The 115,343-nt window shown below is 46.0% G+C and carries 98 protein-coding genes, 3 tRNA genes and 3 rRNA genes (2 of these 104 cut by a window edge); 48 read left to right on the top strand and 56 right to left on the bottom strand.

Going from position 1 to position 115,343, the window contains the following annotated elements; genetic code table 11:
• The 10 genes from AYJ58_RS08395 to murJ form a co-directional block, all read right to left on the bottom strand.
• Positions 1-3,472, bottom strand: partial view of a pilus assembly protein gene (locus tag AYJ58_RS08395; RefSeq protein WP_106649745.1) — the 5' portion only. The gene continues 38 nt to the left of window position 1, outside the view; the window shows 3,472 of its 3,510 coding nt (coding positions 1-3,472); its start codon is at positions 3,470-3,472; its stop codon lies beyond the left edge, outside the window.
• Between the two features lie 2 nt (positions 3,473-3,474).
• Positions 3,475-3,906, bottom strand: a complete 432-nt coding sequence (locus tag AYJ58_RS08390) for a pilus assembly PilX family protein (protein ID WP_106649744.1) — start codon at positions 3,904-3,906, stop codon at positions 3,475-3,477.
• A gap of 12 nt (positions 3,907-3,918) precedes the next feature.
• On the bottom strand, positions 3,919-4,902 hold the full coding sequence (locus AYJ58_RS08385) for a PilW family protein (protein ID WP_106651781.1): 984 nt from the start codon (positions 4,900-4,902) through the stop codon (positions 3,919-3,921).
• Between the two features lie 23 nt (positions 4,903-4,925).
• Entirely contained in the window at positions 4,926-5,507 is a 582-nt protein-coding gene (gene pilV, locus AYJ58_RS08380; protein WP_106649743.1) for a type IV pilus modification protein PilV, read from the bottom strand.
• Positions 5,508-5,716: 209 nt separating this feature from the next.
• A complete protein-coding gene (gene ispH / locus AYJ58_RS08375) occupies positions 5,717-6,646 on the bottom strand; it encodes a 4-hydroxy-3-methylbut-2-enyl diphosphate reductase (protein ID WP_198555675.1) in 930 nt (309 codons plus the stop codon).
• Between the two features lie 28 nt (positions 6,647-6,674).
• Complete coding sequence (gene fkpB, locus AYJ58_RS08370; protein ID WP_006080638.1) at positions 6,675-7,097, bottom strand: FKBP-type peptidyl-prolyl cis-trans isomerase; 423 nt, start codon at positions 7,095-7,097, stop codon at positions 6,675-6,677.
• Positions 7,094-7,609 carry a signal peptidase II gene (gene lspA, locus AYJ58_RS08365; protein ID WP_106649741.1) on the bottom strand — a complete coding sequence of 172 codons (516 nt, stop codon included), beginning with the start codon at positions 7,607-7,609 and terminating at the stop codon, positions 7,094-7,096. The genes fkpB and lspA overlap by 4 nt, the downstream gene beginning before the upstream one ends.
• A gap of 9 nt (positions 7,610-7,618) precedes the next feature.
• Positions 7,619-10,441, bottom strand: coding sequence for an isoleucine--tRNA ligase (gene ileS / locus AYJ58_RS08360; protein WP_106649740.1), 2,823 nt, complete (start codon positions 10,439-10,441; stop codon positions 7,619-7,621).
• A gap of 32 nt (positions 10,442-10,473) precedes the next feature.
• On the bottom strand, positions 10,474-11,409 hold the full coding sequence (ribF, locus tag AYJ58_RS08355) for a bifunctional riboflavin kinase/FAD synthetase (protein WP_106649739.1): 936 nt from the start codon (positions 11,407-11,409) through the stop codon (positions 10,474-10,476).
• A gap of 65 nt (positions 11,410-11,474) precedes the next feature.
• Positions 11,475-13,034, bottom strand: coding sequence for a murein biosynthesis integral membrane protein MurJ (gene murJ / locus AYJ58_RS08350; RefSeq protein ID WP_106649738.1), 1,560 nt, complete (start codon positions 13,032-13,034; stop codon positions 11,475-11,477).
• Positions 13,035-13,286: 252 nt separating this feature from the next.
• Here murJ and rpsT point away from each other — a divergent pair, with 252 nt between their 5' ends.
• Positions 13,287-13,553 carry a 30S ribosomal protein S20 gene (rpsT, locus tag AYJ58_RS08345; protein ID WP_006080633.1) on the top strand — a complete coding sequence of 89 codons (267 nt, stop codon included), beginning with the start codon at positions 13,287-13,289 and terminating at the stop codon, positions 13,551-13,553.
• Between the two features lie 63 nt (positions 13,554-13,616).
• Here rpsT and AYJ58_RS08340 read toward each other — a convergent pair whose 3' ends face one another.
• Positions 13,617-13,913: an ArsR/SmtB family transcription factor gene (locus AYJ58_RS08340; RefSeq protein ID WP_006084975.1), complete on the bottom strand. Its 297-nt coding sequence runs from the start codon at positions 13,911-13,913 to the stop codon at positions 13,617-13,619.
• Positions 13,914-14,049: 136 nt separating this feature from the next.
• Between AYJ58_RS08340 and AYJ58_RS08335 the strand changes: the two genes are divergently transcribed.
• Positions 14,050-15,456: a M28 family metallopeptidase gene (locus AYJ58_RS08335; RefSeq protein ID WP_012588327.1), complete on the top strand. Its 1,407-nt coding sequence runs from the start codon at positions 14,050-14,052 to the stop codon at positions 15,454-15,456.
• A 70-nt stretch (positions 15,457-15,526) separates the two neighbouring features.
• On the opposite strand, the gene yaaA is transcribed toward AYJ58_RS08335, so the two are convergent.
• Together yaaA and AYJ58_RS08325 are read right to left on the bottom strand one after the other, a co-directional pair.
• Positions 15,527-16,300 carry a peroxide stress protein YaaA gene (yaaA, locus tag AYJ58_RS08330; RefSeq protein WP_012588328.1) on the bottom strand — a complete coding sequence of 258 codons (774 nt, stop codon included), beginning with the start codon at positions 16,298-16,300 and terminating at the stop codon, positions 15,527-15,529.
• Between the two features lie 129 nt (positions 16,301-16,429).
• Positions 16,430-17,872 (bottom strand): alanine/glycine:cation symporter family protein, encoded by a 1,443-nt coding sequence (locus AYJ58_RS08325; protein WP_106649737.1) that lies wholly within the window; start codon positions 17,870-17,872, stop codon positions 16,430-16,432.
• Positions 17,873-18,305: 433 nt separating this feature from the next.
• On the opposite strand from AYJ58_RS08325, the gene AYJ58_RS08320 reads away from it, so the two are divergent.
• The 5 genes from AYJ58_RS08320 (at position 18,306) to AYJ58_RS08300 (ending at position 25,286) form a co-directional block, all read left to right on the top strand.
• Positions 18,306-20,672, top strand: coding sequence for a phosphoketolase family protein (locus tag AYJ58_RS08320; protein WP_106649736.1), 2,367 nt, complete (start codon positions 18,306-18,308; stop codon positions 20,670-20,672).
• 239 nt (positions 20,673-20,911) lie between these two features.
• Positions 20,912-22,021, top strand: a complete 1,110-nt coding sequence (locus AYJ58_RS08315) for an OmpA family protein (protein ID WP_198555637.1) — start codon at positions 20,912-20,914, stop codon at positions 22,019-22,021.
• A 249-nt stretch (positions 22,022-22,270) separates the two neighbouring features.
• Complete coding sequence (gene tal, locus AYJ58_RS08310; RefSeq protein ID WP_106649734.1) at positions 22,271-23,227, top strand: transaldolase; 957 nt, start codon at positions 22,271-22,273, stop codon at positions 23,225-23,227.
• A gap of 19 nt (positions 23,228-23,246) precedes the next feature.
• Entirely contained in the window at positions 23,247-24,884 is a 1,638-nt protein-coding gene (gene pgi, locus AYJ58_RS08305; RefSeq protein WP_106649733.1) for a glucose-6-phosphate isomerase, read from the top strand.
• A gap of 216 nt (positions 24,885-25,100) precedes the next feature.
• Complete coding sequence (locus AYJ58_RS08300) at positions 25,101-25,286, top strand: DUF3545 family protein (RefSeq protein ID WP_006080618.1); 186 nt, start codon at positions 25,101-25,103, stop codon at positions 25,284-25,286.
• A 210-nt stretch (positions 25,287-25,496) separates the two neighbouring features.
• Here the strand turns inward: AYJ58_RS08300 and AYJ58_RS08295 are convergent, their stop codons facing one another.
• From AYJ58_RS08295 to AYJ58_RS08280, 4 genes are all read right to left on the bottom strand, one after another.
• Positions 25,497-26,033 (bottom strand): hemerythrin domain-containing protein, encoded by a 537-nt coding sequence (locus AYJ58_RS08295; protein ID WP_106649732.1) that lies wholly within the window; start codon positions 26,031-26,033, stop codon positions 25,497-25,499.
• 231 nt (positions 26,034-26,264) lie between these two features.
• Entirely contained in the window at positions 26,265-26,987 is a 723-nt protein-coding gene (locus AYJ58_RS08290; protein WP_106649731.1) for a hypothetical protein, read from the bottom strand.
• Positions 26,980-27,585 (bottom strand): sigma-70 family RNA polymerase sigma factor, encoded by a 606-nt coding sequence (locus AYJ58_RS08285; protein ID WP_106649730.1) that lies wholly within the window; start codon positions 27,583-27,585, stop codon positions 26,980-26,982. The genes AYJ58_RS08290 and AYJ58_RS08285 overlap by 8 nt, the downstream gene beginning before the upstream one ends.
• A gap of 45 nt (positions 27,586-27,630) precedes the next feature.
• Positions 27,631-29,514 (bottom strand): vWA domain-containing protein, encoded by a 1,884-nt coding sequence (locus AYJ58_RS08280; RefSeq protein ID WP_106649729.1) that lies wholly within the window; start codon positions 29,512-29,514, stop codon positions 27,631-27,633.
• A gap of 232 nt (positions 29,515-29,746) precedes the next feature.
• Between AYJ58_RS08280 and dauA the strand changes: the two genes are divergently transcribed.
• The 4 genes from dauA to AYJ58_RS08260 all read left to right on the top strand — a co-directional run bounded on the left by dauA (position 29,747) and on the right by AYJ58_RS08260 (position 34,803).
• The gene (dauA, locus tag AYJ58_RS08275; protein ID WP_106649728.1) at positions 29,747-31,522 is read left to right on the top strand and encodes a C4-dicarboxylic acid transporter DauA; all 1,776 of its coding nucleotides are present in this window, start codon (positions 29,747-29,749) and stop codon (positions 31,520-31,522) included.
• Positions 31,523-31,791: 269 nt separating this feature from the next.
• On the top strand, positions 31,792-32,283 hold the full coding sequence (gene purE, locus AYJ58_RS08270; RefSeq protein ID WP_006084961.1) for a 5-(carboxyamino)imidazole ribonucleotide mutase: 492 nt from the start codon (positions 31,792-31,794) through the stop codon (positions 32,281-32,283).
• Positions 32,283-33,386, top strand: a complete 1,104-nt coding sequence (gene purK, locus AYJ58_RS08265) for a 5-(carboxyamino)imidazole ribonucleotide synthase (RefSeq protein WP_106649727.1) — start codon at positions 32,283-32,285, stop codon at positions 33,384-33,386. The genes purE and purK overlap by 1 nt, the downstream gene beginning before the upstream one ends.
• A gap of 163 nt (positions 33,387-33,549) precedes the next feature.
• A complete protein-coding gene (locus AYJ58_RS08260) occupies positions 33,550-34,803 on the top strand; it encodes a GGDEF domain-containing protein (RefSeq protein ID WP_106649726.1) in 1,254 nt (417 codons plus the stop codon).
• A 152-nt stretch (positions 34,804-34,955) separates the two neighbouring features.
• Here the strand turns inward: AYJ58_RS08260 and AYJ58_RS08255 are convergent, their stop codons facing one another.
• The 5 genes from AYJ58_RS08255 to AYJ58_RS08235 form a co-directional block, all read right to left on the bottom strand.
• Complete coding sequence (locus AYJ58_RS08255) at positions 34,956-35,573, bottom strand: transglycosylase SLT domain-containing protein (RefSeq protein WP_106649725.1); 618 nt, start codon at positions 35,571-35,573, stop codon at positions 34,956-34,958.
• Between the two features lie 166 nt (positions 35,574-35,739).
• Positions 35,740-36,204: a hypothetical protein gene (locus AYJ58_RS08250; protein WP_106649724.1), complete on the bottom strand. Its 465-nt coding sequence runs from the start codon at positions 36,202-36,204 to the stop codon at positions 35,740-35,742.
• Positions 36,201-37,850, bottom strand: a complete 1,650-nt coding sequence (gene gshA / locus AYJ58_RS08245; RefSeq protein WP_106649723.1) for a glutamate--cysteine ligase — start codon at positions 37,848-37,850, stop codon at positions 36,201-36,203. The genes AYJ58_RS08250 and gshA overlap by 4 nt, the downstream gene beginning before the upstream one ends.
• Before the next feature lie 184 nt (positions 37,851-38,034).
• A complete protein-coding gene (locus AYJ58_RS08240; RefSeq protein WP_106649722.1) occupies positions 38,035-40,887 on the bottom strand; it encodes a M16 family metallopeptidase in 2,853 nt (950 codons plus the stop codon).
• A 179-nt stretch (positions 40,888-41,066) separates the two neighbouring features.
• Positions 41,067-41,492 (bottom strand): YqaA family protein, encoded by a 426-nt coding sequence (locus tag AYJ58_RS08235; protein WP_106649721.1) that lies wholly within the window; start codon positions 41,490-41,492, stop codon positions 41,067-41,069.
• A gap of 292 nt (positions 41,493-41,784) precedes the next feature.
• Here AYJ58_RS08235 and AYJ58_RS08230 point away from each other — a divergent pair, with 292 nt between their 5' ends.
• Positions 41,785-43,044 (top strand): dicarboxylate/amino acid:cation symporter, encoded by a 1,260-nt coding sequence (locus AYJ58_RS08230; protein WP_006080602.1) that lies wholly within the window; start codon positions 41,785-41,787, stop codon positions 43,042-43,044.
• A 243-nt stretch (positions 43,045-43,287) separates the two neighbouring features.
• Positions 43,288-43,455, top strand: coding sequence for a hypothetical protein (locus tag AYJ58_RS21910; protein WP_172837312.1), 168 nt, complete (start codon positions 43,288-43,290; stop codon positions 43,453-43,455).
• A gap of 114 nt (positions 43,456-43,569) precedes the next feature.
• On the opposite strand, the gene AYJ58_RS08225 is transcribed toward AYJ58_RS21910, so the two are convergent.
• From AYJ58_RS08225 to pssA, 7 genes are all read right to left on the bottom strand, one after another.
• Positions 43,570-44,700 (bottom strand): sodium ion-translocating decarboxylase subunit beta, encoded by a 1,131-nt coding sequence (locus AYJ58_RS08225; protein ID WP_106649720.1) that lies wholly within the window; start codon positions 44,698-44,700, stop codon positions 43,570-43,572.
• A gap of 8 nt (positions 44,701-44,708) precedes the next feature.
• Positions 44,709-46,532 (bottom strand): sodium-extruding oxaloacetate decarboxylase subunit alpha, encoded by a 1,824-nt coding sequence (gene oadA / locus AYJ58_RS08220; protein ID WP_106649719.1) that lies wholly within the window; start codon positions 46,530-46,532, stop codon positions 44,709-44,711.
• Positions 46,533-46,543: 11 nt separating this feature from the next.
• Entirely contained in the window at positions 46,544-46,810 is a 267-nt protein-coding gene (locus AYJ58_RS08215) for an OadG family transporter subunit (RefSeq protein WP_106649718.1), read from the bottom strand.
• 1,256 nt (positions 46,811-48,066) lie between these two features.
• Positions 48,067-48,182: ribosomal RNA gene (rrf, locus tag AYJ58_RS08210) — 5S ribosomal RNA — on the bottom strand.
• A gap of 229 nt (positions 48,183-48,411) precedes the next feature.
• Positions 48,412-51,314 (bottom strand): 23S ribosomal RNA (locus AYJ58_RS08205).
• Between the two features lie 418 nt (positions 51,315-51,732).
• Positions 51,733-53,275 (bottom strand): 16S ribosomal RNA (locus AYJ58_RS08200).
• Together the 16S, 23S and 5S rRNA genes form the textbook arrangement of a ribosomal RNA operon.
• A 756-nt stretch (positions 53,276-54,031) precedes the next feature.
• Positions 54,032-54,883, bottom strand: a complete 852-nt coding sequence (gene pssA, locus AYJ58_RS08195) for a CDP-diacylglycerol--serine O-phosphatidyltransferase (RefSeq protein WP_106649717.1) — start codon at positions 54,881-54,883, stop codon at positions 54,032-54,034.
• A 94-nt stretch (positions 54,884-54,977) separates the two neighbouring features.
• Between pssA and AYJ58_RS08190 the strand changes: the two genes are divergently transcribed.
• Positions 54,978-55,445, top strand: coding sequence for a DUF4124 domain-containing protein (locus tag AYJ58_RS08190; RefSeq protein WP_106649716.1), 468 nt, complete (start codon positions 54,978-54,980; stop codon positions 55,443-55,445).
• Between the two features lie 271 nt (positions 55,446-55,716).
• Here the strand turns inward: AYJ58_RS08190 and clpB are convergent, their stop codons facing one another.
• The 3 genes from clpB to rluD form a co-directional block, all read right to left on the bottom strand.
• Positions 55,717-58,290: an ATP-dependent chaperone ClpB gene (clpB, locus tag AYJ58_RS08185; protein WP_106649715.1), complete on the bottom strand. Its 2,574-nt coding sequence runs from the start codon at positions 58,288-58,290 to the stop codon at positions 55,717-55,719.
• A gap of 198 nt (positions 58,291-58,488) precedes the next feature.
• Positions 58,489-59,223, bottom strand: a complete 735-nt coding sequence (gene pgeF, locus AYJ58_RS08180; RefSeq protein WP_106649714.1) for a peptidoglycan editing factor PgeF — start codon at positions 59,221-59,223, stop codon at positions 58,489-58,491.
• Positions 59,224-60,198, bottom strand: coding sequence for a 23S rRNA pseudouridine(1911/1915/1917) synthase RluD (gene rluD / locus AYJ58_RS08175; protein ID WP_106649713.1), 975 nt, complete (start codon positions 60,196-60,198; stop codon positions 59,224-59,226).
• A 122-nt stretch (positions 60,199-60,320) separates the two neighbouring features.
• Between rluD and AYJ58_RS08170 the strand changes: the two genes are divergently transcribed.
• From AYJ58_RS08170 to hmpA, 6 genes are all read left to right on the top strand, one after another.
• Positions 60,321-61,082: an outer membrane protein assembly factor BamD gene (locus tag AYJ58_RS08170; RefSeq protein ID WP_006085778.1), complete on the top strand. Its 762-nt coding sequence runs from the start codon at positions 60,321-60,323 to the stop codon at positions 61,080-61,082.
• Between the two features lie 229 nt (positions 61,083-61,311).
• Positions 61,312-61,387: transfer RNA gene (locus AYJ58_RS08165), tRNA-Phe, on the top strand.
• Between the two features lie 54 nt (positions 61,388-61,441).
• A tRNA-Leu gene (locus AYJ58_RS08160) sits at positions 61,442-61,528 on the top strand.
• Positions 61,529-61,614: 86 nt separating this feature from the next.
• Positions 61,615-61,701 (top strand) — tRNA-Leu (locus AYJ58_RS08155).
• Positions 61,702-61,867: 166 nt separating this feature from the next.
• Entirely contained in the window at positions 61,868-63,493 is a 1,626-nt protein-coding gene (locus AYJ58_RS08150; protein WP_106649712.1) for a methyl-accepting chemotaxis protein, read from the top strand.
• A 259-nt stretch (positions 63,494-63,752) separates the two neighbouring features.
• Positions 63,753-64,946 carry an NO-inducible flavohemoprotein gene (gene hmpA, locus AYJ58_RS08145; protein WP_106649711.1) on the top strand — a complete coding sequence of 398 codons (1,194 nt, stop codon included), beginning with the start codon at positions 63,753-63,755 and terminating at the stop codon, positions 64,944-64,946.
• 126 nt (positions 64,947-65,072) lie between these two features.
• Here the strand turns inward: hmpA and AYJ58_RS08140 are convergent, their stop codons facing one another.
• On the bottom strand, positions 65,073-65,780 hold the full coding sequence (locus AYJ58_RS08140; protein WP_106649710.1) for a pseudouridine synthase: 708 nt from the start codon (positions 65,778-65,780) through the stop codon (positions 65,073-65,075).
• 161 nt (positions 65,781-65,941) lie between these two features.
• On the opposite strand from AYJ58_RS08140, the gene AYJ58_RS08135 reads away from it, so the two are divergent.
• Positions 65,942-66,868 carry a TPR end-of-group domain-containing protein gene (locus tag AYJ58_RS08135; RefSeq protein WP_012088501.1) on the top strand — a complete coding sequence of 309 codons (927 nt, stop codon included), beginning with the start codon at positions 65,942-65,944 and terminating at the stop codon, positions 66,866-66,868.
• Positions 66,869-66,994: 126 nt separating this feature from the next.
• Here AYJ58_RS08135 and AYJ58_RS08130 read toward each other — a convergent pair whose 3' ends face one another.
• Positions 66,995-67,618, bottom strand: coding sequence for a helix-turn-helix transcriptional regulator (locus tag AYJ58_RS08130; protein WP_106649709.1), 624 nt, complete (start codon positions 67,616-67,618; stop codon positions 66,995-66,997).
• 147 nt (positions 67,619-67,765) lie between these two features.
• On the opposite strand from AYJ58_RS08130, the gene AYJ58_RS08125 reads away from it, so the two are divergent.
• A complete protein-coding gene (locus AYJ58_RS08125) occupies positions 67,766-68,380 on the top strand; it encodes an NADPH-dependent FMN reductase (RefSeq protein WP_006085784.1) in 615 nt (204 codons plus the stop codon).
• Between the two features lie 56 nt (positions 68,381-68,436).
• The gene (locus AYJ58_RS08120) at positions 68,437-68,853 is read left to right on the top strand and encodes a VOC family protein (protein WP_006080581.1); all 417 of its coding nucleotides are present in this window, start codon (positions 68,437-68,439) and stop codon (positions 68,851-68,853) included.
• 86 nt (positions 68,854-68,939) lie between these two features.
• On the opposite strand, the gene AYJ58_RS08115 is transcribed toward AYJ58_RS08120, so the two are convergent.
• On the bottom strand, positions 68,940-69,278 hold the full coding sequence (locus tag AYJ58_RS08115; protein ID WP_106649708.1) for a DUF1971 domain-containing protein: 339 nt from the start codon (positions 69,276-69,278) through the stop codon (positions 68,940-68,942).
• A gap of 297 nt (positions 69,279-69,575) precedes the next feature.
• Here AYJ58_RS08115 and AYJ58_RS08110 point away from each other — a divergent pair, with 297 nt between their 5' ends.
• The gene (locus AYJ58_RS08110) at positions 69,576-70,046 is read left to right on the top strand and encodes a YcxB family protein (RefSeq protein WP_106649707.1); all 471 of its coding nucleotides are present in this window, start codon (positions 69,576-69,578) and stop codon (positions 70,044-70,046) included.
• Positions 70,047-70,117: 71 nt separating this feature from the next.
• On the opposite strand, the gene AYJ58_RS08105 is transcribed toward AYJ58_RS08110, so the two are convergent.
• Entirely contained in the window at positions 70,118-70,681 is a 564-nt protein-coding gene (locus AYJ58_RS08105; protein ID WP_106649706.1) for an acetate uptake transporter, read from the bottom strand.
• A gap of 769 nt (positions 70,682-71,450) precedes the next feature.
• Between AYJ58_RS08105 and AYJ58_RS08100 the strand changes: the two genes are divergently transcribed.
• The 5 genes from AYJ58_RS08100 to AYJ58_RS08080 all read left to right on the top strand — a co-directional run bounded on the left by AYJ58_RS08100 (position 71,451) and on the right by AYJ58_RS08080 (position 75,323).
• Positions 71,451-71,687, top strand: coding sequence for a hypothetical protein (locus AYJ58_RS08100; RefSeq protein WP_012088493.1), 237 nt, complete (start codon positions 71,451-71,453; stop codon positions 71,685-71,687).
• Between the two features lie 363 nt (positions 71,688-72,050).
• The gene (locus tag AYJ58_RS08095) at positions 72,051-72,914 is read left to right on the top strand and encodes a MipA/OmpV family protein (RefSeq protein WP_106649705.1); all 864 of its coding nucleotides are present in this window, start codon (positions 72,051-72,053) and stop codon (positions 72,912-72,914) included.
• A gap of 5 nt (positions 72,915-72,919) precedes the next feature.
• Positions 72,920-73,330, top strand: a complete 411-nt coding sequence (locus AYJ58_RS08090) for a DUF3019 domain-containing protein (RefSeq protein WP_106649704.1) — start codon at positions 72,920-72,922, stop codon at positions 73,328-73,330.
• Complete coding sequence (locus AYJ58_RS08085; RefSeq protein WP_006080570.1) at positions 73,330-74,043, top strand: response regulator; 714 nt, start codon at positions 73,330-73,332, stop codon at positions 74,041-74,043. The genes AYJ58_RS08090 and AYJ58_RS08085 overlap by 1 nt, the downstream gene beginning before the upstream one ends.
• A gap of 11 nt (positions 74,044-74,054) precedes the next feature.
• Positions 74,055-75,323, top strand: a complete 1,269-nt coding sequence (locus tag AYJ58_RS08080) for an ATP-binding protein (RefSeq protein ID WP_106649703.1) — start codon at positions 74,055-74,057, stop codon at positions 75,321-75,323.
• Between the two features lie 123 nt (positions 75,324-75,446).
• On the opposite strand, the gene AYJ58_RS08075 is transcribed toward AYJ58_RS08080, so the two are convergent.
• Positions 75,447-75,752, bottom strand: coding sequence for a DUF1289 domain-containing protein (locus AYJ58_RS08075; RefSeq protein WP_006085794.1), 306 nt, complete (start codon positions 75,750-75,752; stop codon positions 75,447-75,449).
• 206 nt (positions 75,753-75,958) lie between these two features.
• Here AYJ58_RS08075 and AYJ58_RS08070 point away from each other — a divergent pair, with 206 nt between their 5' ends.
• The gene (locus tag AYJ58_RS08070; RefSeq protein ID WP_106649702.1) at positions 75,959-76,495 is read left to right on the top strand and encodes a DUF4136 domain-containing protein; all 537 of its coding nucleotides are present in this window, start codon (positions 75,959-75,961) and stop codon (positions 76,493-76,495) included.
• Positions 76,496-76,588: 93 nt separating this feature from the next.
• Here AYJ58_RS08070 and cysM read toward each other — a convergent pair whose 3' ends face one another.
• Entirely contained in the window at positions 76,589-77,467 is an 879-nt protein-coding gene (gene cysM, locus AYJ58_RS08065) for a cysteine synthase CysM (RefSeq protein WP_106649701.1), read from the bottom strand.
• Between the two features lie 212 nt (positions 77,468-77,679).
• On the opposite strand from cysM, the gene cysP reads away from it, so the two are divergent.
• The 4 genes from cysP to AYJ58_RS08045 all read left to right on the top strand — a co-directional run bounded on the left by cysP (position 77,680) and on the right by AYJ58_RS08045 (position 81,731).
• Positions 77,680-78,687, top strand: a complete 1,008-nt coding sequence (gene cysP, locus AYJ58_RS08060; RefSeq protein ID WP_106649700.1) for a thiosulfate ABC transporter substrate-binding protein CysP — start codon at positions 77,680-77,682, stop codon at positions 78,685-78,687.
• Between the two features lie 195 nt (positions 78,688-78,882).
• Positions 78,883-79,728, top strand: a complete 846-nt coding sequence (cysT, locus tag AYJ58_RS08055; protein WP_012088487.1) for a sulfate/thiosulfate ABC transporter permease CysT — start codon at positions 78,883-78,885, stop codon at positions 79,726-79,728.
• Positions 79,729-79,737: 9 nt separating this feature from the next.
• The gene (cysW, locus tag AYJ58_RS08050; protein ID WP_011846041.1) at positions 79,738-80,604 is read left to right on the top strand and encodes a sulfate ABC transporter permease subunit CysW; all 867 of its coding nucleotides are present in this window, start codon (positions 79,738-79,740) and stop codon (positions 80,602-80,604) included.
• A complete protein-coding gene (locus tag AYJ58_RS08045; protein WP_106649699.1) occupies positions 80,601-81,731 on the top strand; it encodes a sulfate/molybdate ABC transporter ATP-binding protein in 1,131 nt (376 codons plus the stop codon). The genes cysW and AYJ58_RS08045 overlap by 4 nt, the downstream gene beginning before the upstream one ends.
• 103 nt (positions 81,732-81,834) lie before the next feature.
• Here the strand turns inward: AYJ58_RS08045 and AYJ58_RS08040 are convergent, their stop codons facing one another.
• From AYJ58_RS08040 to AYJ58_RS08030, 3 genes are all read right to left on the bottom strand, one after another.
• Complete coding sequence (locus tag AYJ58_RS08040; RefSeq protein WP_106649698.1) at positions 81,835-83,346, bottom strand: AAA family ATPase; 1,512 nt, start codon at positions 83,344-83,346, stop codon at positions 81,835-81,837.
• A 126-nt stretch (positions 83,347-83,472) separates the two neighbouring features.
• Positions 83,473-84,618, bottom strand: a complete 1,146-nt coding sequence (locus AYJ58_RS08035) for an HlyD family secretion protein (protein WP_106649697.1) — start codon at positions 84,616-84,618, stop codon at positions 83,473-83,475.
• A 1-nt stretch (position 84,619) separates the two neighbouring features.
• Positions 84,620-85,000 (bottom strand): DUF3302 domain-containing protein, encoded by a 381-nt coding sequence (locus tag AYJ58_RS08030; RefSeq protein ID WP_106651780.1) that lies wholly within the window; start codon positions 84,998-85,000, stop codon positions 84,620-84,622.
• 266 nt (positions 85,001-85,266) lie between these two features.
• On the opposite strand from AYJ58_RS08030, the gene purT reads away from it, so the two are divergent.
• From purT to AYJ58_RS08010, 4 genes are all read left to right on the top strand, one after another.
• Positions 85,267-86,442, top strand: coding sequence for a formate-dependent phosphoribosylglycinamide formyltransferase (gene purT, locus AYJ58_RS08025; protein WP_106649696.1), 1,176 nt, complete (start codon positions 85,267-85,269; stop codon positions 86,440-86,442).
• A 358-nt stretch (positions 86,443-86,800) separates the two neighbouring features.
• Positions 86,801-88,525: an RluA family pseudouridine synthase gene (locus tag AYJ58_RS08020; RefSeq protein WP_106649695.1), complete on the top strand. Its 1,725-nt coding sequence runs from the start codon at positions 86,801-86,803 to the stop codon at positions 88,523-88,525.
• Positions 88,526-88,666: 141 nt separating this feature from the next.
• Positions 88,667-90,127, top strand: coding sequence for a DUF3142 domain-containing protein (locus AYJ58_RS08015; protein ID WP_106649694.1), 1,461 nt, complete (start codon positions 88,667-88,669; stop codon positions 90,125-90,127).
• A complete protein-coding gene (locus AYJ58_RS08010) occupies positions 90,117-92,396 on the top strand; it encodes a hypothetical protein (RefSeq protein ID WP_106649693.1) in 2,280 nt (759 codons plus the stop codon). Before AYJ58_RS08015 ends, AYJ58_RS08010 begins: the two co-directional genes overlap by 11 nt.
• Positions 92,397-92,461: 65 nt before the next feature.
• Here AYJ58_RS08010 and AYJ58_RS08005 read toward each other — a convergent pair whose 3' ends face one another.
• The 5 genes from AYJ58_RS08005 to AYJ58_RS07985 form a co-directional block, all read right to left on the bottom strand.
• On the bottom strand, positions 92,462-93,415 hold the full coding sequence (locus tag AYJ58_RS08005) for a D-2-hydroxyacid dehydrogenase (protein ID WP_106649692.1): 954 nt from the start codon (positions 93,413-93,415) through the stop codon (positions 92,462-92,464).
• 35 nt (positions 93,416-93,450) lie between these two features.
• Positions 93,451-94,083 carry a porin family protein gene (locus tag AYJ58_RS08000; RefSeq protein WP_106649691.1) on the bottom strand — a complete coding sequence of 211 codons (633 nt, stop codon included), beginning with the start codon at positions 94,081-94,083 and terminating at the stop codon, positions 93,451-93,453.
• 41 nt (positions 94,084-94,124) lie between these two features.
• Positions 94,125-94,913, bottom strand: coding sequence for a co-chaperone DjlA (djlA, locus tag AYJ58_RS07995; protein WP_106649690.1), 789 nt, complete (start codon positions 94,911-94,913; stop codon positions 94,125-94,127).
• A gap of 69 nt (positions 94,914-94,982) precedes the next feature.
• Positions 94,983-95,660, bottom strand: coding sequence for an N-acetylmuramate alpha-1-phosphate uridylyltransferase MurU (murU, locus tag AYJ58_RS07990; protein ID WP_106649689.1), 678 nt, complete (start codon positions 95,658-95,660; stop codon positions 94,983-94,985).
• Positions 95,657-96,700, bottom strand: coding sequence for an aminoglycoside phosphotransferase family protein (locus tag AYJ58_RS07985; protein WP_232790876.1), 1,044 nt, complete (start codon positions 96,698-96,700; stop codon positions 95,657-95,659). The genes murU and AYJ58_RS07985 overlap by 4 nt, the downstream gene beginning before the upstream one ends.
• Before the next feature lie 159 nt (positions 96,701-96,859).
• On the opposite strand from AYJ58_RS07985, the gene lptD reads away from it, so the two are divergent.
• The 7 genes from lptD to AYJ58_RS07945 all read left to right on the top strand — a co-directional run bounded on the left by lptD (position 96,860) and on the right by AYJ58_RS07945 (position 105,912).
• The gene (gene lptD, locus AYJ58_RS07980) at positions 96,860-99,157 is read left to right on the top strand and encodes an LPS assembly protein LptD (RefSeq protein ID WP_106649687.1); all 2,298 of its coding nucleotides are present in this window, start codon (positions 96,860-96,862) and stop codon (positions 99,155-99,157) included.
• Between the two features lie 242 nt (positions 99,158-99,399).
• Positions 99,400-100,704: a peptidylprolyl isomerase SurA gene (gene surA / locus AYJ58_RS07970; RefSeq protein ID WP_106649686.1), complete on the top strand. Its 1,305-nt coding sequence runs from the start codon at positions 99,400-99,402 to the stop codon at positions 100,702-100,704.
• A gap of 6 nt (positions 100,705-100,710) precedes the next feature.
• Positions 100,711-101,697, top strand: a complete 987-nt coding sequence (pdxA, locus tag AYJ58_RS07965; RefSeq protein WP_106649685.1) for a 4-hydroxythreonine-4-phosphate dehydrogenase PdxA — start codon at positions 100,711-100,713, stop codon at positions 101,695-101,697.
• A 15-nt stretch (positions 101,698-101,712) separates the two neighbouring features.
• On the top strand, positions 101,713-102,519 hold the full coding sequence (rsmA, locus tag AYJ58_RS07960) for a 16S rRNA (adenine(1518)-N(6)/adenine(1519)-N(6))-dimethyltransferase RsmA (RefSeq protein WP_106649684.1): 807 nt from the start codon (positions 101,713-101,715) through the stop codon (positions 102,517-102,519).
• Between the two features lie 48 nt (positions 102,520-102,567).
• On the top strand, positions 102,568-102,948 hold the full coding sequence (gene apaG, locus AYJ58_RS07955) for a Co2+/Mg2+ efflux protein ApaG (protein WP_028761528.1): 381 nt from the start codon (positions 102,568-102,570) through the stop codon (positions 102,946-102,948).
• Between the two features lie 21 nt (positions 102,949-102,969).
• Entirely contained in the window at positions 102,970-103,794 is an 825-nt protein-coding gene (locus tag AYJ58_RS07950; RefSeq protein ID WP_106649683.1) for a symmetrical bis(5'-nucleosyl)-tetraphosphatase, read from the top strand.
• Between the two features lie 96 nt (positions 103,795-103,890).
• Entirely contained in the window at positions 103,891-105,912 is a 2,022-nt protein-coding gene (locus AYJ58_RS07945; RefSeq protein ID WP_106649682.1) for a methyl-accepting chemotaxis protein, read from the top strand.
• A gap of 268 nt (positions 105,913-106,180) precedes the next feature.
• Here the strand turns inward: AYJ58_RS07945 and AYJ58_RS07940 are convergent, their stop codons facing one another.
• From AYJ58_RS07940 to rplU, 7 genes are all read right to left on the bottom strand, one after another.
• Positions 106,181-106,594, bottom strand: a complete 414-nt coding sequence (locus tag AYJ58_RS07940; RefSeq protein ID WP_106649681.1) for a DUF3718 domain-containing protein — start codon at positions 106,592-106,594, stop codon at positions 106,181-106,183.
• A 222-nt stretch (positions 106,595-106,816) separates the two neighbouring features.
• On the bottom strand, positions 106,817-107,299 hold the full coding sequence (gene folA, locus AYJ58_RS07935; protein WP_106649680.1) for a type 3 dihydrofolate reductase: 483 nt from the start codon (positions 107,297-107,299) through the stop codon (positions 106,817-106,819).
• Positions 107,300-107,326: 27 nt separating this feature from the next.
• A complete protein-coding gene (locus AYJ58_RS07930; RefSeq protein ID WP_106649679.1) occupies positions 107,327-107,800 on the bottom strand; it encodes a threonine/serine exporter family protein in 474 nt (157 codons plus the stop codon).
• Positions 107,797-108,558 carry a threonine/serine exporter family protein gene (locus AYJ58_RS07925; RefSeq protein WP_106649678.1) on the bottom strand — a complete coding sequence of 254 codons (762 nt, stop codon included), beginning with the start codon at positions 108,556-108,558 and terminating at the stop codon, positions 107,797-107,799. The genes AYJ58_RS07930 and AYJ58_RS07925 overlap by 4 nt, the downstream gene beginning before the upstream one ends.
• 27 nt (positions 108,559-108,585) lie before the next feature.
• The gene (cgtA, locus tag AYJ58_RS07920; RefSeq protein WP_106649677.1) at positions 108,586-109,755 is read right to left on the bottom strand and encodes an Obg family GTPase CgtA; all 1,170 of its coding nucleotides are present in this window, start codon (positions 109,753-109,755) and stop codon (positions 108,586-108,588) included.
• 213 nt (positions 109,756-109,968) lie between these two features.
• A complete protein-coding gene (rpmA, locus tag AYJ58_RS07915) occupies positions 109,969-110,223 on the bottom strand; it encodes a 50S ribosomal protein L27 (protein ID WP_006080527.1) in 255 nt (84 codons plus the stop codon).
• A gap of 14 nt (positions 110,224-110,237) precedes the next feature.
• The gene (rplU, locus tag AYJ58_RS07910; RefSeq protein ID WP_006080526.1) at positions 110,238-110,549 is read right to left on the bottom strand and encodes a 50S ribosomal protein L21; all 312 of its coding nucleotides are present in this window, start codon (positions 110,547-110,549) and stop codon (positions 110,238-110,240) included.
• Between the two features lie 271 nt (positions 110,550-110,820).
• On the opposite strand from rplU, the gene ispB reads away from it, so the two are divergent.
• Positions 110,821-111,792, top strand: coding sequence for an octaprenyl diphosphate synthase (gene ispB, locus AYJ58_RS07905; protein WP_157825793.1), 972 nt, complete (start codon positions 110,821-110,823; stop codon positions 111,790-111,792).
• An 84-nt stretch (positions 111,793-111,876) separates the two neighbouring features.
• Here the strand turns inward: ispB and ung are convergent, their stop codons facing one another.
• A complete protein-coding gene (gene ung / locus AYJ58_RS07900; RefSeq protein ID WP_106649675.1) occupies positions 111,877-112,542 on the bottom strand; it encodes a uracil-DNA glycosylase in 666 nt (221 codons plus the stop codon).
• A 187-nt stretch (positions 112,543-112,729) separates the two neighbouring features.
• Here ung and AYJ58_RS07895 point away from each other — a divergent pair, with 187 nt between their 5' ends.
• Both AYJ58_RS07895 and AYJ58_RS07890 read left to right on the top strand, forming a co-directional pair.
• Complete coding sequence (locus tag AYJ58_RS07895) at positions 112,730-113,293, top strand: pilus assembly FimT family protein (protein WP_106649674.1); 564 nt, start codon at positions 112,730-112,732, stop codon at positions 113,291-113,293.
• Positions 113,294-113,366: 73 nt separating this feature from the next.
• Entirely contained in the window at positions 113,367-113,687 is a 321-nt protein-coding gene (locus AYJ58_RS07890; RefSeq protein WP_106649673.1) for a DUF3144 domain-containing protein, read from the top strand.
• Between the two features lie 89 nt (positions 113,688-113,776).
• Here AYJ58_RS07890 and AYJ58_RS07885 read toward each other — a convergent pair whose 3' ends face one another.
• Both AYJ58_RS07885 and AYJ58_RS07880 read right to left on the bottom strand, forming a co-directional pair.
• Positions 113,777-114,391: a LysE family translocator gene (locus AYJ58_RS07885; RefSeq protein ID WP_106649672.1), complete on the bottom strand. Its 615-nt coding sequence runs from the start codon at positions 114,389-114,391 to the stop codon at positions 113,777-113,779.
• Positions 114,392-114,525: 134 nt separating this feature from the next.
• Positions 114,526-115,343, bottom strand: partial view of a S10 family peptidase gene (locus tag AYJ58_RS07880; RefSeq protein ID WP_106649671.1) — the 3' portion only. It continues 724 nt past the right edge of the window; the window shows 818 of its 1,542 coding nt (coding positions 725-1,542); its start codon lies beyond the right edge, outside the window; it ends in the stop codon at positions 114,526-114,528.

Below are 115,343 nucleotides of genomic sequence, written 5' to 3'. Positions count from 1 at the left end.
AGCCGCCACCAACACATTTTTCATCATCATCTTTACAACCGTCATCGCCATCGACCTTTTCCATTTTATCACCAGCGGCACCAATCCCAATAAGATACATATAGCTTTCACTTGCTCCATTAGGAGGAATAACAAGTTGTGGGGTATCTGGTACTCGCTCCCCCATTTCAAGATAATCTTTATTATTGATTGATTTGTAAGAGCGAGTCCCTTTATGCAAACCAAAGCCATAAAGCCTCCCTAATCCAGAGACTAAACATTGATTCTCTGCTGAGTTATCACCAGGCACATATGAAGTAAAAAATACCTTCCCTTGAATAATTGTCGCACCCGCTAAACTCTTCTCACCAATACTTCCAAATTTATAATACCAACCACGTTTCTTACCAAAAGCAATGTTGTCAACGTCAGTTTCTGGAAGAGGTGAAGATACATTATATAAATCATTTAAGACCAAAGCATTTGGAATTTCGTTCCCCTTTGCTCCATTAAATGACTTGGTTACTACATTGCGATCTTGCAATGTAAAAAACATATCTGAGCGCCACTTATCTGTTGGTATAGGTCTATGTCCACTACCAATAACAACAGCATCATATGGAACACTCTGATAAGTTTTGGTTATTTTTGTTTGGCCATTTTCGGTAACTGACACCTCTGTTAAATTACTAAATGATGTTTGTGCTACTACAGGCTCGGCAAAAAAACGTCTGTCCGTTGCAACGGTAGTCCCACCTAAGTCGGCGAATTTAAAGGCTGTCCATGGCCTTAAAGAGTCTTTTGGATTTGTACTCGGTAAATCAATTCGCCAAATATTAGCACCAGTATCCGCAGCATAAATTCTATCCGTTAGCCTGTCTCCATTAGAATCTAACACAGCAACAGAATTAGGAATACTGTCAGTAATGCCTGGCATAAGTGTACTGTTCCCTCCAGAGCTTGGTCCGAAGAAATGAACTAAAGCTCCAGTTTCAGCATCAACGATAAACACTCCACGCCCTTCTGTATCAGTCTCACCCACTCCACTACCATCTTTTTTTGTAGGGGTATAACCAGCACCAAATATCAGTACAGGTTTAGCACTTGAAGGGCTAGTATTTCCTGATGGCCAGCCTGGAATCGTTGTAATTACCGGCTTTGACCAACTTTGCCCCATTTCAGATATACCTAAGGACGCAGCATCGATCTTCCACATAAACTTAGGCGAGTCAGGAGCCGTAATATCCAGAGCATAGTATGACTTACCGCCCCGTCTCATACCGACAAATACCCATGCCTTTTCAACCGATGTTGGGCCTGTTTTAACATAAGCAACGGGTGGACTGTCTAACCCGTATACAGAATGAACGCCGGTTGGGACGTTTGCTCTTAATTCTCTTAAATTTGGTAAGAGTTCATAAGGCATAAAAGCCCAGCTTTCATTAACAGCAGCTCCCTCATCTTTAAACATATGTAAGAAACCATGATTGGTCCCCATTAAAATACGGATATCAGGAGATGTCTTAGTGCCAAAATTAATAGCGAGTGGTTTAGAATGTAACGGATCCCCTAAAATATCCTTACGTTTTTCTGTTACACTGTTATCACCATCATCATCATCTACATCCGCACCTTTAGCCCAATCAAATAGCTTAGACAGTTGCGCCTTCTCAACGCCAATATAATTAGCCAGAGCTGTTTCACCACCGGCTTTATTTTCAGCATTTGTTTTCGTAAAATCCGTTAAACTAGAACCAAAATTACCATAAAGTTTACGACTACTGGTACCTCTTAAAACCTGTGAAGCACCACCTAAGCCAACATCATTACCATCACCACCCGCACTTGTTGACGCACAAATTGCATCATCGGTCCAAATTGAACAAGCAGAAGACTTAATGTTTCCATCTAAACCAATAGCCTTGTCGCCATTTTTATCAACTATGTCACCATCTCCTGTAACCGTGAATTTTTTAAGATTTCCCTGCCAACGAGGCCCCTTATTTGGTAAAAACATTGCGTAATATACTGCATCGAAAGTTTGAGTACGATCAAAGTTATTGCTAGCGATCGATGGTGACGTAAAGCTTGCATTCACCTCAAGAATATTTGAAAACACCTTTTGAAGTGCCGCTTGTAGTTGCGTTGCATTTCTTGCTGCAAAATATTGTCCACCGCCTCGAGCCGCAGTTTCTTTCAATAAAGGCTCAGCATCATTAGCGCCAGAGCTAAAACCAATAGTATAAGTACTAATAGTTTGAACGTCTTCTATCTCACTATTAACATCATTTTTATTCATCCACCCAGCAAGGGCTGCCAAATAACTATTATCATATCGATTAGAACTGCTAATACCAGGAAAGTTTTTTACATAACCATCTGCTGCAGTATCAGATGTAGGTTCGCCATCCGTCATATAAACTACATAAGCTTTATTCTGGCACTTCTGCAATGATAGTGGTGATTTATATCTCCCATCTTTCTCAATAGTAGTATCACGGCCAGGACTTAATTTTGGATCTCTATTTTCATAACCATACAAAACATTGCCACCAGAATAATAACTAAAAGCTTCATAGAGTGTTTCACACAATGGAGTATTCCCCCCTGCGACTAAATCAGGAACAATATCAAGTAAAGTTGACTTTGTTGTTTCATCAGTTCGCTTTATTCCATTTATAATGCGACCTCCATTATTTGAATCACTACCTGAACCATCATTATTTCGGTTAAAGACGGCAATACCAAAATCAACTCCTGGAGTCGTAACTATGGTGTCTCCCATAACGCGTTGCGCAATTGCCATTCGTGTGTAATATTTTTTTATTTTAGTAGAATGATACCAATTAATATATTTTTCAGTATAGATGGTAACAGGCTGACCTGTACCTAGAGCTGTTAATTTAGATTTATCTATAGCTAAATTAATTTGCTCTTGGGTCGAGCTAGCATTTAGAACGGCATAAGGCACCGGAGATGCCTGAGAACCTTCGCCGTCTATAGGAAATCCGGAAGGTTGTCCTTTCGCATTTTTTATATTTTTAGCATCTATATCTTCAAAACAGTCGATAACATGGATATTTGTGCCTTCAATAGGCAAATCCTCCCAACTCCCCGTTTGACCAGAAAAACTATACTCACGCAGAAAGCCTGTAAACATGCCATAATCTTTTAAATATTCTAATGATGTAGCACAACCATTTAGTGAGTTAATGAAAAAACGCTGACTAATACTCTCAGGAACATCCGAGCTACTGCGACTAAAATAGAGTTTTGTGCTATCAGTGATTACATCGCCCCTTTCATAAAAAGTATCTGTATACTCATTAGTTCCCATACTTCCAGATGTATCAAAAATAATTAACACTTGCGGACGAGAACCAGAACGTGCCGTAGATTCGAAAACATATAATTCGGTATCGTCCGCAAAGCTAAACCCAGATAAAATAACCATGCAAAACAATATAGAAACAGTAATTTTTTTTGCCCACATAATTAACTCCCGGTTAATACTTCTTGCTCTATACCAGCAACAACGGTCAATCGCCCCATGTCATCTCGGCCAAACTTTGCTTCACTACTCACTTCAACACGACGACACATAATTAAACTTGAAGAGCTTGCTTTTGTACTACGTTGACAAGTAACATCACCAGAAACCATCGGGGTGAAAGTATTAATTACACCCAAAGCCGCATCTTCAACTGTAGTAACAGCTGACATATTTGCCATGATTTTACCTTGCTGAGAAACGATTACTTTATCTTGAGCACCTATCGCTGAGGCCATAGCTCCAATGCGATCAGACCCAGCGCCTGACATTCGTATTGACTGAGTCGAATTCACAGCCAAAGCAACTCCGATAACAGTCATGAGTATCAGTACGATCAAAGAAAAAAATAACACTATCCCTTTCTGCTTTTTCATTAACTAACCCAGTTACTGTCTAATTAATACAGGATTCTCGAGAACTATTGTTGTCGAGACTACTTTTCGTCGAAAATGATCTTGAGTTGCAGCAATTTTTTTGTCACCTAATACATATTTCGTGTCATTGGTATAACTTGAATCTTCATCTGTCGAACGTACTAAAAGAAATATTCGAATAGCGACTAAACGTTGAAACTGTTCGTTATCCCACATTAGTGAAGTGACATTTTGTGCTGGCATAAATATATCAGCTGTATCATTACCATCATTATCAAAACCATACAATATCCGCATATTTTCAATACCCTCCACCAACTGCTCATAACTACCAGAGGTATTCATTCCACCATTTAATAATAAACGTCTACGAAGTACCGGTATCGAACCATCATTTTGAATGTAATAAACATGATGGACATATTCCCAAAATCTTCCATTGTCCAATGTAGGTGTGGGTTGCGAACCACTAAAAATGATCGCTTGATTTGCCGTTGCACCAATATAGTATCGATTAACATCATTGGGATTAGTCGTAGGCGGGCCTGATAAACGCTTGATTTGTATTACATCGGTATTCTTAACTACATTAGTTAAACACGCTAAGCTTTCTGTTCCAACACCCGCTTCATAACCCCATAGCTTACGAAAATGGCTTGAGGTTGTATTAGGAAACGATGCATTATTAATCCCACCACCAATACAATCATCTCCAGTAGGGATAATGGCAGCCAACAATGTTGTATTTACACCTCTAACCAACTCTGTGCCAGTAATATCCCCCATGAAACCTAACTGGCTAATATCCCTTTCCATAAGTGCTAAGGCGATACGCCCATTTTCTTGCAACTGATTAAATTGACTCGTAGTGGTGACATTAGAGGAGGACATACTAAACATGGTAAATACACCCAGAGTTAAAAATAACCCAATGATCATGGCTACCATTAACTCGACCAATGAGAAACCTGCATGATTTGATAAGCCTTTACGCATTAACTTCACTTAATCAACTCCACCTAAAGGATTATTGTCGTAATAGTCAAAACTCGTCGACGATCGCTACTCGTACCACAAGATTGTACGAATGAATTGGCTTTGGCTGCACCGTCACTCAGTGCTCGAATACCTCGCCAACTCATGACAACTGTAACCTCTCCAGCTAAAGAAGCCTTGATACAAGCGGTTGGTAGATCTAACCCGCCAACATTATGACCACCAACTTGTTCTGAAGCACCAAGAAACAACTGCTCCCACTGATACAAATCAGAAGCTGAAGTCTGAACATCTGAGCATACGTCATTTACGTCATGCCCGACCCCAACATCACAAATCTTCTCCGGAGCAGTTAAATTACCTTTATAGGTGCCAACATAATTCGCTAACTGCCCTCGATTTAATCTCATTCGATTAATAATATCATCAATATAATAAGAGGCTTGGGTTTGCTGAAATGACTCGAAGCTGCCACGCTTTGCAACGATATGCAGATTAAAAATACCGATTAAGCCAATAACTAAGATCACTAATGCAACAAGCACCTCAATTAATGAGAAGCCTCGTTGAAATTTCTTTTGTGTCAATCGTTCGAATTTAGCCATATTTTTGACAAGCTTTTCAGCTATTTACCCTTTTAAAATCTTAGTCTTACGACAAAAAACACCAACAGTTAATAATAGATGAGTAAAATGTAAGTAGCCAGTAACAATAGCATATAAGCATTGACATCATTATGCTTTGAATGAATTTGAGGCAATAAAAAAAGAGGCTTAGCGCCTCTTTTTTATTAATAACTTAACAGCACATAGATTTAGCGTAGTTCAGCAGGCACCGCAAAGACAGTGTCTTCCTTACGGCCTTCGACCTCAGTTACCACACTAGGCGCAAGTTTCGCAATTGCTTGGACAACTTGTTGAACTAGGACCTCAGGTGCAGAAGCGCCTGCGGTAACAGCAACACGCGAAACATTATCGAACCAGCTAGATTCAACATCGTCAGCAGTATCTACCAGGTAAGACTGGGTTCCCGTCTTCAATGCGAGCTCGCGTAACCGATTAGAGTTAGAGCTGTTTTTTGATCCGACAACAATAAACAAATCCACATCTGCAGACAGATTACGTACTGCATCTTGACGATTTTGAGTCGCATAACAAATATCGTCCTTGCGAGGTCCTTCAATTGAAGGAAACCTTTTTTGCAACGCGGCAATAATGTCTAACGTATCATCGACTGATAAGGTTGTTTGGGTCACAAAGCAGAGATTATTAGGGTCGCGCACTTCTAACGCATCCACATCGGCAGGCGATTCAATTAAATAAACGCCGCCGTTAGGATTATCGTATTGACCCATAGTCCCCTCTACCTCAGGGTGGCCTTCATGTCCAATCAGGATGCACTCAATACCTTTACGGCTTGCACGCGTCACTTGAAGATGTACTTTGGTGACTAAGGGACAAGTCGCATCAAAAACTCTCAACCCTCTCGCCTTTGCTTCTTGTCTCACCGCTTGGGATACACCATGAGCACTGAAGATAACAATGTTGTTATCCGGCACTTGATCTAACTCTTCGACAAAAACCGCACCGCGATCCTTCAGATTCTGCACGACATAGCGATTATGTACGACTTCATGGCGAACATAGATAGGCGGTGAAAACAATTCCAACGCCCGTTCGACAATACTGATAGCACGATCAACACCCGCACAAAAACCGCGTGGGTTTGCGAGCATAATATTCAAACTTGGGCTGGTAGGATCGAGTTTCATCTTAAAGTACCTTTACTACGTCCAGTTCAAAAGTGATCTTGTGCCCTGCCAGAGGATGATTCAGATCGACTGTGATGGAATCACCCGCGACATCACGGACAATCCCCGGGATTTCACTGCCACCTGGGCCTGCAAAACTGACAATCACGCCAGCTTCTAAACTCATGTCTGCCGGAAAACGGCTTCTGTCTAGATAGTGAATAGCATCAGGATTTGATTCACCAAAGGCATCAATCGCTTCAAGGGTAAAACTGTGTTTATCGCCTTCAGCAAGTGTTGCCAATTGTGCCTCAAATGCAGGACTTAACGTACCGTCGCCCACATTTAATCGAGCTGGTTTACCCGAAGCTTTAGTGCTGTCTGCGGTTGAACCATCAGAAAGCACAATGTTCATATGGCATAGTAAAGATCGCGTCACAGTCACTTCTTAACCCCTTCGGCGCTATCTGTTTCAGATTTACCGCTTAAAAATGCATCCCAAATGATCAACGCAGCACCAATACAAATCGCCGAATCAGCGATATTGAAAGCTGGGTAGTGGCTTTTACCCCAAAAAAAGTCGATAAAATCAACCACAAAACCGTGCATTAATCTGTCGACTAAATTACCGAGAGCACCACCAATCACTAAGGTGTAAGCCAGATTCAGTTTCAACAAAGAAGCAGATTGCTTACGCAACCACACTGTTAATAAAGTACTGAATCCAACCGCTACAATCGTAAATAACCAACGCTGCCAACCACCGGCGTCACTTAAAAAACTAAAGGCCGCCCCGTAGTTACGTACATAAGTGAAATTAAAGAAAGGCAATAAATTCACTGATTCATACAAATCAAAATTGGCTAAGACCCATTGTTTAGATAGCTGATCGGCGAAAAACACCAATACAGCTACCCAATACCAACGTAAGCCACTGTCTTTCCAAGTTAATGGCATACAGTTCCTTTACGCAAACAGACGAACTTCGCCGTCGCCTTCAATGTTTGTTACGCAGCGAGTACAGAGTGTTGGATGGGCATCAATGGTGCCAACCTCTTCTCTGTGGTGCCAACAACGCTCACACTTCTGTGCAGTACTTGATGCAACGACTAGTTTCAGTGATTCAAGCTCAGTTTCAACCGCTTCCGATGTCGCATCCGCTAAAGGCAAGACTTTGGCTTCAGAGGTCAATAACACAAATCGGAGCTCATCACCGATATGGGTTAATTGCTCAGTCAAAGCTGCATCGGCAAACAAGGTCACTTCCGCTTCTAGTGAACCACCAATACGTTTATCACGGCGCGCTTGTTCAATCACTTTATTGACTTCATTACGCACGGTCAGCAGTTGCTGCCAATAATCGTCGCTCAAATCCGTCGCTAAGGTGACTGATTTCAGGCCTTGATACCATTCTTGGGTAAAGACATAGGCATCACGCTCGCCAGGCAATAATTGCCATACTTCGTCAGCAGTGAAGCTTAGAATTGGTGCAATCCAACGCACCATGGCCTCAGAGATCAAATACAAAGCCGATTGACAGCTGCGACGCGCATGACCTTCTTGCTTAGCCGTGTATTGGCGATCTTTAATGATGTCCAAATAGAAACTGCCTAACTCAACCGAGCAGAACTGCATCAGTTTTTGAGTCACAATATGGAAGTTATATTGTTCATAGGCTTCAATAATTTCCTGTTGCAGCGCAGCAGCGCGGCGCACAACCCAACGGTCTAACGCCACCATATCTTCAACAGCAACTAAATCCTTAGCAGGATCGAAACCGTTCAAGTTGGCTAATAGGAAGCGGGCAGTGTTACGAATACGACGATAGGCATCGGCGCTGCGATTTAAGATTTCGTCAGAAACCGTCATCTCACCGCTGTAATCTGTTGCCGCAACCCATAAACGCAGAATGTCGGCGCCTAATTTGTTGGTTACCGTTTGTGGCGCAATCACGTTACCGATAGATTTTGACATCTTGCGGCCTTTACCATCGACGGTAAAACCGTGGGTAAGCACTTGCTTATAAGGTGCTTTGCCATTCATCGCGGTTGAAATCATCAAAGACGACATAAACCAGCCACGGTGCTGGTCGCTACCTTCAAGATATAAGTCAACGCCGTGTCCGTGGAATTCAGGACGAGCCGCAACCACTGACGAGAAGGTTGAACCTGAGTCATACCAAACGTCCAGAGTATCAGTGACTTTACGATATTGCTCAGCTTCATCACCCAACAATTCGGCGGCATCGAGATCCCACCAAGCTTGAATACCTTGCTGTTCGATACGATTCGCCACGCGTTCCATTAGCGACACGCTATCTGGGTGCAACTCTTCGGTTTCACGATTCACAAACAACGTGATAGGCACACCCCAAGTACGTTGGCGTGAAATACACCAGTCAGGGCGGTTTTCAACCATTTTTTCGATACGACTTTGACCCCAATCAGGGATCCATTGAGTCTGTTCGATTTCTTTCAATGCTTGCGTACGCAGACCATGGTTATCCATAGAGATAAACCACTGCGGCGTTGCACGGAAGATGATCGGTGTTTTGTGACGCCAGCAATGTGGGTAGCTATGGCGGTAAGCCACGTGATTCAGCAATGCGCCTTTTTCTCTCAATAAAGCAACCACGTTATCGTTGGCTTTAAAGACATGTTGGCCAGCAAAATACTCAGTATCAGGCTTGTACACACCGTTGTCGCCAACAGGATTTGCCACTTCTAAACCGTATTTTTGACCAACCACAAAGTCGTCTTGACCGTGACCTGGGGCTGTGTGAACGATACCAGTACCCGCATCAGTAGTGACGTGATCGCCTAAAATTGCAGGCACATCAAAATCCAAGAACGGGTGATTAAAGCGGACAAGCTCAAGCGCGACGCCTTTGGTTGTACCAAGCACTGTATGGCTTTCGATGTTATAGCGAGTCAGGCAAGATTCAACCAAGACTTCAGCTAAAATAAGTGCTTGCGTCACACCGTCTTTTTCGAATTCAACTAAGCTGTAATCCAGCTCAGGACTTAAAGACAAGGCGCGGTTCGCTGGTAGCGTCCATGGTGTGGTAGTCCAAATCACCATAGAAACAGGATGTGAGTAATCGCTTACCCCAAACTTAGCCGCAACGGCATTGCTATCCGCCGCCACAAACGCCACATCGATAGCAGGTGAGGTTTTGTCTTCGTATTCCACTTCAGCTTCAGCTAAGGCAGAACCGCAATCAGTACACCAATGCACTGGCTTTACGCCTTTATGTAAGTGACCACTTTCAATCACTTTCGATAAAGAACGTACGATATTAGCCTCGGTTGAAAAATCCATCGTCAGGTACGGATTGTGCCAGTCGCCCAATACACCTAAACGGATAAAGTCTTCACGTTGGCCGTTTACTTGCTCGGCGGCGTATTTACGGCATTCTTCGCGGAATTCTGCCGCAGAGATTTTTTGACCAGGCTTACCCACTTTTTGCTCAACTTTCAGCTCAATAGGTAAACCGTGGCAATCCCAACCTGGCACATACGGTGCGTCAAAACCAGATAGGGTTTTTGACTTAACAATAATGTCCTTGAGGATTTTATTGACTGAGTGACCAATATGAATACTGCCATTTGCATACGGTGGGCCGTCATGCAAAATGAAGGGAGTACGGCCAATTCGGCTATCACGGATCTGCTGATACAAACCGTCTTTTGTCCAGCGCTCTAACATCTCTGGCTCGCGATTTGCCAAATTACCACGCATCGGAAACTCTGTTTCCGGCAAATTCAAAGTAAATTTATAGTCGCTCATTGATCCTATACCGTTAATTAAACTGATAAATTTCAGCCTGCATCATTACCAAATAAAGCTTTGGCTTCATTTGCATCATTTAAAATCTGTTGCTTAAGCGCATCCAATGAGTCAAAAGGTTGCTCATCACGGAGTTTAGCCACCAACTCGACCTCAACATGTTTGCCGTAAATGTCACCTTCAAAATCAAAAAGATGCACCTCAAGCTGACACACTTGACCGTTCACTGTCGGACGGAACCCAATATTGGCTACGCCCTCATAAATATCGCTGTTATCCCAATAACACTTGACCGCAAACACACCGCGTACCGGCACAACATTGCGTTTTAAGGCGATATTGGCTGTGGGAAAACCAATGGTGCGGCCAATTTTTTGCCCATGCGCGACACGACCACTCAAGGTAAAAGGATGACCGAGCAAGCGTCTTGCTTGCTCAAGATTACCCTTAGCCAATTGTTCACGCACGGCAGTCGAGCTCACTCTTTGCGAGCCCAGCATAAAACTTTGGGTGCTGACCACAGTAAAGCCATATTGGATACCCGCCTGCACTAGCATCTCAAAATTGCCTTTACGGCCCTGACCAAAACAAAAATCATCGCCGACCACTAGGTACTTAACACCGAGTTTACGGACCAACAATTCTTCAATAAAATGCTCAGCGGGTTGATTGGCAAAAGTGCGATTAAAGTTAACGCACACTAACCGTTCGACCCCTAGTTCATCGAGCAACATGACTTTATCACGTAATAAACTTAAACGAGCTGGCGCATTGTCGCCGCTAAATAATTCCTGCGGCTGAGGTTCAAACGTCATCAAAGTAGATGGCAGCGATAACTGCTTCGCCTTCTGCACTAAGTTCGCAATCACTTGTGCATGACCACGATGGACGCCGTCAAAATTACCTATAGTCAATACACACCCGTGGTGGGATGACAAAATGTTATGTATACCGCGGATTAATTCCATAACTTTAGACAACTGCCAAGCGCAAATCGGCTGATTATATAACAGCTAGCGATGAGAATCAGCAATCAAACTCCCCGTTTAATTGACCAAGGACGAATTCCGAGCAAAAGCAGTCCCAACAAGTAACTGACTGCCCCCGCTAAAATCAAGCCTATCAAGGCTTTTGCACGCTCGAACAAATGCCAATCTAACCAAATTTGTTGCGAAGGTAAAAAGTAATACAAGACTACCACCATCAAGGCAGTAGAGACCACGGCTTTAGCAAAAAACACCATAGTCGGCCTAGAAACGCGATAAACGCCGGCGATATGTAATCCTCGATAAAGCAAAGTGGCGTTGAGCAATGCTGACATTGAAGTCGCAATTGCTAGACCAACATATCCAAAAGGAATAGCAAACAATAAGTTAAATCCCATATTGGTGATCATGGCGATAATGCCATAACGCACCGGTGTTTTGGTATCTTGGCGGGAGTAATAACCTGGTGCGAGAACTTTAATCAACATAAAGCTGAGTAAACCGCTACCGTAAGCCATCAAACTATAAGAAGCCATTTCAACATCATGCATCGAAAAAGCGCCGCGCATAAATAACACCATCAGCATAGGCTTGGCGAGCACGATCAACCCCATCATGGCTGGTAGACCTAGCAGTAAAATCGCTTTAACTCCCCAATCCATCGTCAAGCCAAAGCCCGCACCTTCAGCATTCACATGGTTTCGTGACAGCGCAGGCAAAATAACAGTACCAATCGCGATCCCAAACAATCCTAGGGGAAACTCCAATAAACGGTCGGCATAGTAGAGCCAGCTTATCGAGCCCGTCATCAAAAAACTGGCGATAAAGGTATCAAATAACAGGTTAATCTGCGAAACCGACACGCCAAATAGCGCCGGGATCATCAAGGTTCTGATTTTCACCACGCCTGGGTGGTGCCAGCCCCAAGAAGGTTTAACGAGTGCTTTTTCACGCAGCAAAAAAGGGATTTGAAATAAGAACTGGATTAATCCACCACAAAAAACGCCCCAAGCAAGGGTGATTTCGGGTTGAGTCGATGTTGGCGCAAAAAATATGGCCGCGGAAATAATCGCCACATTAAGGAATACAGGGGTAAACGCCGAGACGGCAAATCGGCCTCGGGTGTTTAAAATCGATCCAGCCAATGCGGTAAAGGTGATAAACCACAAATAAGGGAAAGTAATCTTAAGCACTACGGTAGCGAGCTCAAATTTAGCGCCATCGGGCTCATTGTTGAGCCAAGCAATAAACCAACCACCGCCAAATAAGGCTGATAACACAGGCGAAGCCACCACGCCTACAAGCGTCACAATCGTCACCAGCAAACCTAATGTGCCAGCGACTTTACTCAGCAAGTCACGGGTTTCTTCCGCGGTATGTTTCTCTTGGTACTCAGTTAAAACAGGCACAAAGGCTTGTGCAAAAGCCCCTTCAGCAAACAAACGACGTAAAAAGTTAGGAATTTTATTGGCGAAGAAAAACACATCGGCACTTGTCCCAGCCCCCATCAAGTTAGCAACAACGACGTCCCGAACAAGGCCTAACACACGGGATATCAATGTCATAGCACTAACAATCAGACCAGATTTTAATAATTTTCTACTCAAACGTCCCCCAGACCCATATCGAATTGATTAGGTGATACATCTCAAAAAATCGATTCAGGCTCTGTCACACTGCGGTAATAGCTGCTAGAATTGCGCCACATATTACACGAGTTGGGTCGAAGATAGCCAAGGCAGGTTGGATTAATTTATCTTTATGATGAATATTCAATCATAGTCATTGACAAAGTGACTAAATGCAGGCATATTCCTCGGCCTTTAAAAGTATCAAATCCAGTTTTTAGGAGTTGCACCTTGGCTAATAGCAAGTCTGCAAAGAAGCGCGCGCTTCAATCTGAAAAGCGTCGTCAGCATAACGCCAGCCGTCGCTCAATGTTACGTACATACGTTAAAAAAGTAATCGCTGCAATTAAAGCAGGCGATCACAAAACAGCAGCAGAAGCTTTTGCTGTTGCACAACCAATCGTTGACCGTATGGCGACTAAAGGTCTTATTCACAAGAATAAAGCCGCTCGTCAAAAGGCACGTTTGAACGCTAAGATCAAAGCAATCGCTGCTTAATCTACAAAATAGCAAATGAAAAAAACCGGCAATTGCCGGTTTTTTTATATCTGAAAAACACTATTAATGACAATAAATGTTGTTCAATAAGTGGATCATCTCCCGTACTTCATCACTCTTGAGTGAATAAAATACCGTTTGCGCTTCTTTGCGTGTGGTTACTAAATTATCTTTGCGTAACCAAGCAAGATGTTGTGATAGGGCCGATTGACTTAAGCCTAATTTTTTATTCATTTCGCCAACGCACATTTCTCCTTCATTCAATAAATAACAAAGAATAAATAAACGGCGTTCGTTCGCAAGTGCCTTTAATAGCACTACGGCATGATCGGCTCGCTCCTGCATTAATTCAATATTCATTACGCACTTTCTCTCCTAAAACTAACCCCTGCGCTAATATAGCGTCGCCTTACGGATATAGTCGGGACATAAAGCACACTTTTTGCTAGATTGTTTTTAAAAATGGGACATGCTTAATAAAAATAAAGGAAATCTAATGAAGCCCTATCAAACTACACTTCTCTCGAGTCTTTTAATCGGGAGTTTAAGTGCGTGCCAAACTCAAGTAGAAACAGCCCCGACAAGTGACGTCATTAAATTACAACAGACAGCATTAGCTTCACAATTAGGTTATGACATAGTCGAATCTCTCACGGTTGAAGTAGGTCCAAGACTAGCTGGAGGCCCAAAAGATATCATCGCCGTTAACTGGGCGATAAATAAACTGACCAGCCTTGGATTTGACCGCGTTTATAAAGAACCAGTACAAGTACCCATTTGGGAACGCGGTGAAGCCAAAGCCAAAATAACCTTCCCTGTCGAGCAGCCGCTGGTCATTACTGCGCTTGGTGGCAGCGTTGCGACACCAGCAGGCGGTTTACAGGCTAAAATCGCACGTTTTGATAGCCTAGAGGCACTACAACAAGCCAAGCCTGAAGACGTGCAAGGTAAGATTGCGTTTATTGACCAAAAAACCGAGCGCCACATTACTGGTGAAGGCTATGGCAAAAGTGTTGGTGGCCGCTCAAAAGGTGCCGTCGCAGCAGCGCAAAAAGGCGCAGTTGCGATCGTGATCCGCTCTATTGGCACAGATCATGACCGCATGGCCCATACAGGTGTTATGCGCTACCAAGATGACGTGCCAAAGATCCCTGCGGCAGCCATGTCAAACCCTGATGCCGATTTGGTCGATGCATTACTAAAACGCAATCCTGATGCTCTACTTGAGTTGCAGATGTCACCAAAAAATGCAGGTTTTAATACGTCTTACAATGTCATTGCCGAAGTAACTGGCAGCAGTAAGCCCAATGAAATCGTGCTCATTGGCGCTCATTTAGATTCTTGGGATGAAGGTACGGGGGCGATTGATGATGGGGCGGGTGTCGCGATTGTGACGGCGGCAGCTAAGCACATTCAAGATCTTCCAGTAAAACCCGCTCGTACTGTCAGAGTGGTGCTATATGCCGCTGAAGAAATTGGGCTCGTGGGCGGTAAAGCCTATGCAGAGGCTCATAAATCGGAATTACCACTGCACTACATAGCAGCGGAATCCGATTTTGGGGCGGGCCGAATTTATCAAATCGATACACAGGTCAATGAGAGCGCATTTACAGAGGTACAGCAAGCACTCAGCCCTATGTCATTCAATGGTGTCGCACTCGGCAACAACCAAGCTTCTGGCGGGCCTGACGTGTCTATGCTGCCGGCTCTAGGCGTACCTGTTGCATCATTAAGGCAAGATGGTCACGATTACTTCGATTACCATCACACACCGAATGATACCTTAGATAAAATTGCCCCCGCCGCATTGGCTCAAAACGTCGCCGCCTATGCACAATTTGCTTATATCATGGCAAATTCAACCGCGACATTAACACCTTTGGGCACTCAGTCTGAAAAATAGATAATTGATAAAATAATAGAGAGAACAGCATTAGCTGTTCTCTCTCAATTAACATCTTATCGATATTGCGCTATTGCTCTTCACGTAAAAATGTTGGATTTGTCGGTGAACTTTGCTCTTCACTATAGTAATAACCCGCGAGATTAAATGCTTTTAACTCAGCTAACGTATTCACTTTATTGGTGATGATATATCTCGCCATCATGCCCCTAGCACGCTTAGCAAAAAAACTGATCACTTTATATTGACCATTTTTACAATCTTTAAATACGGGGGAAATTAATTGCCCTTGCAGTTTTTTAGGCTTTATCGCTTTGAAATACTCATTAGAAGCAAGATTGACAATAATATCGCTACCACTTTCTGCAAGCGCTTCATTTACCGCTTGCGTTAAGGTATCACCCCAAAATTCATATAGATTTTTACCTTTTGGATTCGAAAGCGCCGTTCCCATTTCTAAACGGTAAGGCATGATTAAATCCAGCGGCCTTAGCAAACCATAGAGACCCGATAGAATACGCAGCTGTGACTGAGTCTGGGCGATTTCATCCTCAGATAAGCTATCAGCATCAAAACCGGTATACACATCTCCTCTAAAGGCAAAAATGGCCTGTTTAGCATTATCTAAACTAAAGTCTGGTTGCCACTCTCCGAAACGCGCCGCATTTAAACCCGCAATTTTATCGCTCACCTTCATCAAAGTCGCGATATCTGAAGGAGTTAATTGCCGACAAACTTGGATCAACTCCTGACTATGAGTTAAGAAATCAGGCTGTGAATACACCTGAGTCAGTGGCGGCTGTTCAAAATCTAAGGTCTTCGCCGGCGAAACCAATATCAACATCAAAAACTCCCAACAGAAACAAAAAGACATGTCTATGATACTGAACGAACATAAAAAAACCACGCTTTAACGGCGTGGTCTTTTCGATTACGACAATCAGTAATACTTGTCGTCGATAATTTGGGTTAACTAAGGCTTTTTAACGGGCTTGAGACTGGCATCTTGCCAAATGTCATCATCAAGTTGATCCATTAATTCAGGAAACTTACTGCGGTCAAACTCTGGTGTCTTACCCGCTTTAACCTGCTCGCGATAATCATTGATGACGCGAATGGCCAAACCTGACAACAGTAAGAGCGCAATAATGTTCACTGTCGCCATTAATCCCATAGAAACGTCGGCTAAGTTCCACACCAGACTTATCTTCGCCACGGCACCAAACATCACCATACCCAATACACACAAACGGAACAAAGGCAGTAATTTGGTACTGTTGCCCATTAAAAACATAACGTTTGTTTCAGCGTAAGAGTAATTGGCTATGATTGATGTAAAGCAGAATAAGAAAATCGCTACCGCAATAAACGCCCCACCCCAGTCACCAACATGAGTAGACATAGCATTAATGGTTAATCGTATGCCATCGTCACTCGAGCCAATATCTCCTGATAGTAGGATTATTGCAGCCGTTGCAGTACAAATAACAATAGTGTCAGCAAACACACCCATCATTTGTACAAAACCTTGGGATGCTGGATGGTTCGGATTAGGCGACGCACTGGCCGCGACATTCGCCGCGCTCCCCATACCCGCTTCGTTCGAAAAGAGTCCGCGTGCAATACCCGCTTGCATAGCTTGCGCGACAGTATAAGCGACACCACCGGCAGCAGCCTCTTGCCAACCAAAAGCACTTTTCACAATTAAGCTAATAATCGCAGGTAGTTGATCAAGGTTGAAAATAACGATGATAAAGGCAACGAGAATATAGGCTAATGCCATGATAGGAACAATAAACTCAGAAACTCGGGCAACTTTACGCAGACCACCGACAATAACAAATCCACTGGCAATCACGAGTCCAATCCCGACATAAGTTGGATTAAACCCAAAAACTCGCTCCATGGCTCCAGTAATCGTATTTGCTTGCACCGCGTTAAATACCAGACCAAAAGCAATGATCAGGAATATAGCAAATAAAATGCCCATCCAGCGCTGACCCAAGCCTTTTTCCATGTAGTAAGAAGGACCACCGCGGAACTGACCGTTATGATCACGTACTTTGTAAACCTGCGCTAAGGTTGATTCAACCATAGCAGTAGCCATACCTAAAATAGCGATAAGCCACATCCAAAATACCGCACCAGGACCTGCAGCACCAATAGCGACTGCAACACCGGCCATATTACCGGCACCGACACGGGCCGCCATACTGGTACAAAAGACTTGAAATGATGAAAGACCGCTATCGCAACCTTGGCGACTCATGGTCATGACTTTGATGGAATGTTTAAAGTGGGTTAACTGGATAAAGGCAAGTCTAATGGTAAAATAAAGACCAGCTCCTACTAGCCCATATACTAACAACTTACCCCAAAGTAGCGCATTCAAAAAATTAACTATGGTTTCTAACATATTATTTTACTTCTTCCCGTAGCAAATGCTCCTCAAATTGAATGGCAATTAGAGGTACAACATCTGTGGTGAATGAATCCTTCCAAGTTAAAGGTAAGAATTTCGGTAGATTTATTTTTTCAAATTATCCTTCCGTGAATTTACAACATCACGGCTACCGAATTCAACGCAGCAAAATAGCACAGTATTCGAAATTGCTCATGTGATCAAGCTCGCGTTTGCGCAGTTAAACACCATCAACATCACGTCTCACAACATAAGCTAAGTCACTGTTAAAGCTGAATTAACAAAAGTGCACAGTTAGCACATTATTTTTAACAGTAAAAACAACTTTTAAAATTTGGATGCAGGGCACATTTTTGTAATAAAATTACAAATATAGTAGTCACATAGAAACTTCAATCATCTCTTGTTTGTTTTAGTGAGGCTTTATATGACACAAATACATGAAATCAATGCACTGAAAAAATATGTCAGAGCGACTAACTTTCTTGCGACCTCGCAGATTTATCTCAAACAAAACGTCTTACATAAACGTCCACTTGCCCATACTGATATCAAACCACGTTTACTTGGCCACTGGGGTACCTGCCCCGGCATTAACTTTGTTTACGCCAACATTAATAGATTGATTGTTAAACACAATCGCTCATTCATCTATTTAGTTGGTCCAGGTCATGGTTTCCCTGCAGTACAAGCTAACTTATTCATAGAGGGTTCGTTAAGCCATTTCTATCCTGAAACAATTCCCTACAATGAAACGGGTATCGAAGATATTTGTAAGAAGTTTTCCGCAGCTTACGGCTATCCTTCACATGCAAACCCAGAAGCTCCAGGACAAATTCTTGAAGGTGGCGAACTCGGCTACTCACTTTCAGTAGGCTGGGGCGCTGTTCTCGATAATCCAGATCTGATCGCCACCGTCTTAATTGGTGACGGTGAAGCAGAAACGGGGCCATTAGCCGCATCTTGGTATGCAAATCGCTTAGTATCTCCTGCGACTAGCGGTGCAGTATTACCGATTGTGCATATCAATGGCTATAAAATTTCAGGCCCAACCCGCATGGGACGCATGAGTCATGAAGAACTGGATCTTGAATTCCGTGGTCTTGGCTACTTCCCTATTATCGTTGATAACGAATTAGAAGAAGATATCTATGTGCAAATGACAAATGCCATGGATACCGCTTACGCCATGATCAATGATATCCAACGTCGTGCCCGTAGTGGCGAAGATGTGGTTAAGCCTAAATGGCCAGTGATTTTAATGCGTACCGCCAAAGGTTGGACAGGTGTCAGTGAGTATAAAGGTAAGAAACTCGAAGGTAACTGCGAATCACATCAAGTGATCGTCAATAAATGTGCTACAGATAAAGGCCATCTGGATGCACTAAACAATTGGCTTGCCAGTTACAACTTCCAAGAACTTTACCAAATGAATGATAAAGGTGAGCTTATTTTTGATGCAGACATTTGCTCATTAATTCCACCTAAGCAACTTGCCTGTGGTCGTCAACATTTGAGTTACGGCGGGGAAGTCGTTAGAGCGTTAGCGAATCCCGATCTCGAAAAACTTAGCTATGGCCCAGAAGTACCACGTGGTCACCGTGGTTATTCAATGCTGAAAATGGGCGAATGGATGCGTGATGCATTCAAGTTGAACCGTGATCAACGTAATCTACGTATTTTTAGCCCTGATGAAACCTATTCAAATCAGTTACAAGCTGTATTTGAAGAAACCGATCGCGCATGGCAATGGCCAATTGAAAGCTGGGATGAAGACATGTCCCGTGAAGGGCGAGTCATTGAACTGCTTTCTGAAAATTTGCTGTTTGGTATGTTACACGGTTACACAGTCACAGGCCGCCACGGTATGTTCCCAACCTATGAGTCATTCTCACAAGTGATCTCATCGATGGCAGACCAATACTGTAAATACGTCTACGCGAGCCAAGGCGTACACTTCCGTAAGCCACTGCCTGCATGTAACGTCGTTTTATCTTCGTTGCTAGAACGCCAAGACCATAATGGCTACTCGCATCAAAACCCGTCTTTCCTTGGCGCTATGCTAGAGAAGCATCCTAAAATTATCTCTGCTTATTTACCAGCAGATGCCAACAGCACCTTAGTTTATACCGAACGCGCTTATGCTGACCGCGACAAACTCAATATTCTCGTTGCGGGTAAGAAAGAGTTACCACAATGGTTAAGCTTGGAAGAAGCGCGTAAACAAGCAAAAGATGGCGTGATGGTTTGGGATTTTGCCTCTGATGAGAATCCAGATATTGTGTTGGCAGGTTGTGGTGATTACGTCACTCAAGAATGTATGGCTTCATTAGTATTGATCAGAGAACTGCTTCCAAGAGTCAAAATTCGCTTCGTTAGCGTCACAGAATTAAGCAGTGATGGCCTAGGAAGTCGCAAATTTAAAGAAAAACCTTGGTTAATGGACGAAATATTTACCCAAGATAAAGGCGTGGTGTTCAACTATCACGGTTATCCAAATACGATCAAAAAGTTAATATTTGATTACAAAGGCAGCCGTCGCTTCAGAATCAAAGGCTATGAAGAAGAAGGTTCAACAACCACTCCATTCGATATGGGCGTTCGTAACGGTACATCACGTTATCACCTAGTAATTGATATGGCTTATAAACTGTTCCAACAGGGCGTCATTGATGAAACTATGCACGTCTCCATCACCACTGACATGTTGCAAAGATTAGTTGATCACCGCAACTATATTAAAGCCAATGGTGTCGACCCAGTAGAAATTGAGAATTGGGTATGGACACGTTAAAGTTTACTAAAAAATAACAAAATAATTCATTTTAAAGGCATTCCTCGGAGTGCCTTTTTTATGTTTAAAAAACAACTTACAGCACGAGTGACTATAAAAAGGAAACTCTTAACACTGGTAAAACTTAACAAACCAAGTGATAATTAACCGCTGGCTACAATACCAAAGGATCCCCACATTAAGTGCTAGCAATGTTTTGCACACATAAAGCAAGACATATTGGTGGAGAATCATAAATAATGGAATTGGAGAACATGATGAATCATAAATTAAAATTTGTACTGCTTGCCTCGCTATTACCTTTCACTGTATCAGCGGCTCAAGAACTCACTCCTTGGTATGTTGGCGCAGGTTTAGGCGTTAACAACTATGAACATATCGCGACCCAGAATGGTCAAGATGACCCATATGCATGGGATGTATTCGCAGGCTATATGTTCAATGATTACTTCGGCGCTGAAATCGGCTTCCGCGATTTGGGTAATGCTGATTGGACTGCAGCAGGTTTCAGCAATGATGCTGGCGTGAAAGGTTCAACGCTAGGCTTAGTAGGTATCTGGCCACTAGCCAATCGCTGGAGCTTATCAGCTGAAGCGGGTGCAATGTATTATTCACTTGAGAATAGCCAAAATAATGGCATTCAATCAAGCAAATACAGTACAAACGACTTTGCTCCATATATTGGCGCTGGTGTGGGTTACAACTTCACAGATAACCTGAAGTTACAAGCTAAATATCGTCGTTATGAAAACCTGGATGACGATTACAACATCGTTCAAGCTGATAGCAACTACTGGGGCTTAGAATTAAGCTACCGCTTCGGTTCTCCAGCAGTTGCAGCACCTGTTGCTGCAGCGGTTATCGCAGCAGCACCTGTTGACTCAGACAACGATGGCGTCTATGACGACAAAGACCAATGTCCAGCCACACCAGCAACACATAAAGTTGACTCTGTTGGCTGTACTATTTACGAAAACGTAAAAAATAAAGAAGACGTGGGTTCAATCCAGTTTGCTAACGATTCAGCTGTAGTTAAGCCTGTTTTCTACAAAGATATCGAAAGACTAGCTAACTACCTGAACAAGAACCCAGAGTTCACTGTTGAAATCGCTGGCCATGCCTCAAACGTAGGTAAACCAGAGTACAACATGGTGCTATCTGACAAACGTGCTGACGCCGTTGCCAAAATTCTTGTTGAGAAATATGGTATCAGCCAAAGCCGCGTAACTTCTAACGGTTACGGTGTGACTCAGCCACTGGTTGCTGGTGACTCGAAAGAAGCCCATGCTGCTAACCGTCGCATCGAAGCCGTTGTGACAACTACAGCTAAACAACCTGTTCTTAAGTAATATTACTTATTGACGTAAAAAAGTCGCTGCTTGCAGCGACTTTTTGTTTTTATGGGGTATACACTAGTAAAAGCGATGCCCTCTACCACAGCCAAGAGAGAGCCTGTATCTCAAGCCAAACCTAAATAGACATAAAATTGTCATTTTTGTAATTTTTTTACATTCAAGGTTGGAAAAGTTGGCAAAATCGCTTCTAATAGTCATCAGTGAATTCCGAGTTAAGACTGCTACCTGAGAAGGATGTTTTTCATGGCCAATACATTAGAGCAACTCAAGTTATATACCACTATCGTCGCTGACACTGGCGACATCGAAGCGATTAAACGCTACCAACCTGAAGATGCGACAACCAATCCATCACTCATCTTGAAAGCGGCTCAAATTCCTGAATACGAATCCCTCATAGATAACGCTATCGATTGGGCAAAATCACAAAGTGCCGATCTCGCGCAGCAACTTGATGATGCCAGCGATAAGCTCGCCGTTAATATCGGTGTGGAAATACTGAAACTCGTTCCTGGACGTATCTCAACTGAAGTTGATGCCCGTTTATCATTCGATAAAGAACAATCAATTGCGAAAGCCCATAAGCTGGTTCGCCTCTACAAAGAAGCGGGCGTTGATAAATCACGTATTCTGATCAAACTTGCTTCAACATGGGAAGGCATTTGTGCCGCTAAAGAGCTAGAGAAAGAAGGCATCAACTGCAACTTAACTCTGCTATTTAGCTTTGCCCAAGCACGTGCTTGCGCCGAGGCTGGTGCTTATCTAATTTCGCCTTTTGTAGGCCGCATCCTTGATTGGTACAAAAAAGATACAGGTAAAGACTACGATGCCGTAAATGACCCAGGAGTCATTTCTGTTACCGAAATCTATAATTATTACAAACAGCATGGTTTTAATACTGTCGTTATGGGCGCAAGTTTCCGTAATATCGGTGAAATCATCGAACTAGCAGGCTGCGATCGTCTCACGATTGGCCCTTCTCTGTTAGAAGAACTGGCTAATTCGCAAGTCGACATTACTCCTAAACTGGTTCCGGCAACCAGCACTGTCGCAGCCGAAGCTCCATTAACAGAAGCGCAATTCCGTTGGGACTTTAACCAAGATCCTATGGCAGTTGATAAGCTTGCAGAAGGCATTCGAAACTTTGCTATCGACCAGGGCAAACTCGAAGTGATGCTCACGGCTAAGCTAGCAAACTAAGCACTCTGGAGACGGCGAGATGACACACTTGACCCAAAGCTCAACATGGCAAGCTTTATCAGCACACAGTAAAAATGTACCGCATATGAGGGAATTATTTGCCACTGACGCGGCACGTTTCAATAAAATGTCGCTAACTGCCTGTGGTTTATTACTGGATTACTCTAAAAACAGAGCAACGACGGAAACGCTTGATCTGTTATTTGCGTTGGCAAGCAATAGTCAACTTGAAGCAAAAATCAAAGCAATGTTTGCGGGTGAGATCATTAACACCACAGAGAAGCGCGCCGTTTTGCACACTGCGCTACGTAGCACTGCGGAACAATCGATTATTGCCGAGGGTCAAGACATAGTTCCTGAAGTCCAACAAACCCTGAATAAAATGCAAGGGTTTGTGAGTTCAGTGACATCAGGTCAATGGAAAGGTTACACAGGTAAAGCGATAACCGATATTGTCAGTATCGGTATCGGTGGATCTTTCCTTGGTCCAAAGATCGTCTCTCAGGCGCTACGCCCATATTGGAACCCAGAGTTAACATGCCACTTTGTAGCAAACGTCGATGGGACTTCTATCAGTGAGAAATTGAAATTACTGGATCCTGAAACGACCTTGTTCATCATGTCGTCCAAATCTTTCGGCACACAGGAAACCTTAACCAATACCCTCACTGCCAGAGAATGGTTCTTAGCAAAAGGCGGTTTGCAGTCAGATGTGGCAAAACACTTTGTCGCAGTAACCTCAAACGTCGCTAAAGCGACGGATTTTGGGATTGATGCAGACAATATTTTCCCTATGTGGGATTGGGTTGGCGGTCGTTACTCACTCTGGTCAGCGATTGGTTTACCGATAGCACTCTTGATTGGCATGGATAATTTCAGAGCCTTGCTCTCAGGTGCCCACCAAATGGATGAGCACTTCGCCAATGCACCACTGACAGAAAACATGCCAGTGATCATGGGCTTATTATCCCTATGGTACGGTAATTTCTTCAATGCTCAGTCCCATGTTGTACTGACATATGATCATTATCTACGTGGTCTACCGGCTTACTTCCAACAGCTCGACATGGAAAGTAATGGTAAGTCTGTCACCTTAAACGGGACAGATGTTGACTACAGTACTGGTCCAGTAATTTGGGGTGGCGAAGGCACTAATGGCCAACATGCCTATCACCAGCTGTTGCACCAAGGTACTGCCCTGATCCCTGCCGATTTTATTATGCCACTGCAAAGTCATAATCCTATCGGAGAGCACCATGATCAGCTAGCATCAAACTGCTTTGGCCAGACTCAAGCCCTAATGCAAGGTCGCACTTTTGATGAAGCCTTAGTCGAACTCGCTAATAGCGCATTATCTGCGACTGAAAAGCAGCTGATCGCAAAACATAAAGTGATGCCAGGTAACAAGCCGAGCAACACCTTACTCATGGATAAGCTCACGCCGAGCACCTTAGGTGCTTTAATTGCCCTGTATGAGCACAGAACCTTTGTTCAAGGTGCAATTTGGGACATCAACTCCTTTGACCAATGGGGTGTAGAGCTCGGTAAGGATCTGGGGAACGATGTGTTAGCACGCATCGGTGCGACGCAAAATTGTGATGCCTTAGATGCCTCAAGTAACGCATTGATTAACCTTTATCGACAAGGCAAAATCTAATCGAACAAAAAGCCAGCAATCGCTGGCTTTTTTATTTTATCCTATTATTTCTATTCAACTTTTCAATTCCTCGCCGCTCTCAAACCACACTGAAGATCAACGACATATCACTCAAAGTTCATTTCAACTTAACACAATTGAAACATAATTCTTGCACCCTGTTTTAAAAATATGTTATTTAATCGCTGACAAAACATACAACAACAGGAGGTTACCATGGATCGTTTAGATTATGGTTGTGCGCTAGATGAAGTCGTTGAAAGACCCGATCGTTCGCGAGGCTCCAATAAAAAGCGTAAATGGCGTGAGATCGAAGCATTAAAAGATAAGCATCGTTTGCTCAAAGAACTCCAAGAAATCGATAATAACTTTAACTACGACATTGATGCCATCCAGTTGTAATCACATGTTGAGATGAGCTAAACCCTTAGCCTCAAATATGAACAAGAAAAGCGCCCTTCGGCGCTTTTTTATTTGTACTATCGGATCTGGTGGGAAATAAAAGGGAATAACGATTCGCGAGTAACAGAAGCTAACGCAAAAAAAACATCGCTCTGTAGTATTGAATCCTAGGTTCAAGCCCACAAGGTGGGCCCTATGAGTGAATCAATGCTAGTCAGCCGTTGTTAGATAAGCCCGCAAATCCTCAAATTCTTTCTGCTCGCGATCTAAGAACAAAGGATCATCAATCAAGGATTTCTGACACTCAGACTCAATCAACTGCCAATCTTGTTCAGTCAAGGTTTTAGCCAATAACGGGAATATTTCCCGCTCCTCCATTTGCATGTGCCGCTCTTGTAATGCAACATAATCAGCAAAATCAACAATCAGTTTCTCACGGGCAACCACAATATCACTGAGGATCAGATTCAGCGTCGTCATCAAAGCCGCCGAGGCTTGGATCACTAACTCGTGTTCAGCACTCAATTTATCGATATTGTCATTGGCTTTATGCGCTAGATAGTAGGCATAAATAATGTCTTCAACCGGATGATGGCAACGCTCAGCATATCCCTGCATATATTCAACGATATCCCGCACCACGATGAAATTGATTGACTCACCTTCGGACAGTTTCATCTGCTTGTTTTTTAAAACATTTAGCAATACCGCCATATGTTTATGATCATGCATGAGTCTCTTAAGCATAATGCCTCCTGGATATAGTTCTGACTATTGATACTAGTCAAGTCGTGGACTAACACCAATATAACAGGCTAAATCCTGTTCACTTTATGACGTTGATCAAGTAAATCACATACCAAACTGTAAACAGACCGCACGCACTCATACGTCTTTCCCAATCTCAGGGGCATTTAGTGGTTTTCTCACCACATTAGGATTGCTCAGTACGCTTTTATTACTAAAACCACAACAAACTTACTTAGCAAGCTGATGCAGCTGCTGTTGAAGCTTTTTAAATTCAAGCTGTGGTTCGCTTAGCAACGCTTTATCTACCGTCTCAACGGCGAGTTGCGGATAATCCTTAAGCAATTGTTGCTCAAGCATTAATGCTTGCTCAGTCTCCTTCGCTTCGATGAGAGCGCTTAACAGATGCAAAGACTCTCCAAGTGGCACTTTATCGGTGCCTGAAGATTCAGCATTGCTCGGAGTATTCATAGACCTTGCAGCGATAGCAGGGCTGCTTGCATCATGTTGTCGCTCAGCACCCGCTGCAGCCTTCGCTTGCTGCATTTGAGTCTGTATTTCATGCTTAGCCACAGCTTCTGCTTGCATATTTGAAGATTGCAGCGCTTGCGTATCGGCCATCCTTGTCATGGCTTGAGGTACAGGAGCGCTCATCACCATTGGACTTGGAGCCATAACATCTTCAGTTTGCGGCCGATTAAGGACCAATAAACCCACAACAAGCACCAAAGATGCCGCACTCGATAATGCCCAAGGATGGCGGCGCCAGACGGAAGTTGGAGACTCAACAGCGGTTATTTTGCTTTGATGCATTTCAGCTAAGTGAGTTTGCGCCAGCTGTAAGATATCTTGGTCGAGTTGCTGCGGTGGAACTTCTAAGGCCTGTTGACGATACCAAGCCAACACTTCTTGTTGTAATGCGCGCTCATCAGCACTTGAAGATAAATTACTCATGACCCGCCTCCTGCCATTTCGCGCTGACGCAATCCTTTAGACTTTGGTAAGCGTAGCGAATACGGCTCTTAGTCGCTTCTAAAGTTACGCCCGCAATGTCGCTAATAATGGCAGCCGTAAAACCCATTTCAATGTTCAGGATAAATGCCTCTTTCTGGACTTGGGGCAACAGTGCGATACAGGTCTTTAGCAATAAACTCTTTTGCGCTTCTTGCCATTGCACGTCAGGTTTATCTTGCTCACTCGCCACAAAAGTATCGGGTCCAGTTTCGTCCTCATCGGTGGCGATTAAATCGACGGGTTTTACCGCCCGAACATGATCAATCAATAAGTTATGGGCGATACGATATAGCCAAGTAGTAAACTTAGCACTGGCCTCGTAATTAGCTGCTGCACGGATCACCCGGCCCCAGGTTTCTTGATATAAATCCTCAGCTAACTGCTTATCGCCTAACTGGCGCACAAAGTAGCGATAAAGTGCGCCTTTGTGCTTCAGGTATAGCTGCTCAAATGCTTTTGAATCGCCCTTGGCATAGCACAACATCAATTGCTCATCTGAGTGCTCATGGGTTGGTATTTGCGGTATTGCTAATGCCACGGAAAATTCCTCGTCATTTGGGTTAACCCCCTGTATTCACTTTTACTATTGTAATCTCTCATTACGCGGATTGCTCTTATCTCTCATTGGCTCACCATAGCGTTTATCCTGTGGAGGAAAAGATTTATCCGAGCCATCGAATGTTTTCTTAATTGGCAGCTGATTAGATTGCTCTATGGCTGCTGCGGTTTCCATTAACTGCACAAACTCATAGCGATAACCAAAGGGATCATCCCCTAATGCCGAACGTGCTAACTGGCTTAACTGAGCATAATCAAATTGATGCAGATAATGACTACCATTCAGTAATTGTCCTAACCCTGCAACCGCGGCGGCAAATCTAAAATCATCACTCGCTTGCTCTAACTGTTTAACGCTTTGATCTAACCTAATGGGATAACTCAGTAACTGGCTCTGCGTTTGCTCCGGCAACTTGTATCTTAGTTTAAGAAAAGCGATTTCTTCGCGGCTGTATTTCTCTTGCCCCGTTTGAGCATCAACGCCATATCTAAGTTTATCATTCATCCGATTCCCTGCTTCAACGTACCTTAATTCATACAAGGCAGTTACTGTATGACCCGCGCCAATTTCGCCCGCATCCACCTTATCGTTATTAAAATCTTCCCTTGCTAAGGCGCGATTTTCATAACCAATCAGACGATATTCAGAGATTAAGGCCGGATTAAACTCCACCTGTATTTTCACGTCTTTGGCGATAGTGAATAAGGTCGAACTCAACTCGTCCACCAGCACTTTTCGCGCTTCATTAAGCGTATCAATATAGGCATAGTTGCCATTGCCCTTATCCGCCAGTTGCTCCATCAGTTGATCGTTATAGTTGCCCAAACCAAACCCTAAGGTTGTCAGGCCAATACCATGATCTTTTTCCTTTTCAATCAAGGCAATCAAATCATCAAAATCTGTTACACCAACATTGAAATCCCCGTCGGTCGCAAGGATGACTCGATTAATGCCATTGGGGATAAAATGCTTTTTCGCCAATTGATAGGCTTGCGTGATCCCTTGACCACCGTTGGTTGAACCTCCTGCGCTCAATTGCTCTAACGCATAGGTCAAGGTTTGAGTGTCGTTCCCCGACGCACCATCGAGCACTACACCAGCCGCTCCAGCATAAACCACAATAGAGACTTTATCCTGCGCGCTTAATTGCGCCGTCAGTAGTTTTAACGCCGTTTGCAGTAAAGGCAATTTATCCGCTGACGCCATAGAACCTGACACATCGAGCAAAAAAACTAAGTTGCTGGCGCCTAGTTGAGATTTAGGTAAGTCATAACCTTTAAGGCCAATCCGCAGCAACATCATGTCATCGTTGTAGGGTGAAGGTGCAAGCTCTGTTGTTACGCTAAACGGCGCAGTGCTTTTAGCAGGTAAGGGGTAATCGTAGGCAAAATAATTGAGCATTTCCTCAACTCTGACAGTGCCTTTCTCGGGTAAGCGCCCTTCCCTCAACATCCATCTTAAAGTGGCATAACTGCCAGTATCGACATCGATGGAAAACGTCGATACCGGGATCTCCCCTGCCACCATGATGCCATTTTGCACTTGCTGCTCGAATTTGTTTTGCGCTAACGGAATCGCGGCATAGTCACGCGGCATTGGCGCTATGCTCATTCCCATCACTGCCCCATTGCTAGACATTTGCATCGGCGCCGCCACTCTCGCCATCTCAACCTTAGCAGCATCACGCATTTCAGCTTGGCGCTGCGACGCTTCTTGATGACGTTGCTCAGCTTGCTGCTTGGCTTGTCGATGTTCAACTTCGGCGCCTTTACCGCCACAGGCCGTTAAACTCAATGCGACCAGTAATAGAGCAGCCGTATTGGTCGCCGATGGGATACCGTTTCCCCGTTGCAGGTAGAAAGTTGGATCGGAAACTGAAACGGTTTTTGGGGAATATTTTGTTTTCATGTGGAATGCCTTTGATGTTGACCTAAAGCTGTAAACGGCCCGCATTAGCAAAAGGGTTAAAACATCTCGATATTTTGCAAAACATGCTTAAATGAGAATCAAACCGCCTCCAAGCACACTATTTATACAAAACAAAGTATTTTCAATCGCTTTTGCTGGCAAGATCACACTGCACATTCAATCTGGCCACTAAAATAGAAGCTTGTTGCTAGCCTAGCTATGGGACCCTCTTGTGTCACACTCCGCTCATTTATTTTCCCTAAGGATCGCCCAAGCACTCACAGAAGCTTGCGTGACGGATAAGTATTCGTTTAAACGTTTTGGGCAAGATCTTCTTGCTGGTCTCACTGTAGGTATTATTGCGATTCCATTAGCGATGGCATTAGCCATTGCCAGTGGTGTTGCGCCTCAATACGGCTTGTATACCGCCATAGTCGGTGGCTTTATTATCGCCATGTCTGGCGGCTCACGTTACAGCGTATCCGGCCCGACAGCGGCATTTGTAGTATTGCTCTACCCCATAGCCCAACAGTTTGGTTTAGCTGGATTATTAATCGCGACTGTGATGTCAGGAATGATACTCGTCGGTATGGCGACGCTGCGCCTAGGTCGGTTGATTCTGTATATTCCCGAATCCGTCACCTTAGGTTTTACCGCGGGGATTGGCGTAGTGATTGCTACCTTGCAGCTAAAGGACTTTTTCGGGCTCGAAATTGCCCATATGCCGGAGCAATATCTGGCCAAGCTAATGGTATTAGCCCAAGCACTACCTTCGGTGCATCTGCCTAGCTTACTGGTCGCGTCCGCGACATTAGCGACTATGCTACTTTGGCCAAAGCTCAAAACACCCGTGCCAGCACACCTTCCAGCTATCATACTCGGCACTATGTTCGCCTTGGTGCTCAATGCTATGGGAGCAGACATAGAAACCATAGGCACCCGTTTTCACTACCAGCTGAGCGATGGCACCACAGGCATGGGGATCCCAGCTGTATTACCGAGTTTCGAATGGCCTTGGCTGCAAGCTGGCGCCAATGGTCAAGCTTTTCAGTTTGATCTCGCGACCTTTCAAGCCTTATTACCCGCCGCCTTTGCCATCGCCATGTTAGGCGCAATTGAATCGCTACTTTGTGCAGTGGTGCTCGATGGCATGACAGGTAAACGTCACAGTGCCAACAGTGAATTACTAGGCCAAGGTATAGGTAATATCATCACGCCGTTTTTTGGTGGTATTCCGGCCACTGCAGCAATTGCCCGTAGCGCAGCAAACGTCAAAGCGGGAGCACATAGCCCAATTGCGGCCATGATCCACGCCATAGTGGTACTGTTTGGCTTAGTCGCCTTAGCGGGCGTGCTCGCTTACTTGCCGATGTCGGCCATGGCAGCCCTGCTACTCGTCGTGGCTTGGAACATGAGTGAGGCCCACAAAGCGCTGCATTTAGTTAAAACCGCGCCCACCAGCGATATCATGGTCTTTGCTAGCTGTTTTTCATTAACGGTTATTTTCGACATGGTCATCGCCATCAGTGTGGGGATCATTCTCGCCGCCTTGCTATTTATGAAGGAAATTGCTGAGATGACAAAGCTTTACGATATCAGCACTAACAAGCGTTATGTCGATCAAGAGCTACCCGCCGATTGGGCTGTACTCAAAATTAACGGGCCGCTATTTTTCGCCGCTGCCGATAGGATTTTTTCCGAAATTGCCAGTCTCACCGAAGATAAACAAGTGATAGTGCTGTATCTCGATGGGGTCTCGATTCTGGATGCCGGTGGCTTAGCCGCGCTGACAAAACTGATTGAAAAATGCAAAGCGAATAAGACTAAGCTCATTATCGCCGATCTACAGTTTCAGCCCATTCGAACGCTGGCAAGAGCCAAAATCCAACCAATTGAGGGCGTGTTAAAGTTTTACTCCACTCTACGTGAAGCCCTAACTGAAGCTCAGAGTGAAGCGCCAGTTATCACTCAGCAAACAGAAATCACTGCGAATGTGCCGACACAGTAAAGCAGCAGCGTAATCTCATCGACTTAATGCTGCTGACTTATCTCAAAGGCCAATCTCAGGATTGGTCTTTTTTATAGCTCAATTCCCCAAGCCATTCATCACAGCAAAAGACGTTTTTTCGCGCGCAAAAACGGGCAGAAATGACGAGGATCATGGTATTATTCAGCGCCATGATGCTTGCTACCGGTGACGGCTAGACAAGCATCAACTGTACCTAGACCTGAAACAAGGTCAAAATATAATTAAAATTAGTGAGTTAAGGAGTTATCATGCAAGCCCTTGTTGCTGTTGTTATGGGTTCTAAAAGTGATTGGCCCACGATGGAAGCCGCCGCTGAGATAATGGATAAACTGCAAGTGCCTTATCATGTTGAAGTGGTTTCCGCCCATAGAACGCCAGATAAACTCATGGAGTTTGCAGCCTCTGCCGCCGATCGTGGTTTTAAAATCATCATTGGTGGCGCCGGTGGTGCTGCGCACTTACCCGGTATGATTGCCTCTAAAACTCGCTTACCCGTATTAGGTGTACCAGTCCAAAGTAAAGCCCTGTCAGGTATGGACAGCTTATTGTCTATCGTTCAAATGCCAAAAGGCATTGCCGTCGGCACCTTAGCTATAGGCACAGCGGGCGCTTTCAATGCGGGATTGTTGGCCTGCCAAATCCTTGCGAATAACGATGCTGAATTAGCGGCTCGAGTTGACGCTTTCAGAGAAGAACAGACCCGTGCGGTACTGGACAATCCAGATCCGAGGGAAGTTTAATGACCCAGACAAACACTAAACCTAAGGTTTGGGTATTAGGTAATGGTCAGCTAGGGGCCATGCTAACCCACGCTGGTGAGCCATTAGCAATTGAAGTTAACGCCGTCGATATCATGACGCCTACGGATGACATCCTGCCACTCGCGTCGCACGACATTATCACCGCCGAGCGCGAACAGTGGCCAGAGTCCGCCCTGAGTTTACAACTCAGCTCACACCCCCATTTTGTTAATGGTCCGGTATTTAGCCGTTTAGCCGACCGTTTTAGCCAAAAGAGTCTACTCGACCAACTGAGTGTTCCCACTGCGCCTTGGACCTTGGTCGACGATAACACCCAAGTCGATACCCTGTATCAGCACTATGGCCCCAGAGTCTTGATGAAACGCCGTACTGGTGGTTATGACGGTAAAGGCCAACATTGGCTTAAACAAGCCGAAGCGGGTGATATTCCAAACGATTGGCGTAACCTTGCGATTGCTGAACAAGCGATTAACTTTGATGAAGAAGTGTCATTGGTTGGCGTACGTACCCGTGAAGGCCAATGCGTGTTTTATCCGCTGACGCTGAACCTACATCAAGATGGTATTTTAATGGCGTCGATTTCGCCACTGGCACGCTTAAGCCCTTTGCAAGCCCAAGCCGAAGCTATGCTCAGCGCTATTATGCACGAGCTTGAATACGTTGGCGTGATGGCGATGGAATGCTTCCGTGTTGGTGATGAGTTATTGGTGAATGAGCTGGCACCGCGAGTGCACAACTCTGGCCATTGGACTCAAGCCGGAACCCATATGGATCAATTCCAGCTGCATCTTAGAGCACTTTGCGGAATTGCGATCCCACAGCCACAAGTGAATTTTCAGTGTGTTATGGTCAACCTTATCGGTATCGATAATGACCCACGTTGGTTAAGTTTGCCCAATGCTGAGTTGTACTGGTACAACAAAGAAGTGCGCCCAGGTCGTAAAGTCGGACATTTAAACCTATCAGTGCCAAATCAAACTGTGCTCAACCAGAGCATAGCCGCACTGCAAACTTGGATGCCAATCCAATACCAAGCACCATTAACTTGGATATTGGCCGAATACGCAGAAAATTCGCGTTAATTCAGTATTTAGTACCAAAATCACTGATATGAAATTGTCCACAGTTTCATATCAGTTTATATTTCAATTTTCGTTATATACTTAACTGAACTCAGTGTGAATACGTTAGTGATGTATAGCATTCAATGATTACTAGCAATGACACAGATAAAGGAATAGTCGAGTGAAATTAAGGGATAATTTCAAACGTAAGACCATAGATCGCTTAGATTATCGCTATCATCTGCTACTGCTTATAGTGCCGATATGTCTATTCATCCTGCTGTTTATCTTTAATGCACCCACAGAAAATTGGACTATCCTGCCCTTACTGTTTGTTTGCATCATTTATATTTTTGCCTACAGCCTAATTTACTATTTGCATCAGGGTCGTTTAACTCGACTATGGCAGCATTTAGAGCAAGTCGTCACCATCAACGATGCCATCTATGAACTCGCCCATCTCTCGAGCCATTATAAAAATGAGCATGCCTTTCTGGACGCCTTACTCAATAAAGCCGTGTACGTGATTAATGGTGCCGAAATGGGCAGCATCATTAAAATCAACGAAGTGAATAATAAACTGTATTTTGAATCTGTCGTGGGGCTCGATTTAGCAAAGCTCAGACAACTGGATTTTACCTTAGAGCAAACTTTTGAATATCGACTCACTGAAGGGAGATGCGATCAAGTGGTGGTCATCAATGATATGAAGAATATCAATGCGGCTAGCACCTTAACGGAAGATGATCAAAAAGTGTTACTCTCAGTGTCGAAGCAGCCGATACGCTCAACCCTGTCTAGCCCTATTCGTATTGATGGCAAACTGTATGCCATGCTCAATCTCGATAGCAGTAGCCTTGGCGCCTTTAGCGATTACGACCGCAATCTTGTCTCTATCCTAACTCACGAAGCTAGCAATGCCATTGCGCTCTATCAGAAGTCACTGCAGATCACTAAACTTGCCAATTTTGATCCATTAACAGGACTTTATAATCGAAAGAATTTTGAAGATGAACTGCACCACTGGCAGCACAAGCCTCACTTAGGCAGTTTTTTAATTATTATCGATATGGACAATCTCAAGTCCATTAATGATGCCTATGGGCACCAGATGGGTGATGTTGCCATCAAGCGAACAGCCACCGCCATGCTCACCTATTGGCAAAATAAAGGCATTATTTCCCGTTTTGGTGGCGATGAGTTTGTCGCTTTATGCCATGGGCCGTTAGCTCAAATTGAACAGGACTTAGATGATATGCGCAAAACCTTGAATCAAGGTTCAGAGCTTAGCCTAGGTTTTAGTTTTGGTATTGCCCCCTTCGAAGCCGATTGGTATCAATCCTTTAAGACTGCAGATCATGCTATGTATGAGCAAAAGCGTGCGAAGAAAAAAGCCATTCAGGCATTAGAAACCTTCGCAGTGAAAGCACAATAAGTCGATTGAAGTCAGGCGCTATTAAAGGTCAATAGCAAAAGTCAGTCTTTGAGTTGAATATCAAAGTTGAACACCTACAGTCAGCCATAGATGCTCATTCAAATGGCTGATAATGTGAGCAAACTAGACTCTAGCTAAGCTCTTGCCAAACCCTAACCAAAGAATAAGCGCCACAACCAAGATGAATCCAAGTCTTTTTGGCAGGTTTTATATTGAGCTGCGTAGCGTTTCGATCTGGCATCCACCTTGTTCGCTACTTTGACTAACCACGCCTTAGACTTGTAACTGCCACGACGATAACCGCCCCAGCCTTCGTGATAATTAAGATATTGAGCGCGCGCATCCCATTTAGACACGCCATTAATTTTATGGGTTTTGCTGATAAACCAGCCCATAAAATCCATCGCATCATCGAAATCACTGCGGCTCGACCAACTGTTGCCCGTCTCACGCACATAATCATCCCACGTCATGGTCTTAGCCTGTGCGTAACCATAGGCATCGCTGGCACGGCCAATAGGGATAAATCCTAGAAAGTATTCCATCGGTGGCGCGGCATTGTGCTTGAATGAACTCTCTTGATACATCATCGCTAACGGCACATGCACTGGCACGCCCCATTTATCACGGGCGTCTTTAGCGGCATCATACCAATCTCGGTGTTCTTGAAATATCTCACACAAATTTTCAGGAGACTTAGGCGGAGACGTCGCGCAACCAGACAAGATGCCGAGACTTGCGCAGAGTAAGATAGTGGAGGGTTTATTCATTGATATCATATTCTTTGGAGAGTTAGCTGGCTCCATGATGTCATAGACTCAGTCTGAGGCAAGCATAAAAAGCCTTTTTTGCGCTTAGTAGATCTAAGCGCAAGGGGTAAATCAATCTGACTTAAATCGGATGTTGCTGGCTTAGCACTTGAGCTTAACGCTTTGGCTATCTCGTTTCGGGACTCAGCTCAAACTGACACTCATGCTCTTCTTGCTGCCATACGCCCGGTTCCCAATATCCCGTGTCTTTGCCCATATAACGCTTATCGGTGTGAAATAGCGCACCGATATGATAACGCTGATGGCTCTCAACATTGAGCTTAAATACCTTAGGTGTTCGCGCAGCAAGCGTGACCGACAAGCTAGGGTCATCAATCAGTTCGGCGACAGTAAACTCATATTCGCCCGGCGCTAGCTGATAATTAGGCTTAGAGACCACTGCCTGACCGTTTAAATGGGTCACGACGACGCGATACCAGTGAGTGCTAGCATCGGGCTGCAAATATCCCGACACAGTGCCACAGCCTAGGGGATCTTCAGGTGAAGCGGCGCAGCCTGATAATAAGGCACTGGCCCCAATCAAAGCTGCGCTGACACGCAAGCGAGTGAAAGAGAAAAAGTCCTCTTTCACGACTGAGCTCCAAAGTAATCTGCCAGATAATCATCGAATGAAACAGTACTCTGAGCCGCTTCTAGCTCGGCCTGCTTGTTAAGCGAGCTGGATGCTTCTGCTTGATACTGCGCTATGGTCTCGCTCGACAAAGGATAATCAACAAAGAATTGATAGTATTGCTGCGCCAACGTCATTACCCACTGACCATGATCTTGGCCTTTGTTGATCACGTTTTGCAGCACTTGTCCCGACAGGGTCAAGTTAGGATCTTCAACCGCTTTACGCCAATGGGCTAACGCCACTTGATAATCAGTCAACTCACCATCGAGCAATACCGCCAAAGGTTGCAGGGCATCAAACAACTCTTCTAACCAAGATTTAAGCGAACGTGAACCGTCTGCGGTTAATAACTCAAGCCCAGGTTTACGACCTTCGAGGACTACAGCTTTAAGATTCGCGCTTAATCTAGCCTCTTCGCTAGCATCAGACTTAGGAGACTGCGTTAATAAACAATAAAGCAGGAATAAATCAAGGAAACGCACTTGGGTCGCCTCAATGCCAATCGGGCTAAATGGATTAACATCTAAAGCACGCACTTCAATGTATTCTACCCCAGCACGGGCTAAGGCTTCTGACGGCTTCTCGCCACTGCGTGTCACCCGTTTCGCACGAATTGGCGAGTAAAACTCGTTTTCAATCTGCAATACGTTAGCATTGAGTTGGCGATACTCACCATCGACTTTAACGCCGATATTAGCAAAGTTTGCCGAAGGCATTTTGATGGCCGCATTCACGCCAGCCAGATACTCAGGCAAAGAGTTATAGCTAATATTTAGCTCTTCTTGCTCCTTGTTGGTGTAGCCTAAATCGCTCATGCGCAACGAAGTCGCAAAGGGTAGATACAAAGTACCGTGGCCCGTTTTTTCAAACTTGAGATCGGTCTTTTGATCTTTAATGAAAGAACCGCACAACGCCGGTGAGGCGCCAAATAAATAAGGTAGCATCCAGACTAAACGGCGGTAGTTACGGATCAAGCCAAAATAGGATTCAGAAATAAAATCGTCGTAACTTAACTGCTTATCGCTCAATTCATATAGGCTTTGCCATAACTCTTGCGATACCGAAAAGTTAAAATGTACCCCAGAGATAATCTGCATCAAAGCGCCGTAACGATAGGTTAAGCCCTTGCGATACAAGGTTTTCATCATGCCAGTATTTGATGAACCATAACGGGCAACGGGGATCTGTTTCTCATCCTTAACATAACAAGGCATGCTCACAGGCCACAGACGCTGGCCATTTAAATGGCGCACGCTGAAGGCGTGGGTTTCAGTTAATCCGTTTAGCAATTGCTCAACATTGTTATTTACCGGCGTAATAAACTCGAGCAAGGCTTCACTGTAATCCGTCGTAATACGTGAATGCATTAACGCCGAGCCTAAGGCTTCGGGATGCGAGTCTGTAGCGAGATAACCAAACTCATCAATCCGCAACGCCTCACGTTCTATGCCACGTAACATACCCAAGAGTGCGGTGCGCCCATGGACGTCCGAGAGATGTTGTACTAATTCATTGAATGACTTCAATTTGCGCTTCTCTAATTGGTGATTCGCTATCGCGACAAGGTTAACAGTCAGACCTTTATTTTGAGGCTTATCTTGCAAAATACGCCTCAAAATAAATCTAAACCTGTCTGTGGGGCAAGCCAAATTCACAACTTGTACTGTTAAAAGCAGACGGTGACAGCTAATGCTGTCACCGTCTTTCGATGTAAATCCGGTAAATATGTGACAAATAATCGTTAATTAACGTACCCGTCTCTTACCTATATAAGGGCGAAATACCAATTTACAATACTAAAGTTTCAATTGGATAGCCCAACGCCGCTAAATCTGCTTCGATTTTCGCTTTATCTCCCACCACCAGAATCACCATTTTATTGATATCTAGCTCGGAAGCCGCGAGGGCATTGAGTTCATTTTTTGTTACAGTATTAATGATCTTGTCCTGTTGAGCCGTAAAATCTTGGCTCAATTGGTAACGTTGGATCATGCGCATAAAGCCCGCTTTTTGATACGGCGTTTCATAATCAAGTGCTTGGCCTTGCGAGACTGAATTTCGCATAAAGGCAAGTTCAGTATCCGTCATCCCCTTTTGCTGGTACGCACTGATTTCTTTTACAAACTCAGTGAGGGCTTTCGCCGTCACATCACTGCGCACGTTACTTGATGCAACAAAATCCCCTACTTCAGCACCGCCGGCAAAACTGGTACGAGCGCCATAGGTATAACCTTTATTCTCACGTAAATTCAGGTTGATACGGCTATTGAATGCGCCGCCTAACGGATAATTCATCAGATAGGATTTAAAATAATCGCCTGTGGCATCGTAGGGTAATGCGCGCTTGGCAATATTGATTACCGATTGAGCCGCACCAGGTTTATCAATCACATAAATTGTGCCGCCTTTTAATGCAGGGAGTGGCTTAAGTGGCGGCATCACAACTGCGGCCCCTTGCCACTGACTCAATCCCGCTAACTTAGGCAATAATGCTGATTCAGGTAAATTGGCGACTGTGACGATTTTAGCGTTACCGCCTTGATACTGCTGGGCATAAAACGCTTTTACATCGGCTAACGTAAGCGCCGCGACTGAATCGAGCGTACCAAGATCATTCACACCTAACGCATTGTCTTTACCGTATAACAAAGACGACAACGCCGTATCAGCCAGATAGCTAGGATCGGACTGCATATGCTGGATCTGTTGTAATTGCTGCTGTTTCACTCGCGAAAAGTCAGCTTCGCTGAATGCTGGCTGAAACAGTTTTTCTTCCATAATCGCCAGCGTCTCATCTAAATGCGCTGTCAGAGCCGATACTTTGATCGCACTTTGATATTCAGAGGCACTAAAGTCGACTGAACTGCCGAGCATTTCTAAGGCTTGCGAAAGCGCTTCACTGCTGCGTTTCTGGCTCGACTCATTAAGCATTTCCGCAGTCAGCGTTGCTAAGCCCGCTTTTTCAACTGGTACCAGTCTATGGCCACCATTGAGGTACACAATTAACTCAACCGTAGGCGTTTCAGTGCTTTGCGTGCCCATGACTTCTATGCCATTGGCTAAGGTTTTTGTCCATATTGTCGGAACCTTTAACACAGGCGCAGCGCCAGATGCGGGCATCTTAGTCCGATCAAAACTTGATACGAGTTCAGGCTTTGGCAAATCCCCTTCTACCGCGGTTTGCGCAACAGGCAAGGTCGCTGGCGTGAAGTTATCGGCATGGGCAATAAGTGACGTCATTCCCTGCGGCACCACACTCATCACCACCATAGGCTTATTTTTGATGTATTGCTTAAACACGCGCATCACATCATCTTTGGTCACATTGGCATAACGACTCAAGTCCGAGGCTATCATATTCGGATTGCCCGTCAGCGTTTGGTTCATCGCTAAGGCTGATACTTTGCCAGAAACACTTTGCAGGCTGTAAATTGTATCCGCCTCAAACTGCACTTTCACTTTTTGCAGATCGTCATCGGTAACGCCACGTTGCTCAAACTCATTAATAGAATCGAGGATACGTTGCTCCAGATCCGCCAGTTTGCCGCCCTTTTCAGGATTGGCTAAAGCGTAAATCGACATCTGACACGCCAGCTCTTGGCAAGGATGGCTGACATTGGCCTGCACGGCATAACCATCCTTCACCAAGTTTTTATATAACAAGGATGTTTTGCCGCCGCCTAGTATATTGGCTAACAGATCGAGCGCAGCTTCATCAGGATGCCTTGCGTATACGGTTGGAAAACCAATACGGATCAAAGGCAAATGCACTTGATCTTCCATGGAGATATAACGCGTTTTATCTAAGTTAACCAGCGCCTTTTGCTCTAACGAGACTTCAGGGCCGCGGGGGATTTCACCAAAATATTTGTTTACCCAGGCTAAGGTCTGCATTTCATCGAAATCGCCACCTATGGTCAGGGTTGCATTGTTAGGCCCATACCAACGTTGGAAAAAGTGTTTAACATCATCAACTGTGGCGCGATTAAGATCGTCCGGCCAGCCAATCACAGGCCAAGAATAAGGATGACCGACAGGATACATGACTTGGCTAAAACGCTCACTCATGCGGCCATAGGGCTGATTATCGATACGCTGAGCACGCTCGTTTTTCACAGTCTCGCGCTGCACTTCAAATTTTTCACTGGTGAGTGCCGGCAATAAAAAGCCCATACGGTCCGACTCAAGCCACAGCATTTTTTCTAATTGATTGCTGGGTACGGTTTCAAAGTAGTTGGTTCTGTCGGTATTGGTCGTGCCGTTTAAGGTGCCGCCAGCTTCGGTAACCACTTCAAAATGTTGTTCGTCAGCAACGTGCTGCGAGCCTTGAAACATCATGTGTTCAAATAAATGCGCAAAACCCGAACGGCCAGCTAATTCACGGGCAGATCCCACATGATAAGTGACGTCGACATGCACTAAGGGATCGGAATCATCTTGATGCAAAATAACCGTTAACCCATTGGCTAATTGGTACTTTTTGTAGGGGATCCCTACTTGCGAATCAGCCAGTTGCACATTCTCAATAAGTTTAACGCCTGCGGGCAAGTTCGCCGTAGTCGTTTCAGATGCACAGCCCGCGAGTGCGGCAGAAATTGCGACCGCTAATATCCATTTCTTCAAAACATTCCCCTCATACATCAATAGGTCAAAATAAAGTGTTATAGCTAAAGTGCTGCGTAAAGTAATAGTGCGCTTAAATGATTAAGCATTGGGATTTATGACTCGCAAAATTGGCACTAAGTTCCTATCTATACTGTAAATTCAGTCTAAACGGAAAACACTCCCAGCACTTGACTATTAAATGCATCCTAGCGCCATCATGCTATCCATTGCAGCACAGCTGCGGCAACAATTAAGTAACGAATTGTTTTTCCGATTAAAATCATCACCAAAGAGGGGATTAACGCTAACCTAAGCCAACCTGCCAATAAACAGAGAATATCGCCGATAACCGGTGCCCATGAGAGCAATAGCGCCCATACGCCGTAGCGCTCAATCAAGGCGAGCCCCTTTGCGTGTTTACCTGTCGCTAACGCTTCCGGTGATTTTGCTAGGCGACCTAAGCGGCCTAAATAGAAACTGGTCATCGCGCCCAACGTGTTACCAATACTAGCCACCACGACCAGCGCAACCCAAGCCTCTGGGGTTTTGTTTAATAACGCCACGAGTAAGACTTCAGATCCCCCCGGTAACAATGTCGCCGCTAAAAAAGCGCCGGAGAACATAATGCCTAACTCAGTCATAATGGCTTACTCAATGATAAATCTCTCTTTTTACATTCAATACAATTAAGCTTGCCTAGGGTTAATTGAATGTTTCACTTAATCTTTTTACAACAAACTCATTTATCACAATAAGTTATAAGAAAAACGGTTTGTTATAACCCTAGCTCTGTCGATACAATGGTTTAACTATGGCAATCAATGACCCTGCGCATGACTGAGAGCGCGTTAACATCACGCTCAATTCGTTAAATACGAATCCTATCATCGCAGGTCTATTGGCTCACTCTTAATTTATTTTTCTGGAATATGCATGATCCTTCAAACCATTAGCCGCATTCCGTTTTGGCAAAAAGTCTTAGCAGGCTTTATCTTAGGTGCGCTCGTTGGCGTTATTTTAGGTGAAAGCGCCACAGTGCTAAAACCACTCGGTGATCTGTTCATTGGCGCCATTAAGATGTTGGTCGCGCCTTTGGTATTTTGTGCCATTGTCGTCAGTATCACATCGCTCGGCTCGCAAACTAGCCTAAAACGCTTGAGCCTTAAAACCTTAGGCATGTTCATGCTGACAGGCACGATTGCCTCGTTGATCGGCTTAGCCGTAGGCTCAATGATCGACATGGGCGGCACTATGCAGCTCACGGCAACGGAAGTGCGCGAGCGTAATATTCCCGGTTTTGCACAAGTGTTGCTCGACATGATCCCTGTCAATCCTTTCGCTTCACTGGCTGAAGGTAAGGTACTGCAAATTATCGTGTTTGCCGCGTTAGTGGGTATCGCTATTAACAAAGTCGGCGAGAAAGCTGAGCCGCTAAAACGCACCATAGAAGCAGGCGCTGAAGTCATGTTCCAACTGACTCGTATGGTCTTAAAACTCACCCCTATCGGCGTGTTTGGTTTAATGGCATGGGTTGTGGGTGAATATGGTTTATCAACCTTACTGCCTTTGGGTAAGTTTATCGGGGCTATCTACATTGCCGCTTTTATCCACATCATCTTTGTTTACGGTGGCTTAGTGAAATTTGTCGGCGGTTTAAGCCCACTGCAATTTTTCCGCAAAGCTATGCCAGCGCAGTTAGTCGCCTTTAGTACTTCTTCAAGTTTCGGCACTTTACCTGCGAGCACCCGTGCAGTCGAAACCATGGGCGTATCAAAGCGTTATAGCGCCTTTGTGATGCCATTAGGTGCGACCATGAACATGGACGGCTGTGGGGGTATTTATCCTGCGATTGCCGCTATCTTCATCGCCCAAATTTACAATATTCCGCTCGATACACTGGACTATGTAATGATTGCCGTGACTGCAACCGTGGCTTCTGTTGGCACCGCTGGCGTGCCAGGAAGTGCAATGGTGATGTTAACTGTGACCTTAGGTGTGATTGGTCTGCCACTTGAAGGCATTGCCTTTATCGCCGCGATTGACCGTATCATCGATATGATCCGCACAGCAACGAACGTGACGGGCGATATGATGACAGCTGTCGTGATTGGTAAATCAGAAAATGAACTCGATGAAGCGCAGTTCTATTCGAACGATAACCAAGACGTTACACCAGTAAGTTCGCAGCAATAACAATACTGGGTCGAAGCCACTGCGCTAAACCATCAGTAACATTAGGTAAATTACGCAGATGATGTAAATCAAGAGACCGCTTAGGCGGTCTTTTTTTTATCCAGCAAACAACGGTGAAACTGTCGACCTTAAAGCATCCAATCAACTCCAACAATCCTCATCGGCTGTAAAATAGGTTACCCAAATAAGATCAAACTGTTAGACTCTGAAACCACTCTAACTCACATTTTAGCAGAACAGACAATGACGAGACTCTTCCTTATCCCGCTGATCCTATGTTTGTTTTGGGCGTTATTTTTAAAAGCCAACAAACTCACACTAAAACAAGGCCGACGAGGTTTTATCTACATTATCGGCATAAGTGGCGGGCTGATTTTAATCCTCATCACGTTAATGTGGTTAACGGCTTAGCAAAAGGCCAACTCAATATCGAGTTGGCCTTAGTGATAAGACTGTACTAACAATTGGAAGATGTTCAAAGCTCAGTTAACCCCAATCGGTTAACTCAGTGATTAACCCCGTCCATTACCCAAGAACGGCAAGTAAAATCCCCGCAGCGACTGCCGAACCTAACACACCCGCCACATTGGGCCCCATTGCATGCATCAGCAGGAAGTTATGTTGATTCGCTTCTAACCCCACTTTATTGACGACTCGCGCCGCCATAGGCACAGCCGACACCCCTGCCGCGCCAATCAGCGGATTCACTTTACCACCCGACAGCTTACACATGAGTTTTGCCATCAACACACCCGCGGCAGTTCCAACGCTAAAAGCCAAAGCACCCAACACCAAAATCCCTAAGGTTTCCAGTCGCAGAAATTGATCGGCCGATAACTTAGAACCCACAGCTAACCCTAAGAAAATAGTGACGATATTGATAAGCTCGTTCTGCGCCGTTTTCGATAATCTATCCACCACGCCCGATTCACGCATCAAGTTACCAAGGCAAAACATGCCCACTAACGGCGTGGCCGCAGGTAAGAAGAGAATCGTTAATCCCAGCACCATTAAGGGGAAAATGATCTTTTCCTTCTTGCTGACTTCGCGCAGCTGCTCCATTTTAATTTCGCGCTCAGCTTGGGTTGTCAGTAAGCGCATGATCGGCGGTTGAATAATAGGGACTAACGCCATATAGGAATAAGCCGCAACCGCAATCGCACCCAATAACTCAGGCGCCAGCTTTGAAGCGAGGAAAATCGCCGTCGGCCCATCGGCGCCGCCGATAATCGCAATGGCCGCCGCATCCTTCATAGTGAACTCAAAGCCCGGCACTAGGTTCAGCGCTATCGCACCTATCAGTGTCGCGAAAATCCCAAACTGCGCCGCAGCTCCTAACAACAGGGTTTTAGGATTGGCAATCAAGGCACTAAAGTCGGTCAGCGCACCGACGCCCATAAAGATCAACAGTGGGAACACCCCAGTCTCAATCCCCACATGATAGGCGTAATACAGCATGCCGCCTTCTTCGGTAAATCCCGCATGGGGAATGTTCGCCAGTACTGCACCAAAACCAATGGGCAACAATAGCAAAGGCTCAAATCCACGCACGATGGCGAGATACAAAAGCAAAGCACCCACTGCCATCATCAACACTTGCCCGTCAGTAAAATGGGCAATACCTGTCTCGGCCCAAAAAGCCATTAAACCTTCCATAATGACTCCTACGCCAGGGCCAGTAATTGAGAACCCACAGACACTGAGTCACCTTCTTTCACCCAGAGCTTAGCGATAATGCCATCGCCCTGAGCACGAATTTCAGTTTCCATCTTCATCGCCTCAAGGATGATCACAACATCGCCTTCACACACTCTATCGCCTAGAGAAACATGCACTTTGAAGATGTTGCCCGACAGAGGCGCGCTCATTTCAAGCCGGATCTCACCATGGCTAGCCGTTGGCGTAGTGCTCGCCGTAGCCGTTTGCACGGCATGAACAATTTGGCCCTGTGGTTGGATTTGCGAAATCTCACCGCCGGCGGCGACTTCAACTACGTACTCTTGCCCTTCGACAGTCACAGTGTAAGTTTCTGGGCCACGATCCGCAGCATTAGCAGCAAGTGCCGAAGTCAATTCAGGCTTAGGCTCAAAGGCGCTTGGATCGTCACGATTCTTTAAGAACTGCAATCCTATTTGTGGGAAGAGTGCATAGGTCAGCACATCATCGTCATGCTCTGAAGATAGGCGAATGCCCTGTTCCTGCGCTTTATCTGCCAACTCGAGCCGTAACTTAGCCAGCTCCGGCGTTAATAAATCCGCAGGGCGACAGGTAATAGCTTCAACCCCTTGCAAGACTCTGGCTTGCAATGCGGCATCTACTGGCGCAGGCGTCGCGCCATATTCCCCCTTGAGCACGCCTTCAGTCTCTTTCGTCAGTGACTTATAACGCTCACCCATTAGCACATTGATTACTGCCTGCGAGCCGACAATCTGCGATGTGGGCGTCACTAACGGCAAGAAACCTAAATCAGCACGAACGCGGGGGATTTCTTCCAATACCAAGTCCATCTTATCGGCCGCGCCCTGTTCCTTTAGTTGGCTCTCCATATTGGTCAACATGCCACCAGGCACTTGTGCACGTAAGATCCGCGAATCGATGCCTTTCAGCGCGCCTTCAAACTTAGCGTACTTCTTGCGCACTTCACGAAAATAAGCGGCAATCTCCTCAAGCAAAACCATATCGTAACCCGTGGCACGCTCAGTATCTTCCACCATAGCGATAACGGTTTCAGTTGCAGTATGTCCATAGGTTTGACTCATCGACGAAATTGCCGTATCGAGCACATCGACACCCGCTTCAATGGCTTTCTGATAAGTGGCCGTACTCAACCCTGTCGTCGCATGACAATGCATAGATAACACGAGTTGGGTCTGAGATTTGAGTCGGCTAATAAGCTCAAACGCTTCCATCGGCTTAAGTAAGCCCGCCATATCTTTGATGCACAAAGAATCACACCCCATATCTTCGAGACGTTTTGCCATATCAACCCAAGTCTCTATGGTGTGCACTGGACTCGTGGTATACGAAATCGTCCCCTGCGCATGGCCGCCAACTTGGCGCACCGCTTTCACCGCAGTCTCGAGGTTGCGCACATCGTTCATCGCATCGAAAATACGAAATACATCAACGCCATTAGTATGGGCGCGCTCAACAAAACGCGTCACTAAATCATCGGCATAATGGCGATAACCTAAGAGGTTTTGGCCACGCAGCAACATTTGCTGCGGCGTATTCGGCATGGCCTTTTTCAGCTCACGAATTCGATCCCAAGGATCTTCACCAAGATAACGAATGCAGGCATCAAACGTCGCCCCACCCCAAGATTCCAGTGACCAGAAGCCGATCTTATCGAGTAATGGCGCTATCGGTAACATGTCATCAAGGCGTAAGCGCGTCGCTAAAATAGATTGATGCGCGTCCCGCAAAACGACATCAGTTAAAAATAATGGCTTAGCTACTGCCGCCGTAGAATTATATACAAAAGTCATACTGCTCCCCATTACTTAATCTGTGAACGATACTGCTTTACCGCTAGTGAAATCGCAGCGACCACATTTGGGTCTAAAGGCTTAACATCTGATTGTGCTACTCTCTGCTGGCTTTTAGCATGATTTGTAGCAAAACGTGCAGATGCTGCATCCACCGCACACCAGCGCGCAACCAAATGGATCCCAAGGATTAGTACACTTAAAAATAAATACACTAAGCCCATCCCCAAAAACATAATGCCAACGGCATCCAATAAAGATTGCGTTACATCCTCCATAGCTCCCCCTCCCCCTCCCCCTTACTCTCTCAATCCCTATCAACAGTACGATTGCCCCAAAACCATCGCTATCGCATCACAAGTTCAACATTCAATCGGTTGAGCGGTTTACAAACTATGGGTCTCTGGTAGACAGACCTATAGCGACCACCACACCAAAGAGGACTTGAATAAAAAATCATATTTAAAAGCTAAAAAGTCACACAACAAGAAAACCAGCTTGAACTAAACCCAGTACAAACATAACCAATTGATAACAAAAAACCATTAAAATGTAAATTGGTCTTACCAATATTAACTAAACCAAAAGACTGTTAATCACTAATCCTCAGAAATCGAGCAATTAAATCAATATACCATAATGAAATACGCACTATGCTAGAGTTAAGTCTAAATGATGTACTAGGCTAAAAAATGATTCCTAAATTGAAGACAACGAACATAGGAACAAACCAAGTGAAAAAGCATGCAAATTTCACAATCCAAGTTACTGCTATTTGATTCTGGTAGAAGATAAAAAGGAATGTCGTTCTGGAGGCATTGTTTGAAGAAGAGGAATGGGTTCAATCTAACAAATTAAATCATCCATTTTGACAACTTAGATGTCCCCTTGATACCAACACAAAGCGGTGCTATAGGCTCAATACGGTTTGTTGTGGAGCGGCTATCTTGAAAGATAAGCCACAGTGCTACCCGAGGTAGACCTTAGGCTCTTAGCTATTCGCAGGATTAATACCAATCGTATTTAATATCTGTTCATTCAGCGGGAATTCAACGCGCTTTAAACAAGGCGAAGGCTTGAAGACATAGTAGTGCTCTGTCGAAAGCCTTAAACGCAGTATAAAGCGCGTTGCCATGCCGTTAACAGTTAGCCGCCCGTCGGCATCCCACTCCGGTGTTGCATTGACTTAAAAGGGAATAACCATTTCTGCGTCAATGCGCCTTGGATTGAGATGACTGTGAGGCTGTGAACTGATTAGATATTTAATGTGATTAGTATAAGCAATAGGACAAGAACGAAATAAGGAAGCCTAGGATCGACAAGGAACTCAGCAATTAAAAAATGAGCTGGTGAGCTGGTGAGCTGGTGAGCTGGTGAGCTGGTGAGCTGGTGAGCTGGTGAGCTGGTGAGCTGGTGAGAAAAATAGCAAGGAAAATGCAAGTTGGAAGAAAATATATCAATTCCTGCAAATTTCAGACGCAAAAAAGCCAGCTTATTCAGCTGGCTTCGTTGCATCTCAATGAGATAATTAGGCGCTTGGCGATGACCTACTCTCACATGGGGAGACCCCACACTACCATCGGCGCGTTTGCGTTTCACTTCTGAGTTCGGGATGGGATCAGGTGGTTCCACAAGGCTATTGTCACCAAGCAAATTCTTACTGGTTAATTGTCCGTCTGACGGCATTGTCTCCTTGCTACTGTGCTCATGTACTAACGTACACTCCGCGCCTCGCTCGTCACGGCTTTGTCAGCCTAACAATTTCCTGCGTAATTAACCTTTTAATTAAAATTTGAAAAGCTGATTTGCTTTGAGTCTTTCACTTTATCAAGTATCTCTATTCTGTCTAAGTTCGCTTAGCAAAACCCATCTGGGTTGTATGGTTAAGCCTCTCGAGTCATTAGTACATGTTAGCTCAACGCCTCACAACGCTTACACACCATGCCTATCAACGTCCTAGTCTCGAACGGCTCTTTAGAGGAATTAAATTCCTAGGGATGACTCATCTTAGGGCTCGCTTCCCGCTTAGATGCTTTCAGCGGTTATCGATTCCGAACGTAGCTACCGGGCAATGCCATTGGCATGACAACCCGAACACCAGCGGTTCGTCCACTCCGGTCCTCTCGTACTAGGAGCAGCTCCCTTCAATCATCCAACGCCCACGGCAGATAGGGACCGAACTGTCTCACGACGTTCTGAACCCAGCTCGCGTACCACTTTAAATGGCGAACAGCCATACCCTTGGGACCGACTTCAGCCCCAGGATGTGATGAGCCGACATCGAGGTGCCAAACACCGCCGTCGATATGAACTCTTGGGCGGTATCAGCCTGTTATCCCCGGAGTACCTTTTATCCGTTGAGCGATGGCCCTTCCATTCAGAACCACCGGATCACTATGACCTACTTTCGTACCTGCTCGACGTGTATGTCTCGCAGTTAAGCTGGCTTATGCCATTGCACTAACCGTACGATGTCCGACCGTACTTAGCCAACCTTCGTGCTCCTCCGTTACTCTTTGGGAGGAGACCGCCCCAGTCAAACTACCCACCAGGCACTGTCCCTAATCCCGATAAGGGACCTAGGTTAGAACATCAAAACTACAAGGGTGGTATTTCAAGGACGACTCCATCATGACTAGCGTCACAACTTCAAAGTCTCCCACCTATCCTACACATGTAGGTTCAATGTTCAGTGCCAAGCTATAGTAAAGGTTCACGGGGTCTTTCCGTCTAGCCGCGGGTATACGGCATCTTCACCGCAATTTCAACTTCACTGAGTCTCGGCTGGAGACAGCGTGGCCATCATTACGCCATTCGTGCAGGTCGGAACTTACCCGACAAGGAATTTCGCTACCTTAGGACCGTTATAGTTACGGCCGCCGTTTACCGGGGCTTCGATCATGAGCTTCTCTTGCGATAACCCAATCAATTAACCTTCCGGCACCGGGCAGGCGTCACACCGTATACTTCCTCTTGCGAGTTTGCACAGTGCTGTGTTTTTGATAAACAGTTGCAGCCACCTGGTATCTGCGACTCCCGTCAGCTTAGAGAGCAAGTCTCATCACCAACAGGAGCGTACCTTCTCCCGAAGTTACGGTACCATTTTGCCTAGTTCCTTCAGCCGAGTTCTCTCAAGCGCCTTGGTATTCTCTACCCGACCACCTGTGTCGGTTTGGGGTACGATTCCCGCTAACCTGAAGCTTAGAAGATTTTCCTGGAAGCATGGCATCAACTACTTCAGTCCCTTAGGACCTCGTCATCAGCTCTCAGTGTGTACATCAAAGTACGTGTCCCCGGATTTGCCTAAGAACACCACCTACCACCTTAAACGCGGACTACCAACGCCGCGCTAGCCTAGCCTTCTCCGTCTCTCCATCGCAGTTAGCGGAAGTACAGAAATATTAATCTGTTTCCCATCGATTACGCCTTTCGGCCTCACCTTAGGGGTCGACTCACCCTGCCCCGATTAACGTTGGACAGGAACCCTTGGTCTTTCGGCGAGGGGGTTTTTCACCCCCTTTATCGTTACTCATGTCAGCATTCGCACTTCTGATACCTCCAGCGTGGGTTACCCCTTCACCTTCAACGGCTTACAGAACGCTCCTCTACCGCGCACAGTAAACTGTGCACCCGTAGCTTCGGTGACTAGCTTAGCCCCGTTACATCTTCCGCGCAGGCCGACTCGACTAGTGAGCTATTACGCTTTCTTTAAATGATGGCTGCTTCTAAGCCAACATCCTAGCTGTCTAAGCCTTCCCACATCGTTTCCCACTTAGCTAGTACTTTGGGACCTTAGCTGACGGTCTGGGTTGTTTCCCTTTTGACGACGGACGTTAGCACCCGCCGTCTGTCTCCCGAGTAGTACTCATTGGTATTCGGAGTTTGCAAAGGGTTGGTAAGTCGGGATGACCCCCTAGCCTTAACAGTGCTCTACCCCCAATGGTATTCGCTCGAGGCGCTACCTAAATAGCTTTCGAGGAGAACCAGATATCTCCCGGTTTGATTGGCCTTTCACCCCCAGCCACAAGTCATCCGCTAATTTTTCAACATTAGTCGGTTCGGTCCTCCAGTTGATGTTACTCAACCTTCAACCTGCCCATGGCTAGATCACCGGGTTTCGGGTCTACACCTTGCAACTAAACGCGCAGTTAACACTCGGTTTCCCTACGGCTCCGCTATTCGCTTAACCTCGCTACAAAATGTAAGTCGCTGACCCATTATACAAAAGGTACGCAGTCACGGTCTCAAGAACCGCTCCCACTGCTTGTACGTATACGGTTTCAGGTTCTATTTCACTCCCCTCACAGGGGTTCTTTTCGCCTTTCCCTCACGGTACTGGTTCACTATCGGTCAGTCAGGAGTATTTAGCCTTGGAGGATGGTCCCCCCATATTCAAACAGGATGTCACGTGTCCCGCCTTACTCGTTTTCATCAATGGTTAGTTTTCATGTACGGGGCTATCACCCTGTGCCGCTGTGCTTTCCAACACATTCCACTAACACCCCACTGACTTAAGGGCTAATCCCCGTTCGCTCGCCGCTACTAGGGGAATCTCGGTTGATTTCTTTTCCTAAGGGTACTTAGATGTTTCAGTTCCCCTCGTTCGCCTCGCAACACTATGTATTCATGTTGCGATAACCGCTTATGCGGCTGGGTTCCCCCATTCGGACATCGTTAGCTCAAATGCTTGTTACTAGCTCGCCAACGCTTTTCGCAAGTTACTACGTCCTTCATCGCCTCTGACTGCCAAGGCATCCACCGTATACGCTTAGTCGCTTAACCATACAACCCAAATGAGTTTCACTCACTTGAGTCGCATTGCGACCAGCTTGGTTTTACTTGTCTCACTTCTGACCAAAGAAGTGGACGCGCCTTAGACGTAAACTATTCAATAAAGCATAATTTACTTTTGAATATTCAAGACACTTAATAAAGTGTTTGAGAACTCATGATGCAAACGTTTCCACGTTTACATCGTTTTGTAATTAATCACATGACAGACTCATGCAATTAAATACTATCAGCTTTCCAAATTGTTAAAGAACAATGCTAACCGGCTCGCGGTGCATTCAGCTCTGACTTCTCCTAAGAGAAGCTAAACAAGCAATCTGTGTGAACACTCAAAAACACGGATGTTTTTGTGTCGACTCGGCACGTATGCCATGTTGTCGACCCAACAAGCGTAAGTTAGTCGTATAGGTAAGGAGGTGATCCAGCCCCAGGTTCCCCTAGGGCTACCTTGTTACGACTTCACCCCAGTCATGAACCACAAAGTGGTGAGCGCCCCCCCGAAGGTTAAGCTACCCACTTCTTTTGCAGCCCACTCCCATGGTGTGACGGGCGGTGTGTACAAGGCCCGGGAACGTATTCACCGTGGCATTCTGATCCACGATTACTAGCGATTCCGACTTCATGGAGTCGAGTTGCAGACTCCAATCCGGACTACGACGAGCTTTGTGAGATTAGCTCCACCTCGCGGCTTTGCAACCCTCTGTACTCGCCATTGTAGCACGTGTGTAGCCCTACTCGTAAGGGCCATGATGACTTGACGTCGTCCCCACCTTCCTCCGGTTTATCACCGGCAGTCTCCCTAGAGTTCCCACCATTACGTGCTGGCAAATAAGGATAGGGGTTGCGCTCGTTGCGGGACTTAACCCAACATTTCACAACACGAGCTGACGACAGCCATGCAGCACCTGTCTCAGAGTTCCCGAAGGCACTAAGCTATCTCTAGCGAATTCTCTGGATGTCAAGAGTAGGTAAGGTTCTTCGCGTTGCATCGAATTAAACCACATGCTCCACCGCTTGTGCGGGCCCCCGTCAATTCATTTGAGTTTTAACCTTGCGGCCGTACTCCCCAGGCGGTCTACTTAATGCGTTAGCTTGAGAGCCCAGTGTTCAAGACACCAAACTCCGAGTAGACATCGTTTACGGCGTGGACTACCAGGGTATCTAATCCTGTTTGCTCCCCACGCTTTCGTGCCTGAGCGTCAGTCTTTGTCCAGGGGGCCGCCTTCGCCACCGGTATTCCTCCAGATCTCTACGCATTTCACCGCTACACCTGGAATTCTACCCCCCTCTACAAGACTCTAGTTCGCCAGTTCGAAATGCAATTCCCAGGTTGAGCCCGGGGCTTTCACATCTCGCTTAACAAACCGCCTGCGCACGCTTTACGCCCAGTAATTCCGATTAACGCTCGGACCCTCCGTATTACCGCGGCTGCTGGCACGGAGTTAGCCGGTCCTTCTTCTGTAGGTAACGTCACAGCAATGGTGTATTAAACCATTACCTTTCCTCCCTACTGAAAGTGCTTTACAACCCGAAGGCCTTCTTCACACACGCGGCATGGCTGCATCAGGGTTTCCCCCATTGTGCAACATTCCCCACTGCTGCCTCCCGTAGGAGTCTGGGCCGTGTCTCAGTCCCAGTGTGGCTGATCATCCTCTCAGAACAGCTAGGGATCGTCGCCTTGGTGAGCCATTACCTCACCAACTAGCTAATCCCACCTAGGTTCATCCAATCGCGGAAGGCCCGAAGGTCCCCTCCTTTCCCCCGTAGGGCGTATGCGGTATTAGCAGTCGTTTCCAACTGTTATCCCCCTCGACTGGGCAGATCCCTAGGCATTACTCACCCGTCCGCCGCTCGCCACCTCAGAAGTAAACTCCCTTGTGCTGCCGCTCGACTTGCATGTGTTAGGCCTGCCGCCAGCGTTCAATCTGAGCCATGATCAAACTCTTCAATTAAAGTTTTGTTGCTTCCGTCTTACGACTTCAGCGGCTCAATGAATTCTGATTTTTTGTTTCCGCCCTCTCTTCATAAAGAGAAGAAAGCGAAACCAAAATTATGTACATATTGCTATGAACACTCTTCATCATTGATTTAATTCTTTGACTGCCAACCCTAAGGTTAAGCAGTTTCGATTAACTCAACACCTGTGAGTGTCCACACAGATTTCTTGTTTTATCTTGTTAAAGAGCAACTCAATATTCGTAAGAGAACTTGAGTACCACACTGAGCGCCGAACGCTTCCAGTTGGCTAGGGCTGCGTATTCTACGCATTTCCCGTTTCGCGTCAAGGAGTATTTTTCAACTTCTTGCTGTGCTTGAATTAAGTGCCATTCTCAACAGAGAGTAAGCGACTCAATTCAACCTAACTCGTCAGCTGGCTTTCGCTGTCTGCCGTGTCAGTGGATGCGCATTATAGGGAGCAGAAGATTTTGTGCAAGGGCTTTTTTAACAATCAGCGCCAAGCGAATGAATAACCACCAAACTGCAGAAATATACTGCAATATTGAGCAATATCGCAGTTTGGGTTGATAAGTCTGGCAGAAGAAATAGCCTATTGCAGCGGTTTTAATAGATTGAATGGGCATAAACAGAAGTTGATAGCTATTTTTCGTAATATCTATCAGCAAATCTCTAAAAGCGTAATGCCCAGTGTGATGCCTTACTCTTGTTCGCAGCGAGCTAATGATAAGCAATGATCAAAAGCACGAGCCCTAAGGTTTATGCTCTTCTTGTTTCTCTTTCTCGAGATCTGTAACGACTTGAGTTTGTGCAGCGGCTTGGACTGAGAAGTTCGTCTCGGCACTCGCCGCGACATCATCTCCTACAACGTGAGCGACTTTGAGCTTTCTCACCGTTCTGATAGTAATGATCGGGCCTGAAATCGCATATAAGTAGAAGCCGACACATAAAATCAATGCAGGTTGCACCGACACCACCACAAACACACCGACGACCAGTAAGATCACGATGAAGTTAACCTTGCCGCGCCAATCAATTTCTTTAAAGGAGTGATAGCGGAAATTGCTGACCATCAGTAAACCGGTTGCTGCCGTAACAAGGGCCGCAATCCAACTGATATTTCTTCCATCGAGACTGTATTGATTACCAAGCCAAATACTGCCAGCAATAACAGCGGCGGCAGCCGGGCTGGCGAGACCTTGAAAGTAACGCTTATCAGCGACGCCAACTTGCGTATTAAATCGAGCAAGCCTGAGTGCTGCACCTGCGCAATAGATAAATGCGGCCAGCCAACCAATTTTACCTAAGTCCGCTAATGCCCAATTGTAGGCGAGTAGTGCTGGCGCCATTCCGAAGGACACCATATCGGCCATACTGTCGTACTCAGCACCAAAATCACTTTGGGTATTAGTCAGTCTTGCCACTCGTCCATCGAGCCCATCACAAATCATGGCAATAAAAATGGCTATCGCTGCGGCTTCAAAGTTAGCATTCATGGAAGCAATTACGGCATAAAAGCCAGAAAACAAACCCGCTGTGGTAAAAAGGTTCGGTAATAAATAGATACCTTTATTCTTTACTGTTTGATTTGAAGAATTTTGCATACACTTATTACGCTAGTTCAGTGAAGAGAAGTTAGCTTTCAAGATAACATATTTTATTATCATGTCGATGAGAGACCAGTTAGGGATGATTTCGATGTTAAAAGTGAACACGTTCAGCACTATGCTATGCCGCTGGTTTTGGCTCGGCCTTTTCATTGGCCCCGTTTCTTCGGGCGTTATCTATACTTGGGTCGACGAAAATGGGGTGACGCATTACAGCCAACAAGCCCCGCAACAAGAAAACATCAAAGCAGAAAAGCTCTACAGTGAAGATTTAGAGCAGGCGAAAGTGGGTTTTATCGCACCGGTAAAGAAAGCAGAAGCCACTTCTGAAGCCAATGAATTAGAAAAGTCAGCGGCGCTGATCAAAGAGAAAGATGCTAAACAGGCTCAATCCATTTGTGAGAGTGCTAAACACAATTTAGATATTCTCACGACGCACACTAAGCTTATCCGCCAAACTTCCGATTCGGGTGAATCTGTCGCTATGACAGAGGAAGACCGCCAAGCCTCGATTGCTCAGCAACAGGAAAGAATCAAACTCTTCTGTGATAAGAAGTAGCCAAATTCACTATGCCACTACATTAACGAACAACGATTAACGCTAATGCAATAAAAAAGGAGCCGAGTTAAAAACTCGGCTCCTTTCGTTTTAGTGCTTGAAGCGGTAGCGATACTGACTAAGAAAGCGCTATCTCTTATTGCAAGATAGTTTATTTCAAGCTCGTTCATTCAAGAACGCTTATTTCAGTTCGCCTATTTCAATCTATCCAACTTCAAGCTTGCGATTAACGTATCGCACTCAAACAACACACTAAGTGACTAGCTACTGGTTATTGCTCGAACACTAACTCGCCACCCGCACAGCTGACCTTGATCGGTTTACCCGGTAACAAGTCGCCACGCAGTAATTTCTGCGCCAGCGGGTTTTCGACTTCTTGCTGCAATGCCCGTTTCAACGGTCTTGCGCCATACACAGGATCGAAACCAATTTCCGCAATCAGTGATAATGCGTCGTCGGTGATCTCCAATGCATAGTCCTTTTCCGCCAAACGTTGGCGTAAGGAAGCAATCTGTATCGAAGCAATACGTTTGATATTGGCAGCATCCAATGGATGGAACACCACAGATTCATCGATACGGTTTAAAAACTCGGGTCTGAAACTGTGAGTCACCACATTCATTACCGCCGCTTTCATCTCTGCATAGGTCACTTGACCAAACCCTTCTTGGATAATGTCGGAGCCTAAGTTCGAGGTCATGATGATCACTGTATTTCTAAAATCAACAGTACGACCTTGACCATCGGTTAAGCGTCCATCATCAAGTACTTGCAGTAAGATGTTAAACACATCGGGATGCGCTTTCTCAACTTCGTCGAGCAATATCACCGAATAAGGTTTACGACGAACGGCTTCCGTTAAGTAACCGCCCTCTTCATAACCTACGTATCCTGGAGGCGCACCCACTAAACGCGACACTGAGTGTTTTTCCATAAACTCAGACATATCAATGCGTACTAAGGCCGATTCGGTATCGAATAAGAACTTCGCCAGTGATTTACACAGCTCAGTTTTACCCACACCCGTTGGACCTAAGAACAGGAACGAACCAATCGGGCGATTTGGATCCGCCAGACCCGCGCGGCTACGACGAATCGCATTCGCGACTGCATCGACGGCTTCGTTTTGGCCAATCACCCGCTCGTGCAGCGCCACTTCCATTTGCAATAATTTTTCGCGCTCGCCTTCAAGCATTTTCGATACGGGAATTCCCGTCGCTTTCGACAAGACTTCGGCGATTTCGAACTCAGTGACCTTATTACGCAATAACGTCATGTCCTGCATTTCGGCTTGCGATGCCAAATCGAGCTGTTTTTCAAGCTCAGGAATACGACCGTATTGCAGCTCAGACATCCGAGTTAAATCACCCGCACGACGCGCCACTTCTAAGTCCATTCGAGCCTGTTCGAGATCGGCTTTAATGTGCTGAGTTCCCGCTAGTGCGGCTTTTTCAGTACGCCAGATTTCGTTCAACTCTGAAGCTTTCGCTTCAACGTCACGTAATTCCTCTTGCAGATGATCAAGCCTGCGACGACTCGCCTCATCATTTTCTTTGGCTAACGCCTGCTCCTCCAGTTTTAGCTGGATAGCACGACGTTCGAGCCGGTCGAGTGACTCAGGTTTTGAGTCCATCTGCATACGGATGCTCGATGCCGCTTCGTCGATCAAATCGATCGCTTTATCGGGCAACTTACGGTCCGACACATAACGGTGCGACATAGTCGCCGCCGCCACAATCGCCGGATCGGTAATTTCCACATGGTGATGCAGCTCGTAACGTTCTTTCAGGCCACGCAAAATGGCGATGGTGTCTTCAACGCTTGGCTCATCCACCAGCACTTTTTGGAAACGACGTTCAAGCGCCGCATCTTTCTCAATGTACTGACGATACTCATCAAGCGTAGTCGCGCCCACACAGTGCAAATCACCTCGCGCTAACGCAGGTTTGAGCATGTTACCCGCATCCATTGCGCCTTCACCTTTACCGGCACCGACCATAGTATGCAGCTCGTCGATGAAGAGGATCACTTGACCTTCTTCCTGCGCTAACTCATTTAATACCGCTTTTAAACGTTCTTCGAACTCACCGCGATATTTAGCGCCCGCAATCAATGAGCCCATGTCGAGGGATAAGACACGCTTATTTTTAATGCCCTCGGGGACTTCACCATTAACGATACGTTGGGCAAGTCCTTCAACAATCGCCGTTTTACCCACACCCGGTTCACCGATAAGGACGGGGTTGTTTTTACTGCGGCGTTGCAGAACTTGGATCGTGCGGCGAATTTCATCGTCACGGCCGATCACTGGATCTAACTTGCCTTGCTCGGCTCGCTCGGTCAGATCGATAGTAAACTTCTTCAACGCTTGGCGTTGATCTTCAGCGTTTGGATCATCCACTTTTTGGCCGCCGCGCATTTGTTCAATGGTTTGCTCCATCAACTCTTTGGTCGCGCCGGCTTTTTTCAATGCCTGCGCGAGGGCATCAGCCCCTTCTAACGCAGCTAATACAAATAACTCGCTAGAGATATATTTGTCTTTACGCTTTTGCGCCAATTTATCGCAAAGATTTAATAAACGGATTAAACCTTGGGATAATTGCACATCGCCGCCCGTACCTTCGACTTGAGGTAAGCGTTCCAGTTCTTGACTCAAAAGCGAGCGCAGCGCACTCACGCGAATGCCGGCTTGAGTCAATAAGGGATGGATTGAACCTGAATCTTGGTTCAACAATGCCATCATCAAATGCAGCGGTTCAATAAACTGATGATCACGCCCGAGTGCGAGAGACTGGGCATCTGAGATGGCAAGCTGAAATTTATTGGTCATACGATCGAGTCGCATACAGCCTCCTAAAACTCACATAGTAGATATATGCCAATCCACAAGATATCTTGCCAATTTAGTGGCGTTAAATCAGTACCGCTAATGGAGAGATCTCAATAGGATTGGTATTACATTTCGTTAGTTAAAAGATGGGGGCTATTTAGCCAAATTCAAGCGGATAACACGGAAATAAATATAAATTGTAGGGGAATTAACTTAAGACTTAAGCCAGATCAACGATGCCATGCGCCCCGTCACCTTATCACGACGATAAGAGAAGTAATCGGTGTCACTGACAGTGCAGATATCGGCGCTATAAATATGCTTGATGCCGAGTAAACTCAAGCGTAATTTAGCCAAGCCAATAATATCGGCCAGATACTTGTCACCACAGGGAATAAAACATGCAGCCGCCTGTGGATGTAACCCACAGAATGCGTGCTTCACTTCGACGCCCACTTCAAATTTTTGCGGACCAATGCCCGGGCCTAGGTAAGCAATCAACTCATCCATAGGAGAACCAAACTGCGCCGCGGTGGCCTCAATCACGCCATCACATAAACCGCGCCAACCGGCATGGGCCGCAGCCACTTCAGTTCCCGCTTGATTACACAGCAATACAGGTAAACAATCGGCGGTCATTACAGCGCAAACTTGGCTCGCTGTTCGGCTAAAACTGGCATCGGCAATCGGCGTATCCGCAGCTTGAGCTAAGCTCAGCATATCTAAATTGAGCACATGGGTACCATGGACTTGCTCAAGCCAGACAGGTTTGGCAGTTAACGCTAATTGTTTGCAGAGTAATTCACGATTAGCCATCACCTGCTGTTCAGCATCACCGACATGCAGTCCAAGATTCAAACTGTCATAGGGATGCACGCTCACACCGCCATGACGATTTGTCATAGCGATGCCAACATTAGCAGGAACAGGCCAATCGTGATCAAACACTTAGAGATACTCGATCGGATGCTCTACCGTGTCTTGACGCAGTGCTTTAGTCAAAATCACCATGTCTTCAGGAATTGGCGCTTGCCAGCTCATGATTTCACAACTCACTGGGTGAGCTAATTCTAGACGAACTGCGTGCAGCGCTTGGCGCTTGAAGTTTTTCAGGATATCGAAAAACTCTGGGCTCGCGGCTTTAGGCGGTTTTGGACGACCACCATACACAGGATCGCCCACTAACACGTGACCTATGTATTCCATGTGCACACGGATCTGGTGAGTACGGCCAGATTCTAGACGTAATCTCAAACGAGTGTGGTTACGGAATTTTTCCGCGACACGGTAATGCGTCACCGCAGGTTTACCTGAGTGCAGCACGGCCATGTGAGTACGTTTAGTAAGATGACGACCAATCGGCTCATCCACAGTACCGCCACCAGTCATAGTCCCCATAACAATCGCTTCGTATTCACGAGTGATTTCACGGGCCTGCAAAGCGGCAACTAAATGCGTTTGCGCTTCAACGGTTTTGGCAACGACCATCAAACCTGTTGTATCTTTGTCCAGACGATGCACAATACCTGCACGTGGCACATGCTCAATATCAGGACAATGGTGCAATAGTGCATTCATCAAAGTGCCATCGGCATTGCCAGCACCTGGGTGAACCACCAATCCAGCTTGCTTATTGATCACGATAATGTCGTCATCTTCATAGACGATATTCAGATCAATAGGCTGCGCCGCGGCATGAACTTCTTCTTCGAGAGTGGCATCTATGAGTATCTGTTGCAGCTCATAAACTTTCTCGCGGGGCTTATTAACGACAACGCCGTCAACATAAACTGCATCAGATAGGATCCATTCCTTGATGCGCGTGCGCGAGTAATCTGGGAACAACTCTGCTAGGGCCTGATCTAATCTCAGTCCAGTTTGTGTTGCCGAAATCTCGCTTTTTAGATTAATCTCTTGTGTCATAGGAACCGTATCCCCATTTAGGGGTCAAAAAATGTGTGCTATCTGTTACAATCGGATGTTTTCTATTTTATAGTGAAATGGAAAAATTCTTAACTACAACTTAAAAAGAATTGAATTCAAGTATGTATAAATTTTCCAAAGGCGTTACCTTAGTCCTATTTTCACTAGCGTTATCAGCCTGTAGCAGCAGCCCTGATGATAACGATATTGCCGCCAAAACGTCACCTGATGTGCTTTACACTCAGGCAAGAACCTCTATGGAACTTGGCAATTACTCTAAAGCTGTCCGTTCTTTGGAGGCGTTAGACTCACGCTTTCCCTTCGGACCTCACAAAACTCAAGTCCAGTTAGACCTGATTTATGCTTACTACAAAATGGACGATGTCGCTTCGGGGATTGCGAACATAGACAGATTTATCCGTCTTAATCCTACCCACCCTGATATTGACTATGTGTTCTATATGCGTGGTTTAGTGAACATGCAAGCCGACAACTATTTGTTCCACGATATGCTTAATATCGACCGCACCGATCGTGATCCTAAAAATGCTCAAGATGCTTTCAAAGATTTTGATCGTCTTATCAAAACTTACCCTAACAGCAAATATGCCGCCGATGCGCAAAAACGCATGTTAGCGTTGAAGAATCGCTTAGCAAGATATTCAATCCAAGTTGCCGAATATTATCTCAAGATGAATGCATGGAGCGCCGCAGCAATCCGAGCACAATCTGTAATGGAAACATATCCTGGCACCCCTTCAAATGAACGGGCATTAGAGATAATGATAGAAGCTTATGGCGAATTAGGTCAGAGCAAGCTGAAGCAAAACGTGCTCATGGTAATGCAAGCTAACTATCCAAACAATGAAATCTTATCAAACTAACCGAGAATGCCCCTTTAATAGGGGCATTTTTTTGTGTTCTCACCTAAAAAACCCCATCACTGGGTATTGCTAAGTTTCCAGCCTGGATAATGGTTTGAGTATTTTTAGCTCGCCACTTGCCGCCTAAATGGCACTTTCGTGTAAATCTTATCCAACCGAGTCACTTTTTACGTTATTTAGTAAAAATCTATTGACTCAAAACCCGAAAAGCCTTTAAATTGCGCCCGTCGCCCGAATAGCTCAGTCGGTAGAGCAGAGGATTGAAAATCCTCGTGTCCCTGGTTCGATTCCGGGTTCGGGCACCATCTTTAAATTGGTTGCTACAGCGACTAATGTTAGAGAACTGCAATAGGTACAGTGCAGGTGTGGTGGAATTGGTAGACACGCCAGCTTCAGGTGCTGGTGCTCGCAAGGGCGTGGAGGTTCAAGTCCTCTCACCTGTACCAAATTGCAGTTCAACGAGTGAAACAAAGCATTAAAATTGTTTCTTCGGTTTTAAGATTACTCATTCGATGAAATTTCGGATAGCCATGCAGATGTGGTGGAATTGGTAGACACGCCAGCTTCAGGTGCTGGTGCTCGCAAGGGCGTGGAGGTTCAAGTCCTCTCATCTGTACCAACATTTAAACCTCGCCAAGCGAGGTTTTTTTGTATCTGAAATAAAATAAATCCTCTGTTACTCTCCCCTCTTTCCGCTGATTTGCTATACCTATTATTACAGACTCATTATAAGGATAGCTCGAGCTCTGCCTAAAGGACTCTTTAGTTCACTGAGGCTATCCCATATGAACGGTCTACAAATAAAACAAAAAATGTTTATCGGCATTTTAGTCCCCCTTGCAATGCTACTGACGATTGGTTTTCTCGCCATTAATATGATGGGCAACATTGAGTCGGGTGTTGAACGTATCTATAACGACAGAGTGGTGCCGCTGGACGATTTAAAAGTCATTGCCGATAAATATGCGGTCGATGTTATCGATGCGGTAAATAAGGCGAACGCGGGTGGTTTCACCGCCTCGCAAGCCGCTGAAGCGCTAGACAGTGCCAAATCGACTATTACTCAGCATTGGCAAAAATACCTATCTACCGAGCTTACCTCAGAAGAATCCAGACTAGTAAAACAAGCCGAAGTGCTGTTCTCCTCCGCGAATCAACAGATTGATACCCTGATCTCACGCTTAAGAGGATTAAACGGCGATGTTTCAAGCCAACTCTCAGCCAACATCCTGCCGCTGTACCAAGCAATTGATCCTATCAGTAACCAAATATCTGAACTGATTGCACTGCAAATCCGCGTGGCGGGCGAAGAAAAAGATCGTGTAAATGCCATTTATCAATCTTCGATCACTATTTTTGTGGCATTAGCTTGTGCCGCCATGATCATCAGTATTGTGATTGGACTCTGGGTCAATCGCAGCGTGATGAATCCCATTAATGACATCCTCGGTAAACTGAAGAGGATCCATCAAGACTCTGATCTCACCGTCAGATTCACCACCTTTAATCACGATGAGCTAGGGCAAATATCCACTAGCCTCACCCAAGTGATTGAACACTTACGGGGCATTCTTCATTCCATTGCCGAGGCAGCAACTACGGTCAACAGTTCGGCAAATGAGTTAGGTAGCTTCACCCAAGCCACCAATAAACGGATGCAACAGCAACAAGCCGAAACGGAGCAGACTGCAACGGCCATGAATGAGATGACGGCCACCGTTGCCGAAGTCGCCCAAAGCGCATCTGCCGCGGCAGATTCAGCCAAAGATGCCGATACCTATGCCGCTAACGGTAATAATATTGTGATGCAATCGATTAGCAGTATGTCGCAGCTTTCTGATCAAATTCAAAAAACGGCGCAGGTCATTGGATTTTTATCTAATGAAAGCCAAAATATCGGCCGCGTTCTCGATGTGATTAAGAGCATTGCCGAACAAACCAATTTACTGGCACTCAATGCCGCCATTGAAGCCGCACGGGCGGGAGAGCAAGGTCGCGGCTTTGCGGTCGTTGCCGATGAAGTTCGCACCTTAGCGCAACGCACCCAAAAATCGACTCAAGAAATTGAGGCCATGATTGCCACCCTACAACAAGGGGTTAAAGAAGCCGTCAGCGCCATGGAAATCGGAATCAATCAAGTAGATGATGCCAACGATAAAGCTAATCAGGCGGGTCAAGCGCTGAAAGAAATTGTCACCTCAGTAGACAGCATCACCGAGCTAAATACCCACATTGCGACCGCAGCCGAAGAGCAAAGTAGCGTTGCCGAGAGTATTAATCGCAGCATTATTGCCATCAGCGATATCGCCGAGCATTCCACGGCTTCAGCGACTGAATTAAGTGAATCTGTGATTAATTTGACTAAGCTCGCCAGCAGCATGCGCAATCAAGTGAGCGCATTTAAGCTTTAATTTAACTCAATCAACCACCAAACGACTGCAACCATTTTTGCTGTTGCAGTCAAACTCCTTTATTCACATCATCTGTAACCCATTGAAATAAAATATCCGTTTCATCATTTCTCGATTTAATTTCTCCTTTTATTGAACACTTCAAATGAACTCAGCCTCGTTATCGATAGCACGGATAGCGATAATCTCTATTGATCCAAATCAAATAGATCTTTAAACTCATTAAACATTCATAATATTTACACGTTAAGGATTTTCTATGTTGGACAGCCGTACAATCCAAGTTATCAAGAGCACTATTCCCTTACTCGAATCTGCAGGCCCTGCGCTGACGACCCATTTTTATGAACGCATGTTCAAACATAATCCTGAATTGAAAGATGTGTTCAATTTGGCGCACCAACATTCTGGTGGTCAGCCTGTAGCCCTGTTCAATGCCGTCGCAGCCTATGCAAAAAATATCGAAAACTTAGCGGTACTGAGTTCAACGGTTGAGCGCATTGCCCAAAAACATACGGGATTTCTGATCAAACCTGAGCAGTATGCGATCGTCGGCAGCCATTTATTGGCAACGCTTAAAGAATTAGGGGGCGATGCGGTAACAGAAGAAGTGTTAGAAGCTTGGGCACAGGCCTATGGGTTTTTAGCTAACATTTTTATTCAACGAGAAGCACAAATTTATCAAGCGCATGCAGAGCAAGATGGTGGCTGGTTAGGTGAGCGTCAGTTTATCATTAGCGCGAAAAATACCGAGTCAGCAGTCATCACCTCCTTCTTATTGACGCCTGAAGATGGCAAGCCAGTTAAAGATTTTATCCCTGGTCAGTATTTAAGTTTGAAGCTAACACACCCGAATTTGGCATATGAAGAAATCCGCCAATATTCCTTATCCGATGCGCCCAATGGCACCAACTACCGCATCAGTGTGAAACGCGAACTCGGCGGACAAGTGTCGAACCTGCTGCATGATGCGATACATGTCGGCGACAAAATCGCGGTGATGCCACCCGCGGGAGACTTTACCCTAGAAGTCGCGGCGGACACCCCCGTAGTGCTAATTTCGGCTGGTGTAGGCCAAACACCGATGAAAAGTATGCTCAATCAATTACTCAAGCTGCAGCATCCCAGCACTATCACTTGGCTGCATGCCTGTGAGCAAGGCGCCGTACACGGTTTCAAACAGGCTATTCACGCCAAGCGCCAGCAACATCATAATCTGACGAGTCATGTTTGGTATCGTGAGCCAGCCCCAACCGATATGTTAGGTGAAGATTATGATTTCGAAGGTCAAATGGAGTTAAGTAAAGTCGCAGAACAGCTGCTTCCCCACGCACGTTATTATTTCTGCGGCCCCCTTGGATTCATGTCAGCCATCAAGCAACAACTACTCGCTCTGGGTGTCGCGGCTGAAAACATGCACTATGAAGTGTTCGGCCCTCACGCCGAGCTTTAATGGCATGACACGGACTTGAGAAAATTCACGCTCAGGTCCGTTTGAATGCTTAGCTTTCATTGTTAGCATGGCAAACGATAGCGACAAGCATAATGAATGCTTGATGCACTTTTCTGTTCATCATGTTTAACGGATAGAGGCAACTTCAGCGGCAGTGAGCGCGCGACTTTCACCCGGTGCCAGCTTTTCATCGAGCACAATATCGCCTATCGATAATCGATGCAGGCCAACAACCGGATTGCGGAACCGACCAAACATCCGCTTGATTTGATGATACTTACCTTCATGTAAAGTCACTTCAGCTACGTTATCAGCGAGGATAACCAGTTTAGCGGGTTGGGTTGTAATATCTTCAAAGCCAAAATACATCCCTTCGGCAAATGCAGCGATGTATTCTTCGGTTATGGGATTCGCTAAGGTAACCCGATACACTTTGTCGACCTTGTGTGTAGGTGACATCAGCGCATCAGACCAGCGGCTGTCATTGGTCAATAACAACAAACCCGAAGAGTTTAAATCTAATCTGCCGGCGATATGCAACTCATTACGGGCTTCGCAATCAAGCAAATCAATCACTGTTTTATGCTGAGTGTCTTTGGTAGCACTCACGACACCTATTGGTTTGTGAAGCATCACGTAGACGGGCGCATTAGCCTGCAGTATTTGCTCATCGAGTTGGATGTGGGAAAACTCATCCACTTGCCTATCCATATCTTTCACTATCAATCCATCGACGCACACTCGGCCCGATAATAGCAGTTCACGCACCGCTTTACGGTGAGTGTGTAACTGGGAACAAAGATAACGATCGAGTCGGCCGCGCTTAGATTGCATAACACCACAAATGAAGAAATATGAATGGGATAGCCATTCTAGCAGGATGCAAGTTCAGCTCATAGCAAGCCGAACTAGAGGGGCATCACAAAGGCTATTCTGGGCTAAATTGGATCGAACGAGGTAAAATTTGTTAAGCTAGGCGCTCAATTCATCTTACTGTGAGTGGTTACCGCATCAAAAACTTATCCGCAAGTCCCGCTTTAATACGTTCGAACCTGCTATTTTTAGCCTTGTTTTTAGTGACGCTAGCGAGCTCTTTTTTCGCCCAAGCGAACGATGCAGTTAATCCTCCTGAAGCGGCTCGCCCCTCCGCGATCCATGATAAACCGCTGGTCGAGCGTTACGTCCTCGATGAACTTAAATCCCTCAGACACGATCAACAGGATCTCGAGCGTCGTCTCACCATCGACATCACCGACCGCGAACTCGCCGTAGCTGACAAATCGATGAACTACGCCAATGTCACTGTGACTTACTTCTTCTATATCATCGCGGGTGTCGCCTCGTTAGTCGCCTTTATCGGTTGGCAATCCCTGCGAGAAATCAAAACGCACACCGCCAAACTGGCTGCTAACCAGCTGCAGAGTATTGCCGAACAATACGAAGAAAAGTTCAAAGTACTTGAGCAAGAACTCAAGCGTAAGAGCCGTACTATCACGGACAATAATCGCGAGATTGAGATTATCAATGAAATCCATAACCTCTGGCTACGGGCGCAAAGTGCGCAAACGCCAGAGCAAAAGATTGAAGTCTATGATGAGATTCTCACGATTCGACCAGGGGATTTAGAAGCGCTGACCTACAAGGCCGACGCCGCAATGGAAATGCGTGAATTTAACTGGGCACAAAGCCTGTGTAATCGCGTTCTGGAAGTTGACCCGACTAACGCCCACGCTTTTTATCAAAGAGCTTGTGCCTTTGCGTGCTTAGGGGTTGAAGATAGAGCGATTTCTGATTTAGAGCGCGCCATTCATAACAGCGCATCCTTCAAGGAACTGGCCTTAGATGAGGCAGATTTCTCACAACTTAAAGGACATGCTCGCTTCGAAACCTTATTGGCCTATCACGAACCAGAAAAGCCCTAAGCTACTAAGCTCTAAGCTCTAAGCTCTAAGCTCTAAGCTCCGCACTAACGCTTGATATATGGCGTTGGCGCTCATTGGCGTTTTATCCTAAAGATAAAGCGCCATAATTGAGCGGCTTAAGTCCCACTAGTGAGGAATAGCCTCAATCTTATATGCACAGCGGCGTGCACCTTCGATGATATGTTCTTCGCGACTCACCACCGCGATATCGGCGAATAATTGCTGGAAAAGTTGTAACTCTGAGCGGCAAAAGTTTAAACACTTAGTCGCTGCGGCGCAGATAGGACAATGATTTTCGAGTAAAAAATACACGCCATCTACCTGTTCCATCGTCGCCATATAACCTTCGTTCGAGCGTAATTTCGCAAGGATGTCCAAACGTGTCGGAATATCTGTCGCCCCCACCATAGCGGCACGATATTGGACTAACGCACTTTGCTCCCTGTGGTCGATAAGCTTATCTAAGCCTTGGTCGCCAAAAATCATTTTCACCGAATCAATTAGCTGCACCGTCAATTCCTCATGGCGATCGGAAAAGTGACTGCGGCTCTGTTCCGTCAATCCCCAGTAACGCGTTGGGCGACCACGACCTTCAACTCTATCTTCGATGTCCACATCGCCTGCGTCTTCCAAAGCCTGAAGATGTTGACGCACGCCCATAGTCGTTAACGCCAATTCCTCCGCTAAGGTTTTAGCGGTAAGCGGGCCATGCAACTTGAGCAATTGAATAATCTTATCAGTGGTTTTCATCTGAACTCTCCGATGGTAGCCAGCGCATTATCTCCGATCCAGTCCCGCTTTAACAGATTAAATAAACTTTTTTATTTACTTTATCCTTTACAAGATTAAATAAAGTAATTACCTTATAAATAATTTATAAACAAATAGGTTTACTTAATGAAATTACTCATCATCAGCACCAGCCAAAGACCCGACTCCCAAAGTGCTAAAGTCGGTCGTTATATTGCCGAAAGCAGTTTCTCATCTCCCCATGCTATGGGTTACACCAGCATACATCACTTAGAGTTATGCCAATTTAACCTGCCGTTTTGGGATGGAGAGGAAGACAACAAAGGGGAGCACTGGCCCGAAATAGAACAAAGCGTCGATGAAGCCGATGCGCTGGTGCTTATCACCCCTGAATGGGGCGGCATGGCATCACCACTACTGAAGAACTTTTTATTGATGTGTACTCGCGAAGAAACCGCCCATAAACCGGCACTGTTAATTTCTGTTTCAAGCGGAATTGGCGGTACTTATCCCATCGTTGAAGTGAAGATGAATGCACTCAAAAACAATAAATTAGTGCCCATTCCCGATCACTTGATCATCCGCAATGTTAGCAATGTACTCAATGCTGTTCCCGAAGGTGCTCGAGATATCGCACTCAGGGAAAGAGTGCAGTACAGCTTGTATATGCTGCATCAATACGCCCAAGCATTAGCGCCCATTCGTCAACAACATGCCGGACAAGCGTACCCAAAGCAGCAGGAATACTGTTACGGTATGTAAGCGGCTTGAGATTTTAACCAACAGCAACAGACTAAAATCATTACAAGGAACGCATTATGATTCATTTAGAGCATATCAACTTAGTCGTAGACGACATCCCCGCAGCACTGCGCTTTTATCAAGCGGCTTTTCCCCACTGGCGTGTTCGTGGTGGCGATAAAGGCACTTGGTACGGCAAACCTCGCAATTGGATTCATTTTGGCGATGATTATCAATACATTGCTTTTAGTGACAATGGTGAGGGAGAAAACCGAGATTTAACGGGTCATCAAATTGGACTGGCGCATTTTGCCTTTGTCACCGACAACTTAGATGCTGTGATAGCAAGATTGACCCAAGCAGGCTTCCCGATTGCTAAAGATGGCATGGAAGATCCCTATCGGCGTAATATTTACTTCTTTGACGCCCATGGTTTTGAAGTGGAATTTGTCGAGTATTTAACTGATATTCCGGCGGAGCGAAATCGCTATTAACGGTATTAGCGTAAGTCGTTATTAAAAAAAGTGGTCAACTGCAGCCGCGAACCGTGCGAATCGAACTGAGTGCTAGATGCTAAGCACTATTCACTTCGCTCGGATTGCTGCTGCGCCACTATGGCCGAATCCTTATGGGCATAAAAGTGAAGTCTGAACTGGGTATCTTCGGTCAGCAGCTCCACTTTATGCCAATACTCAGGATGAGAAATGGCCGTCTCACCGGCGCGAATGATGATTTCTTTATCTAACTCGCCTCTACTGCCCGTAAAGCCATAGAACTTTAAGCTGCCCGTTAGCACTTGGATCTGCCCATACACGCCAGCCTTAGTATTGTGCATGTGCAGCAACATGTTAGGGACGTTGTCACGACTGAAAACCGGCGTTGATTTGTAATTAACAAAATCTTTAGGGACTAAGGCCATTATGCTTTCGCACTCCTTGAGGGACTCATGGGGATCGAATAACGCTAACGTCAAGACTAATATAGCCGTTGCAGCATTTCTGTCCAACTCCCAGTGTTAGCTTTATCGAAGAGATCATCCCAACATTGGCCTAGGACGCGACGCCGCACTTACCTATACTCACGCGAGCGACCTTAGCACTTTAGACATTAGCGACTTTATGCATTAGTGGCTTTATGAATTAGTGACTTTAGTTACTTTCATCACTGTAATCGCTACACTAGCCCGCATTAAGTAGCACCTAAAGTAGATGATATCATGCCCTCACCCTATTCTTACTCAACGACCTATATTTTAGATAAAGCCCATTTCGATGAATGCTATACCCAATCTGTCGTACCTGATCCCACGCTCAAACCTTACTACAAAGCCATAGGGTTGACCCTGATAGGTATCGCACTAATTTTTGCTGACATTAGCCTCTATTTAGCTTACTTTTTCGTTGGACTCGGCGTTATCGATGCACTCAATGTGAAGTATCACAAGGCATGGTGGTTAATGCGTCAAATGATGAGTAAAGCGGCCAGCAATGAGGTCACGCTCACCATTGATGAACAAGGGATCCACACTCAATCCATGTCAGTGACCAGTCAAATTTTGTGGACTGACGTTTACCGGATTAAAGAAACTGAAAAAGGCTTCTTGATCATCCACAAGGCTGGCACAAGTTATGTTTCCCTCCGTAGCCTAGATGATGCGGCTGTGGCCTATATTAAAACTAAAATCTAGTCCCGCTAAAAAACACCCATAAAAAAGGCTGATTTTTATCAGCCTTTTCACCAGTCTTCATCACTGCAGCATTACTTTTTCAATTCACCAATCGGTAAGATCGTGCGGCCATACTCATTATTGAGCACCTGCGCCATCGCAAAATAAATCGCACTCGCACCACAGATGATCCCTTCAAAGCCAGCAATAGTGCCAATCAAGGCGCTGCCCGTGAAATCACGCGCCGCTAATAGGAAAAATAAGACAGTCAAAGAAGCAAACACAAATTGCTTAGCTCGTGGATAACGCAAAGAACCCACAAACATAAATGCGGTGAATATACCCCAAAGCGTTAAATACCAGCCCATAAAATACGTTGGACTCGCCGCAATGCCCGCATTAGGCATTAGGATTAATCCCACTAATGTTAACCAAAACAAACCATAAGAGGTAAATGCCGTCGTACCGAAAGTATCGCCGCGCATAAAACACATAATACCCACAATCACTTGACCAATGCCGCCGTAAAAAATCCCCATGGCTAAGATCATAGAATCAATAGGGAAATATCCCGCGTTATGAATATTTAACAAAATCGTTGTCATACCAAAGCCCATTAAACCTAATGGCGCTGGATTAGCCAGTTTTGTAGACACAGAGTTCCCCTAGAGAAAAATCAATAATTCAATAAAAATCAACGGCATTAACCGTCAACCTTATGTTCGCGCACCTGCGAGAGCCGCGCATTCTAGAGGATAGCCACAACCTTGGCAATGAAATCATTAAAAATGAATAAATTATAACAAATATAGATTAAAAACAAAGACTTAAATAAATAATGTTAGCAAGAAAACCACATCGGAAATTGAGTTAAAAATTAATTCTTTTCAATTCAATATTCTAGGCAGTCAACCTGCTACAACCTGCTTCATATCACATTTAATGCAACTTTTTATAACTGCCGCATGGTTTAACATTATGCCCCCTTAAAACCTTAATCAAAATTGGGGTTAAAACAGTAAGAATATAGCACTCCATCGCAAATCCATGATTAAGGTGATGTAAGTGGCACTTTTTAAAAATACCGACTCCTCGGGGCCAGATTTTCCCTAGAAGCTAATCCATAAATTAAACGAGACGCCATCATCGCATAAGCTTTGTATAAAGCCCTTATCACCGATACTAAGCTAAACAGGTATATCAGTTGGGATAATGGCTAATGCTAAGCCAATGGTTCAACACTTAAACATCAGATTTACTTGAAGCGAATCAAAGGAAAACAAGCTAAAAAACCTTAACCCAAAAAGGTAAAAATTATTTATATCTAAAACAGAATAGCAGTGATAAATTGCTGGTGTTGGTGCAGTGGTATTAAGAGAATGCTTCTTAATCTGTGGTTAACAATACATAACTAAAGGAAATAAAATGAATAAGTTATCAGCTGTTTTCACCCTATTGGCATTAGTTAGCTTCACGACCTTTGCTGACGACTCCTCTTTACCGCCTGCACCAGCAGCCGATATCGCTCAGCTGAAAGAAGTGTGCCAGCAGATGGCCTCTGAAGATCAAGTCGAAAATGCAGAGCTAAAACAATATGTGCTTGATTGTGTAAACGATCAACTGACAGAAATGGGCTACAAGTCGGTTACTGAGGTTAATTAATCTTCATTCTAATCTCTGTGTTATTACCGCAACATCGCGTTATTCAGCTTCATTAAATGCCGTTCACAACCGCGAATGGCATTATTCTTTTCAAGAAAAAAGCTATATTGCTCACAATTAACATCATTTCAGTTACAGACGAAACCTATCGAATACAAAATTTAACATCTACAATTAACCGTACGAAAGCCACAAAAATAGGCTTTTAGCATGACTATCAAGGTATTGTGCGATCTACAAATTTACTATTTAATTGATAGCTGTATCATTTTGCATCCCTGCGAATGAAACCACTGTTGGATTGGGCATAAAATGCTAATCTGTTTTTCTGTATTGTTAACCTCAGCCCTTAATCGTTAAATCATGTATCGCATTCTTTTTGTCCTCATTACAAGTTTAAGTATTTTGCCCTCTGTTGTAATGGCGAAAGAAGCCTGTGCATCAGAAAATCAATGCATTGAGATGAACAACTGGGATCTTGGCGTCGCCATTGGCTGGGGGCAAAAAAGCAATCCACTCAAGGATTTTGACGATATTCCACTGTTCTTTATCCCTACAGTGGCCTACTACGGCGAACACTGGTTCTTCGACAATGGTAATCTAGGCTACACCTTAGCCGAGCAAGAAAGCTTCACGTTCAATCTCGTCACCAGTTATAGCTTAGATAGAGCCTATTTCTACCGATGGGATCCATCGAATATCTTTTTGAACCGCGGTACACAAATTGAAGCCAAAGCCATAAATAGTATGTCTTTGTCGACTGAGCCCGAACGTGAATTTAATTCTTTAGAGATGCGGAACTTCACCCTACTTGGCGGTGCCGAAGCATTCATCTATACCAGACTCGGCATTATTCGATTGGCATACACCCATGATATGTTTAATGTTCATCAAGGTTCAGAAGCACAAATAAAATGGACCTATGGCTGGGATTACGATCGTTTCATTTTTGAATTCGCACTGGTGTTTGATTGGAAGAGCCAAGCAGTAGTGGATTATTATTATGGCGTTAGGCCAAGTGAAAACGCCTATTGGAGTGAACAATATCAAGCAAAATCAGGTTGGGATAAAGGTGCGGAAATGACGGCCCGTTATATATTAACTGACAATTGGGATCTACTCTTGGCAGTTCGTTACACTCTAATTGCCGATGAGATTGCCGCCAGTCCCTTGTTAGACCAAGACTATAGCAGCACCTACTTTATCGGCGCAGCCTATAGGTTCTAACGTTAGTGACGCTGCCTCAGTTAAGCTTGCTTTGCTTTCTTGGTCTAAGCCTCGGCTTGATGGGCCCAAGTTCTGCTCAAGCTAAAACTCGCGATGCGGCATTAAAACTCACACCTGAAATTTGTATTACCAGTTCAGAAACAGAAGCCTGCGACGTCTATATTGAACTGCAGTGGGAACTCGCCAAAGATGAGCTTATCTGTATTTTGTCCGACAATGCCGCCTATCCCAAATGGTGCAGTGATTCAGTTTCAACCCATACGTTAAGCATGAAAATCCACACTATGACGGATATTCAATTTGTCATGGTGAGTAAAGACAGTAACCAAACTTTGGCTGGTGCCAAACTTAAAATCACTTCTGCATCACAACCTCAGGTTCGCAGACGTTACCGCAACCCTTGGAGTTTATTTTAATGACAAGCCCACAATCGAACCACAGAGTATTATTGGTTGAAGACGACGTTCGCCTAGCAAACTTGATTGTAGATTACCTAAAATCCCATGGTATGCATGTTGAAGTTGAACGCCGTGGCGACACAGTATTAACGCGATTAATCAATTACAAGCCAGATATCATACTGTTAGATATTATGCTGCCGGGCATGGATGGCCTCACCCTGTGTGAGAAACTGCCCGACTATTTTGCCGGCCCAATCCTATTGATGAGCGCACTTGGCTCAAGCGAAGATCAAATCAAAGGACTAGAACTCGGTGCCGATGACTATGTGGTTAAGCCCGTCGATCCTGCCCTGTTAGTGGCGCGGATCAACAACTTACTGCGCCGTCAAAATCAGCCACCTCAGGCAGAATCCCACTGCTTGACCTTTGGTAAACTGAGTATCGACCCGCATACCCACGCGATTCGCCTCAATGAAACTGAAATCGATCTCACCAGCCATGAATTCGAGTTACTGTGGTTACTGGCCTCACAAGCTGGCCAAGTGCTCAGCCGTCAGTATATTTATCAGCTGTTACTCAATATTGATTTTGACGGTAAAGATCGAAAAATTGACGTGCGTATCTCTAGATTACGTAAAAAACTCAACGATAATATCGAGACACCTTTCAGAATTAAAACCGTTTGGGGACAAGGTTACCTCTTTGCGCCTGAAGCCTGGAATAACTAAGCACACATACAGTGAAACGTCTCTTTATCAGTTTATATCTGCTACTCAGTCTCAGCGTGCTTGGGATTGGCTGGACACTCGACAGCTTGTGGCAGAAAAATGTGGATGACAATAACGCCCTCGATGCGCCATTAGTGGCCTTGGCGCAATTGTTAGCGGAACTGCCTCCCGATACCCGCCAAAGGTATCTGGAGGCGATCCCAGCCAATCCTGTTATGCCGTTGCAATTGCTCAGTGCCGATCAAGTAGCGCTGGCAGACAATCAAGCGCTAAGCACAAGCAAGGTGTTCACTACCACGACCAATGACGATATTCTGCTGCAATTTATCCGAGTCGGCGATCAAGTCTTAATGGCAGGGCCGCTGGACATCGATCCTAGAGGCAACCTTCGCAGCCTGTTCACCCTGTTCTTTTATTTATCACTCGCCCTCGTTGCGCTAATTTGGGTTGGCCCGCTTTCTCGGGATTTGAGCATACTACGTAAGGCCACTAAAGAGTTTGGCGAAGCGAAATGGGACACGCGAATTACCCTATCAAATCGTTCCCAAGTTAAACCCTTAGCCAATACCTTTAATGAAATGGCGCGGCATATTAGTGCCTTGATAGAAAACCAAAAACACCTGTCTAATGCGGTATCCCATGAGATCCGCACGCCGCTGGCGAGGCTCAAATTCGCCCTTGCACTCATGCCCATGTATTGTCAGCCTGATTCGGACGAACAAAAGCGCCAAGACTTTCTCGATGAGATGCAGCTCGATATCAAAGAAATGGAAGACTTGCTTCAGGAACTGCTAACCTACGCCAGCTTAGAGTCCCAGCGAGAAGGTATCCAGTTAGATGAGTACGATTTAATTAATCTCATCAATCAAAGCATTAAGCGTCTAGAAAGCTTGAGCCCAACACCTATTACCCTTAAAACAGAAGTCGAAAAACTGCCCTTGTTTGGGGAACCCGCATTAATTGAACGTGCGCTGCAGAATTTACTGACCAATGCCCAACGCTTTGCCCGTACTGAAATCGTTATTGAAGTTAAGCAGACCCAGCATAGGGTCAATTTAAGTGTGAGTAACGACGGCGAACCTATACCAGCAGTAGATTTACCGAAAGTGTTCGAGCCTTTTTATCGCAGCCAATCGGTGCAAAATGGCAATAAGGGACACGGTTTGGGACTGGCGATCATTAAACGGATTATGCAGCGGCATCAAGGGAATGTGAGCGTCACTAGCGATGCGCAACATACCCGATTTAATTTAATTTGGCCGAAGAAGCGCAAGCTGTAATAGGGATTGGGATTAAACGGCTGCGCATCTGTAATTCATCAATGCGCTAATTCTACAAGCCAGTAAAACAAGTGAGTTAAACAAGACTATTTAACTGGCCTAGTTAACTTGCAATTCAAACTATTAGTCTAGCTCGAAGCCACCAAAATCCAGATCGGCTTCGGGCTCAGGCTCAAAATTCAACTGCGGATTTAACGCCGCCCTTTCTTGCTCTATTTGCGCTTGCCTTGCTTTCATCATCGCCAACTGGCGACGGCGTTTACGTTGAGTGCACAGCCGAATGACATCGTACTTTTGCGCATCTGAAAACGTTAACCAATTGAATCTCTCGTCACGGCTTCGCAGGCAACCATTACAATAACCGCGCGCATCAGTTTGACACACACCGATACAGGGACTGGGGATATCAAAAAAGGCTAACTGTTCCATAACCCGCCGCTATTCCTCTGTCAAAATGAGCTGTTCTCACGATGCGGTATGCCCAAATGAATCATGGATCATCGACCTTTGCTAAAAATGAAGCGGCAAAGTGGCGTTTAAAGCGATTCAAATACAACACACTTATCTAAAGTACTTGCAGAAACAACCTTAATCAAGGCACATTGAACAGAGTTTGTACAACTTGGAGCACTATCATGGGATACCGTCACTTTGCCAGTCTGCTCGTCGCTGTTGCCTTATTAAACGCCTGCAGCAGTAAACCGAAAAACGATTACGATCTCAATTACGACTTCAGCACACTGCACAGCTTTACCCAGCTAACGCCACAGCCCACAGACGACCCACTCAGCGCCCAGCGCATTCAAGTCGAAATTAACAACCAGTTGACTCAAAAAGGCTTTGTCGAAAATACCCAAGCCCCCGACTTTAACGTCGCCTACGCCCTACTGACCCAAGATAAACCTAAGGATTCAGGGTTATCGATTGGATTAGGCACAGGCACATTCGGCCGTTCAGGGGGCATAGGAATTGGCACTAGCGTTGGGGTACCACTGGGCAGTGATACCGCTAAAATTCAAACTATTCAGATAGATATTGTCGACCCTAAAACCAAAACACTCATTTGGCGTGGTAGCGACAGTTATGATTTCGATGCAAGCGGCAATGAGAAAGCCCAAGATACCGCCAAAGCCGTTAGCCGAATTTTGGCGCAGTTCCCACCGACAAAATGATCAAGGCTTAGTGAGTAAAAATGGGCGAATTTCGCCCATTTTTATTAATGAAGAATGCTTGTCGTCAAATATCTTAGGCGAAATATCTAAGACTCAGGAGAAAAGCCCTGACGAAAGATAACGATCACCCCTATCACAAACAATCGCCACAACCACTGAATCAGGATTCAGTCTGGCTATCTCAAGCGCAGCAAACGCAGCACCGCCCGAACTGACGCCGGCACAAATCCCTTCTTCACGCGCTAAGGTTCTTGCCATGGCTTTTGCATCTTGCTCTTCAACATCCATCACAAGATCAACACGGGATGCATCGAAAATCCCCGGCAAGTACGCCTGCGGCCAACGGCGGATCCCAGGAATGCTACTGCCATCAGCGGGCTGAAGGCCAACAATGGTGATGTCAGGATTACAGCTTTTAAGGTATTTAGACACGCCCATTATGGTGCCTGTCGTCCCCATGCTAGAGACAAAGTGAGTGATCTTGCCTTGACTCTGTTGCCAGATTTCCGGACCTGTGGTGAGGAAATGCGCATTCGCGTTATCTTGATTATTAAACTGATCCAGCACCTTGCCTTTGCCTTCGGTTTGTAACTGCAGTGCCAAATCCCGCGCCGTCTCCATGTTATCCACCAGCATAAGTTCTGCACCATAGGCTTGCATCGCATCCTTACGCTCTTGGGTGGAGTTTTCCGGCATAATCAGGATCATCTTGTAGCCTTTGATCGCCGCCGCCATCGCTAGGGCAATCCCAGTATTGCCACTCGTCGCCTCGATAAGTGTGTCACCCGGGCTGATCTCTTGGCGAAGTTCAGCCTGAATGATCATATTGAGTGCTGCACGATCCTTTACTGAACCCGCAGGGTTATTCCCTTCCAACTTTAACAGTACAGTTGAGGTGCCACAGTTAAGCCGCTGCAAGCGAACCAGCGGAGTTTGCCCAATACAGGCTTCAATTGTCGGAAAGTCAGACACTAGGATTATCCTTTACTTGATAAAAACAACTAAGCAATAGCCTATTCTAAGTGGGTTGCCCCGAACAAACACGGCGAATACTGCTTATAGCATAAAATAAATCGCTCATAGTTATTCAAATTAGTTCTATTCAATTGGCTTTTTATAAATAATTAGTTCTATTACTCTAGGTGTCATAACGCTGACAAAATTGCCAGATTAAGGAGTTCAAAATGTCCGTAAAATTGATAAAGGCCCTGCTAGGAACCCTCATTCTGGGAACCTCACTCAATGTGACTGCCGCAGATCAAACCCTGCTTAATTCCTCGTATGATATCGCACGGGAATTATTCAATGCCTACAACCCCGTTTTTGCCAAACATTGGCAAGAGAAAACAGGTAAAACCGTTGAGATTAAACAATCCCACGCAGGTTCATCGGCACAGGCGCGCTCAATTCTGCAAGGATTACCAGCAGATGTGGTGACGTTTAACCAAGTAACAGACGTACAGATCCTCCATGACCGCGGTAAATTGATCCCAGAAAATTGGCAACAACTACTGCCTAATGCCAGTTCACCTTACTATTCCACCATTGCTTTTTTAGTTCGTAAAGGTAACCCAAAGCAAGTAAGCGATTGGGGCGATTTAGCCAGAGATGACGTTAAGCTGGTCTTTCCTAACCCAAAAACCTCTGGTAATGCGCGTTACACCTATTTAGCCGCCTTAGGTTATGCCCAAAAAAGTTTTGGTAAAGATAATCAGGCTTCACAGGACCAATTCCTGAAAAAATTCCTCGGCAACGTAGCAGTGTTTGATACAGGCGGTCGTGGTGCAACCACCTCCTTTGTTGAACGTGGTATCGGTGATGTGCTGATTACGTTTGAATCGGAAGTGAACAATATTCGCCAGCAGTATGGTGCAGACGATTACCAAGTCATAGTGCCAAAAACATCGATTTTGGCTGAGTTCCCCGTTGCTGTGGTTGAGAAAAATGCTAAGCGCAACGGCACACAAGAGCTAGCGACTGAGTATTTGAATTATCTCTACAGCGAAGAATCACAACGACTATTGGCCGGTTTCAATTATCGTGTGCATAACGAAACGGTTCAGGCTGAGTTTGCTAAGCAGTTCCCTACGGTTGACCTGCTCACTGTTGAGCAAATCATTGGGGGTTGGGATAATGCCATGAAAACCCAGTTTGCTAACGGTGCCAAACTCGATCAGTTACTCAAACGCTAATTCCAGTTTGCTGTGATAAAAGGTTAACATTGCAACCCGGGCTCAGTCCCGGGTTAAGCAATTTTAGCGCGTTGACGGGTGATGATTTGCAAGCAACGAAGTTGGCTTAGATAGTCTTTAACTCAGACCGCCGATCGCTGACGGCAAATACAGCGTATTGGATTAACTCAATTAACCTGACCGGGTGATTATTCTGTGATTTTTAATAACGGGCGTTTACGCCATAAGCGGGTTCTTCCAGGTTTTACCATCAGCTTAGGTGTGTCCCTACTGTTTGTCAGCCTGATTTTATTATTGCCAACCACTGGGCTGATTATGCAGACCAGTTCAATGAGCTTGTCCGAATACTGGGGCGTCATCACAGATCCTCGGGTGCTGGCGAGTTACCGAGTTACCATACTATCGGCGCTCGCGGCATCGCTATTTAACTGCCTTTTCGGATTGTTACTCGCATGGGTGCTAGTACGTTATGAATTCCCCGGCAAACGCATCTTAGATGCATTGGTGGATTTACCCTTTGCGTTGCCAACCGCCGTTGCCGGTATCACCTTAGCAACCCTGTATGCCGAAAATGGCCAAATCGGTAGTGTACTGGCAGAACTGGGCATAAAAGTCGCCTATACCCCGCTAGGCATAGTGGTCGCGATGATTTTCACCAGTATTCCCTTTGTGGTGCGTACCGTACAACCGGTTCTCGAAGAGTTATCCCACGATGAAGAAGAAGCGGGCATGACGCTTGGCGCCTCGGATCGTGCGGTATTCTGGCGGATCATTTTGCCGTCCTTGTGGCCAGCCTTGATGGTCGGGACTGCACTGTCTTTTACCCGCAGCCTAGGTGAGTTTGGTGCCGTTATCTTTATTGCGGGCAACATGCCCTATATCAGCGAAATCACATCGTTAATGATCTTTGTCCGCCTGCAAGAGTTTGATTTTGCTGGTGCTAGTGCCATTGCCTCTGTGGTGCTGATGACCTCACTACTGCTATTACTACTAATAAACCTGTGGCAGGCGCGTTATCTGCGCCGCATTCATGGACGATAAGGAGCAAACATGAACTCATTTAAGCCCTTAAGAGTCGGTGAAGCCCCTCTTATCAAGTGGAGCCTGATTACCCTCGCGGTGTTCTTAGGCTTGCTATTGTTGCTATTGCCGCTGGTGAGTATTTTTCAGCAAGCGTTTGTCGGAGGTTGGGAGCGTTATATTGGCCACTTAACTCAGCCAGATTCGCTGCATGCGATTGGTTTGACGCTGATGGTTGCGGCGCTCACCGTCCCCATCAATTTAGTGTTCGGGATCATGCTGGCGTGGAGTGTCACTCGGTTTGAATACCCAGGTCGCAAGTTATTAATCACGCTAATTGATATTCCGTTTGCGGTATCACCTGTCGTCGCAGGTTTGCTCTATTTGCTACTCTATGGCAACAGTGGTTGGCTGGGTGAATGGCTCTATGAGCACGATCTGCAGATCATGTTTGCTTGGCCGGGAATACTGTTAGTCACCATTTTTGTCACATGTCCCTTTGTCGCCAGAGAACTCATTCCATTGATGCAACAACAGGGCGCATCGGAAGAAGAAGCCGCAGTGATCCTCGGTGCCTCATGGTGGCAACTCTTCCGCCGAGTGACGCTCCCGAATATCAAGTGGGCACTGATTTACGGTGTGATCCTCACCAATGCCAGAGCCGTGGGCGAATTTGGTGCCGTTGCTGTTGTGTCTGGCAACATTCGCGGTGAAACCAATACCTTACCCTTACATGTGCAATTATTGTATGAAGATTATCAGGCCGAAGCCGCCTTTGCGAGCGCGTCTTTACTCGCCCTGATTGCGCTAGTTACCCTAATGCTAAAAGCCGTCGTTGAATGGCGACAACAACGCAGTTTATCCGCCAATGACAATAAAGAGCAGAGCCAACTATGAGTATTCGTCTTACTAATATTTCCAAGAAATTTGGCAAGTTTCAGGCGCTTTCCCCGCTGGATCTTGATATTCAAGAAGGGGAAATGATTGGTCTGCTGGGACCATCTGGTTCAGGTAAAACCACGTTATTGCGGATTATTGCTGGGCTCGAGGGAGCCGATAGCGGCAACATTTATTTCGGTGACCGAGATGTCACCCAAGTGCATGTGCGTGAAAGACGCGTGGGTTTTGTGTTTCAAAACTATGCGCTGTTTCGCCACATGACAGTCGCCGATAACGTCGCCTTTGGACTCGAAGTCATGTCCAAAAAGCAAAAACCTTCAGCGGCAGAAATACGTAAACGTGTGACACAATTGCTGGAAATAGTGCAACTAGGCCATCTCGCGCAGCGCTACCCCGAACAGCTCTCAGGTGGACAAAAACAGCGCATTGCCTTGGCCCGTGCACTCGCAACCCAACCCGAAGTCTTGCTACTCGATGAACCCTTTGGCGCCTTGGATGCCAAAGTGCGTAAAGAACTACGCCGCTGGCTACGCAGCCTGCATGAGGAATTAAAATTCACCAGCGTATTTGTGACCCACGATCAAGATGAGGCGCTTGAACTCTCCGATAGAGTGGTGGTGATGAGCAATGGTCATATCGAGCAGATTAATACACCAGCTGAGTTATACTCGCATCCCAATAGTCGCTTTGTGTTTGATTTTCTTGGTAACGTCAATGTCTTTGAAGCCAGTTGGCAACAAAAGCGTTGGGAAAATGGCCAAGCATTTTTGACGCCACCAGAACAACAAACACTGCAGCAAGATGGCGTGCTCTATGTTCGCAGCCACGAATTATCGCTGTCAAACAAGCCTAATAGTCAGGCCAATTTGCCGTTCGATATTGTCTCCATGACCCCCATTGGCGCCGAAGTCAGACTGGAATTATCCCCACACGGCTGGCATAGCGATGAGTTGTGGGAAGCCAAGTTCACCCACCATAATCTGCATGAACTCGGGTTACAAAAAGGTAGTATGGTTTACGCCACCCCAAGAACCGGTTACTTCTTTGGGGCACAGGGTGAAAGCTCGCCAACGCGTCTAAGCTGGCCATTCCTGACTCCGGGCAGTCTCGCCTTTGATATCTAATCATCAAGGTTGAAATCAGCAATATTAGCGGTACCACTGGGCAGTGATACCGCCAAAACCGTCCGCCGGAACGAGCTAGCACCCATGGTACCAAGCAAAAATCTTACTCATGGGCATTCACGGTTCGACCTGCGGCCCATTGCCTAAGCGCATTGATTTTATCGCTCATGACCACAGATAAAGGCCGTGTTTTGCTGAGTTCTTCAAGTAATAGCACTTGATCAACACTGCGCTCAACGCTTCTTGCGGTATACATAGCTGCAATTACAGCTTGTTCGATTTCGGCGCCGGAAAATCCTTGGCTGCGGGCCGATAATTGAGCGAGATCTAAGCTCGCCACATCGATTCCACGGCGCTGACAGTGGATTAAGAAGATGGCTTTGCGTATAGCTTCGTCGGGTAAATCGACAAAGAAGATTTCATCCATCCTGCCCTTTCGCATCAATTCTGGCGGCAGAGCTTGAATGTCATTGGCGGTCGCCACCACAAACACTTCAGATTTACGCTCCGCCATCCAAGTGAGTAAGGTGCCGAGTATCCGCGTCGATGTGCCCTCATCGCTGCTACTGCCGCTTAAGCCTTTTTCAATTTCATCTATCCAAAGCACGCAGGGCGACATCATGTCAGCAAGCTCCAGTGCATGCCGTAGATTCTTCTCAGTTTCACCTATGTATTTGTTATATAAGGCTGCCATATCGAGTCTGAGCAAAGGTCGTTGCCAAACGCCCGCAACCGCCTTAGCCGCGAGGCTCTTACCACTGCCCTGCACACCCAGCAGCAAAATCCCCTTAGGCGCATCGAGCGCCTTAGTGTGTTGCACAGAAGTCGGCTTATCGGCTTGGCCAAGGGTGCTGACTGCCGCGATAGGTACACGTTGCTTGAGCCATTTTTTTAGATTATGCAGCCCGGCGATCTGCGAAAAATCACTGGTGTCGTATTCAAATTGCAGCACACCGTTTAAGTCGAGTAACTGAAACTTGGCTTTATTGATGGCATCGATATCTGACAAGGTAATAGCGCCATCATCGACTATGGCTTTGCGCACCAAACGGCGGGCATCGTCTAAGGTCACGCCCCGCAGATTCTCCGCCAATTTGACCACAGCGGCATCATCGACCTGTAGAGACGTGCCTTGATGACGAATTTTATCGACTTCGAGATAAATCAGGTTTTGCAATTGCACTGTGCTTGGCAAGGTTAATTGAAAATAGGCGCAATAACGTTTGATTTCGGGCGGGATATCAAAGGCATGACTCACCAGCACTAATGTGTGTTGCAGCGTTTCGTATTCGAGGGCGATTTCTTTAAGTAAACGGACATTTTTTGGCGCATCAATCACAAAGGGATGAAAGTCGCACAGCACATAAATCCCCTGCTGCGAGGTTGATTTAATTTGTCCAAGCAAATCTGTGGGTTCGCTATTAAATTTTTGTGCCGCCATAGGTTTATCGACCCGTGCTAAACCTTGGGTAATGCTCCAGGTAAACACAGGTTGATAGAGTACACTGGCGACCCGCTTAAGTAACTCGACCACGCGATATTCTTCATAGGTTTCAATCACTACAATTGGCGTATTGGAGCGCAGCACTGAGGTTAAATCGCGAATATCTTGCATGTCTTTCACATCCCTTTTAACTAACCTAAAAATTGCCACAAAAAAGTCCAGCGAACTGGACTTTACACCAACCTTTACACTGAACCGAACAAAGTGCTCAACAAACAAGATTTAACGGTTTAGGCACTAATGTCCATCAAAAAATAAGTAATTCAACCAGCCTTGCATCCTGAGTAATACCTTACGCATTACAGCCACATGGTGAAAGTGTTCAGTGTAAATAGCCACTTGGCCTGACACTCCAGCAGGGAACTCTTTACGAATAGCGTCGTCATCGATATCAATCAAAACAACCACTCGACCATTTTGAAACAGACGACTGGAGGACGCTAATACACCACCCATTTGGATTTCACCTTCAGCCATTGCAGGTAGCACTTTCGCCACTTTGCCTTTAAACACTTTCCCTGGCGCGGCATCGAGAATAATTTCGGCCTCGTCGCCCTCTTTCAGGCGCAGTAGAGAATTCTGCCAAAAGGCTCCGGCAAAATAACGTTGCTCATCAGGGATAAAACTCATCACGGGCCTTAACGGTAAAGGCACAGCCATAGCCCCTGGACGGAGCGCCATTTGCGTGACGATACCATCAGCGGGTGCCCGTACTATGGTCTGCTCTAAATCATAGAGTGCGCTCGCTAAATCTCCCTGCAAGCCAGCCACTTTAGTATTAACGCCATCAATATTAGACTCATAGGCAAGCCTCATCCGTAACTCTTCTGATCTTGCGGCAGTTAACTGCGCTTCAGAAGCAAGATACAGTTGGCGTTTATTATCCAATTCCAATGCGGTAAAGGGAGAATTAGCGCCTCCTTTTCGATGACCGCTTTCATAGCGTTCATAGGCAGACTTATTACGGTCTTTATCAGCATTGACTCGCTCAACATTGGCTTTAGCCGATTCCAATGCCGCGGCGAGCTGTGGCACTTCTAACTCGGCAGCGACTAACGCGGCACGCTTACGCTTTACTACGGCCTCAAAGGGGATGGGATCAATTCGGAAAAGTACATCTCCTTGTTTAACAGGAGTATTTGGCTGCACTTCAACACGAGTCACTAACCCTTTTACCGCAGGGGTAATAGGAATGGTGACAAAATATTCCCGAGCAAAACGTGAATAAGGATGGTTATAGTTCATTAGCAGTATTAAGGCACCAATGAGCACCACGCCCCCCAAAACGGCAGTAGGCACAGTCCATTTAGTCAGCGGGATTTTAAACACTTTAAAAATAACAATACAGATGGCGGCATAGGTAAGTATCAGCAATAGATCCATTTTAGACCTCGACTTTATTGGTAGTATTCGGCTCTTCAACAGCGGCGCTTGCTTGTTCTAATTGCTCAAGTCTCGCTTGTAACGCTATTACCGTCTGACGTAAAGTGCCCACATCCTCCTCTAACGCCTGCTCTCGTTTCATCACAGTACCAAATCCCCAGCCACGATCTTCTCGATATAAGGTGGCCCAGATCCATAAAAATGGCCAAATAGCATGTAACGTAAATAAACTCACCCAGCCCGCAATATGTAGGGCATCTTGCTGTGGGTGATTACGCTTTTTGGCAATTTCGTATGGAATATCATGGATAGCAATCACACCATAAAAAATAACGACAACCACAAAAAATAAAATCCCTAACGCAAAGTAATCTAAAAACATTTGAATCCCCTCAATCATCATGATCACTAATCAAGCAAACACAGTTGAATATCTCAAGGCTAAAGTTAACAACTAAACAACATTATAGAACAACAAAAAACAATCACTTCCAGCCAAGTCAAATTGAATCGTGTTAACACCAAACCCAGTGATCTAAAGCACACTTGTTTATTTACATCATGCTCTAATGTGCCGTTCGCGTTAAACTCATGGCTAAATTGCGCGCCATGACGCAATCCCTACAACTGCGAATAAAGGAATCACACATGATAGGCACTCCCTACACTGAGGGCGCACGACGCGCCATGTTGCTCGGCTGCGGTGAACTTGGCAAAGAAGTGGCCATTGAACTGCAACGCTTAGGCGTTGAAGTGATTGGCGTTGACCGTTACGCCAACGCCCCCGCCATGCAAGTCGCCCATCGCTCCCATGTGATCAATATGCTCGATGCTAAAGCCCTGCGTGCAGTTATCGAGTTAGAAAAACCGCACTTAGTCATCCCCGAAATTGAAGCCATCGCCACCCAAACCTTAGTGGACATGGAAGCCGAAGGGGTAAATATCATCCCCACAGCTCGGGCAACTAAGCTCACTATGGACAGAGAAGGGATTCGTCGCCTCGCCGCTGAAACCTTAGGTTTACCGACTTCTCCGTATTTTTTCTGTGATACTGAAACCGAATTTAATCAAGCGATTAGCGAAATAGGCGTGCCCTGTGTGGTTAAGCCTGTGATGAGTTCATCGGGCAAAGGTCAGAGTGTTATTCGCGATATCGCCCTCAGTCATAAAGCGTGGCAATACGCTCAAGAAGGTGGCCGCGCTGGCGGCGGTCGCGTAATAGTCGAAGGCTTTATTCCCTTCGACTATGAGATCACCCTGTTAACCATCAGCGCAGTCAACGGCATTCACTTTTGTGCGCCCATTGGCCACAGACAGGAAGATGGCGATTACCGTGAGTCATGGCAGCCACAAGCCATGTCAGATGAAGTGTTAGCAAAATCCCAAGCGATCGCGAGCAAAGTCGTCGAAGCCCTTGGCGGGTATGGATTATTTGGCGTAGAGCTGTTTGTTAAAGGCAATGAAGTGTATTTCTCCGAGGTCTCACCAAGACCACATGACACAGGGCTCGTGACACTTATCAGCCAAGATTTATCGGAATTTGCCCTGCATGTGAGAGCAATTCTCGGTCTGCCCATCCCCAATATCCATCAGCATGGCCCAAGCGCCTCGGCGGTAATTTTGGCCGAAGGCACCTCGAGCAATATCCGCTACCAAGGCATTGCCGCCGCATTAGAGGCGGTCAACACTCAGCTGAGATTATTCGCCAAACCCGATATTGATGGCCGCCGCCGCTTAGGTGTCGCGCTTGCCCGTGATATCGATATCGACAGCGCAGTCAGCAAAGCACTCGATAGCGCCAGTAAAGTGAAGGTCATCTTTTAAACTGTTTTATCGGTTTTAAATTGGCTTCAAGCACAAGCGACAAATCAAAGGGAAATGCGCTGCAACGCCATTTCCCTTTTTTCAACACAGTACAGCATCAAGAACCTTTACCAATAAAAAGTGACCCACCCCAACCGACAGAGTAAACTAGCGCCTTTGTCTTGTGGCCTAAGATTGCACGCCAAGCAAAACAAGCCCTGTGGTACGAGTTTAATTTTGGGCGAGTTGTTCAGAGCAATTTATTGCGAGCGCTTATTAAGACGATTGATTTCGAGCTGTGGCTTAATTCTAGCGTGATCTAAGTAAACTCCAGCAGCAAAAAACCATTAGTAATAGAAACCAAAAGTAGTAGAAACCAATGCAGCTTCAGCCTTCTTGCTTTACCTCTTTCACACAAGCCATTGATGCCTATGCCCTGCCGCAACGTTTTACCTTTCCTTTCTATTACGAACCGCATCCATTATGCGTGCTTGCAGCCAACGAATTACAACACCACCTCGAGACTCAGCACGACTGGCAACATAACTTTGGCCTAACGGGTGAGTTAACTGGCGCCATTGGCAAGATGTTCGGCGTATTGCTGGTACAAAATCCGCAAGGTGAAGTGGGCTATTTGTCGGCATTTTCGGGCAAGTTAGCAGAGCAAAACCATTGGCCGCGCTTCGTTCCACCTGTGTTTGATATGCTGGCTAAGGACAATTTTTTCCACGCCGAAAACCTGCAAATCAACCAAATTAACGAGCAGCTACTTGCAGTAGAAAATCATCCCGACATTCCGAGGTTATCAACCGAGCTAGAAACTGAACAAGCTCAAGCGCAAGCCAAACTTGCCGCCCACAGACAAGTGATGATCGATGGCCGTAAGTCCCGCAAGGCGCAGCGCAATCAACTCGCAGCCCAATTGGCTACCAATCCGACTGATGAGACCTTGCGTGAAAACGCAATAACCGAGGCAAAGCTAAATCAAGAAAGTGTCAATGAAAAGAATAACTTAAGAGACATCAAACACTATTATGATGAACGTGTTCATACCATCAGCCAAGCGCTAAGCCAACTGACAGATGAGCGCGACGCGTTACGACAACAGCGCAAACGGCTTTCGGCGGCGCTGCAGCAAAAGCTGTTTGAGCAGTATCGATTCCTCAATATTAAAGGCACAGAAAAGAGCCTTAACGGTATATTTAATGGCACGGTTGAGTTAACCCCGCCCGCAGGCTCGGGCGAATGTGCCGCCCCTAAGTTGTTACATTACGCCTTTAAACATGACCTTAAGCCATTAGCGATTGCCGAGTTTTGGTGGGGCGCACCGCCAAAATCAGAAATTCGCCAGCATAAGCAGTTTTATCCCGCCTGCCTGCGAAAATGCCAACCTATCTTGGGGCATATGCTCGAAGGGCTCGCAATCGATGACAACCCGCTGCTGACCAACCCCGCCGAAGGCAAAACCTTAAGTATCCTATATCAAGACGAGGCGATGGCGATTGTGAACAAACCCGCCGAGTTTTTATCCGTGCCCGGCAAAGAGATTGAAGACTCAGTGTATTCGCGCATCCGCCAAACCTTTCCCCATGCCACAGGGCCGCTAATCGTCCACAGGCTCGATATGTCGACCTCGGGATTAATGGTGATCGCATTGACAAAAGACGCCCATAAACAGCTGCAAAAACAATTTATCCAGCGCACTGTAACTAAACGTTATGTGGCGCTGTTAGCGGGAATTCCTACCGTCATGGCAAATACGCAGGCGACGGGTAACATCTATTTACCCTTGCGTGGCGATTTAGACGATAGACCGAGACAACTCGTTTGCCATGAGTTTGGCAAAGCGGCCGAAACCTATTGGGATTTGAGCCAACTTGATGAAATGGCACGTACAGCCCGCGTGTATCTGTATCCTAAAACGGGCCGAACCCATCAACTCAGGGTTCACTGCGCCCACTCAGAGGGGCTAAATACACCGATTGTCGGTGACGACCTCTACGGCACTCGCGCCAATCGCCTGCATCTGCATGCCGATTTATTGATGCTTCTGCATCCCGTTACCCGTAAGCAGATGCGTTTTCAAGTCGATCCTGATTTTTGAGATCTGAGTTCTGATTGATTAACAAGGCAGCAAAAGGAAAACCAAGCTTAATGGGCATTATCAGAAGTTTGACCGCGATGTAAAAGCGGGCTTTTTCGGGCATAGTAATGCCTCACTCAAAACGGAATCGATAGCAGTAGTATGGGTATAGGCAATCTGGTTAAAAACATTAGCCGAAATCAAGGGTTCTTATGCGCTTTGCTGAGCGCCGCCGTATTCATGAGCGCCTGTCAGCCCGCATCGGAACCGAGTGAACTCATAGCAAACCTAAATGCCAGTCATATAGCAGAAGTCACCTCCGTAACTGCAATACCTCGCGAACCACTCGCGCAAGAAGTCTATATCTGGCAGCGCCAATGGCGCCCCGCTAATCAAACGGCATTAGTGCAAAGCCAAGGGGTATTCCAAGGATTGCACATTCTAGCGCTGCAAGCGCATCCAAAACCCAATGGTGCTGATATTTGGTTTGAAGTCGCGGTCAATCATGCTTGGCTTCAGGCCGATCCTAGACCTAAAGTCGCCGTGATCCGCTTAGATGGCCAGCTGAGCCATTTAAATGATGAAGCAGTGATCCATAAAATCAGCCAAGTACTTAACAGTTGGCAAGCAAAAGGCACACACATCACAGGTGTTGAAATCGACCACGACAGCGCTAGCAGCAAACTGCCCGCCTATCGGGATTTTCTTAAAAAGCTTAAAGCGCAGCTACCAGCAGAGCTCAAACTCAGCATTACCGCCCTGCCCGCTTGGCTCAATAGCACCGATTTCCCCGCATTGCTCACTTATATTGATGAACTCGTGCTGCAAATTCACAGCGTAAGCGATCCACGCCTCGGACTATTCGATGCGACTCAAGGTTGGCAGTGGGTGCAGCAACTCTCAAATATCAGCACTGTGCCTTACCTTATTGCGCTCCCCGCTTACGGCTCGGCGGTCATCAGCACAGCTTCAGGTTATAAAGTGGAGAGTGAAACACCGCTACGGGGTCAACTCAATGACTCCCATGCTGTTGAGGAACTGATGGCAGATCCGCAAGTGTTACAAGCTTTTGTGCACAAACTGCAAAGCCGCACTGATGCCAAGCTTAAAGGCATTATCTGGTTCAGGCTCCCGCTGGAAGGAGATAAAAGGGTTTGGCCACTTGATACCTTAATCGCTGTGGCGCAGCAAGGTGAGCTTACCGCCAAGATTGAATTAGTGCTCTCAAGCGATAACGATATTCAAACAACATTAGCCACTGAAAATAAAGCTAAAAGCCAACAAATCCTCAAGCCACAGCTCTTCCAATTGAGCTTAATTAATCGCGGTAATATTGCTGGCGACATTCCCGCGAGTTTGTCCCTAGCGGGACAAGCTTGCAGCGGGTATGATGCGCAAAATGGCTATCGCGTGATACAAAAAAATGGGCTGTTAATCTGGCAGTGGCGAGCTGAAAATACCGCCACATTGGCGCCGACTGACACTGCTCCAAGCGCGACGAACATGCCAATGCCGCAAGCACACAAACAAACTCAAAAACACATGCTCAACCCTGGCGGCCACAAAGTGATAGGCTGGGCACGTTGTGAGTCATTATATTTACAGGGAATTTATGCGCCATAAGCCAACACCATCGTCCACAATGGCAAAATCCAATCGGGCTTTTATGCTTAAAAAGACCACGCTTATCTGTTTAAGCCTATTTTCGCCAATGCTATTGGCCTGCGGCCCCGACTTCCCTTTGCAATTGACTCAAGACAGACAGAGTAATCTCAGTTATTTACCACAAACCTCTTTCAGCCAGCAGCTTACCGCCCTCGCAAAACCTTTGCCTTGGCAGTATCAAGATGCGCCAGCTGCGCAGGAATATCTGTGGGATGAAGTGCATAGCCGTTATCTGTCACAAACTCGTGCTTTTGAAAACAGCGAATTAAGTGAAGCCCATTTGATCTTAGTGAACACACTAAGGGATGCGACAGGCCCAATCGAGGCCGAACAAATGGCCGCCAAGTTGGATAAGGATCTGCCCCAAGCGCTGACCTGGTACACCTTAGGCGCCGTGGCGTTTGAGGCACAAGATTATGATAGAGCAAGTAACTATTTCAGCAAAATCATTAAATTACCAGAAAGCGAACGCGCATCTCGCAGCCTGTGGGCACTCTATTCGCTGTCGCGTATTGAGCTTATCTTAAGTAAAACCTCAGCGGATCCTGAGCACTTTAATCGTGCCAACGCTTACCTGACTCAATTGCAAACCGAAGTCGCCCAAGGCGCCGCCGATCCCCTGCGCTTGAGCTTAGCAAGCCTAGGTGAGCAGGCTTATATCCTGCTGCACCAAGGCCAGCCGAGCCCACAAGTTGCCAATCAAGGTGCAGATGATACTGAGCTACAAATGATGCTTAACCCTGATGCACTGAATAAGGCTATTGAGCTCTATGCCACCCAATCAGTACAGGGCGATAGCGGCGGTTATGATTCTTTATTGATGTTAAGCCGTACCTTGATGGGGAAAGACATTGCTGAGCTGAAACCGTTGCTGCAACAGACAAGCGTGCAGCAGTTATTGATTGCCTATTGGCAAAGCAGCACCAATGAATTTGCCTACGATGGCCAGCTTTCGGAAATGGGCTCAAAGGTAGCTGAAATCCTCAAAGTGTTTCCAACCGATGGTTTACAGCTCAACCATGGCGATAAATTAGCGGCAATTTATTACCAGCTAGGGGATTACGCCAGTGCTGAGCGCCTATTGACGCTCGCGAAACCCAGCGGCCTCACTTGGTGGCTAACCGCTAAATTAATGCTACAAAAGGGCGATCAAGCAGAGGCGGCCAAGGCCTATGCTCAGGCGGCGCGTCACTTCCCCAAACAATCCGATGAAGCATTGGCTACAGTTGATGCCGAAGAGACTCAGCAGCAAGCCATTAATGCCGATGAAGATAAAGCCACTTACTGCCGTATTCGCGCCGAGCAAGGGGTGTTATCCCTAGAGCGCGGTGAATATGTCGATGCGCTCAATCACTTACTCGCCAGCGGCGACGAATACTGGCAAGACATAGCCTATGTGGCGGAGCGCGTGCTCACCACGGCTGAACTTAAGTTATTTATCGACGAGCATGTGCCGCTTATCGCCTTCGAATACCCTAAAGATAGCGACTGGTACGATAATATAGAGCCGATTAACAATCGCTTACGCTACTTGTTAGGTCGCAGATTATTACGTGAAGGGGCTATCGCTGAAGCGCCTGCTTATTTCCCTAATCCGAATCTTAATGCCAGCGCCCTCGCCTACGGTACTGAGCTGAACGCGGCGAAAAATGCAACAGGCATAGATAGCGCTAAGGCCTATTGGGCTGCGGCAGAACTTGCCCGCCACCAAGGTATGGAAATCTTAGGGTTTGAATTAGCTCCAGATTACGCTATCTACCAAGGGGTATTCGATCTAAGCGATTGGAATGAGCCGAGCAAGTTAGCAGAGAAAGAACAACTGCGATTAAGCGCCAGCCAAGCCGTTCCCGATAAACGCTTCCATTATCGCTACACTGCTGCAGAACTGGCCAACAAGGCATCGGAGCATGTTCCCCACAACAGCCAAGCCTATGCCGCGCTACTCTGCCAAGCCACGGGTTGGGTATTGTATCGAGATCAAGAACTTGCCCTACGCTACTACAAAAAATACGTCGCCAACGGCCCCTTTGTGCCTTGGGCCGAAAACTTTGGTATGCAGTGTGAAGCCCCCGATTTTGACGGTGCAGTAAAACGAGCGCAAGCCAATGAAATTGCAGAATGGAACGTCCTGTACCATAAGCTGAAAAAGCCGGTTGTATTTGGCGTATTAGCCATCACGGGTTTATTAGGTGTGTGGTGGATGCGTAGAAGAAAGGCTCAAGCATAACTAACCATTCAGGTCTTTCTCTCTTAACGTCGATATGATGAAAAGAGAGAAAGACGCATACCACTTTACTTGTTCACACAGTTAATCACGTCACCCTGTAAATAACCGTGCACATTAGCCACGGCAATATTGAGTAGACTTTGTCTAGCTTCCTTAGTCGCCCACGCGTTGTGGGGACTAATGCTGATATTCGGTGCATGCAATAAGGGATTATCCGCACTGGGCGGCTCGGTCGATAACACATCGACACCGGCAAATAAACGATTTTGTGAAAGCGCTGCTGCAAGCGCGGCCTCATCAATTAATCCACCGCGCGCCGTATTAATAAGCAGCGCATTAGGCTTCATCAAGGCGAGTGCTTGCTGATTGATAAATTGCTCAGTCTCAGGGGTAAGCGGGCAATGCAGCGAGATAATATCTGATTCGCTCAGCACAGTATCACGCGGTACCCAAGTGGAACCTTGGGTCAAGTCTTTGATAACAGAGCGGGTATTGACGAGCACTTTCATCCCGAATGCAAGGGCGAGCGTCCCAACCTGCTGGCCAATATCACCGTAACCTATTAAGCCTAAAGTCTTGCCTTTTAAGGATTGCAGCGGCATTAAGGTGAAACAAAAATCTTGGCAGTTCACCCACTGACCATCAACCACCGCTTGATGATGGGCAGCCACGGCTTGGGTGTGATGCAGTATATGGGCAAACACCATCTGCGCTACGGCATCGGGCGCATAGGCCGGCACATTCGTAACCACTATGCCTTGCGCTTTAGCTGCCGCTATATCAACAACGTTAGTGCCCGTTGCCAATACACCTATATATTTCAGTTCCGGAAGTTGCGCCAGAGTCTTAGCATTAAGCGGCGTTTTATTGGTGAGAATGATCTCTGCACCTTGGGCACGCGCGACAATATCGGCGCCAGCGGTGCGGGGGAAACACGCAAACTCGCCTAATTCAGTCAAGGATTGCCAACTGAGATCGCCAGGATTTAAGGTTTCGCCATCGAGTACAACTATCTTCATGCCGCTAAATCTCCTTTTAAGACGATGTGTTAGCGCTAAAAACTGACTTTGAGCCCAAGGTTAGCCTGCGCCTGCCACATCACATCCGACGTAATGTGCCATAGGCATTCATCTTCATTGCAAAACAACGAACTGTCGCTGTTGATAAACGTCGCGTAACCGCGGATATCTGCAAACAAACCAAAGTGTGGAGTCACTTGATACTCTACCCCGCCGCCAACTCCCATAGAGAAACGCGTTTCACTCGACCAAGCGTAGGGCAACATGCGGGTTATCCCCGCACTTGCGGTGACATAGGGTCGAATATCGCCACGGGGGAAATATAAAGTGCCGCCTAAGTGGATGTAATCTAAGTCTAACGAGGTAAGACGATCGGGCGTAAACAAACCGCCACTTTTGAGTTCAGAGGCTTGGTGACTGTATAAAAGATAAATATTACCAGGATCATTCGTGCCAATGCCCAGCATCAGGCCGTAATGGCTTGATTCCTCGATCTTCACATTTTTCTTGTCGCCCGTTTGATCTGCGTTGACGTCAATTTGATTAACATCAAATTGACCGCCACCCAGACTATAACCGCCAAAAGGTGCGACAAACACCTCAGCCTGCGCGGACATAGTCACAGGTAACAAACTCGCCAACAGCAACAGGCAATGCGTGTGTTTCATAATGAATTCCTTATCTTTTATACAATCCAAAGCAATCAAGACTAACGCATACCACGTTCAGACTTGACTCTATCATAGGCTGCTTGAATATCCTGTGCCTTACGATTTGCCAGCTCCATCATTTCCGGTGGCAGGCCTTTAGCGACTAACTTATCGGGATGATGTTCGTTCATCAACTTACGGTAAGCTCGCTTAACTTCTTGGTCGCTGGCCTCGTTAGTAATCCCCAGCAAACTGTAGGCATCGGTAATCGATGTTTTGTTGCCACTTGAGGTCTGATGAAAGCGAAACTCCGCTTGCCAGCGCTTCAGTAACTCATCTAACTGCGCTCGACCATAACCTAACTCTTGGGCAATCGTCATCAAGATAGCGTGTTCAGCGGGATCCAGTTCACCATCGGACAATGCCGTTTGGATCTGAATTTCGATGAACATCTGCACTAACTCTTTGCGTCCCATGGTAATAACACGAAAAGCTTGGAGGCTGCTGCGCAGATCAAAATCCGCCGATTTCCCCTCGCGAAACGCCTGCTGTGCTTCTTTACGGGCTTCACCGGTTAAGCGCATTTGCTCCATCAACAGGGTCGCGATGCGAATATCGGTTTCAGTCACCTGTCCCGACGCTTTCGCCACATGCCCCATCACCGCAAAGGTGGTGTTAAAGAAGATCGCTTGGCGATTCTTAGCCTGCCCTAGAACTTGTCGAAACCCCACGCCAGAAGCCGCGCGCTTATCGTAGAGGTGTCCGAGCCACAAGCCGAGCAAAGCACCAAAGATGCGGCCGAACATAAAGCCAATGATAAACCCAAAAAACTTACCCCAAAAGCGCATCTTATATCCTGATTTCTATAATGTATTTGATGTGCCAGCACTATCCTATGGATAAGCAAGCACAGATATTTAGGTATTGCTTTGTAATCTCAGTTCGAGCCCTTGCAGGCGTTCAATCGTGCCAACATCGCACCAAAGCCCGTGAAACAGCGCGCCGCTGACTCGGCCTTGGGCCATTTGCTTTCTAAGCAGCGGACCGAGTGCAAACGCGCCCTGCGGCGTGTGATTAAACAGCGACGGCCGATAAATGCCCATGCCAGAGAAAGTGTGCTTAGTCTCACCAAGCTCCTGCACTCGATTGCCACTCAAGGCGAAATCCCCCTGCGGATGCTGCTCAGGATTAGGCACTAGCCAGAGATGGGCGAGCGTATCGGCAGCAAGCTGCGTGATCGGCGGTAAAGCATCGATAAATACATCGCCATTAATGACCAAAAAGGGCTCATCACTTTCCCCCTCACACAATAAAGGCAAAGCCCGTTTAATGCCGCCGCCGGTTTCAAGCGCACTCTCTTCGGCGCTATAGCGAATTCGCACCCCAAAAGCGCTGCCATCGCCCAGCGCCTCGACTAATTTATGCCCCAGCCAAGCATGATTAATGACGATATCGACTATGCCTAACGCGGCAAGTTTTTCAATATGATAAACAATCAACGGTTTACCTAATACTGGCACCATAGGTTTAGGCATATTATCCGTTAACGGCCGTAACCTCTCACCTCGTCCGGCGGCCAAGATCATGGCTTTCATTGCTTAACCTCAGATAAAGACTGGCTAGCTGTAAACACAGGCAACACGCGACGAGTCAACCAGTGTGCAAATGGCACGAGTTCGGGATACTGCATGGCGATGTCGACAATATACGTTAATGTCAGTGGAATATCCGCCATATACGCAGGTTTACTGTCACGATAATTTAACCTTGCAAAAATCCCCACCGCCTTGATGTGACGTTGTAAGCCCATGAGATCAAACCAAGTTTGATATTGCTCAAGGGGGGTCTGTGCGGGAATGAAGCCTAGCGCGAGTGCTTGCTGATAATGGTATTGCATCAAGTCTGTAACTAACGGCTGCGGCCAGCGAATATAACAATCACGCAATAGCGATACCGCGTCGTAGGTCACAGGGCCGACGACGGCATCCTGAAAATCAATTACGCACAATTCGCCTGCTTGCAGCATAAGATTGCGGCTATGGAAATCCCTATGCATCCCCACACTAGGTTGAGATAGCGCATTGTCGACAAGCAGATCGAAGCTATCGCTTAGCATTTGCAGCTCTGACTCGTCCAAAGACAAATTAAGATGAGTGCCGAGTAGCCACTCAGTAAAGATGTGCAATTCACGGCGAACAAAGGCTTCATCGTACAGAGGTAAGGGCTGAACGAGGCCGCTATCAAGATACTGACTTGCAACCACAGAAGCCACTTGCGGCAGTAAATCGAGCGCCTGACGATAATAGTCAGCCACATTTTGCACGTTAAGCACAGATAACAGCTGGGTATCGCCTAAGTCGCTCATCAGCATAAAACCTTGAGCAGTGTCGGCATGGATCACTTTTGGAACTGTCAATCCCGCGGCGGCATAGGCATTAGATAAGGCGATAAAGGGCGCGATGGGCACCAGTTGTGGCGGTGAATCGGCGGCGATAAAGGTGGCATCGGGCGTCGTGATCCGAAAGTAACGTCTAAAACTTGCGTCACCGGAAATCAATATCGGTGTCACCTCATCGGAAAAATATGCATTCAGCCACTGATTTAGGGAAAGAAATCTCGGATCGGATAAAGTCATTTCATGGCTCTTAAAGAAAAATTGCTTTATTATAGCTGGCATATAATTTGGAAACAGCTAAGAAATTGAGAGATTTATTAAGCGGCGTTGCGTTTGTAAATTGCAACTTTCCCCATCCATACTTGTCCAGAATAAGAAATCATAATTACTGACCTAAAGATGCAGATCCGATACCTTCTGGCCCTGAGCCTGTTACCGCAATTAGTCCTGGCAGACGACTCTCCAACCGCTTCGGCATCTCAATGCTTAATCGAACCGCCAGTACCCCGTATCGTATCTCAAACCCAAGGGATGAGTGCGGCTGAACTCAACAAAATTCGTATCACGTCTGATAATACCAATGCCGAAATGGGCAAACAGGCGATTTTCCGTGGTGATGTGGTTTTTAGCCAAGGCGATAGACACATAGCGGCCGATGAGGCGATTTTAGATCAAGCGACCGAACAGTTTGATGCCAATGGTAATTTAGTCTTCCAAGACAGTAACTTCACTGTTACCGCCGAGTCATTACAAGCTCAAATGCGCTCCAATCGTGCCACCCTTAAAGGGGCGCAATATTGGCTGCATGGACAACAGGTCCATGGCGATGCAGAAAAGCTGCAAATTACCATCAATAACAATTTAATTTTAACCAATACTAACTTTACCACTTGTCCACCCGACAATGTCTCTTGGCTGCTCGAAGCCGAGAAAATCAAGATTAACAGTGAAGAAGAATGGGGCGAAATTTGGAATGCCAAGTTAAGAGTCGGCGGCGTGCCTGTATTCTACATTCCCTACATGACAGTGCCGGTTTCTGATAAACGTAAGTCGGGTTTCCTCTATCCCAGCTTTAGCACCAGTACCACCAATGGCGTCGAATTTTCTGCGCCCTATTACTGGAACATTGCCCCTGAATATGATTTAACCTTTACACCTAACTATATGTCTAACCGTGGTTTATTCACTAAGACTGAGTTTGGTTATTTAGCAGGCGAGGCTCAAAAAGGTCGAGTCAATTTTGAATATCTAGGCAACGATCAATTGATCAGTGGCAGCCCTAATCGCTACCTGTATAACTGGCAACATCAAGGGGCTATCGACAAAAATTGGCGTGTTTTAGCTAATTTTACTGACGTGTCAGACAACAACTATTTCAATGACTTAAAGTCAGATGTGAACCGTGCTACCGACAACCAATTGTCGCGCATAGGTGAAATCAGCTACTTCGAAAGTAACTGGGATATCAGCACTCGGGTCCAAGACATTAAAGTACTCGGTGAAGATGAAAAACCGTATCAGGTGATGCCTCAGGTCAACTTTAACTATCGTGCTGCCGACTTTTGGAATAATTTAGATTTTGGTTTTAATTCGGAGCTGACTAATTTTGCCCATCAAGACAACAATGTAAATACGGCGACACGTTTACATATGGCACCGAGCGTGACTCTGCCGATTCACGGACCTTCGGGCTCACTCACCAGCCAAGTGAAGTTAATGCAGACCAATTATTGGCAACAGAATAACGATCCTAATGAAGATCTGGACGACACAGTAAGTCGAACCATTCCACAGGTACGGATTAATGGTCAGATTAATTTCGAGCGTTTTACTGAGCTTTTCGATGAAAACTATCGCCAAACACTCGAGCCACAATTCCAATATCTTTATGTCGGCTACGAAGACCAACGTGGTATAGGTATTTATGATACGGCCCAATTGCAGGATGACTATTTTGGTCTATTCCGTGATCGCCGCTTCTCGGGGCTGGATCGGATCTCCGATGCGAATCAAATTACGCTTGGTTTAACAACTCGCTTGTTCGACGATCACAACCAAGAAGCGACTAAATTTAGCCTAGGGCAAATTTTTTACTTGCAAGACAGTAAAGTCGGTTATGAAGACAATATTTTTGAATCAAATCAATCTACATCAGTACTAGCCGCCGAGTTAGATACACGTTTAACGAATAATTGGTACATGGGTGCGGCAATTCAGTACGACACCAACACCAGCGAAAATAAAAAAACGGAAGTCACTTTAGACTTCAGACCCGAAGCGAACAAATTACTGCAATTTAGTTATCGTTACGTTCCTGATTTATTGAACTCCAATACCAATGATACTGTGAACATCTCCCAAGCGGGCGTTCGTGGTGCTTGGCCTATCAGTGACGATCTCTACTTCGTGGGTAATTGGTATTATGACTTAAACGAAAGCCGCGGCATTGAAACCTACACAGGTATTCAATACGAATCATGCTGTTATGCGGTGCGATTTAGTTATCACTACCGCATTAAAACCAATTATGACGACAACATAGGCTCTGCTGCTATTGACTCCCGTGAGCAATTTGAAAGCGGCTTCTACCTGAACTTAGTCATTAAAGGACTCGGTGGTTCTGGCCCATTAGGCGTATCAGATATGCTCAATGACGGCCTGTTTAACTACAGAAAACCGCTTTATCTGAGGAATTAGCAAAGAATTGTGATAGATTGCTGAACCTCAACAAGGACTGAGAGTCCAAACAGGTTAATGAGTGCCTTACCGTTTGCCTTTTGCTAACGCTAATAAAAGCGGATCTAAAGGGTTAACCATGCACTCAAATGCATCGCCAAAAAATTACATTAGGGCAACTCGCTGTAATTTCGATATAAATGGTAAAGTTATTTCAATTAAGCCGTCGAACCTGACCTTAGAACGTGCCAAGGATTTTGTGGATGAAACCCAGTAAACATCTGATTTTTGCTTTATTTGCACTCGCTATCAGCCAACCTACATTGGCCGCACCTCAGCCACTCGACCGTGTTGCGGTCCAAATTAACGACGGCATAGTGCTCGAAAGTGAAATCGCTAACATGATTGACACTGTTAAAGCCAATGCCAAAACGGCAAACCAATCGTTACCTTCCGACAGTGCCCTGCGCACTCAGGTGATCGAACGTTTGATCTTGACCCGTTTACAACTGCAAATGGCAGATCGTATCGGCCTGCATATCGGTGACTTACAATTAGACCAAGCGATTGAAAACATCGCGCGCGAACAAAAAATGTCTGTGGCCCAGATGCAACAGAAAATTGAAAGCGAAGGGTTAAGCTTTAGCCAATACCGCGAGCAATTACGCGAAGAAATCACCTTAGGTGAAATTCAACGTATTCAAGTACAACGCCGTATCCAAGTGTCACCACAGGAAATTACCAGCCTAGTCAAACTCATCCAAGAACAAGGGATGAAAGATGTGGAATATCAAATTGGCCACATCCTGATTGACGTGCCAAGTAATCCAACCAGTGAACAGCTGGAATCCTCGAGTAAACGTGCCAATATCGTTTTGGAGCGTTTGAAGAGTGGTGAAGATTTCCGCCGCACTGCTATTGCGTCTTCTTCGGGTCCTAAAGCACTCGAAGGTGGTATTTGGGACTACATGAACATCAACGAAATGCCAACCCTGTTTGCCGAAGTGATCAACGGCGCGAAAACAGGCGACATTATCGGTCCAATTAAGAGTGGTGCAGGTTTCCATATCATCAAGATCATGGATGCTCGTGGCCTACAAACCAAAGAAATCGAAGAAGTCAGAGCGCGCCACATTTTGCTTAAGCCATCACCAATTCTGTCGGAAGACCGTGCTAAAGCTATGCTTGAGCAATTCCTGAAGCAAATTCGCTCAGGTGAAGCTAAGTTCGAGGATCTTGCGCGTCAATATTCTGAAGATCCTGGTTCAGCCACTAAAGGCGGCGAATTAGGTTGGGCAGAACCAAGCATTTACGTGCCTGAGTTTGCTCAAACTCTTAATAGCTTAAAAACCGACCAGATTAGTGAGCCGTTCCGTACCACCCACGGTTGGCATATCACTCAGTTAGAAGAACGCAGAAAAACCGATGCCACGGATCAGTTCAACAGCAACCGTGCGCACCAGTTGATCTTCCGTCGCAAATTTAACGAAGAACTGCAAAACTGGCTAGACGAAATGCGTTCAGACGCATACATTGAAATCTTCCAGCCAGAGACCAATCGAGGTTAATGTTAATTGAGCACTAAACGTATTGCCGTTACCCCAGGTGAACCCGCAGGTATCGGCCCCGATTTAGTCGTACAACTCGCTCAGCAGGCTTGGCCTGCTGAGTTAGTCGTTTGTGCGGATCCAGAATTATTAGCGAGCCGTGCTAAACAACTCGGTTTGCAAGTAACTTTCCGTCCTTACCAGCCAAATCAAGCGCCTAAACCGCAAGAAGCGGGCACATTAACCATAGCGCCCTTCAAGCTAGTAAGCGAAGCAATTTGTGGTCAACTCGATGAGCAAAACAGCACTTATGTGGTTGAAACCTTGCGTTATGCGGGTGAGAAAAACATGAGCGGCGAGTTCGATGCTGTCGTGACGGGTCCGGTACACAAAGGCATTATCAATCAAGCAGGTATTTCCTTTAGTGGCCATACTGAGTTTTTTGCTCATCAAGCAAATTGCCCCGATGTGGTGATGATGCTGGCAACGCCTGGATTGCAAGTGGCGCTGGTCACGACTCATATCCCGCTGGCCTATGTTGCAAAGGCGATAACACGTCAGCGCCTACAGCATATTATCAAGATTCTCGATGCCGATCTGAAAAGTAAATTTGGCATAGTTTCGCCGAAAATTTATGTCTGTGGACTCAATCCACACGCAGGTGAAGACGGTCATTTAGGGCGTGAAGAAATCGACGTGATTATTCCGGCACTCAACGAGTTACGAGAAGAGTTTCAAATGAATATTGTCGGCCCATTACCGGCCGATACCCTGTTCCAACCTAAATATTTACAGGACGCCGATGTCGTCTTGGCCATGTACCATGACCAAGGACTTCCCGTTCTCAAGTCACAAGGATTTGGCAAATCGGTAAACATCACCTTAGGTTTACCTTATATTCGTACCTCGGTTGACCATGGTACGGCGCTCACACTCGCGGGTACAGGCAAAGCCGATATTGGCAGTTTTGTCTGTGCTCTGAATAAAGCCATTGAGTTATCCTCAAAGAACTAAACGATTACATTATTAATGAGCAACAAAGTACATTTAGGCCACACGGCCAGAAAGCGTTTCGGACAAAACTTCCTTACCGACGGCAATGTGATTGACCGCATTGTGGGTGCTATTGCCCCCGATAATCACCATGTGATGGTCGAAATCGGCCCAGGCCTTGGCGCCTTAACCGAACCCGTAGCCGATGCTGTGGATAATCTGACCGTCGTCGAACTCGACCGCGATCTGGTTGAACGCTTACATCAACACCCAGTCCTTAAAGATAAACTGACCATTCACCAAGGTGATGCTCTGCAGTTTGATTTTGGCCAATTGAGTGTGCCTGGCAAAAAGATGAAAGTGTTCGGTAACTTACCTTACAACATTTCAACGCCGCTAATGTTCCATCTGTTCGAATTTGCCGAACAGATTGAAACCATGCACTTTATGCTGCAAAAAGAAGTGGTGCTGCGTTTATCGGCAAGCCCTGGCTGTAAAGCCTATGGTCGATTAACGGTAATGGCACAATACTTCTGCCAAGTGGTTCCGGTTCTCGAAGTGCCACCCCACAGCTTTACGCCCGCACCTAAGGTCGACTCAGCAGTCGTACGCTTGCTACCATACGCGGTCAAGCCATACCCTTGCAAAGATGTGACCGTACTACGTCACCTTTGTACTACGGCGTTCAACATGCGTCGTAAGACTCTGCGTAATAACTTAAAGCACATGTTATCTGACGATGAGTTCGAGCAATTAGGGATTGACTCAAGTCAACGACCAGAGCAGATTAGCGTGCAGCAGTATGTTGCTATGGCTAACATGGTTTGTGATAAAAAAGCATAAATATATCAGGGCACTTAGGTGCCCTTATACCAAAGCCTAGGAACAAGAATGAGCGCATTGGACACCTCCATTCGGGTTGAAGTTAAAACTGAATATATAGAGCAGCAGTCCTCACCCGAGGATGAAAAATACCTCTTCAGCTATACCATCACTATCATCAATTTAGGGGAGCAGGCGGCAAAACTCGAGACCCGTCACTGGATAATCACAGATGCCAATGGCAATACCAGTGAAGTCCAAGGCGCCGGAGTTGTCGGTGAAACGCCCACCATAGCGCCAAATACCGCCTATCAATACACTAGTGGCACTGTGCTCGATACGCCACTTGGCATAATGCATGGCACTTATGGTATGGTCAGCGAATCGGGTGAGCGTTTCCAAGCGACGATCCGTCCCTTCCGTTTAGCGACCCCAGGCTTACTACATTAATATCATTAGGAAAGGGGCACTGTGGCGCATTATTTTTTTGGTGATATTCAAGGCTGTTTCGCTGAATTACAAAAATTACTCGCTAAGGTCGATTTTAATCCCTCCCGTGATGAACTCTGGGCTGTAGGTGATCTTGTTGCTCGCGGACCAGACTCCTTAGCTACACTGCGCTTTTTTCGTTCTTTAGGTGATTCCGCAAAAACGGTTTTAGGAAATCACGATCTCCACTTAATGGCGTTGCACGGCAAGCTCAAACGCGCAAAGCCCAGCGATAATTTAACTGACATTCTTGAATCACCCGATATTTCAGCCTCAATTGACTGGCTGAGACAGCAACCCCTAATGCGTGAATTACCCGAACACCAGCTCATCATGAGTCATGCGGGTGTGCCACCGCAGTGGTCGCTTGAGATATTAAGAGAAGAAACCGCACTCGTCAGCCGTGCACTCAAACAAGATGATTATCTTGAGGCATTGATAGCCCAAATGTATTCGGATACCGCCGAGCAATGGGACCCAAGTGCAATTGGCATAGAACGCTTACGTTACTGCATCAACGCATTAACACGCATGCGCTACCTCTATGTCGATGGCAGACTCGATTTTGATTGTAAACAACCTCCTGAAAGCTGTACTAATCCACAACTCAAACCTTGGTTTGAATTTGCTTCGCCCCTACGACAGAGCCACACCTTAGTTTTTGGCCATTGGGCAGCACTGATGGGCAAGGTTGGCGATACTAAATTAAAGGCTTTAGATACAGGTTGTTGTTGGGGTGAACACTTAACCCTATGGCATCTTGAAAAAGACCAAAAAATTACCCAAAAAAAGTTAAAAAAGAGTTAAACTAAAATAGCTTAAAGTCGATAACAAACTGAGCCGCCTAACCCTGAAATCGCCCTGTTTTCATTTGGAAAAATATAATAAAAATCGGAGTATCCTATGAAATTTAACGTAGCCACCAGAGTGATTGGCGGATTTGGTATTGTCACGCTTTTGCTCGTGGTGCTGGGATTTACATCCTACCTCACCAACAACAGCCTAAAAGCCAGCTCGGCGATGATGCAAGAATTAAGCTTACCTGCGCTTAAGTCGACCAATCACCTCAGTGAAACCTTGAGCGAGCAACAAAGACAAATCCTGATTGCTTATCACACCCCTAAATCGACCAATATTCCCAGTATTCGTAAAGTGTTCGATGATCATGGCACTCAGTTCAAAAACGAAATAGCCAACATCACCCAATTAGTGAAAAGCCAGCCAGAACTCACCTCCTTAATCAGCCAACTAAACGGTAGTTTCTCAACCTTTGAGCGAGACAGCCTTGCGATGATCGCCGAACGTGAGGCTTCATTAAGCAAGCAAGAACAGCTAGTTAATCTAAAGAAAAAACTCGAAAATGCTGCCGATGATGCCTCATCAGAACTGCTCGATATTGTTGATTTAGAAAGCAGTCAAAATCCCGATGAACAGAGCCTGGCCGCGTCAGCCAGCGCGATTGATACTAGCCTCGGGAATATCATCACCACTATTGCAGATTTAGTGACTAATGAAGAAGACAATAAACACGAATTGATCTCTAAAGAACTGGACTATATTATAAGCGAAACTAAGAACAAGCTTGAATATGTAAATCGTCACGGTCAAGGTATCGTCGATGCGGATACCTTAAGTTCAGTCACTAAAGATATCGAAAAAGTTTTAGCACTCGTCACTGGCCCGCAATCTATGTTACAGCTGAAATCGAGCCAACTTTCCCATGCTAAAGAAGCCGTAATCAAACTCGGTATTATCGAAAAAGACGTGAAAGTTATTAATTCCAACATGGAGGACGTGAGCAATAACATCGAACTTGTTGCCGCCAATATGAGCAACGACACCATAGCTAAGATTGACTCTGCTAGCATACAAACCATGATTGTGGTGTTAGTTGCCATTATTGTCGCTGTCATTGTGAGTTTTGCTGTAGTGAACCCGCTCAAACGCTCACTCAGCCAAGTGAACAATGCCCTTAACGTCTTAGCCTCAGGCAACCTTACCCATAAGCTGGATGACTCTGGACACGATGAATTTGCGGAGCTGGCGAAAAACTGCAATCGTCTCGTCGATAGCTTACGCAGTTTGATTATCGGTATCTTGGATAGGTCGAACCAACTGGCCGCGGCAGCTGAACAAACGTCGGCAATCACAGCGCAAACCACCTCGGGCATTCAAGAGCAAAAAAGCCAAGTTGACCAAGTGGCCACAGCAACCACTGAACTGAGCTCTAGCGCGCAACAGGTGTCGTTAAGTGCAGATCAAGCCCTTGAGCAAATCAAGCAAGCCGACCAAGAAACTCAGCATATGCGCGCCATTGCCGAAGAGAACAAACTGACTATTTTGGCTTTAGCCGATGAAGTCGCCAAGGCAGGCGTAGTGATCAATAAAGTGCAGTCTGATAGCGCCTCAATTGGCTCAATCTTGGATGTGATCCGCGGCATTGCAGAGCAGACTAACCTACTCGCCCTCAACGCCGCCATTGAAGCAGCTAGAGCCGGCGAACAAGGCCGTGGTTTTGCAGTAGTTGCCGATGAAGTCCGTAGCTTAGCCTCACGCACTCAGGTATCGACCCGAGAGATCCAACAGATGATCGAAGTGTTGCAGCAAGGTGCAGAACAAGCCGTTGCCGCCATGGATATGGGACGCGCTCAGGCCAATGCCTGCGTTGAAAAAACGGAGCAAGCCAATATTGCCCTCGAAACAATTAGCCAATCAGTGCATAAGGCCTATGACTCAGGCACTCATATCGCCCATGCTGCTCAAGAGCAGAATTTAGTCAGCCAGCAAGTGTCTGAAAAACTAGAGCATATTGCAGCCATTTCGGAAGAAACCGCTATCGGCGCAGATCAAACGGCTCAATCTAGCCATCAAGTTGCCAAGCTAGCCGAAGAGCTTCAAGCTTCAGTCGGCGAATTTAGAGTCTAAATTTTAATCATTAAAATCCTCTAAACCAAGGGTCGCTTAGCGGCCCTTTCTTTTGAGCATAATTCACTTCCCCGATCTTACCGAACACCCAGCTTGACCGACTTTACACAAATTAAGGCCATAAAAAATGCCGAACTTAAGTTCGGCATTTATCTAATTCAAGGCAAAGCGTTTAATCCAAAGCGCTTAATACTCGTCACTGAATGAAACTAAGCAGCAAAATGGGCTAAAGTGCCGCTGGTTCGGAGCAACAAGTTCAGCTCAGCGATTACTCTTCTTCGCCGCCCGCTGCAGCGCCAAGACGCTCTTTCACTGCTGCAGTGATAGGGCTATCTGCATGACCGTTTGCTTCGGCCCAAGCTTGAATAGTCATACCATCGGCCTCTGCGACACTCAGTTCAGTCACAGACAAACGTTTAGCAACAAACTCACCAGCGTCATTCGCACTCGCGCCGTAGGCAGTACGCAATAGACTTGCACCATCGCAACTGATGCCACTGTAAATCTGACGTAGCTTAACACGGCTTTCTTTTAATTTTTTACGTAGACGGTTTTTATCGTTAGCTTTTACGTAATCGCAAATACTCGCTACAAGTGGGTCAACACCCGCTACAGCAGGGGTTGGTACAGCAATATAGCTAAATCCAATTAACGCAGCCAAGGCTACAGGCATAAGACGCATCCGATACTCCTTAATACTTTCTTATAGTTTTATTATCAATTTTGTATGGGCTGAATCTCATCTCTAAATAGTATTGACCTCTTAGCTTTAGCCCTTGTTCGAAATCTAGGATAACGAAATAGGCTATCTCTTCTTTCCGTGAAAACTAAATGTCCGATATGATGCAATACGTTAGACAAACTGACGAGCCATACACACAGGGTATACAATAGAGGTTGCAATTTAACATTTTTTTACCAAGTTGATAAAGCGATATTCTAAACCATCCGCATTTATACTAGACAAAGATTCCGTTTCTTTCCAAGTTCCATCATCCCAGTGGGGAAAAAATGTATCTCCCTCTACCTCTAGCTTGATTTGTGTCAAATATAAGGTATCTGCGCAGGGCAGCAATTGGGCATAAAGCTGTCCACCACCAATCACTACTAACTCTTCACACTCGCCAGCGGCTTGTTTGGCGGCATCAAAAGAAGTCACACAAGTCACGCCCTCAATGACGAGATCCGTTTGACGTGAAATCACTATATTATGTCGGCCAGGAAGGGGTCTACCAATGGACTCAAAGGTCTTACGGCCCATCACCACGGGCTTACCTAAAGTCATGGCTTTAAAGTGACGTAGATCTTCTGGAAGATGCCATGGCATTTTATTCTCTTTCCCTATGACTCGATTGTTTGCCATCGCGGCTATCATAGCAATGCGCATGCTCACTCCTGTTTTATTGAAATAGAATTATTGAATGACGGGGCGGGTTCTGAAATACAGCAAGCTCGGCATGGCTAGCCCCACAGCTAACGCCCCGAGAATAAAGACGGTTTTGAGGCCATTACTAATCACTTGTGCCGTCAGCTCAGGACTCACCTGCGACTGGGCAGTCAATTGCACTAAGGCAATGACAGTATTAAAAGCATAAGTACCTGGGATCATAGGAATAATGGCGGCGACAGCATACATTAAAGGGGGGGCTAAGTGGCGTTTTCCAAACCCTATGGTAATAATCCCGACGATAGCAGCCGCGGCAAAGGTGGCCCACTCAATTGGTAAACCAAACTGTAGCATTAAGGTGCGCGAACTATGACCAATGGCTCCCGCTATAGCGCAATAGGGAAGAAATCGTTTAGGAACATTAAACACCATAGCAAATCCTACGGCGGGGATTGCTGAGAAAAAAGCATCGTGCAACAGCGTTATCAGTAATTCCATCATAGGAAAATCCCGCCGATCTGCATCGCGATCGTAATCCCGATGACCGAAGAAACGGTCAACAAGGTCGCATGGCCCCAACGGGAAATGCCGACATTCATATGCCCTTTCACCATATCCGATATCGCATTGATCATCGGAAAACCAGGCACTAGCATTAGCACACTCGCAGCCATTGCTGCCTTAGGGGTTTCACTTAATTCAAACACATAGCCCGTTTGAGCCAACATGCTGGTGACAAAAGCGGTGACGGCAAAGTTAATCAATAAATTAAAATGCCGTTTAGCAATCGCTAAACGTACTGACATACCCACTGCTGCGGCAAAAAAGGTAATCACACACGAGATAAGATCACCATTAAACAGGTGACAAAAACTAGCACAAGACAGGCCAATCATGAAGACAACTAAGCTTGGAGGATAGCTTTTAGGCTCAATCCGCGCTAAACGTTTACGCACTTCATTGGGGCCATACAGCCCTTTTTCAGCTAATAAACAGATGCGTTGCAATTCACAAACTATGGTCATATTAATGCCATGCTCACGGATGCGACGAGTCGTAGTGATGCATCGACCATGAACCAAGCTGGTTAATACGAGGGAATTGGAGGAAATGGAGAGTTCTATGCTGGCAAGGCCTAAAGCCTGACCTAGACGCTGGCTGATTTCTTCAACTAAATCAGATTCTGCGCCGTAGGCCAGTAGCAATTGTGCAGCACGCACAACTTGCCGAGTAATATCATTTTGAGTATCTGCGTACACTGAACTCTCAAAATTAGGACGTTAAGATTATCTCTGGTAAATAACTTCTACATCGTAGTCGTCATCATCAAAGTCGTCGTCATCATCTTCATCAACATAGTCTTCATTTAATGAATCAAGGTTGGCTTGATGATAATTATCCCACTTGAACTCGACTTCACTATCTGGGTCAACCTCATTGTCTTCTGGTGGCAGGCTCGCAATATAATCGAGGAGTTTTAATGCCAACTCATTAGTGCCGTCGCGGTTGTAGGCAGAAATAGTGTAAACGTCACCTTCCCAACCCATTTCTTTAACGATACGGTCAACCTTTTCTTGCAGCTCTTCTTCGAGCAGCAAATCGGTTTTGTTAAAGACTAACCAACGCGGCTTGCTCGCCAACTTTGGAGAATATTTCTCAAGCTCACCAACAATAGCGCGCGCAGACTCAACCGGATCGGTTCCGTCAATCGGCTCAATATCGATGATGTGCAGTAGAATACGACAACGCTCAAGATGCTTTAAGAAGCGAATACCTAAACCCGCACCATCGGCAGCACCTTCGATGAGACCAGGAATATCCGCAATCACAAAGCTTTGACCAGGACGTGGATTAACCACACCTAAGTTAGGCACTAGTGTTGTAAACGGATAATCAGCCACTTTCGGCGTTGCACGGGAAACCGCACGAATGAATGTCGACTTACCCGCGTTAGGCATGCCAAGCAAACCAACGTCAGCCAGCAGTAACAACTCTAATTTAAGGCTACGCACTTCACCGGGTGTTCCTAACGTCTTTTGACGTGGGGCACGGTTAGTACTGCTCTTAAAACGGGTGTTACCTAAACCATGGAAACCACCTTTGGCAACCAATAGCTTTTGACCGTGGGTCGTTAAATCCCCAAGGACTTCTTCAGTATCATGATCGACCGCGCGAGTACCAACAGGAACTTTTAAGATCAGATCTTTACCGCTGTGACCGGTACAATCACGGCCACGACCATTTTCGCCACGCTCAGCCATGTGAAAACGTTCAAAACGGAACTCGATCAAAGTGTTGAAGTTTTCGTCAGCTTGCAGGAAAACACTGCCACCGTCGCCACCATCACCACCATCAGGACCACCATCAGGTACATACTTTTCGCGCCTAAAGCTAACACAACCGCTACCGCCGTCGCCTGCTTCGACCCTAATTACTGCCTCATCGACAAACTTCATACTTACTCCTGGCACCACTGAATGAAGCAATTATACCGTCTAACTTCATTGGTCGCCAAAAAACTCGAGATACTTTGCTCCCAATCTTACCTGTCAATGCTCATTCTTGGTAATCATTTACCAACTCAAGCATCTACACGGCGTAAATAGAAGCACAAAAACAGAAAGCCCCACCAATGGCGGGGCTTTAACAGTATAAGCTAGGTTCGAAAATTAAGCTTCGATGCTAATAAACTTACGGTTATTAGCGCCTTTAACTTCGAATTTCACTTTACCGTCAGTCAGAGCAAACAGAGTATGGTCACGACCAATACCAACGTTTACACCAGCGTGGAATTTAGTACCACGTTGACGAACGATAATGTTACCAGCTAGAACTGATTCACCGCCAAAGCGCTTAACACCTAGACGTTTACTTTCTGAATCGCGGCCGTTACGAGTAGAACCGCCAGCTTTTTTATGTGCCATGAGTTAGACTCCTATTATGCGTTGATAGCAGTAATTTTAACTTCAGTGAACCACTGACGGTGGCCCATTTTCTTGTCGTGATGCTTACGACGACGGAACTTAACGATAGTTACTTTATCGCCACGACCGTGACTTACAACTTCAGCAACGACTTTACCGCCAGCTACTAAAGGAGCACCAACATGCACTGTTTCGCCATCAGCGATCAAAAGAACTTGATCGAATTCGATAGTTTCGCCAGTTGCAACTTCTAACTTTTCTAAACGAACAGTGTGGCCTTCGGCTACACGGTGTTGTTTACCACCACTTTGAAAAACAGCGTACATAGCTATTTTACTCCAATTCCTAACACGCGGGCTCATTCTTGGATGAGGCAGGGTGCTATAAAAACTTTATTGACAATGGGCGCGGAGTTTACGCGAAGAATCTAACTCTGGCAAGCCCTAATTAGGAAAGAATAAAAAAAGACCGGATTAACTCTCACATTAGTTGAGCTAGTGCTGTCATATGTCAGAATTTTAGGTAAAATTCATTTCATTATAACACGTGAGCCTAAACAGGGGCCGGTACGTAATGACCCCACAACCAGAGTCTACTATGGATTTAAACGCTATTCGTCAACTGGCTGACACTGATATGCAAGCAGTCAATCAGCTGATATATAAACAGCTTGAATCAGATGTCGCCCTAATTAACCAATTAGGTTTTTACATTATTAATGGTGGTGGTAAACGTCTTCGTCCTCTGCTGTCGGTATTAGCCGCACGTGCGGTCAACTACGAAGGCGAAGCGCATCTAAAGCTAGCGGCGATTATTGAGTTTATCCATACAGCCTCATTGCTCCACGATGATGTAGTTGATGAATCGACATTGCGCCGCGGACGAGAAACCGCCAACGCACTATTCGGCAATAGCGCCAGCGTGCTGGTCGGGGATTTCCTTTATACCCGTTCATTCCAGATGATGACCGAACTCGACAGCATGAAAGTGCTCAGAGTGTTGGCGGATACCACGAACGTGTTGGCCGAAGGCGAAGTCTTGCAACTGATGAATTGCAACGATCCTGATACCACAGAAGACAGCTATATGCGGGTCATTTATTGCAAAACCGCTAAGTTGTTTGAAGCAGCCACCCTGCTTGCGGGCGTGTTAGCGGGTGCAACGCCAGAGCAAGAAACCGCCTTAGGTAACTATGGTAAGTATCTTGGTACCGCCTTCCAGCTTACCGACGATTTACTTGACTATACCGCCGACAGTGATGAGCTAGGCAAGAACATAGGTGATGACCTGGCTGAAGGTAAACCGACTCTGCCACTCATCTATGCTATTGCCCATGGCACAGACGAAGAGAAACACCTCATACGTCAAGCAATTGAGCAAGGCAATGGTACACAAGCCATAGATAAAATCGTGGCAGCACTACACCATTGCGGCGCATTAAACTACACCCAGCAAAAAGCGATTGAAGAATCAGAGAAAGCCATCGAGGCATTATCGATTCTGCCCGATAGTGACTACAAGCAAGCCTTAGTTGCGCTAGCTAAGATTTCGGTCGACCGCAATCATTAATCACTCGTTAATTCGTTTTTAGCCCAAAGAAAAGGTCTTACTCAGTAAGACCTTTTTTATTGCCTCAAACCCGCAACCCTAAGATTAAACCTGCCAGCGGATCGGCGCTTTGCCCCGCTCAAGTAATAATTGATTCACTTGAGAAAAATGCCCACAACCAAAGAACCCCCGATAAGCCGATAAAGGTGAAGGATGCGGCCCAGTAAGCACTTGATGTTGCGGTGCGTTAATCACTTGACCTTTTTTGATGGCATGACTGCCCCAAAGCACGAAGATAATCGGCTGAGTCTGGCGATTCAATAATTCCAGCACTGCAGTCGTAAATACTTCCCAGCCCGCTTTGGCATGGGAATGTGCCTTACCTTGCTCAACGGTTAATACCGTATTGAGCATTAAGATCCCCTGCTCCGCCCATGCGGATAAATCCCCGTGGGATGGAATGGTAAAGCCATCAATATCCGTCGCTAATTCCTTGTACATATTGGCTAAGGAAGGCGGCGGTTTAATACCGCGCTTGACCGAAAAGCATAAACCATGGGCTTGATCTGGGCCGTGATAGGGATCTTGACCAATCAATACCACTTTGACCTTTTCAAGCGGAGTCATACTAAAGGCATTAAAAACATCGGCTTCTGGAGGATAAACCACTTTTCCAGCCCTGCGTTCATTGTCTACAAACGCACTTAGTTGCTGAAAATAAGGCAAAGCCCTTTGCTCATCGATAAATGTTTGCCATGTCGCCTGAGTCACGATTTTACTTCCTCAATTCTATTATCGGGTTAGCTTAAAAGTCCTACTGTGGAATGGCAAGTTTGAAGGTTATGCTTGTCGATAATTGATAAGACTATGCTTGCTGTGTTTCGCTTTAAGACTTTCAATTTAAAACATTCGAATTTAAATGCTATAGTGCGCCCATTCTCGCACAGTCTAATACGCCATGATGATCCAACATTCTGATAAATTGATGCAACGACATCAAACGGGTTTCACCTTAATAGAGCTTGTGGTGGTCATCATAGTGCTCGGTATTTTAGCGGTAGTGGCCCTGCCAAAATTTATCAATGTGCAGCAAGATGCGCAAATCGCAACAGTCAAAGCCGCAGGCGGTGGCTTTAAGTCAGCCATCAATCTGGCGCGATCCGTTTGGGCGGTAAAAGTGGGTTCAGGTCCAAAAGAAGACTTACCGGTATTTGGCACGGCGCAATCTGAACAAGTGGATTTCAACGCCTTCGGCTGGCCTGCACAACACTATATCTTTGGTAATGAAGCCTCACCGGCGCTCGATAATGTCGAAGACTGTATCTCAGTATGGGAAGTATTATTCCAAAATACCCAACCGAGTGTCTCACGCCTAAATGTTGATACGACTGAAACCGACTACAAAGCCAGCTATACCAACCCTGGCAAGTGTACTTATTTCTATCGAACCAACGACAAACTCTCGATCAGTTATGACTCCCAAACCGGAGTAGTCATTACCGACACAGATCCCAATAGTTAATGCCTGACGATTCCTTCTTACGTCAATTACGTTAGAATCCAACTTTAATCTGTTACTTTTTAGAGTGAACGCCATGACCGACACGAGCAACACCACCATTTACGAACTTGCCGATCAGTTTATTGCCTTAGCCAACCAGCTAAGCCAACAAGAAGCAGATGTAGGCAAAGTTGGCACGGCACTGCGTTTTGCCGCGGCACGTTTTAACGCCTTCGAAGCCGCGATAAAATCAGCGGATCTCGGCGCCGAGAAAGAAAGCGCATTAGAATGGTTTAGCAGTGAATTCAAAGAAATGCTGAGTGACAACTTAGACGATCACATCGCGAATCCGCCGATTCTCCAAGAAGCGGTGGCAGAAGAGACCGACAATTCAGTGCAAATGTTTAAAGGCTAAGCACGCCTTTCATGCATAGTGAAAACATAAAAAACGCCATCGATTGATGGCGTTTATGTTTGTTGAAACAGATGACCTACAATCAATAACTAAAGCGTGTACACCACGCGGAACGCCAACAGTATCAACACCACGCCGGACAACTTATCAATTAACCCTGCCTTTTCCCGTAGTTTAGGCAACACGCTTGAGTGGGATAACAATAAAGCGATAAGCGTATACCAAAGCCCATCGACCACTAAAGGGGTAAAAACGATTAAAGCTTTAGCCGTCATGCTGTCGGCCACCATCACGAATTGGCTAAATAACGCGAGGAAAAACAGCATGATTTTAGGATTAAATAAGGAAATGGCGATACCATCACGGGCTGCGGTTAAGGTATCTGTCGCCTCCCCTGCGGCCAATTTAGCTTGCATACCGCCCTTGGAACGCAGCGCCTGAATTCCCATCCAAGCCAGATACAAAGCACCGAGAATCGCAATGCCATTAAAGACTAAGGGCGCCTTTTTAAGTACAACCGCTAAGCCGAGTAACGTCACCAACGCATAAATCCCAATGCCTATCGAATGTGCCCACGCACACACTATGCCCTTGCCCCGTCCACCGCCTAAGGTATGGCGCACCACCATAGCTAAACTTGGGCCCGGCGACATAGCCCCCAAACAACAAATAGCCAATAAACCTAACCAAGTACTAAAACTCATTGAGCACACCTTACGCCGAATAAAAAGGCCCCTTTGATGTAGATAAACTCTGGGGCCTTAAACTTGCTTGCTATTCTAGCATCGCGCCATTAAGGCGTTAACGCTAATCCATCCATTTGTCGATAAATTAACGGCTATTTAGGCTGATAAAAAGCACGGATATCCTTCACTAACTGAGTTAATGATTCGGGCTCAACGTACATCATGTGTCCCGCTTTATAGTAATGCATACTCACACGACTATTATCTATGCCGTTATCGGCAAAGGTATTTTCGGTGGCAAAAAATGGTGTCGCAAAGTCAAAGTAACCGTTGCCGACAAAAATCCGCAGATCTTTATTCTCACGCTGCGCTTGACCAAGATAAGGCGCCACGTTGACATAGTGCATCTGCTTACCGCTAATATTCCAGTTCCAGCCTCGGTTCACATCAACAGAGAGTACATTGAAAGGACGGGATAGGGTCACGCCCAAATCGTCATACAGATATTGATGCATGGCAGCTGTATAAGCGCCATCAATCCCATAACCTGATGGATCATCGTCAGTTGAATCGCCGCCACTATCATAGTCTTTACCTGTGTAGCGGCTGTCTAAGCGTCCTATTGTCAAATCTTGATCTCTGAGCAGCTCCTTAGTGTATCGACTGGCGCTCACGCGCAAATTAACACGATCTAAATAGTGCTCACTTAACCCCGTAAAGCGCGCTAAGCTTTGACGTACCGCTTGATAGGCCTCGGGTGTTAAGCGGCTGCCTTGCAATAACGCGAGGGCATAATCTTTGATCGCAAACTGGCGCGCCTCCTCAATAAAAGCCTCTAGCCCCAAGGCTTTATCCGCAGCGCTGACTTTATTGTGGTAAAAAGCCGTCGCCGCCATGGTCGGTAAAAAACCAATGTATGGTTGATTATTACCCGGCTGGTAACGGGCATGACTAAAATCGAGAATGGATG

Origin of the sequence: Shewanella sp. Pdp11, from assembly GCF_002838165.1 — a bacterium.
Lineage (GTDB): Bacteria > Pseudomonadota > Gammaproteobacteria > Enterobacterales > Shewanellaceae > Shewanella > Shewanella hafniensis.
This window is presented reverse-complemented; position numbering and strand designations above follow the sequence as displayed.

What these genes read in the sequence shown, in the direction of transcription:
- AYJ58_RS08095 (WP_106649705.1), top strand. Translation starts at nt 72,051, where the DNA reads ATGTATCGCATTCTTTTTGTCCTCATTACAAGTTTAAGTATTTTGCCC.
- AYJ58_RS08215 (WP_106649718.1), bottom strand. Translation starts at nt 46,810, where the DNA reads ATGGAGGATGTAACGCAATCTTTATTGGATGCCGTTGGCATTATGTTT.
- pilV (WP_106649743.1), bottom strand. Translation starts at nt 5,507, where the DNA reads ATGGCTAAATTCGAACGATTGACACAAAAGAAATTTCAACGAGGCTTC.
- AYJ58_RS08035 (WP_106649697.1), bottom strand. Translation starts at nt 84,618, where the DNA reads ATGGATCTATTGCTGATACTTACCTATGCCGCCATCTGTATTGTTATT.
- AYJ58_RS08040 (WP_106649698.1), bottom strand. Translation starts at nt 83,346, where the DNA reads ATGCAAGATATTCGCGATTTAACCTCAGTGCTGCGCTCCAATACGCCA.
- AYJ58_RS08390 (WP_106649744.1), bottom strand. Translation starts at nt 3,906, where the DNA reads ATGAAAAAGCAGAAAGGGATAGTGTTATTTTTTTCTTTGATCGTACTG.
- lptD (WP_106649687.1), top strand. Translation starts at nt 96,860, where the DNA reads ATGCAGATCCGATACCTTCTGGCCCTGAGCCTGTTACCGCAATTAGTC.
- folA (WP_106649680.1), bottom strand. Translation starts at nt 107,299, where the DNA reads ATGCGCATTGCTATGATAGCCGCGATGGCAAACAATCGAGTCATAGGG.
- AYJ58_RS08230 (WP_006080602.1), top strand. Translation starts at nt 41,785, where the DNA reads ATGATCCTTCAAACCATTAGCCGCATTCCGTTTTGGCAAAAAGTCTTA.
- AYJ58_RS08140 (WP_106649710.1), bottom strand. Translation starts at nt 65,780, where the DNA reads ATGCAATCTAAGCGCGGCCGACTCGATCGTTATCTTTGTTCCCAGTTA.
- cysW (WP_011846041.1), top strand. Translation starts at nt 79,738, where the DNA reads ATGAACTCATTTAAGCCCTTAAGAGTCGGTGAAGCCCCTCTTATCAAG.
- AYJ58_RS08255 (WP_106649725.1), bottom strand. Translation starts at nt 35,573, where the DNA reads ATGAATAAACCCTCCACTATCTTACTCTGCGCAAGTCTCGGCATCTTG.
- surA (WP_106649686.1), top strand. Translation starts at nt 99,400, where the DNA reads ATGAAACCCAGTAAACATCTGATTTTTGCTTTATTTGCACTCGCTATC.
- AYJ58_RS08045 (WP_106649699.1), top strand. Translation starts at nt 80,601, where the DNA reads ATGAGTATTCGTCTTACTAATATTTCCAAGAAATTTGGCAAGTTTCAG.
- AYJ58_RS08320 (WP_106649736.1), top strand. Translation starts at nt 18,306, where the DNA reads ATGACACAAATACATGAAATCAATGCACTGAAAAAATATGTCAGAGCG.
- AYJ58_RS07885 (WP_106649672.1), bottom strand. Translation starts at nt 114,391, where the DNA reads ATGAGTTTTAGTACTTGGTTAGGTTTATTGGCTATTTGTTGTTTGGGG.
- AYJ58_RS08150 (WP_106649712.1), top strand. Translation starts at nt 61,868, where the DNA reads ATGAACGGTCTACAAATAAAACAAAAAATGTTTATCGGCATTTTAGTC.
- AYJ58_RS07895 (WP_106649674.1), top strand. Translation starts at nt 112,730, where the DNA reads ATGATGATCCAACATTCTGATAAATTGATGCAACGACATCAAACGGGT.
- AYJ58_RS08015 (WP_106649694.1), top strand. Translation starts at nt 88,667, where the DNA reads ATGGGTATAGGCAATCTGGTTAAAAACATTAGCCGAAATCAAGGGTTC.
- AYJ58_RS08190 (WP_106649716.1), top strand. Translation starts at nt 54,978, where the DNA reads ATGTTAAAAGTGAACACGTTCAGCACTATGCTATGCCGCTGGTTTTGG.
- rluD (WP_106649713.1), bottom strand. Translation starts at nt 60,198, where the DNA reads ATGACACAAGAGATTAATCTAAAAAGCGAGATTTCGGCAACACAAACT.
- rplU (WP_006080526.1), bottom strand. Translation starts at nt 110,549, where the DNA reads ATGTACGCTGTTTTTCAAAGTGGTGGTAAACAACACCGTGTAGCCGAA.
- AYJ58_RS07985 (WP_232790876.1), bottom strand. Translation starts at nt 96,700, where the DNA reads ATGACTTTATCCGATCCGAGATTTCTTTCCCTAAATCAGTGGCTGAAT.
- AYJ58_RS08315 (WP_198555637.1), top strand. Translation starts at nt 20,912, where the DNA reads ATGGAATTGGAGAACATGATGAATCATAAATTAAAATTTGTACTGCTT.
- cysP (WP_106649700.1), top strand. Translation starts at nt 77,680, where the DNA reads ATGTCCGTAAAATTGATAAAGGCCCTGCTAGGAACCCTCATTCTGGGA.
- AYJ58_RS08115 (WP_106649708.1), bottom strand. Translation starts at nt 69,278, where the DNA reads ATGGCCTTAGTCCCTAAAGATTTTGTTAATTACAAATCAACGCCGGTT.
- AYJ58_RS08300 (WP_006080618.1), top strand. Translation starts at nt 25,101, where the DNA reads ATGGATCGTTTAGATTATGGTTGTGCGCTAGATGAAGTCGTTGAAAGA.
- rpmA (WP_006080527.1), bottom strand. Translation starts at nt 110,223, where the DNA reads ATGGCACATAAAAAAGCTGGCGGTTCTACTCGTAACGGCCGCGATTCA.
- AYJ58_RS07930 (WP_106649679.1), bottom strand. Translation starts at nt 107,800, where the DNA reads ATGATGGAATTACTGATAACGCTGTTGCACGATGCTTTTTTCTCAGCA.
- AYJ58_RS08340 (WP_006084975.1), bottom strand. Translation starts at nt 13,913, where the DNA reads ATGAATATTGAATTAATGCAGGAGCGAGCCGATCATGCCGTAGTGCTA.
- murU (WP_106649689.1), bottom strand. Translation starts at nt 95,660, where the DNA reads ATGAAAGCCATGATCTTGGCCGCCGGACGAGGTGAGAGGTTACGGCCG.
- clpB (WP_106649715.1), bottom strand. Translation starts at nt 58,290, where the DNA reads ATGCGACTCGATCGTATGACCAATAAATTTCAGCTTGCCATCTCAGAT.
- purE (WP_006084961.1), top strand. Translation starts at nt 31,792, where the DNA reads ATGCAAGCCCTTGTTGCTGTTGTTATGGGTTCTAAAAGTGATTGGCCC.
- AYJ58_RS08295 (WP_106649732.1), bottom strand. Translation starts at nt 26,033, where the DNA reads ATGCTTAAGAGACTCATGCATGATCATAAACATATGGCGGTATTGCTA.
- lspA (WP_106649741.1), bottom strand. Translation starts at nt 7,609, where the DNA reads ATGCCATTAACTTGGAAAGACAGTGGCTTACGTTGGTATTGGGTAGCT.
- AYJ58_RS08125 (WP_006085784.1), top strand. Translation starts at nt 67,766, where the DNA reads ATGAAATTACTCATCATCAGCACCAGCCAAAGACCCGACTCCCAAAGT.
- AYJ58_RS08240 (WP_106649722.1), bottom strand. Translation starts at nt 40,887, where the DNA reads ATGTATGAGGGGAATGTTTTGAAGAAATGGATATTAGCGGTCGCAATT.
- AYJ58_RS21910 (WP_172837312.1), top strand. Translation starts at nt 43,288, where the DNA reads ATGACGAGACTCTTCCTTATCCCGCTGATCCTATGTTTGTTTTGGGCG.
- AYJ58_RS08020 (WP_106649695.1), top strand. Translation starts at nt 86,801, where the DNA reads ATGCAGCTTCAGCCTTCTTGCTTTACCTCTTTCACACAAGCCATTGAT.
- AYJ58_RS08010 (WP_106649693.1), top strand. Translation starts at nt 90,117, where the DNA reads ATGCGCCATAAGCCAACACCATCGTCCACAATGGCAAAATCCAATCGG.
- AYJ58_RS08130 (WP_106649709.1), bottom strand. Translation starts at nt 67,618, where the DNA reads ATGAAAACCACTGATAAGATTATTCAATTGCTCAAGTTGCATGGCCCG.
- AYJ58_RS08235 (WP_106649721.1), bottom strand. Translation starts at nt 41,492, where the DNA reads ATGACTGAGTTAGGCATTATGTTCTCCGGCGCTTTTTTAGCGGCGACA.
- AYJ58_RS08005 (WP_106649692.1), bottom strand. Translation starts at nt 93,415, where the DNA reads ATGAAGATAGTTGTACTCGATGGCGAAACCTTAAATCCTGGCGATCTC.
- hmpA (WP_106649711.1), top strand. Translation starts at nt 63,753, where the DNA reads ATGTTGGACAGCCGTACAATCCAAGTTATCAAGAGCACTATTCCCTTA.
- AYJ58_RS08100 (WP_012088493.1), top strand. Translation starts at nt 71,451, where the DNA reads ATGAATAAGTTATCAGCTGTTTTCACCCTATTGGCATTAGTTAGCTTC.
- pgi (WP_106649733.1), top strand. Translation starts at nt 23,247, where the DNA reads ATGACACACTTGACCCAAAGCTCAACATGGCAAGCTTTATCAGCACAC.
- AYJ58_RS08280 (WP_106649729.1), bottom strand. Translation starts at nt 29,514, where the DNA reads ATGAAAACAAAATATTCCCCAAAAACCGTTTCAGTTTCCGATCCAACT.
- AYJ58_RS08070 (WP_106649702.1), top strand. Translation starts at nt 75,959, where the DNA reads ATGGGATACCGTCACTTTGCCAGTCTGCTCGTCGCTGTTGCCTTATTA.
- ispB (WP_157825793.1), top strand. Translation starts at nt 110,821, where the DNA reads ATGGATTTAAACGCTATTCGTCAACTGGCTGACACTGATATGCAAGCA.
- cgtA (WP_106649677.1), bottom strand. Translation starts at nt 109,755, where the DNA reads ATGAAGTTTGTCGATGAGGCAGTAATTAGGGTCGAAGCAGGCGACGGC.
- djlA (WP_106649690.1), bottom strand. Translation starts at nt 94,913, where the DNA reads ATGCGCTTTTGGGGTAAGTTTTTTGGGTTTATCATTGGCTTTATGTTC.
- AYJ58_RS08385 (WP_106651781.1), bottom strand. Translation starts at nt 4,902, where the DNA reads ATGCGTAAAGGCTTATCAAATCATGCAGGTTTCTCATTGGTCGAGTTA.
- yaaA (WP_012588328.1), bottom strand. Translation starts at nt 16,300, where the DNA reads ATGTTGATATTGGTTTCGCCGGCGAAGACCTTAGATTTTGAACAGCCG.
- AYJ58_RS08170 (WP_006085778.1), top strand. Translation starts at nt 60,321, where the DNA reads ATGTATAAATTTTCCAAAGGCGTTACCTTAGTCCTATTTTCACTAGCG.
- AYJ58_RS07890 (WP_106649673.1), top strand. Translation starts at nt 113,367, where the DNA reads ATGACCGACACGAGCAACACCACCATTTACGAACTTGCCGATCAGTTT.
- tal (WP_106649734.1), top strand. Translation starts at nt 22,271, where the DNA reads ATGGCCAATACATTAGAGCAACTCAAGTTATATACCACTATCGTCGCT.
- rsmA (WP_106649684.1), top strand. Translation starts at nt 101,713, where the DNA reads ATGAGCAACAAAGTACATTTAGGCCACACGGCCAGAAAGCGTTTCGGA.
- AYJ58_RS07945 (WP_106649682.1), top strand. Translation starts at nt 103,891, where the DNA reads ATGAAATTTAACGTAGCCACCAGAGTGATTGGCGGATTTGGTATTGTC.
- AYJ58_RS08325 (WP_106649737.1), bottom strand. Translation starts at nt 17,872, where the DNA reads ATGTTAGAAACCATAGTTAATTTTTTGAATGCGCTACTTTGGGGTAAG.
- AYJ58_RS08120 (WP_006080581.1), top strand. Translation starts at nt 68,437, where the DNA reads ATGATTCATTTAGAGCATATCAACTTAGTCGTAGACGACATCCCCGCA.
- purK (WP_106649727.1), top strand. Translation starts at nt 32,283, where the DNA reads ATGACCCAGACAAACACTAAACCTAAGGTTTGGGTATTAGGTAATGGT.
- apaG (WP_028761528.1), top strand. Translation starts at nt 102,568, where the DNA reads ATGAGCGCATTGGACACCTCCATTCGGGTTGAAGTTAAAACTGAATAT.
- AYJ58_RS08225 (WP_106649720.1), bottom strand. Translation starts at nt 44,700, where the DNA reads ATGGAAGGTTTAATGGCTTTTTGGGCCGAGACAGGTATTGCCCATTTT.
- AYJ58_RS08000 (WP_106649691.1), bottom strand. Translation starts at nt 94,083, where the DNA reads ATGAAACACACGCATTGCCTGTTGCTGTTGGCGAGTTTGTTACCTGTG.
- pssA (WP_106649717.1), bottom strand. Translation starts at nt 54,883, where the DNA reads ATGCAAAATTCTTCAAATCAAACAGTAAAGAATAAAGGTATCTATTTA.
- ileS (WP_106649740.1), bottom strand. Translation starts at nt 10,441, where the DNA reads ATGAGCGACTATAAATTTACTTTGAATTTGCCGGAAACAGAGTTTCCG.
- purT (WP_106649696.1), top strand. Translation starts at nt 85,267, where the DNA reads ATGATAGGCACTCCCTACACTGAGGGCGCACGACGCGCCATGTTGCTC.
- ribF (WP_106649739.1), bottom strand. Translation starts at nt 11,409, where the DNA reads ATGGAATTAATCCGCGGTATACATAACATTTTGTCATCCCACCACGGG.
- AYJ58_RS08075 (WP_006085794.1), bottom strand. Translation starts at nt 75,752, where the DNA reads ATGGAACAGTTAGCCTTTTTTGATATCCCCAGTCCCTGTATCGGTGTG.
- AYJ58_RS08110 (WP_106649707.1), top strand. Translation starts at nt 69,576, where the DNA reads ATGCCCTCACCCTATTCTTACTCAACGACCTATATTTTAGATAAAGCC.
- AYJ58_RS08290 (WP_106649731.1), bottom strand. Translation starts at nt 26,987, where the DNA reads ATGAGTAATTTATCTTCAAGTGCTGATGAGCGCGCATTACAACAAGAA.
- AYJ58_RS08030 (WP_106651780.1), bottom strand. Translation starts at nt 85,000, where the DNA reads ATGTTTTTAGATTACTTTGCGTTAGGGATTTTATTTTTTGTGGTTGTC.
- AYJ58_RS07940 (WP_106649681.1), bottom strand. Translation starts at nt 106,594, where the DNA reads ATGCGTCTTATGCCTGTAGCCTTGGCTGCGTTAATTGGATTTAGCTAT.
- AYJ58_RS08335 (WP_012588327.1), top strand. Translation starts at nt 14,050, where the DNA reads ATGAAGCCCTATCAAACTACACTTCTCTCGAGTCTTTTAATCGGGAGT.
- oadA (WP_106649719.1), bottom strand. Translation starts at nt 46,532, where the DNA reads ATGACTTTTGTATATAATTCTACGGCGGCAGTAGCTAAGCCATTATTT.
- AYJ58_RS08085 (WP_006080570.1), top strand. Translation starts at nt 73,330, where the DNA reads ATGACAAGCCCACAATCGAACCACAGAGTATTATTGGTTGAAGACGAC.